This window comes from Streptomyces sp. NPDC001373 (genome assembly GCF_042895815.1).
In the GTDB taxonomy this organism is placed as follows: domain Bacteria; phylum Actinomycetota; class Actinomycetes; order Streptomycetales; family Streptomycetaceae; genus Streptomyces.
Genome location: NZ_JBIAWQ010000005.1, coordinates 100,698 through 211,722, shown reverse-complemented (window position 1 = coordinate 211,722; position 111,025 = coordinate 100,698). Strand labels below are relative to the sequence as shown.

Below are 111,025 nucleotides of genomic sequence, written 5' to 3'. Positions count from 1 at the left end.
CACCACCGTCGGGCCCTACGTCTGGTACGGGGCGGAGCTGGTGGCGGCCTGCGCCGACGCCGGAACCGACTACGTGGACCTCACCGGCGAGCCGGAGTTCGTCGACCGGATGTACGTCGCGCACGACGCGCGGGCCCGCGAGACGGGGGCGCGGCTGGTCCACGCCTGCGGGTTCGACTGCGTCCCGGCCGACCTCGGGGCGTACTTCACGGTGGGCCTGCTGCCGGCGGGCGAGCCGCTGCGGGTGGACGGGTTCGTCCGGTCCTCCGCGCTCGCCTCGGGCGGCACCGTGGCCTCCGCCCTCACCGCCCTGGGCCGGGGTCCGCAGACCCTGTCCGCCGCGCGGGAGCGCAGGCTGTACCAGCCCCGGCTGCCCGGGCGCCGGGTGCGGGGCCCCATGGGGGCGCCCCGGTTCAGCAGGGAGACCGGCACCTGGGCGCTGCCGCTGCCCACCCTGGACCCCCGCGTCGTCACCCGGTCGGCGGCCGCGCTGGAGCGCTACGGGCCGGACTTCCGCTACCGCCACTACGCCTCGGTGCGGCACCTGCCCGTCGCCCTGGGCGGGACGGCGGCCGTGGGTGCGGCGGCCGCGCTGGCCCAGGTGCCGGCGGCCCGGCGGTGGTTGATGGCCCGTTGGGAGCCGGGCAACGGCCCGGACGCGGAGCAGCGGGCCCGCAGCTGGTTCACCGTCCGCTTCGTCGGGGAGGGCGGCGGGCGCCGCGTGTTCACGGAGGTCTCGGGCGGCGACCCGGGCTACGGGGAGACCGCGAAGATGCTGGCGGAGTCCGCGCTGTGCCTGGCGTACGACACCCTGCCCGAGGCCGCCGGCCAGCTCACCCCGGCGGTGGCGATGGGCGACGCCCTGTCGGCCCGCCTCCAGAAGGCGGGAATCCGCTTCCGCGTGGCGGCGGAGTCCTAGGAATCCCCGCCCACGGGCTCGGGACGGTCCGACCCGACCTGCTCCACGGCGTTCGGCATGAAGCCGGCGACGGCGCCGGCCTCGTCCGGGGTCAGCGTGAGGACGCTGGAGAGGACGACGAGCACGTTCCCCACCCGGACGACGGTCGCGTCCGCGTGCTCCGCGCCGTCGCCTCCCGTCATGACGGTCGCCCGGACGACGAGGCTCTCGTCCCCGAGCCGGGGCCCCTCGGCGACGGCGAAGGCGGCCGTCTCGGCGGGCTCCCCCGCCCCGTGCGGCAACTCCACGCTCCGGCACCGGTCCACCAGGGCGCGGACGCCCTCCACGGCCCGGTGCGCGCCGCCGTCCGGGAACGAGTAGAGCTTCTCCATCCCGGGGATGACCCCGTTCCCGGCGGAGTGCCCGCCGCCGAACATGGCCGTCGCGGACGCGGACGCCGCCGTCGTGCTCGCGTCCACGACGCTCTGCCCGTCCAGCAGTTCCAGGCAGGACGCGGGCGTCGCCGACGCGGCCGGGGCCCCCTTCGGACGCTCGCGCGCGGGTTCGGCACGGGAGGTCCAGCCGCCCGGCAGGACCGCGGGCAGCAGGTGCGTCCGCAGCTCGGCGGCCGACGGCGGCGCCGGCGGTGGCGCCGGCCGCGTCGCCGGTGCCGAGGGGTGCGTCCCCGCCGCACGTCCGCACCCGGCGACCGACAGCAGCAGCACGAACCCGGCGGCGCACCGGACGGCGGAGCGGGTCATCTCGCGTCACCGGCCTCGCGCAGGGCGCGCCGACACAGGGAGTCGGCGTGCCGGGTGGTCTCGGGGATCCGGAACCGGGGGCTCAGCGCGAGGGTGTGGGCGCACGCGTTGTCCAGGGAGACCCGGTGGCCGACGGACACGTACACCGGCTTGACCCCGTGCTGGGTGCGCAGCGCCCGGCCGACGACGGACCCGTCGGCCGCGAGCAGCGGGGAGGCCTCGCCGCGCCGGGCGCCCGGCTCCTCGTGGGTGAAGGTGAAGGGGTTCTTCGCGACGCCGATGCTGGGCAGGCCCGTCACCACCCCGAGGTGGCAGGCGAGGCCGAAGCCGCGCGGGTGGGCGAGGCCGTAGCCGTCGCAGACGACGAGGCCGGGGGTGACGGGGAGCGCGTCCAGGGCGGCGAGGACGGTCGGCAGCTCGCGGAAGGCGAGCAGGCCGGGCACGTAGGGGAAGCTGACGTGGCCGACGGCGGTGGACTCGGCGACGACGTCGAGGGTGGCGGCATCGAGGACGACGGCGGCGGCCGCCACGATGTCGCGCTCGTCGTCGTAGGCCACGTCGACCCCGGCGACCAGGCCGCGGCCGGGCTCGGGTCCGGGCTCGTCCAGCACGACGTGCTTGCGGAGTTCGTCCTGTATCGCCCGGGCCTCGGCTTCGTCGGCGGGGGTCTTCACACGTGTCATGGAGTGCGAGGGTAGCCTGGCGATCATGTTCGTCATGGAGCTCATGTACACCGCGCCCATAGAGGACGTCGAGGCGGAGATGGACGCGCACATCGCCTGGCTGGACCGGTACTACGCGTCCGGCGTCTTCCTGGCCTCGGGGCGCAAGGTTCCGCGCGAGGGCGGGGTCATCCTGGCCCACGGGGTCTCGCGGGCCGAGGTCGAGAAGATCGCGGCCGGGGATCCGTTCGCGGTGGCGGGGGTGTGCGCGTACCGGATCACGGAGTTCATCGCCACGAAGACCTCCTCGGACCTGGCCGCGGTCCGGGAGTCCCTCCCGTCGTAGCCGCGCCGGCCTTCGGCTGCGCGGAGCGGTCCCCTACCCGCCCTTCCACCGCTTCCTCCCCCGGCCGCCTGGGGGGCTGGATCTCGCGCAGCGGAATTCCGGCCCCGCGCGGCGTTCGAGCGCACGGGCGCGCGGAGCGCGCGTACGGGGTCAGGGGCGCGCCCTCGGGGGCACCTCCCGACGGAAACCGGGGAAGCAACGGACAAAGGGCGGGGAGACCCGCGCAGCGGCGGTCAGCGGCGGGGCAGGCGGCGGTCAGCGGCGGCGTTCCAGGCGGGCCGCGCGGCCGGCCCGGTGTCCTTGAGGGCCCAGCCCACGCCCCGCGGTCCGGGGGCGAGGAGGTCCGCCGCCCCGGTGTCCGCCTGTGCCGGCGCGGCCACCGCCTCCGCCACCAGGGCTGCCGCGCACATGCCAAGTCCCACAAGTCTCATGGCGCGGGAAGCTAACGCACCCTCATGTCGCCGTCCAGGGTGCGGTACCGGCCGCGGCGGGCGCGAGGGCCCCGCGGAAGCCCAGGGCGTACGCCGGCGACGGGATCACCGCACCCGTGGTACCGGACACTGCGCACAACCGTGTCACGGTCGCCTCTCGGCCAACTGTTCCTCCGAGGGGAAACCGAGCGTGACCACCTCGGACGGGGTGTCCTCAGGGAGTCCAGGGTGGTGCTTTGCGCCTGTGGAGTGAGCGGTAACCAGCCTTTTTGCGATCACTCGGGAGCCTGCGGCAAGGAGTGGAACCCCCTTCCCCGCACCCTCCGCCCGGTCACTCTGTGCGATCACACGGATGAGATCCGGCCAATCGGTGACGCAGCTCACGTCATCCGCCCTGCACGGATTTGCCGATTCCGGCGTCTATCCGGTTGCCGGGTCCCACCCCACAGCCCGGCAGCAGATCCGCTGCAAGGGAGCGAGCCTTGATCACTGTCATCGAGCAGGCCGTACAGGCACGGCTGGTCGCCACCGCCCCGAAGGTGGAGACCGTCCCCGTCACCCTCTGCTACGACCGCTCGGATCCCTTCGCCGTCCGCATGGCCTTCCCCGCCCTCGCCACGCTGGAGGGCGTCGAGGTCTCGTGGACCTTCGCGCGCGAGCTGCTGATGTCCGGGATCCAGCACCCGGCAGGCTGCGGCGACGTCCGCGTGCGCCCGTACGACGGGGACCGCACGACGATCGAGTTCCACGCGCCGGAGGGCGTGGCGATCGTGCTGATGACCACGGCCGAGGTCCGCGGGTTCCTGGAGCGCTCCCGCGAGCTCGTCCCGCCGGGTCTGGAGCACCGCTACCTGGACATGGACCACAGCCTGGACGAGCTGATGCGCGGCTCCTGCTGAGACCGGGGGGGGACGGCTTTATCCGGTTGCGGGCGGCCCCGGCCGCCCGTAGCTTCATCGGCGACCCACCCCCGCCGAAACGGAGTAGGACATTGCTCTTCTGAGGTCCGAGACACCGACCACCACGACCACTTCCTTGTGACAGTCGGCTGTCTCCCCGCGTTGCACGCACCATTTCACGCAACCTGGAGGCCTCCATGAGTCATACCCCTACCTTCGTCACCTGCTCCGCCCTCTCGTTCGACTGGCCCGACGGAACCCCCGTCCTCGAGGGGTTCCAGTGGACCGTCGGCCCCGGCCGCACCGGCCTGATCGGGCTCAACGGCTGCGGGAAGTCCACCCTGCTGAAGCTCGTCGCGGGCGCCCTGACCCCGTCCGCCGGCCAGGTCTCCGTGGCCGGCACCCTCGGCTACCTCCCGCAGGACGCCACCCTCGACACAGCGCTCCGCGTGGACGAGGCCCTCGGCATCCGCACCGCCCGCACCGCCCTGCACGCCATCGAGGCGGGTGAGGCCACCGAGGCCAACTTCGCCGCCGTCGGCGACGACTGGGACGTGGAGGAGCGGGCCCTGGCCGTGCTCGACCAGCTCGGACTCGCCCGGATCGGCCTGGACCGCACCGTCGGCGAGCTGTCGGGCGGCGAGTGCGTCCTGCTGCGGCTGGCGGCCCTGCTGCTGGCCCGCCCGGACGTCCTGCTCCTGGACGAGCCCACCAACAACCTGGACCTGCGGGCCCGGCGCCGCCTCTACGCGGCCGTCGAAACCTGGTCCGGCGTGATGGTGCTGGTCAGTCACGACCGGGAGCTGCTGGAGCGGGTCGACCAGATCGCCGACCTCCGCGACGGCGAAGTCCGCTGGTACGGCGGGAACTTCGGCGACTACGAGCGGATGCTCGCCGCCGAGCAGGAGTCGGCCGAGCGGATGGTCCGGGTCGCGGAGGCCGACGTTCAGCGCCAGAAGCGCGAACTGGCCGACGCACACCTCAAATTGGCCCGCCGCAAGCGGTACGCCCAGAAGATGCACGACACCAGGCGCGAGCCGAAGATCGTGATGAACGCCCGCAAGAGCGCCGCCCAGGAGTCGGCGGGCAAGCACCGCACGATGCACGCCGAGAAGCTGGCGGACGCCCGCGAGCGGCTGGACCAGGCGGTGGAGGCGGTGCGCGACGACGCCGCGATCCGCATCGAGCTGCCCGCCACGCAGGTTCCGCCCGGCCGGCGGGTGCTGACCCTGACCGATCTGCGCCCGGCCCACGGGGCGGGCGTGGAGGGCGAGTGGGAGGTCCGCGGTCCGGAGCGGATCGCGCTGGTCGGTGCGAACGGCTCCGGCAAGACGACGCTGCTGCGGACCCTCGCCGGGCAGCTGCCCCCCGTGTCGGGGGAGGCGGTGACGCACGTCCCGGCGCGCTTGCTGCCGCAGCGGCTGGACGTGCTGGACGACGCGCGCTCGGTGGTGGAGAACGTGGCGCGGTTCGCCCCGCACGCCTCCGACAACACGATCCGGGCGCGACTCGCGCGCTTCCTGTTCCGGGGCGGCAAGGCGGACCGGGCGGCCGGGACCCTCTCGGGCGGCGAGCGGTTCCGGGCGGCGCTCGCGGCACTGCTGCTCGCGGAGCCGGCTCCGCAGCTGCTGATGCTGGACGAGCCGACGAACAGCCTGGACCTGGCGAGCGTGCGCCAGCTCGGCGAGGCCCTGGAGTCGTACGAGGGCGCGCTGGTCGTGGCGAGCCACGACGTGCCGTTCCTGGAGTCGGTCGGGATCACGCGCTGGCTGCTGCTCGACGGCGAGCAGGGGCTGCGGGCGACCACCGCCGACGAGGTCCGCGCCTCGTTCTGGCAGGACTGATCCGGGCCCCCGCGGCCCGCGTCCCGGCCCCTCCCGCCGTCAAGGCCGGAGGGGCCGGCCACCTTCCGGCGTGATTCTCACCCTTGTGGAGGTCCTCGGGACCCCGTCCAACTGCACATATAACCGGATGTAGCCGGACAGGCCGACGGGTGGGGCTTGGCTGGCCCTGATGCCGCGCTTAACCTACGAGACCGTAGGCTACGGAACCGTAGGTAATTCGCTTTGTCCCCAGGAGCACCCGTGACGATCACCTCTCCCCACCTCGGCAGCTCGGAGGCGTGGACCGACGCCAAACTGCTGTACGCGCTGGAAGAGGTGGTCGAGAAGGAGCTCAACCGCCATCTGAAGGTCACCAAGGACTGGATGCCCCACGAGTACGTCCCGTGGAGCGACGGCCGGAACTTCCCGGGCTTCTTCGAGGACGGCGAGGCCTGGGACCCGCAGCAGTCCAAGGTCACCGACATCGGCAGGATCGCGCTGGTCGTCAACCTGCTGACCGAGGACAACCTCCCCAGCTACCACCACGAGATCGCGACCCTTTTCGGCCGCAACGGCGCCTGGGGCACCTGGGTGCACCGCTGGACCGCCGAGGAGGGCCGTCACGGCATCGTGATGCGCGACTACCTACTCGCCTCGCGCGCGGTGGACCCGGACAAGCTGGAAGCATTCCGGATGCAGCACATGTCGGAGGGGTTCGAGTCCGACAACAGCCACTCGATGCTGCACTCGGTGGCGTACGTGGCCTTCCAGGAACTGGCGACCCGCATCTCACACCGCAACACCGGCCACCAGTCCGGTGACCCCGTGTGCGACCGGATGCTGGCCCGCATCGCGCAGGACGAGAACCTGCACATGATCTTCTACCGGAACCTGCTGGCCGCGGCCTTCGAGATCGCCCCGGACCTGACGATGCAGGCCGTGCGCGACGTCGTCGTCAACTTCCGGATGCCCGGACACGGCATGCCCGGCTTCGAGCGGATGGCCGCGCAGATGGCGATCGGCGGGGTCTACAACCTGCGGATCCACCACGACGACGTGCTGAGCCCCGTGATCCGCTTCCTCAAGATCATGGACATCGACGGGCTGGGCCCGGAGGGGCAGAAGGCCCAGGAGGAGCTCGGGCTCTTCATGAACGGCCTGGACACCGAGGCCCGCAAGTTCGACGAGCGCCTGGCCGCGCGCGCCGCGCGCATGGCCGCCCGCCGAGGCTGAGGACCTCCGGCCCCGTCCGGACTCCCGAACCCCTGGTGGATCCCCCGTTCCGCCAGGGGTTCCCTGCTGTCCCGCGAGGGCGGCGGGCGGCCCGGCGCCGGCGCGCGGTCAGGCACGCGAGCGCAGGGCCTGCCGCTCCGTCTCCGAGAGCCCGCCCCAGACGCCGAAGCGCTCGTCGTTGGTGAGGGCGTACTCCAGGCACGCCGCCCTGCCCTCACACGCCCCGCACAGCCGCTTCGCGTCCTGGACGGAGGAGCCCGGGTCCGGGAAGAAGAAGCTCGGGCCCGTCTGGGCGCACAGCGCGAGGTCGTACCAGGCGGGGGCGGTGGTGGTGTTCATCGACATGCGGCGATCCTGGGCGCGGACGATGGACGTCCGATCAACAGCTGATCAACACCGGGCCGCAACCCCCGCAGGAGCTTCCCGCCAGAGCATCGCACGCCCCACTGACAACGCCCGCCCTCCCGTGCCGACGGGCGGCCGCCAGGGTGCAATGATCATCCTTTCGACGAAAGGCCTGGCGCCCGCGGTGACCGATTCACGACCCCACGCCCTGTTCTCCTTCGGCACCCTGCGGGAAGGGCGTGTCCAGACGGCCCTCTTCGGCCGCGCCGTGCCCAGCTCCCCGGCCTCGCTGGTGGGCTACACGACCCGGCCCCTGAAGATCACCGATCCGGACGTGATCGCCGCCAGCGGCCTCGACGTCCACCTGACCCTGGAGTGCCGGCTGGGCTCCACCGTCGAGGGCGCCGTCCTGCGCCTCACCGACGAGGAGCTGGCCGCCGCCGACGCCTACGAGGTGGACGACTACGCCCGCCGGCGTGTGCTGCTCTCCTCCGGCGAGAGCGCCTGGGCGTACCTGGACGCGAACCCGCTGCGCTCGGCCGCGCGGATCGTGATCGTCGGCGACAGCATCGCCTACGGGCGCTGCGACCCGCAGGGCGGCTGGGCGGCCCGGCTCGCGGCCCGCCACATCGCCGCCGACGAGAGGGCCCACCGGGTCTTCAACCTGGCCGTCCCGGGCAGCACCCTGGCCGATGTCGCCGAGCAGACTCCCGGCCTCCTCGCCGCGCGCCGCCCGGACACCCTCCTGGTCGCCGCCGGCATCAACGACTCCGCCGTGCCGGCGGACGCCCCGGATCCGGACCCGGCCGGCCCGGCGCACCTCGGGGCGGCCCTCGCCTCCCTGGCAGCCACGGCCCGGGACCACAACGCCCGCCTGGTGGTCCTCGGCCCCGTCTGGCTGGACGAGTCCCGCACGGCCGACTACGACGGCCTGCGCTTCACCCGGGCCCGGGCCCTGGACCTGCGCGAGTCCCTCCGCAGCTGGTGCACGGAGAACCACGTCGACCACATCGACCCGTGGGACCTCCTGCGCGACCGCCCCGACCTCCTCGTGGACGGCATCCACCCCACCCCGGAGGGCCACGAGGCCCTCCACCGCCACCTCACGGCCGACTAGACGCGGCCGGGAGCCCCGGACGGATGCGGGCACAGTCGGACCCCGACGCCGTTCAGGCCTCCGGGTCCGGGTGCCTTGCGCGGCTCGGCTGGACGCGTTTGGGTTCGCCCGGCATCTTCGGGTGGTCCGGGGGGTACGGCATGTCGCCCAGGCCGTGGTCGCGCTCGTCGCGGGCCGCAAGTTCCAGCACGACCTCCAGGCCGAACGCGTGCTCGTCCATCTCGGCGTGCAGGTCGCCGAGTTCGGCGAAGCGGGCCGGCATCGTGACGATGTCGAAGTCGCGCGGCTCCGCGTCGTCCAGCTCCTCCCAGCGCAGGGGCGCCGAAACCGGGGCATGCGGGCGGGGGCGGACGGAGTAGGCCGAGGCGATGGTCCGGTCGCGGGCGGTCTGGTTGTAGTCGACGAAGATCCGCTCGCCGCGCTCCTCCTTCCACCAGGCCGTCGTGACCTCCTCGGGCATCCGCCGCTCCAGCTCCCGGCCCAGGGCGATCGCGCACCGGCGGACATCCGTGAAGGTCCAGCGCGGCTCGATCGGCACGAACACGTGCAGCCCGCGCCCGCCCGAGGTCTTGGGCCAGCCGCGCAGCCCCACCTCGTCCAGGAGGGCGCGCAGCTCGTGCGCGGCCACCACCGCGTGGTGGTAGTCGGTGCCCGGCTGCGGGTCCAGGTCGATGCGCAGCTCGTCAGGCCGGTCGGTGTCCCCGCAGCGCACCGGCCAGGGGTGGAAGGTGAGACAGCCCAGGTTGGCGGCCCACAGCACGGCGGCCGCCTCGGTGGGGCAGATCTCGTCCGCCGTGCGGCCGCTGGGGAAGGTGATGTGGGCGGTCGGGATCCAGTCGGGCAGGTTCTTGGGGGCCCGCTTCTGGAAGAAGGACTCCCCCTCCACGCCGTCCGGGTAGCGCTCCAGGGTGGTGGGGCGGTCGCGCAGGGCGCGGGTGATCCCGTCGGCGACGGCCAGGTAGTACTCGGCGACGTCCCGCTTCGTGAGCCCGCGCTCCGGGAAGTACACCTTGTCCGGGCTGGACAGGCGTACCGCCCGCCCGCCCGCGTCGATCTCCACCGCGCCACCCTTGCCCGTGCCCATGGGCGCCACGGTAGGCGGGCGCGGGCGGACGCGCACACCGGGCGCGCCCGCCCGTACCACCGCAGAATCAGAGGCATGGACCTGCCGGTGATGCCTCCCCTGAAGCCGATGCTCGCCAAGTCCGCGACGAAAATCCCGCCCGGCATGCAGTACGAGGCCAAATGGGACGGCTTCCGGGCGATCGTCCACCGCGACGGGGACGAGACGGTCGTCGGCAGCCGCACCGGCAAGGACCTGGCGCGGTACTTCCCCGAGCTGGTGGCGGCGCTGAAGGAGAACCTGCCGCCCCGCTGCGTGGTCGACGGGGAGATCGTGATCGTGCACGGCGCGCGGCTCGACTTCGACCGGCTGACCGAGCGGATCCACCCGGCCGCCTCCCGCGTGAAACTCCTCGCCGAGACCACCCCGGCCAGCTTCGTCGCCTTCGACCTGCTCGCCCTCGGCGACGAGGCCCTCCTCGACACCCCGCTCGCCGAACGCCGCAGCGCCCTGGTCCACGTCCTCTCCACAGCCCGGCCCCCCGTGCACCTCGCGCCCGCGACCACCGACCCCGCGCTCGCGCGGGAGTGGTTCGAGCGTTTCGAAGGCGCCGGGCTCGACGGGGTCGTCGCGAAACCCCTCGACCTCCCCTACCGGCCCGACGCCCGCCTGATGTTCAAGATCAAGCACGAGCGTACGGCCGACGTCGTCCTCGCCGGTTTCCGTTTCCACAAGAGCGGTCCGATCATCGGATCGCTGCTCCTCGGCCTGTACGACGGCCACGGCGCGCTCCAGCACGTGGGCGTCTGTGCCGCCTTCCCCATGAAGCGCCGCGCCGAGCTCGTCGAGGAGCTGGAGCCGCTGCGGATGCCGGACGCCGGGGGGCACCCGTGGGCCTCGTGGACCGAGGAGGCCGCGCACGAGAGCGCCCGGCTGCCCGGCGCGCAGAGCCGCTGGACGGGGAAGAAGGACCTGTCCTGGGTGCCTCTGCGCCCCGAGCGGGTCTGCGAGGTGAAGTACGACCACATGGAGGGCGACCGCTTCCGGCACACCGCGCAGTTCGTCCGCTGGCGCCCCGACCGCACCCCGGAGGACTGTACGTACGGGCAGCTGGAGGAGGTCGTCGGCTACGACCTGGCCGAGGTGCTGGGCAGCGCCGGCTGAGGGGCCGGCGCGGCGGAGGCCATGATCTCCTCCCACCGCGCCCGGTCGGGGCCCACCGCGTGGGGCGCCCAGCCGGGCCGGTCCGCGAGCCAGCGCGCCACCGCGGCCCGGACCGCGGGGTCCGCGTAGGCCCGCCCGGGGGGTTCGGCCAGGTGCCGGACCCTGGCCCGGGCCCGCATCACCTCCGGGTCCTCCAGCGCGCACTCGAACAGCGCGGCCGCCTCCCGCGCCCGGCCGGGGTGGACCGGCCGGCTGCCCGGAACGCGGCCGCCCGCCCCCGCATGCCCCACCCCGACGGCTCCCGTCCCCGCCCCCGCCGCGAGGCGCTCCCCCACGGCCGCGTCCGCGCCGGCCTGGAAGTCGAACCAGGGCTTCAGGGTGCGCAGCGCCCATCCGTGGTAGCCGGCGGCGAAGCCGGGCGAGCCCGGGTCGCGGTGGGCCGTCCGGGTCACCCGGTCGGCCGCCCACAACGCGAGTGAGGTCCCCTGGGCGAGGGTGGGGTTGGTGTGGGTGAGGGCGTCTCCGACGGGGACCATCCCGCTCACCACGGGGCCCCGGCCGTCGGCCAGGGGGCTCCACCGGTTGTCGAGGCCCGCGGTGGCCAGGACCGCCGACAGCGGCTCGGCGCCCAGACCGAGCCAGGCTGCGCCGGGCGGGAAGGCCCGGGCGGCGGCCTCGAAGACGGCCGGATCGCGCAGGGCGGCCCGGGTGGGGTCCCCGGTGTGGGCGAACACGGTCACGGCGAAGACCCGGTTGTCGGACGGGAAGACGGCGCAGCCTGCGAAGGCGCCGCCGGTCACCGTCCAGGGTCGGCGCGGCCCCTCCTCCACCCCGTCGGGCAGCCGGTACCAGCGGCAGAAGTAGGCGAGGCCCGTGCGGTGCCGCTCGACGGCGGCCGGGCGGCAGCCGGCCGCGGCCAGCAGGGCCGCGGAGCCGCCGCGGCGGCCGCCCGAGTCCACCACGAGGTCACCCGCGTACCGGCCGCCCGGGGTGCTCACCCCGGTGATCCTGGGCTGCGCGCCCCCGGCCGCGGCCAGCCCGGTGACCGGCTCGCCGTAGCGCACCACCGCGCCCGGTTCCGCGCGCAGGGCGGTGGTCAGCGCGCTCTCCAGCACGATGCGCCGGGCCTGGAGCAGCACCAGGTCCTCGTCGCCGGGGCGGGCGGGCGGCCGCACGTCGAACCAGTCCAGCTCGTGCCGCTCGCGGGCGCCGAGCCGGAGCATCTCGGCGTGCACGTCGGGCAGCTCGCCCCGGAGCACCGCCCGCGCGGCGCCGAGCAGGACATGCGGCTGGGCCGCCTGGGGCACGCCCGGGCGGCGCCAGTCGAAGAAGTCCCGGTCGAGGGCGGTCCCGGGGGCGCGGGTGTCCCGTTCGAAGACCTCGGCGGTGTGGCCGCGCCGGGCCGCGAGCAGGGCCGTCGCCAGCCCCGCCACCCCACCGCCGATCACCAGCAGATGTGCCATGGCGCGCCCCCCGGGGCCGGTGTACGTACGACGATCGGACCGACAGAGCCTGCGCACACGGCGCCTGGCCGAAACTCGCACACCCGTCCGAGGGTCGGGTGCATGCCGCCTTGACGCACCGTCTCCTCGCGTCGGCGAATGGGGGAATGGCCGTCCCCCGCAGGACGACGGACAGGGCTGCCGCGCGTGACGTCCCGGAACCCCGGACCCACCGGCGCTGCGCGCACAATCCCCGGGCCCAACGCCGTCGTCGGTGTCGGGCTGGTCGTCGTCGGCCCCGACGGACGGGTGCTGCTCGGCCAGGCGCACGACGGCCGCCGGGAGCTGCCCGGCGGCAAAGTCGATTCCGGGGAGGGCTTCGAGCGGGCCGCCGCGCGGGAGCTCACCGAGGAGACGGCCTGCGCACCGCACCGGAGGCCGGCGAGGTGCCGGCCGTCCACCTCTCCCCGCAGGGCGTCGGCGGACGTGTCTGCGGCCCCCGGAGCCCGGCTCAGCGCAGGTGGGCGAGCCCCGGGTGCTCCGCCGCGTACCCGTCCAGCAGCCGGCGGGCCACGGTCACCGAGTCCACCAGCGGATGCAGGGCGAAGGCCTTGACGGCGTCCTTCCGCGAGCCGCTGCCCGCAGCGGCCAGGACCGCCCGCTCGGCCGCCTTCACCGAGGTCACCAGCCCCACCGCGTGCAGGGGCAGCGGGGCCACGGACACCGGGTGGGCCCCGTTGGCGTCGACCGCGCAGGGCACCTCGATCACCGCCTCCGCGTCCAGCACGGACAGGGTCGAGCCGTTGCGGACGTTGAGGATCAGCGTCGCCCGCTCGTTGCGGGCGATGGCCCGCATCAGCGCCAGGGCCACCTTCTCGTAGCCGCCGGACTCCAGGTCGCTCTCCTCGCGCTCCCCGACGCCCGCCACCTCGCGGTTCTCCGACATGTACGTGGCCTCGCGCTCGGCCCGGGTCCGGTCCCAGGCGGCGAGTGCCGCCCCGGCGGGCTGCCCCGGCCGGCCGGCCTCGGCGTAGAAGCCGCGCTGCTGGTCGCGCAGGAAGGCGCCGCGGGTCTTCTCGGCCTCCTGGTAGGCCCGTACGGTGTCGCGGTTGAAGTAGTAGTAGTGCAGGTACTCGTTCGGGATCGCGCCCAGCGAGCGCAGCCAGTCGGCCCCGAAGAGGCGCCCTTCCTCGAAGGACTCCAGCGCCTTGTCGTCGGCCAGCAGCCGGGGCAGTTCGTCGCGCCCGCCGACGTGCAGTCCGCGCACCCAGCCGAGGTGGTTCAGGCCGACGTAGTCGATCCAGGCGTCCTCGGGGCGGGCGACGCCCAGGAGGCGGGCGATCCGGCGGCCGAGGCCGACCGGCGAGTCGCAGATGCCGATGACCCGCCCGCCCAGTTCCTCGGACATCGCCTCGGTGACCACCCCGGCGGGGTTGGTGAAGTTGATGACCCAGGCGTCCGGGGCGGTCCGGGCGATCCGGCGGGCCAGCTCCCGGGCCACCGGCACGGTCCGCAGGCCGTACGCGACACCGCCCGCGCCGACCGTCTCCTGGCCCAGCACGCCTTCTGCCAGGGCGATCCGCTCGTCCGCCGCGCGCCCCTCCAGGCCTCCGACGCGGATGGCCGAGAAGACGAAGTCGGCTCCGCGCAGGGCCTCGTCCAGGTCCCGGGTGGCGGTGACCTCCGGTGCGTCCGCCTCCCCGGAGGCGCCGGCCTGGTCCGCGAGCACCCGGGCCATGGCGGCGAGCCGCACGGGATCCTCGTCGTAGAGGGTCACCCGGGACACCCGGCCCTCGGCGTGGTCGCCGAGCAGTGCTCCGTAGACGAGCGGGACGCGGAATCCGCCCCCGCCGAGGATGGTCAACCGCACGCCCCTACCGTCCTTCCGGCCTTTCGAGGTACCGCCCGCCGCCACGGCCGGGGCGATGCGCCCCGGCACCGACGCGGATGCCACGATCGGCGACATCCACTCGACGTCGCCGATCGTGGCATCCGGCCCTCGGCGCCCGGCGGGGGCGGACCGGAGCATCGCCGGATCCCGCCGCCGCGCGCCGCGGCGGGCGCTGGGGGACCAGTGTCCCCCGCCGCGTCAGCCCCCCAGCGCCGGAACCGCCCGCAGGCGGGCTCCCTGTTGCTTGGGGAAGCCGGTGCCGCCGGGTACGGGACCGGTCGGCAGGCCCTGCGGGGCCGAGAGCACCAGGGTGATCCGGGTGAGTCCCATGCCGTCGAGCATCCGGCTGGTTTCGGCCACCATCCGGCAGCGCACCAGGCCCCACCCCGGGTCGGGGTGGCGCACGGTCCGCACCGCACCGTCCCGCTCGGCGGCCTCCTGCCCGTGGGTGGTCAGCCAGTGCGGGACCCCGTACCGGTAGGCCGCCTCCATGAACGGGTCGCGGGCCACCTCCTGACGGATACTCCGCAGACCCTCGTCCTCCGGCGCCGCCTCCAGGGCGGTCGCGAACTGGGCCAGCAGCGGTACGCACCAGGCCGGTTCGTGGTCCTCCAGCACGGCCGCGGCATCCGGGTGGAACAGCACGAAGCGCAGGAAGTTGTCGTCCGGCAGGGCCGTGGGGTGCGGCCTCACCGTCTGGAAGAGCTTGTCGAAGGCCGAGTTGGTCAAGGCCACGTCCCAGCGGTGGTCCACCAGGAAGCTCGGGTAGGGCACGGCCTCCATCAGGGCCGCGTAGTCGACCAGGTAGTCGCGCTGGGCCGGGTCCTGCGGCAGCCGGCTCTCCTCGGCCGCGCGCCAGGTGGGCGGCGGGTCGCGGTCGACCATGATCCGGAAGAGCCAGAAGCACTGCCGCTCGCTCATCTCCAGGGCCTCGGCCAGGGCGAGGAGTTTACGGTCGGTCCATTCCTTGACCAGGCCGCGTTCCCAGTTCCCGTACGCGCGTACGCTGATGCGCAGGCGCGCCGCGAGGTCTTCCTGACTCAGGCCCAGTTCTTCGCGGCGTTGGCGCAAAATCTCCTTGCGCCGCTCCGACCGCACTGCACCACGGGCGGACTCGTCGCCCGCCAGGCGCTCCTCACCGGCTCGGACGAGGCCATCAGACGGGCCCACCGCTGCGAGATGTGGCACCGAGAGCTCCCCCTCCTCAACGGTCTGGATCTTCATTTCCGTGTGGCGATCCTGCTACCGACTTCATTCGAGTGTCAACTATTGTGGCAATTCCAGCCTGGCGACAGCTCATTCGCGCCACAGCTGTGGCAAGTTATGGCTCTCGCAAAACAAACCGGATAGATTCCCTGAGGCCGACCACGTGCCCACTGACCTCGCGCGATCTAGGAGAACCACTGGTGACAGACGGCTTCCCGGCTCCCGTCGCGGTGGCCAACGCGCCCCTGGCGGCAACCGTCACGCGGGTCGCCGAGCTGGCGAACAAAATGGGCCGCGACCCGAACCAGGTCTTCGACCTCCGCCGCCTCTCCGAGGCCTCCGGGGTTCCCACGGACGTGATCAGATCCCTGCTCGACGGCAGGCGGGCCGGTGAACCCGATCTCCAGGCGCGCTTCCTCCAGCGCCTCGACCTGCTGCGGCGGACCCGGGTGAAGCCCAACGGCCGCCGCTACACCCAACAGGAGATCGCGGACGGCGCCGGGATGTCGCGGCAGCAGGCGGGCGCCCTCATCAACGGCGACCGGCGGCCCACCATGGAGCACTGCGACGCCATCCAGCGCTTCTTCGGGGTGCACGCGGGCTTCCTCACCGCCCACGACGCGGACGCCCTCACCGACGCCCTCCAGCGCACCGAGCAGCAGCTCCTCCAGGACTTCGCGGGACGCGAGCGGCAGACCGTACCGGCCGAGGCCGCCGCGGCCGGCGACCCGCTCGCACGGCTCCTGCAGAACCACGGTGTCCGGGGCATCGCCTGGCGCGCCGCCCAACTGCCCAGCGACAAGCACCGGGACAAGGTGACCGAATGGCTGGACATGCTTCTCGAAAGCGTCAAACCGAACGAATCATGACCCAGTCGAAAGTCTGGATCTGATCCTTGAGTCCTGATCCGGATCCGCGTCGACGGGGAGAACGGTGAGCATAGGCAGAGCGCAGCGGCGATTGTGCGCGGAGCTGGTGTCCGGCATCAAGCTGGCCGCCCCCGTGGAACCCGTGGACCTCTACGCCGCCCTCTGCGACGGCATGAGCAGGCACCGGGGCCGCCCCGTGCAGTTCCGGATGGCGGCGTTCCCGCAGGGGACGGCGAGCGGGCTGTGGCTGGACATGGCGGACCGGGACCTGGTCGTGATCGAGGAGCGCACCGCGCCGGACCACCAGCTGGTCATCTTGGGCCACGAGCTCTGGCACATGAAGGCCGGCCACTGCAGCCACCACGTCGACGGCGCCGCGGTCGCGGCCCGGCTGCTGAGCGACGGCGCCGACCTCGGCGAAACGGTCCGCAGCGTCGCCGCCCGCACCCGTGCCGACGTCCGGGAGGAGACGGAGGCCGAGACCTTCGGCCTCCTGCTCGGCAGCAGGTGCCGCACCTGGCTCGCCGGATCCTCCGGCGCCCGCCCGGCCGGCCGGCGCGACGAGCTGGCGGGCCGGATCGAGACCTCCCTCGGCTACCGGGGGCACAGGAACGACCGTTGAAAGGACCGGACTACTACATCCCGGCGGCCGCCATGGCGATCTCCCTCGTCTGCAAGCTGCCGGCCCTGCGCACCAACTGGCGCGATCCGCTCCTGCGGTCGGTCTGTGTCCTGCTCCTCCTGGCCGGCTCGGTCTTCACCTTCGCCGCCCCGCCCACCATCGAAGCCGTCAACCGCTGGACCGGTATAACCAACTTCTCCGCCCCCCTGGTCTATTGCCTGATGACCGCCTTCAGCGCCTCCTGCCTCGTCCTGGTCTTCAACTGGCGCGGCGGCCCCGCGGAGGAGATCCGGGCCACCTCGCTGCGCTGGATCGCCGGCTACTCCGTCGTCGTCGCGGCGATCGTCGCGCTGTTCGCCATCGGCTCGGCGCCCGTCGAGCGGCTGCGCGACTTCGACACGTACTACGCGAACACCCCGTACATCCGGCTGATGATCGCCTCCTACCTGCTGGCGCACAACGTGGCCGTGATGATGATGGTCTCGATGTGCTGGCGCTGGTCCCTCCAGGTCTGCGGCTGGCTCCGGGCCGGCCTGCTGATCATCGTGTCCGGCTACGCCATCAGCCTGGCCTACGACGCCGCGAAGATGTCCGCCGTCGCGGCCCGCTGGTTCGACCGCGACCTGGACTTCCTGAGCACCTTCGTCGCGCCGCCCCTGGCCTCCGCCGGCGCGCTGGTCAGCTCGGTGGGCTTCGTGCTGCCCCTGGTGTACCAGCGGGTGTCGGACAGCTGGCGCACCTGGAGCACCTACCGGCACCTGGGGGCGCTGTGGCACGAGGTGCAGCGCACCGCGCCGAGCGGCACTCCCGGGGTGCAGATGTCCTGGTGGTCCCCGGCCGCGATCCGGGTGATCCAGCGGGAGTCCGACATCCACGACGGGTTCCTGCGCCTGGGACCGTGCTTCGACCGGCGCCACCGCGACACCGCCTACGAGCGGGCCCTGGCGGCCGGCGCGGACGAGGAGACGGCCCGCGCCGTCGCGGACGCGGCGATGGTCGCGGCCGCCGTGCTGGTGTGCGCCGCCGACCCGGAGGCGGCGTCCGGGGGCGAGGAGGACGCGGCGGACGGGAACCGGGTCCTCGTCACCGCCGACGGCCCACGCGACCTGGTACGCATCTCGCACGCGCTGCGGCACTCACCGCTGGTGGCCGCGGCCCGGCGGCAGGCGGCCCCGGCGGGGGGCTGAGCCCGCCGGGGCCGCGCGGCCGGGAACGGGTCCGGGGCCTCAGCGGGAGGCGGTCACCGACAAGGCCGGGAACAGGTCCTGGAAGGCGCCGGCGGAGTCGGTGCCGGCCCGCCCGTAGGGGGCGTCGAAACTCCAGACCATGAACAGCAGGAACACGATCAGCGCGCTGAACAGCCCGGCCAGCAGCAGCTCGCGGCCGGAGCGCCTGATCTGGAGGGTGAAGATCAGCCCGATGGTGACCACGCCGCCCACCAGCAGCCCGACCCAGACCACGCTCGGCAGGGTGGACTCGTCGCTCTGCGTGCGCGAGTGGCGGGCGTCGTCGGCGGCCGCGATCTGATCGAGCAGCGGCTGGTAGGCCTGCGCCTGGAGCTCGTTCCCGGGGCTCTGGTGGGTGACATCGGTGCGCAGCTTCCCGAGCAGCTGCGCGCCCTCGGGGGAGGCTTCCCTGCCGGAGACCAGCCGCGGCCAGTCGACGCTGACAGTGTGGGAGACGTACGCGTCCACCTCGCCGCGGATCCGGTCGCGGACGGGCGCCGGGTAGACGTCGGCCCGCTGGGTGACCTCGTACAGCGCCTGCGCCTCACGCCGCACGCTGTCCTCGGCGGCGCCGCGCGCCTCCCAGACCCCCGCGATCGCCAGGCCCAGGACGATCGCGTAGACCACGCCGACCATCATCGTCATGTACTCGATGACGTCGGGGGTTTCGCTGGTGTCCTCGTCGTCCGCGACCCGGCGGTGCCGGATCACGGTCATGGCGAGGACGAGGGCGCAGACGAGCGCCATGGCGATGGCCAGGACCAGCCATTCGGACACGAGGGATCTCCCGTTCGTGGGTGCGTCGGTGCGGGGGTGCGTCGGCGCCTCGGCGTCTCGGCACGTCGGTGCTTCGGTGTCTCAGGAGGCCGGGCCGCGGCTCTTGCCGCGGGGGCGCAGCGCGGCGGCGGCGAGCACGGCCGGGGTGGTGACGACCACCATCAGCATCACGGTGCTCAGTCCGTTCGGGCCGCGCCGCTCCAGGGCCGCGGAGCGGTACGGGCGCACGTGGAAGGCGCGCACGGGCGCGGCCACACCGGGCGCGGGCGGACCGGAGGCTGCGGCCGGAGCCGCCTCCGGCAGGGGCGCGGGCGCCGGCGGAGCCGGGGGTGACTGCGCCGCGCCGCCCGGCACCGGGGCCCCGGGCGGCGCGGCCCGAGGCAGACCCGGCGCCGTGCCCGGGTGGTGCACGGCGGGCCGCTCGGCGCCGGGCACCGTCACCCGCACGGCGGGCGGGACCACGGCAGGCGTCCCGGGCAGGGCCACGGGCGGCGGGGGCATGGACGGCCGTACGGGCGGCCGCCCGGCGGGCACGCACACGTCGACCCGGGCCCCGCTGCCGTGTCCGTCACCGGCGACCGCCACGTGGCCGTGCAGCGGGCAGAGCGCGGCCACCATGCCCGCCCCGGCGTAGTACTGCCAAGCCGTCACCGCGGTCCTCCGATTCGGCAGCCGACATGAGGGTTACGGCTGAAGAAACGATCAAGGACCCGGTTCGACACGCGCCGGACGGATCAAGATCCTTGTCCGGGGGATGACTCCGTGCCGCGCGGCTGACGGTCCCGGCCGGGGCTGCCTGGGCTGCCGGGGCTGCCGGGGCGGCGTCAGGCGGGGGTGCGGGCCCGTTGCCCGGCGGCCGCCCCCGCGAGGAGGCGCAGGGCCGCCTCGGAGGGAGAGCCGGCCTCCGCCGTGCAGGCGACCAGCGTCCATGGAACTGGACCCGGCGGAGGGCAACCGCCGCGTGCTGGCCGTCCTGGCCCGTCTGCGCGGCGCCGCAAGCCCGGGGCCCGCATAGTGATGAGGCTGTGACCTGGGGGCATTCAGATCGGCGGTAGCGGTCACTAGGGTCTCAGGGTGCCGACGAACGATGCGATGCCCCCAGGCCCGGACGGAGCGGACGGACCGGACGAGGACAAGTGGAACGTGGTCCTCGACGAGGACTTCGTCCGTGGCGCCTCGATCCACGAGCCCGCCGCGCCCGAGCGCACGCGCACCTGGCCGATCGTCCTCGGACTGTGCCTGCTGATGGCGGCCCTGGCCCTCGTCACCCTGGAGATGACGGACCCCGCCGACGAGGAACGCGTCACCGCCCGGCCGAGGCACACGCCCTCCGCCCCGGCCGCCACCGGCGCGCCCGCCGCCCCCGCCGCAACGGCCTCCCCGACCGCCCCGGCGTCGCCTCCCGCCACCGGCACCGACCGCCCGATGGTCCCGCTGGCCGACGTCTTCCCCTCCCAGGTCCCGGACGGCGCCGGGGGCGCCTTCACCCTGGTGGGTGCGAAGGTGCTGGACTCCTGCACCCGGCCGGACTCGGTCGGCCCCCGCCTCACCCGCATGATCTCCGAGGGCAAGGGCTGCGTCGGCGAGCAGGTCGCGCTCTACAAGGACGCGCAGGACAACCAGTTCAACCTCGCCGTGTTCACCCTGAGGGACCCCCGGGACACCGTGAGGGTGGTGACCAACCTGTCGACGGCCCTCGACGACTACCAGGTCGGCCCGCAGGCCCCGCCGCCCGGATCCGGGCTGACGACCCTGGGGCCCGAGACCGGGCTGGTGCAGTCCTTCACGGGCGTGGGCCGCGTGATGGTGGTCGGGCTCGGGCAGTGGAGCGACGGCCGGAGCGGCGACTTCCAGAAGCTGGTCGACCGGCTGCGGCCCCTGCAGAACGAGGCCGGCGCGAGGGTGGACCGGTACGAGAACGCCGGCGCGCCCTGACCCCGGACCGTCAGCGGCCCGGTGCCGACCGCGGCCCCCGCGTCCGGCACCGGGCCACCACCCGCGAGGGGACGGGGCCCGCGGGGGCCGCCGAGCGGGCCCAGGCCACCAGAAGCACCGGCAGCACCAGGTAGCCGAAGCGCCCCGCGGGGCCAGCAGGAAGGCCAGGGTGAGCCCGAGCGCGAGACGGTCCGCCGCGGCCACCGCCGTGCGCGGCGGGCGCACCCGCAGCGAGAGCGCCACCCCCAGCCCGACCGGCACCAGCAGGGCCGCCGTCAGGTACCAGCCCCACGGCCCGAGCTCCGCCAGCAGGTGCCCCGGCAGGGGGCTGCCCGCCGGGGTCGACACCGGCGCCCGGCCCGTCGGGAAGGCGAACACCTGCCGCCACAGCTCAGCCGGCTGGAGCAGGGCGCCCGGCAGCACCAGGGCGGCCGTGACCGCCCCCGCCACCACCGCGCAGCGGGCCGCCGCCCGGGAACCGGAGCGGGAGCCGAGGAGGGCCGCCGCCACCGCCACCGCGGGAAGCGCCGTCCGCTTGAGGGCGCACGCGGCGCCCAGGGCCGCCCCGGCGAGGCCCGGGCGGCCGGAGGCGGCCGCCGCGAGGGCGAGGCAGCACAGCCCCGCCAGCGGCAGGTCCACCCCGCTCACCGCCAGGGGAAGGGCCACCACCGGCGAGGCCACCAGCAGCGGGAGCAGCGGTGAGGGGGCCGCGCCGAGGAGGCGGCGGCCGGCCCGCAGTCCGGCGAACAGCACGGCCGCGCACCGGACGCGGGCGTCGCCCAGCAGCCGGACCGCCCACTCCCCTCCCCCGCCGGAGCCGCCGTCCAGCAGGGCGCGGGGGAGGCCGAGGAGGGACGCGGGGGGCGAGGTAGGGGGTGTACTCCTCCACTCCGGCGGGGCGGTCGACGTACATCTTCCCGGTGTCGAGGAGGAGCCGCCCGGACCGTTCGATCACGCCGACCTCGGACTGACCCTGCCCGGTCAGGACGAGGTACAGGAGGGGGACGGCGACGGCGCCCACCAGGGCCGCGCCGAGCGCCGCGCGGCGCCGGCCGAGGGCGGTGGCCGCGGCGAGGTATCCGGCGCCCGCGCACCACCCCCACAGGCGGTGCGGGGCCAGGGTGGAGAACAGCGGGAAGGACAGGGCCCACGCGGCGGCGAGCAGCCAGCCGGCGGTCCACCGGACGGTACGGGAAGGGGTCATGGCCCCATTCCAGCCGGGCCGCCCCGGCCCGGTCTGCACGTCCGGGCGGAGCCTTCCCGGTGGGGTTTTCCCTACCCCCGCCCGCCTTCCGGACGCGCCGAAGGGCGCGGCCCCGGCGGGGTCGCGCCCTTCGGACGGCGGGGTCGGCGGGGGCCTTACGCCTCCGGGGAACCGCCGAAGCGCTCGCGGTAGGACTCCAGGTCCTCCTCGGTGATCCGGGCGAAGAGCACCGGCGGCACGGTGAACGGGGTCCCGGCCGGCACCGCGTCCAGCGCCCGGGCCTGCTCCGGGGTCACCCAGGTCGCGGTGTCGGCGGGCAGGTCGAACGCGGTGCGCATGGCGCGGGCCGAGGCCGGGATGAACGGCTCGGAGACCACCGAGTAGAGGTGGATGAGGTTCATCGCGGTGCGCAGGGTGAGGGCGGCGGCGTCGAGGTCGGTCTTGACCTCCAGCCAGGGGGCCTTCTCGTCCAGGTAGGAGTTGCCGGCGGACCACAGGGCGCGCAGCGCGGCCGCGGCCTTGCGGTACTGGAGGGTCTCCATGTGGCCCTCGTACTCGGCCAGCAGCTCGGCGATCTGCTCGCCCAGCTTCGCCTCGGCCTCGCCCGCGGGGCTGCCGGCCGGGACCTCGTCGCCGAACTTCTTGCGGGAGAAGGTCAGGACGCGGTTGACGAAGTTGCCGAGGGTGCCTCCGAGGTCCTTGTTGACCGTGGCGGCGAAGTGCTCCCAGGTGAAGGACGAGTCGTCGGACTCGGGGGCGTTGGCGACCAGGAAGTAGCGCCAGAAGTCGGCCGGGAGGATCTCCAGCGCCTGGTCGGTGAAGACGCCGCGCTTCTGCGAGGTGGAGAACTTGCCGCCGTAGTAGGTCAGCCAGTTGAAGGCCTTGACGTAGTCGACCATCTTCCACGGCTCGCGGGTGCCGAGCTCGGTGGCGGGGAACATCACCGTGTGGAACGGGACGTTGTCCTTGGCCATGAACTGCGTGTAGCGGACGTCCTCGGCCTCGTACCACCACGCCTTGTAGTCGCGGTTGGCCGGGTCGCCGTCGGCCCACTCCTTGGTGGAGGCGATGTACTCGATCGGCGCGTCGAACCAGACGTAGAAGACCTTGCCCTCGGCGGCCAGTTCGGGCCAGGTGTCGGCCGGGACCGGGACGCCCCAGTCGAGGTCGCGGGTGATGGCGCGGTCGTGCAGGCCCTCGGTCAGCCACTTGCGGGCGATGGAGGACGCCAGCTGCGGCCACTCCTCCTCGTGGCGCGCGACCCAGGCCTCGACCTCGTGCTGGAGCTTGGACTGCAGGAGGAAGAGGTGCTTGGTCTCGCGGACCTCCAGCTCGGTGGAGCCGGAGATGGCCGAGCGGGGCTCGATCAGGTCCGTGGGGTCCAGGACGCGGGTGCAGTTCTCGCACTGGTCGCCGCGCGCCTTGTCGTAGCCGCAGTGCGGGCAGGTGCCCTCGACGTAGCGGTCCGGCAGGAAGCGGCCGTCGGCGGGCGAGTACACCTGCCGGATCGCGCGCTCCTCGATGAAGCCGTTCGCCTGGAGCTGCCGCGCGAAGTGCTGGGTGATCTCGGCGTTCTGCGCGGAGGAGCTGCGGCCGAAGTAGTCGAAGGACAGCTCGAAGCCGTCGTAGACCGCCTTCTGGGCGTCGTGGGCCTGCGCGCAGAAGTCGGCGACGGAGATCCCGGCCTCCTTCGCGGCGAGTTCGGCGGGGGTGCCGTGCTCGTCGGTGGCGCAGATGTACAGGACGTCGTGGCCGCGCTGGCGGAGGTACCGGGAGTACACATCCGCCGGAAGCATCGACCCGACCATGTTGCCCAGGTGCTTGATCCCGTTGATGTACGGAAGCGCGCTGGTGATCAGGTGTCGAGCCATCCTCGGATGCTCCATTTCAGTTCATTACTACGGATCCATGCGGCTCCGTGCGGCGGCGGCCCGCCGGGGCGTCCGTGCCGCATACGCATGGTGAGGCGGTTCATCGTATCGAACCGCGGGCGCGGACCCCGACCGGTATCCGGAGGGCGGACGGGGACCCCGCGCCGGGGTGCGGGAGGGGCCGGCGCCGGGCCGCGGGCGGCCCGGCGCGGGCGTACGTGCCGATGAGATATGCGTACGTAGCGACCGGCCCTCCGCCTGATCGACTTCGTTCACGAACCGGTCACCACCCAACGTAATCCCTTCAGGTTTCTCCTCCACGCCCCCCGAGTGCGCCGGTACTGCTCTCATGGACCGGCACCAGGGGATGAGGTGGGGAACGGTGAACGATGGCGGACCGGAGGAGTCCGGCGGGGCCGTGGGACTGCCCAGCCGACGGCGGCAGCCGACGCCCATGAGCCAGTGGGACCCGACCGCGCGCCTGTCGTACTGGGCCTTCCACAGCAACCGGCGGCCGGCGTACATGCGCTTCGCGTACCTCCAGCTCGGCTCCGACGCCGACGCCGAGGACGCGGTGGACGCCACCTTCGACTCGATCATGCACGAATGGCTGCGCATGCTGCACATGGACCGCCTCGACGCCTACGCCTGGACCGTGCTCAAACAGCGCATCGTCGACTGGCAGCAGCGCCGCGACCCCCGTCTGTGCCGGCCCGAGCCGATGGACATCAGCGCCTTCGAAGCGGCCCTCAAGGAGGTGCACCCCGACCCGTACGAGGTGCTGACGGACACCATCCGGTTCTACCGGGCCGTCTCCCGCCTGGCCGAGCGGCAGCGCGACACCGTGGTGCTGCGCTACGGGCTCCACTGCTCCCCGGGCGAGGCAGCCGCCGTGATGGGGGTCGACGAGGCCACCGTCCGCTCGCAGCTCGGCCAGGCCCACCGGCGCCTCGCGCGGCTGCTCGACGCCGCCCCCGAATCATGAGTGCCGCCGACGGCCGCACCGGCGCGGACGGCGGCCCCGGCGCGGCCCCCCGCGCCCTGTCCGAGTTCCTGGCGCGCGCGGGCGTGCGCGACCGCTACCCGCACTACGACCTGGGCGCCGCCGAGGCCCGCCTGCTGCGCCCGCCCCGCGCCCCCGGCGCCCCGGCGGCGACCCGCAACCGGCGGCGCCCCTTCGGCTGGAGCGACCCCGCCCGGGACTGCCCGCTGGACTCCGAACGTGCGCGCCGGGACCTCAAGGCCGCCTGCCTGGCCGTGGTGTGCGACCCGCAGGCCGGGCGGGACCTGGGCCGGTTCGCCGACGGCACCCACGCCGACCCGCCGGGTGCGCTCGTCTTCGGCTGCCTGCTGCACCTGGCGGGGCTGCGCGAGGGCGCGCGGTTCTGGTGGCAGTTCGCCGCCGGGTCCGGGAGCGCGCGCACCGGCCCGGCCGCCTACTGCCTCTTCCTCGACCACTCCCGGGGCGGCGAGCACCACGACGCCCGTCTCTGGGCCCGCGAGCTGGGCCGCCGGGGCTTCCGGCCGGGCGGCCGCCGGGACCTGCGCGAGGTGCGGCTGTGCGCGCAGGCGGCCGTCCTGCGGTACGTCGACCAGTGCGACGACCCCGATCTGGGCCCGGTGCCGCTGCCCCGGCCGGAGCTTCCCGGGGTGCTGGCCGCCTTCCTGGCACCGCCCCCGGCCCCGGAGCGCCACGAGCGCCGGCCGCGCCCCGCCGCGGGCCCGCTGCGCCACCCCGCGCCGGCGTCGGCCGCGCGCGGGACGGCGGTGCGCGGGACGGCGGTGCGGACCGACACCGGCGAGGCCATGGAGCAGGCGCGGCGCGCGCTGGACGTCGTACGGGTCCTGGAGCGGCACCCGCTGGGAGTGCGGGCAGGGCGGCTCGCGCGGAGGACCGGGCTGACGGACGCGGCACTGCGCCCGCTGCTGTCGATGCTGTGCGAGGAGGAGTACGCCTGCCGCCCGGGCGCCGGGGTGTACGCGCCCGGCCCGGCCCTGGACCGGCTCGCGGCCCCGGGCGGCGCGGGCCTTGCGGGCCAGCTCCAGCGCACCCTGGCCCTGGCGCGGGACAGCGCGGGCGCCGCCGTGTACCTGAGCCGGTACGCGGAGGGCGAGGTCCGGATCACCCAGATGGCGGACGGTCCGGGCGCCCCGCCGGTGCGGGAGTGGGTGGACTTCCGGGCCGCCGCGCACGCGAGCGCGGTCGGCAAGTGCCTGCTGACCCAGCTGGACCACGACATCCGGGCCGACCACGTGGCCCGCCACCGCCCGGCCCGGCTCACCCCGCACACCATCACCGACAGCCGGGTCCTGTTCAGCGCCCTGGACGCGCTGGCCCCGGGCGCCCCGGTCTTCGACCTGCGCGAGTACTCCCCCGGGGTCGTCTGCGCGGCCGTGCCCATCGCCACGGGCGGCGCCGCCGGAAGCCTGGCGCTCTCCCTGCCCGCCGCGCACGCCCACCGCCTGCACGGGGCGACCGAGGCCCTGCGACGCAAGGCGGTCCCCGTACTGCTGGCCCTGCTGCTGTCGGGTGCGATCCCCCCGGACACCGCGGCGGACGCGGCGGCCGGGGCCCTGCCCTCGGCGGACACCGCGCCGACCCCGGAGGCCCTGCGCCACCTGAGCCGGGTCTTCCGGACCCCGCTGGCCCGGTTCACGGAGTCGGCCGCCGGGCCGCACCTGGTCAGCGACTCCGTGTCGGGCGCGGCGTATCTGTTCGACACCGACCCGGAGGGCGGGGGGCCGCGCCTGGCCCTCCCCCGGACCCTGGGCCCCCTGGCTCCGGGCAGCCTGCCGGCCCGCGGGGGCCTGGTGGTCCTGGGCACCTGACGGGGCGCACGAGGCCCGCGAAGGCAGGGCGCACGGGGCCCGCGAGGGCGGGTCGCGCGGGGCCCCGGCCGGCTAGTGCTGCGGCCGGAAAGGTTTGCCGGTTCGCGACGTCCGGTGTGGTGCATCGCAAGGCGGAGGGCCGCGGCTCGTACTGGACGTACTTGCCCGGTCCGACAACGCGGCGAGGTGCTGCGCCGGGCGTCGTGAGGCGGTGAACCTTTCCGGTCACAGCGCTAGCTAGGCGCCGGGCACGAAGGAGTCCAGGGCCGTGTCGAAGTGGGCCCTGGCCTGCGCAAGGCGGCCGACGGGGGCCGACACCCAGACGTCGTACATCCGGCCGTTCTCGTCCCAGCACAGGTCGTAGGTGTGCCGGGCGCCCTCGGCCGCGGTGAAGCCGTTCCAGGTGAACTCCCACAGGGCCGCGGGCAGCCCGTCGTGGGTGGTGGGGACGACCGAGTGGTCGCGGTAGCCGGGGTTGGTGGACGGCCCGTCCGCGTCGGACCGCCGCATCGCGGCGATCGGGCCGCCCGGCGACGCGGGCCTGACCTTGATCCCGATCCGGAACGCGCCGTCTGCCGAGACGTAGAAGACCCTCTGGTCGTCGGTGGTGCGCTGGAAGCCCAGGGGTACGGCGAGGGCGAAGCCGTCCGGGTCCGCCACCGTCCGGTACCCGGCGGGCGCGGCCCTGCCGGGCTGCGGGGGCGGGGCGGGGGCGGTGACCGTGGCGGTGGCCGTCGCCGTGGCCGCCGCGCCCGGTGCGGACACCACCGGGGACTGTGGGCCGGTCGCGGCCGCGCCGGGGGAAGGCGCAGTGCGCTCGCCCTGCGCGGCCGGCCGCCCCTCGGCGTCCGCGTCCGTACGGTCCGAGAGGAAGGAGGTCACGGCGACCGAGCCGATGACGGCCGCCAGGACGAGCGCGGCGACCAGCCCGACGCGCAGGCCCGCCCGGGGCTTCGGCGCGGGCCCGGTGTGCGCGGTGGCGCGTTCGGTCGGCGTGTACCCGGCCGGGGCGGGGGCCACGGGGGCGGGGGCGGCGGGCCGGTGCGGGCCGGGGGCGTCGCCCAGGAGGGGGAGGCTGCCGGTGGTCACGTACGCCGACAGCATCCGACGGGCCTCCGCCACCCCCAGCCGGCGCCCGGGGTCGCGCTCCAGCAGACCCCGGACCAGCGGGGTCAGCGGCCCTGCCTGCGCCGGGGGGCGGATCTCGTCGTGGACGACGGCGTGCAGGACCCCGCCCAGCGAGTCCCGGTGGAAGGGGGACTCGCCGGTCAGCGCGGCGCACAGCAGGGCGCCCAGGGACCACAGGTCGGACGCGGGGCCGGCGTCGGCCCCCTGCATCCGCTCGGGAGAGGTGTACTCGGGCGAGCCCACGAACGCGCCGGTGTCGCTGATGGTGGTGGAGCCCGCGAGGCGGGCGATGCCGAAGTCGGTGAGCACCACCCGTCCGGTGCCCGCCTCCATGAGGACGTTGGCGGGTTTGACGTCCCGGTGCAGCACCCCGCGCTCGTGCGCCGCGCCGAGGGCGCCGAGCAGGGCGAGTCCGACGCGGGCGGTCTCGCCGGCGTCCAGGGGGCCGTCGGCGGTGAGGCGGTCGGCGAGCGAGCCTCCCTCGACGAGTTCCATGACGATGTACGGCCGGCCGTCGTCCTCGACGACGTCGTGCACGACGACCACGTGCGGATGCTTGATCTGGGCGACGGTGCGCGCCTCGCGCAGCGCCCCCGCCGCCCGCTTGCCCTCGCCGACGTGGAGTTCCTTCACGGCGACCGAACGGCCCAGGAGCTCGTCGGAGGCCTGCCAGACGGTTCCCATGCCGCCCCGGCCCAGCCTCTTCCCCAGGCGGTACCGCCCGGCGATCACGACCTCGTTGCGCGGTTCGTCCTGCGGCACGCTGCTCCCCCTCGACCCGGTCAGGCCCATGATGCCGCACGGGCGGATCCGGCCACCGGCTTCTCCGGCAGCCCGCGCGGCTCCGCCCCGGAACGCAAAAAAAGAACCCCACCGAAGTGGGGTTCTTCCTCTGTGTCCGAGGGGGGACTTGAACCCCCACGCCCGATAAAGGGCACTAGCACCTCAAGCTAGCGCGTCTGCCATTCCGCCACCCGGACCGGTGGTCGGCCCCGGTTTCCCGCGGCGACATGGACAACAATAGCAAAGGATCGCCGGGCCTCCGACCAGGTTTCCCGCCCGGCCGCCGGCCCGCCACGCCGCGCTGACCTGCGGGCATGCTCCGGGGCCTGATACGGCGGCGCCCACCCCGGTACGGGGCGGGCGCCGGAGCGGGGCGGGCCGCCTAGGGGCAGCGGATGACCTGGCCGGCGTACGAGAGGTTGCCGCCGAAGCCGAACAGGAGGACCGGGGCGCCGGAGGGGATCTCGCCGCGCTCGACCAGCTTGGAGAGGGCCATCGGGATGCTGGCCGCCGAGGTGTTGCCGGAGTCGACGACGTCCCGGGCGACGACGGCGTTCACGGCGCCGATCTTGGCGGCGAGGGGCTCGATGATCCGCAGGTTGGCCTGGTGCAGGACGACGCCGGCGAGCTCCTCGGGGGTGATCCCGGCCTTCTCGCAGGTCCTGCGGGCGAGCGCGGGCAGCCGGCTGGTGGTCCAGCGGTAGACGGACTGGCCCTCCTGCGCGAAGACCGGGGGCGTGCCCTCGATGCGCACCGCGTGGCCCATCTCGGGGACCGAGCCCCACAGCACGGGGCCGATGCCGGGCTCCGCGCAGGCCTCGACCACGGCCGCGCCGGCGCCGTCGCCGGTCAGCACGCAGGTGGTGCGGTCGCTCCAGTCGGTGATCTCGGCCATCTTGTCGGCGCCGACGACCAGGGCGCGGGTGGCGGAGCCGGACCGGATGGCGTGGTCGGCGGTGGCCAGGGCGTGGGTGAAGCCGGAGCAGACGACGTTGAGGTCCATCACGGCGGGCCCGCCGGCCATGCCCAGCTTGGCGGCGACGCGGGCGGCCGTGTTGGGGGAACGGTCGATGGCGGTGGAGGTCGCCACCAGGACCAGGTCGATGTCGTCCGGGGTCAGGCCGGCGTTGGCGAGGGCCTTCCCGGCGGCCTGGTAGGCCAGCTCGTCGACCGGCTCCTCGGGACCGGCGACGTGGCGGGTCCTGATACCGACCCGGGAGAGGATCCACTCGTCGCTCGTCTCGACCATGGCCGCGAGGTCCTCGTTGGTGAGCACCTTGGCGGGCTGGTAGTGCCCGAGCGCCACCACGCGTGAACCGGTCATGGGCGGAATCCCCCTTTGTACGGCAGTCAGGATCATTCACCTTCTCCTGCTACCGATGAGTACGTATGCGTGTAACCCAACAGGATTGGGCCATGGGAATTTGGAGAATTCCGAGCATCCTCCAGACGGGAGAGGGGGCCCGTCCCGGATCCGGGAGAATGTCCTCGTCAGGTGCACGATCGGGTGCGCGACGGGAACGGAACGGACGGGCTGATCGCGATGGGACGGGTCACCGAGCGGCGCCGCGTCGTACGGGTCCGGGGCAGGACGGCCGGGGTCCGGCCGGACACCCTGGTGGCGGAGGAGCCGCTGGAGATACGGCTGAACGGCAAGCCGCTGGCCATCACCATGCGCACCCCCGGTGACGACTTCGCGCTGGCGGCGGGTTTCCTCGTCAGCGAGGGCGTGGTCGCGCGGGCCTCGGACGTCCGGGCCGTGACCTACTGCGAGGGGGCCACGGAGGACGGCTCCAACACCTACAACGTGGTCAACGTGCAGCTGGCCGCCGGCGTTCCGGTGCCGGACATCACGCTGGAGCGGAACGTCTACACGACCTCCTCCTGCGGTCTGTGCGGCAAGGCCAGCCTGGACGCGGTGCGCACGGCGACCCGCTTCCCGGGGCTCGCGGCGGATCCGGTGCGGATTCCCGCCGACCTCCTCTCCCTGCTGCCGGACCGGCTGCGCGCGGCGCAGAAGGTCTTCGACCGCACGGGCGGGCTGCACGCCGCCGGGCTGTTCTCGGCGGAGGGCGAGCTGCTGGACCTGCGCGAGGACGTGGGGCGGCACAACGCCGTGGACAAGATCGTCGGACGGGCGCTGCGGGACGGGCGGCTGCCGCTGGGCGGGGCGGTCCTGCTGGTCTCGGGCCGCGCCTCCTTCGAGCTGGCGCAGAAGGCCGTGATGGCCGGGATCCCGGTGCTGGCGTCGGTGTCGGCGCCGTCCTCGCTCGCGGTGGACCTGGCCCTGGATTCGGGGCTGACCCTGGTGGGCTTCCTGCGGGGGCCGAACATGAACATCTACGCAGGTGAGGAGCGGATCCTCCTGCCCGCCCCCGACGCGGCGCAGGGACGGCCCGGCTAACGGCCGCGGCGGCCCCGGCGCGGGGTGGCGGCCGGCTTCGGCTCCGGGGGGTCGATGCGGTGCAGGTCGAGGGTGGCCGGGAGCGGGGTGGTACCTGGGCCGCCGGACGCGGCCCAGGTGATGATCTCGTCGGTGGCGGTGTCGTCCAGGGCCCAGCCGAACCAGACGGCGCGGGCGCCCCGGCGGCGGGCCTCGGTGGTGGGCTGGACCACGATGACGTTGGCCCGCTCGCAGGGCCCGAGGCAGTCGCTGGTCCGCACCGCCAGCCGGCCGTCGGAGGCGTCGGCCGCCTCCTGGAGGCGGGCGAGCTGGCCCGCGTGGTCGGTGCCGGGGTTCTTGCGGGGGTCCCCGCAGCAGCAGCCCCGGCAGACCACGAGGGTGCAGGGGCGCGGGGCATGGGCGGCGAGCGGGCGTATCCAGGTCACCGACGCACGTTACCGGCCGCGCGGAGCGGGGTGTTGGGGCCTTGGGGAGACCTCCGCCACACGGGCGCCGGGGAGTTGGACGCCGTCCGGGGTCAGCGGGTCGCGGGCGCGGCGGCGGGCCAGGACGGCGCAGACCATCAGCTGCATCTGGTGGAAGAGCATCAGCGGCAGCACGGCGAGGGAGGCCTGGGCCCCGAACAGGACGCCGGCCATGGGGAGTCCGGCGGCGAGGCTCTTCTTCGACCCGGCGAACTGGATGGCGATCCGGTCCTCGCGGCCGAAGCCGAGGCGGCCCGCCCCGTACCAGGTGGCGAGGAGCATGACGGCGAGGAGCGCGCCCTCCACGGCCATCAGCGCGCCCAGGCTCCGGAGGCCGACCCGGTGCCAGACGCCGGCGGCCATGCCCGCGCTGAAGGCGGCGTACACGACGAGCAGGATCGAGCCCCGGTCGACGTGGCCGAGCACCTTTCTGTGGCGGGCGAGGAAGCCGCCGACCCGGCGGCGCAGGACCTGCCCGAGGAGGAAAGGGAGCAGCAGCTGCACGACGATCTTGAGGAGGGCGTCCGGGGAGAAGCCGCCGCTGCCGCCGAGCAGGGCGCCGGCGAGGAGGGGGGTCAGGACGATGCCCGCGAGGCTGGAGAAGGAGCCGGCGCAGATGGCGGCGGGGACGTTGCCCCGGGCGATCGAGGTGAAGGCGATGGACGACTGGACGGTCGAGGGGACCAGGCAGAGGAAGAGCAGGCCCTGGTAGAGGGGCTGTGACAGGAGGGCGGGGACCAGGGCGCCGGCGGCCAGGCCGAAGGCCGGGAAGAGCAGGAAGGTACAGGCCAGCACGGTGAGGTGGAGGCGCCAGTGGCGCAGTCCGTCGAGGGCCTCGCGGGTGGAGAGCCGGGCTCCGTAGAGGAAGAAGAGCAGGGCCACGGCGGCGGCGGAGGCGCCCTCGGCGACGGTGGCCGCCGGACCGCCAGCGGGGAGCAGCGCGGCGAGGCCCACGGTGGCGAGCAGCGCCAGGACGTAGGGGTCAAGGGGGAACCGGGCGGGAAGGAGGGGGCGTCGCATGGCGGTGCTCGCTTGCTGATCGGAAAGGGGTGCCCCCGTGGCGGAGGGGCGGCTTCCATCGTCGCCGGTGGGCGGTCATCGGGAAACCCGCACACCACACTGACTGTGATCGCGTTCTGTGATGGCCGCGCACTAGTCTGGGGGTGTGTACGACCCGGTCCAGCTGCGTACCTTCCTCACCGTGGCCCAGACGCTCAGCTTCACCCAGGCCGCCGGGCGGCTCGGGGTGCGGCAGTCCACCGTCAGCCAGCACGTGCGGCGGCTGGAGGAGGCCACCGGCCGGCCGCTGTTCGCCCGGGACACCCACAGCGTCGCGCTGACGGAGGACGGGGAGGCCCTGCTGGGCTTCGCGCGCACGATCCTGGAGGCACACGAGCGGGCGGCGGCCTTCTTCACGGGGACCCGGCTGCGCGGGCGGCTGCGGTTCGGGGCGTCGGAGGACTTCGTGCTCACCCGGCTGCCCGAGATCCTGGAGGGGTTCCGGGCCGAGCACCCCGAGGTGGACCTGGAGCTGTCGGTCGAGCTGTCGGGCATCCTGCACGAGCGGCTGGACGCTGGGCGGCTGGACCTGGTGCTGGCCAAGCGGCGCGGGCCCGGGGACGAGCGGGGCCGACTGGTCTGGCGGGACCGGATGGTGTGGATCGGGGCGGAGGGGCTGCGGCTGGACCCGGAGCGCCCGGTGCCGCTGATCGTGTTCCCGCCGCCGGGGATCACCCGGGCTCGGGCGCTGGAGGTGCTGGAGCGGGAGGGGCGGGCCTGGCGGATCGCCTGTACGAGCGGCAGCCTGAGCGGTCTGATCGCGGCGGCCCGCGCCGGGCTGGGGGTGATGGCGCACACCCGGGGGCTGATCCCGCCGGGGCTGGTCCGGGTGGGCGGGCTGCCTGAGCTGGGCCCGGTGGAGTTCGCCCTGCTCCAGGGCCGCCGTCCGACGCCGGCCGCGGAGGCCCTGGCGGCGGCCGTCCTGGCGGGCGGCGACCGCCTGAGCCGGCCGGCGTAGGCCGGGGGGCACGCCCGAGGGCGGGGGCCTCGGGTGATGCCCGGGGTGGAAGGCCACGCGGTGAGACCCCGGGCGGGAGGCCGCGTGGTGAGACCCCGGGGGGGGAGGCCGCGTGGTGAGACCCCGGGGGGGGAGGCCGCGTGGTGAGACCCCGGGGGGGGAAGGCCGCGCGGATGACACCCCGGGTGGAAGGCCGCGCGGATGACACCCCGGGCGGGAGGCCGCGGGTGATGTCCCGGGTGGGGGCCGGACAGTGGACCGGGTGACACCCCTTCGGGGTTCCGGCTGACGAGTGCGCAGGTCACGCGGGGTTGCGCGCGGGGGGATCCTGTGGAGATCTCCGCAGGGGTGCCGGGCGGCGTGGCCGGTGGGGTAGCGTCTCGGCGCCCGGGACCCAAGGAGCGGAATGTTGCGCGAGTTCACCGTGCCCCCCGTGGTCAGCGGCTCGCCGGTCGGCGGCCTGGCCGACGTGGTCTTCGAGCATGCCGGGCAGGACCCCGACGGGGTGGCTCTCGGGCGCAAGACCGCCGGGGCGTGGCGGGACGTGACCTCCGCGGAACTGGCCGGCGAGGTGCTCGCGCTCGCCAAGGGGCTGCTGGCCCAGGGGGTGCGCTTCGGGGACCGGGTCGCGGTGATGGCCCGCACCAGCTACGAGTGGACCCTGTTCGACTTCGCGCTGTGGGCGATCGGCGCGCAGCCCGTCCCCGTCTACCCGACGTCCTCGGCGGAGCAGGTGCACTGGATCCTCTTCGACTCCTCCTGCACCGGGTGCGTCGTGGAGGACGAGGACCAGGCGATGACGGTCGGTTCGGTGATCGAGGGGCTGCCGGAGCTGCGGATGTTGTGGCAGCTCGACGCGGGGGCGCTGGCGGAACTGGTGGCGGCCGGGCGGGGGGTGGACGAGGACGTGGTGCACCGGCACCGGCGGGCCGTGACCCCGGACGCGGTCGCCACCGTCATCTACACCTCGGGGACCACGGGCCGCCCCAAGGGGTGCGTGCTCACCCATGCCCACTTCATGTTCGAGGCCGACACACTGGTCTCCCGCTGGCAGTCGGTCTTCCGGGCCGGGCCGGGCGAGCAGCCGTCCACCCTGCTGTTCCTGCCTCTGGCGCACGTCTTCGGGCGGATGGTCGAGGTGGCCGCCGTCCGGGCCCGGGTCAAGCTCGGGCACCAGCCGGCGCTCGCCGCCTCGGAGCTGCTCCCGGACCTGGCGGCCTTCCGGCCGACGTTCGTGCTGGGGGTCCCGTACGTCTTCGAGAAGGTGTTCGCGGCGGCGCGCCGCACGGCGGAGGCGGAGGGACGCTCGGGGCCCTTCGACCGGGCGGTGGAGACGGCCGTGCGGTACGCGGAGGCACGGGAGCAGAAGGCGTTCGGGGCCGGTCCGGGTCCCTCGGCGGCGCTGCGGATGGAGCACCAGCTCTTCGAGAGGCTGGTGTACGGCAAGGTCCGCGAGGCCCTGGGCGGGCGGGTGCGGCACGCGATGTCGGGCGGGTCGGCCATGTCGCGGCGGCTGGGACTCTTCTTCGACGGCGCCGGGATCACCGTGTTCGAGGGGTACGGGCTGACGGAGTCCTGCGCGGCGGCCACCGCGAACCCGCCGGGGGCGGTGAAGTACGGGACGGTGGGGCCGCCGATCCCGGGGACCACGGTGCACATCGCCGAGGACGGGGAGGTGTGGCTGCACGGCCCCCACGTCTTCGCCGGCTACCTGGGCGACCCCCGGGCCACGGAGGAGGTGCTGCGCGGGGGCTGGCTGGCGACGGGGGACCTGGGGCGGCTCGACGGCGACGGCTATCTGACGATCACCGGGCGCAAGAAGGAGGTCCTGGTGACCTCGAACGGCAAGAGCGTGGCCCCGGCGGCGCTGGAGGAGCGGGTGCGCTCGCACCCGCTGGTGTCCCAGTGCGTGCTGGTCGGCAACGACCGACCTTTCGTCGCGGCACTGGTGACCCTGGACATGGAGGGGATAGCGCACTGGCTGTCGATGCGCGGTCTGGCGCAGCGGTCGGCGGAGCAGCTGGTGGGGGATCCGGCGCTGACGGCGGAGGTGCGGCGGGCGGTGGTGGCCGCCAACACCCTGGTGTCGCAGGCCGAGCAGATCCGCGCCTTCCGGGTGCTGGCCGGGCAGTTCACCGAGGAGCGGGGGCTGCTGACGCCCTCGCTGAAGCTGAAGCGCCGGGCGATCGAGAAGGCCTACGCCGGGGAGATCGCGGGCCTCTACCCCTCGTGAGCCGGTCCCCGTCCCGAGGCCGGGCCGGGCCGTCCGGGTGGTGTCGGGCGGCCGCTTCGGCGGCCGGGAATACGCGGCGCGGGAGGCCGGTTGTCGCCCCTCGTCCGTCCCGCGCACCGCACCGCATCCGCGCCGACCCCGAGGAACACCCACCGTGAACCAGGTCCCGAACATCAGGCTCAACAACGGCACGCTGATGCCCCAGCTCGGCTTCGGCGTCTGGCAGGTGCCGGACGACGAGGCGGAACGGGTCGTCGGGAGTGCGCTGGAGGCCGGCTACCGCAGCGTCGACACGGCGGCCGTCTACGGCAACGAGCGGGGTACGGGCCGGGCGGTGACCGGCTCCGGGCTGCCGCGCGAGGAGCTGTTCGTCACCACGAAGCTGTGGAACGGGCCGGACCGGCGCTGGGACCGGGACGCGGTGCTGCGCGCCTTCGACGACTCGCTCGGCAGGCTGGGCCTGGACCACGTCGACCTGTACCTGATCCACTGGCCGCGCCCGATGCGCGACGACTTCCTCACCATCTGGAAGACCTTCGAGGAGATCGCGGCGAGCGGCCGTGCCCGGGCCGTCGGCGTGTCGAACTTCCGCCCGGCGGACCTGGAGCGGCTCGGGGCCGAGAGCCCCCTGGTCCCGGCGGTGAACCAGGTCGAACTGCACCCGCTGTTCCCGCAGGCCGAACTGCGCGCGCTGCACGCCTCGCTCGGCATCGCGACCGAGGCCTGGTCCCCGCTCGGCCAGGGCAAGGAGCTGCTGGAGCTCCCGGCGGTGGCCGCCGTGGCCGCCAAGCACGGGCGCAGTGCGGCGCAGGTGGTGCTGCGCTGGCACCTCCGGCTGGGCACCATCGTGATCCCGAAGTCGGTGACCCCGTCCCGGATCCGCGAGAACCTGGACGTGTTCGGGTTCGAGCTGGACGCCGAGGATCTCGCGGCGCTCGACGCGCTGGGCGCGGACGGGGGCCGTATCGGTCCCGACCCGGCCGTCTTCGACGTCTGAAGCGGTCGTGGACGCTCCCCGCTCCGGCGGCTCCGCCGCCTCCTCGGGCGCTTCCGGCCCTGACGCTCCCCCGGGCGGCCCGCGGGCGGGGGTCTGCCTGATCCGCAACGCGGGCAGCGGGCTGGTGCTCCAGCTGGAGGGCGCCTCCCGGGTGCGGGTCGGCCCCGACGGGCCGCCCGCGCCCGAGGCCGCCCGGCGGTGGCGGCTCGTGCCGACGCACGGCGGCTCCGGTGTCTTCCACGTGGTGAGCGAGGACAACGGCCGGCGCCTCGACGTCGCGAACGCCTCCACGGACAGCGGGGCGCGGGTGCAGGTGTGGCGGGCCAACGCCTTCGGCGCCCAGGAGTGGATCGTCGAGGAGCACCTGGAGGACCCGGGGGTGGTCTCCCTGGTGGCGTGCATCAGCGGCCTGCTGCTGGAGGCCGACGGCGAGGGCCGGGCCCGGCAGGGCGAGGACACCGACTCCCCGTCGCAGTGGTGGCGGCTGGAGCCGGCCTGACCCCCGCCGGGGCCGGCCGCGGTCAGCTCGCGCCGTGGGCGGGGGCGAGGGCCTCGACGCGTTCGGCCAGGGCGAAGTCGTTCTCGGTGACGCGGCCGCCGGCGTCGTGGCTGTTCACCGAGAGGCGGACGGTGTTGTAGCCGAGGGTGAGGTCGGAGTGGTGGTTCAACTCGTCCTGGACCACGGAGATGTGGACCACGAGCGCGCTGGCGGCGCGGTGCGTGTCCACCCGGTAGGTACGCAGGATCCGGTCGTCCTCGAAGGCCCAGCCGGGGAGTTCCCGGAGCCGGTCCTCGATCTCCTTCTGCGAGAGCGGTTCGCTCGGCATCCGCAGCCTCCTCGTGCTCGTTGCCCGGTCTCTGATCCGTGATGTGCAGTCAGTTTCCCACGGTGCGCGCCGGAGCGAACCCTTCCCGCGCCGGTGCGCCCGGGTGCGTCCCCCCGGGCCGCCGGCCGCGCCGTCCCGGACCTCGGAACGCCTCCGGCCCGCCCGGGGTCCCTCCGTTAACGTCGTGCCCATGACGACCTCGACCTCGGCGGACGGTACTTCCGTGGGCCCCCTGCTGCGCGCCTGGCGGGTGCGGCGCGGGATCAGCCAGCTGGAGCTGGCGGGCCGCGCAGACTCCTCCTCGCGGCACATCAGCTTCATCGAGACGGGCCGCTCGCGGCCCAGCGAGGAGATGGTGCTGCGCCTCGCCGACCACCTCGACGTTCCGGTGCGCGAACGCAACGCGCTTCTGCTGGCGGCCGGTTACGCGCCCCGGTACGCGCACACCCCGATCGACGACCCGTCCATGGGCGCCCTGCGCGAGGGCCTGGAGCGGCTGCTGACCGGCTACGAGCCGTACCCGGCGCTGGTCGTGGACGGGACGTACACGGTGATCGCGGCCAACCGGGGCATCGCGATGCTGCTGGACGGGGTGCCGGAGCACCTGCTGGCGCCGCCGCTGAACGCCATGCGGCTCACGCTGCACCCGGAGGGCCTCGCCCCGCGGATCCACAACCTGCGGGAGTGGCGGGGCCACCTGCTGGCCCAGATGGAGCGGCAGATCGCGCTGGCCCGCTCGGCGCCGCTGCGCGCCCTGTACGAGGAGGTGGCCGCGTACCCGGTGGCGGAGCGGCCGGGAGACGCCGAACCGGACGAGCCCGTCCCGTACATCGCGCTGCCCCTGCGCATCGAGCACGACGGGCAGCTGCTGTCGTTCGTGTCGTCCATCTCCACCTTCAACACGCCGATGGACGTGACCGTCGCCGAGCTGGCCATCGAGACCTTCCTCCCGGCGGACCCGGCGACGGTGAAGTACCTGCGCACCCTGGGGTGACCGCGCTCCCCGCCTCAGCGGGCGGCGGGGGCGGTCGCGCGCAGCGCCAGCTGCTGGAAGAGGGCGAAGGAGGCGACGGTGAGGGCCTGCGCCGGGATCCACACCGCCCCGGCCGTCGTGGGCGAGAACCAGACGGCGAGCGAGACCAGGCTGAGGGCCGCCCAGGCGTAGTTGGCCTCGATGACGAACCGTACGGGGAGCGCCGGCGGGCGGCGGAGCGAGGCCAGCCGGCCGACTCCGGCACCGAAGGCGGTGAGGAAGAGGCCCAGCGCGAAGAGGGCGGACGGGTCCACGCCGAGCAGGCGGCCCAGCGGACCGGAGAAGACGGCGTAGGCGAGGCCGTTGCCGGTGGTGACCACGGCGTCGAGGGCCAGGAAGCGGCGCAGCGCGGTCTGCGGGACGGTGGTGCGGACGAAGCCGGACAGCAGGTTCGCGGACATGGCGGTCAGCCTCCACTGGGGTCGAAGTGTGCCGTAGGGGCGGGTTCCGGGGCCGAGTGCGCGGCCCCGGAACCCGATGGCCCCACTGTGCCGCCGGGGGCTCGGCGGGGTCGATTACCTCCGGGGTCATGGCCCGCGGGCGGTCCCGGAAGGGCTCGTTCGGGGCGGCCGGAACGCTACTCGTCCGTATGACGCCAATGTTGGGGTTGCGCTGGTTCGGCGCGGGAGCGGCGGCTAGGCTTCACCGCACCGAGCCCCCTCGAACGCCCTGTCGACGTAGGAGAACCACCCGGTGCGAGCCGCCATCCGTCGCGACGCGCACGGCCGGGAGCGGTCGCCCGCCGCCGTCGCCGTCGCCGAAGGGGAAGCGCGATGAGGACCACCCGGACCATGCGCAGGCTGGGGGCCGACCTGCTGGCGGGCGCGCGGATCGCGCGGCCGTCCGGGGCGCCCGAGATCATCGCCGGGCTGTGCGGCGCCTACGCGCGCCGCCGCGGCGGCCGGCCGGTGGAGTTCCGCCTCGTCCCCTTCCCGCCGGACACGGCCAGCGGGCTGTGGCTGGAGCTGGAGGACCGCGACCTGGTCGTCGTCGAGGCGCGGACCCGGCCCGAGCACCAGCTCGTCATCGCCTGCCACGAGCTGTGGCACTTGGAGGAGGGCACGTGCGACGGCCACGGCCCGGGCATGGCCGCGGCCGCCCGCCTGGCCGGCCCCCGCGGCCGCCTCGCCGGTCTGCTGCGCCCGGACTCGGGGCTGGACGCCGTGGTCCGGCAGGCGGCGGCGCGCGCCGACTCCGAGGACCCCGCGGAGATCCGGGCCGAGACCTTCGGGCTGCACCTCGGCACGATCCTCAGGGCGTACCTGCCCCCGCCCCGGCAGGATCCCTCCCCGGAGGGCATCGACCGGATCAAGTCCTCGCTCGGCTGGAGCCGTTGAGCGCCCGCCCCCGGACGCCCGCCGGCCCCCACTCACTCGCCCGCGCCGCCGCCGGACCTGCGCCGGGTTCCGGGCGGCCTGACAGAGAGCACCACACGATGACCCAGTCCTCCCCGCCGCGCCACGCCGTCGTCATCGGCGGCAGCATGGCCGGCCTCCTGACGGCGGCCGTCCTCTCCGAGCACGCGACGGTCACGATCATCGACGCCGACTCCCTCCCCGAGGGCCCGGAGCCCCGGCGCGGGCTGCCGCAGGCACGGCACGTCCACGTGATGTGGTCGGGCGGGGCGCGTGCCATCGAGGAGATACTGCCGGGCATCACGGACGCCTGGACGTCGGCCGGGGCGATCCGCCGCCGGCTGCCCACCGACGTGGTCACGATGACCGCCCACGGCTGGCTCCCGCGCTACGGCGAGAAGCAGTTCACCGTCTCCTGCAGCCGCGACCTCCTCGACTCGGTGGTCCGCGCCCGGGTCACCGCGCTCCCCGGGGTCGAGGTCCTCCAGCGCACCCGGGTGCGCGGCCTGGAGGGCACGGCCGCGCGGATCACCGGCGTCCGCGTCGACACCCCTCGGGAGGAGGGCCTGCTGGTCCCGGCGGACGTGGTCGTCGACGCCGGCGGGCGCGGCTCGCGCTCCCGGCTGTGGCTGGAGGAGCTCGGAGCGGGAGCCGTCCCCCAGTCCGAGGTCGACTCCGGGCTCGTCTACGCGACGCGGATCTTCCGGGCGCCCGAAGGGGCGCACGCGCTGGGCTTCCCCATCGTCAACGTCCAGTCCGACCCGCGGGTTCCCGTCCCCGGGCGCACCGCGACGATCGTCCCCATCGAGAACGGCCAGTGGCAGGCCACCCTGTCCGGCACCCGGGGCGGGCAGCCGACCGGGGACCCCGATGCCTTCATCCCGTTCGCCAAGGACCTGCGCGACCCGATCGTGGGGCGGCTCCTGGAAGGACGCATCCCCCTCACGGACGTCGCCGTCACCCAGAGCACCGCGAACCGGCGCCTCCATTTCGAGAAGGCGGACCTGCCCGACGGCTTCTTCGCCGTCGGGGACTCCGTCGCGACCTTCAACCCGCTCTACGGCCAGGGCATGACGGTCGCCGCCAGGGGGCTGCTCGCCGTCCGTGCCCTGCTGCGCTCCGGGGGCCTGTCCCGGCCCGGCTTCGGCAACGCGGCGCAGCGCGCGCTCACCCCGCAGGTGGCCGCCGCCTGGACCCTGGCCACCTCGCAGGACATCCTCTACCCGGGCGCCACGGGCATGCGGCCGAAGCCGGGGTCGGGCCTGCTGGACGCGTACGTCAACCGGCTGATGGCCGGAGCCACCGTCGAGGAGCCGCTCACGGCCGCGTTCTTCGAGGTGATCACCATGACCAGCCCGCCCACCGCCTGGTTCCGCCCGGAGGTGCTCTGGCGGGTGCTGCGGTCCTCCGCGCGGGGCGCCCTCAAGGCCCCGCCGCTGACGGCCGCCGAGCGGACGGTGGCCGGGCTCGACCGGCCGGCGGGGGCGCGGCTCCCGGACGGCCGCGCCGGCGCCGACGGCCCGGCCCGGGAGGCCGGTCCCGCGGGCCGCTCGCTGTGAGGTACGGGCTGGTCCTCTACCTGGCCGGCTCGGTGATGGCGCTGGCCCTGCTGATCAAGGCCCCGGCCATCCGCCGGGGCTGGGACCAGCCGATCATGCGGGCCGTGTGCGCGCTGCTCGTGGTCGGCGTCCTGCTGACGTTCCTGGCGGCGCCGCCCTCGCTGGCGGCGGTCAACGAGCTCACCGGCGTCGTCAACTTCGCCGCCCCGCTCGTGTACGGGGTCCTGACCGCCTTCTCGGGGGCCTCGGTCGTGCTGATCCTGCACTGGTCGGGGCGCCCGGCGGCGGGCCTGCGGCGGGCCACCCGGCTGACGGTGGGCGCCTTCGGCACGGTGACCGTGCTGATCGCGGTGCTGTTCGCGGTGGGGGACGCGCCGGTCGAGCGGCTGCGGGACCTGGACACGTACTACGCGAACACGCCCTGGCTGCGCGAGATGATCGTGTGCTACCTGCTGGCGCACACGGTCGGCAGCACGGCGCTGAGCGTGCTCTCCCTGAAGTGGATGCTGCGCGTGGACCCCGCGCTGCGGCCGCTGCGCACGGGGCTGGCCCTGCTGACGCTCGGCGGGGTGCTGGACCTCGGCTACCTCGTCGCGAAGTGGGCGGCGGTCGGTGCCCGCTGGGCGGGCCGCGACTGGGACGCGCTGTCCACGGACGTGGCCCCGCCGCTGGCCTCGGCGGCGGCGCTGCTGGTGGGGTCGGGGTTCGTGGTGCCGGTGCTCGGCGGGTCGTCGGCCTGGCGGGACCTCAGCCAGTACCGGCGGCTGCGGCCGCTGTGGAAGGCGCTGCGCGGGTTCGCCTCCCGCAGCGTGACGACGGTGCCGCTGACCTGGTGGTCCCCGCCGGCGATCCGGCTGGTGCACCGCGAGTCGGTGATCGCCGACGGGCTGCTGGCCCTGGCAGGCTGGTGCGACCCGGCCGTACGGTCCACGGCCCTGGAGGCCGCGCGCGGCCAGGGCCTGGACGCGGAGGGCGCCGCGGTCGTGGCGGACGCGGCGATGCTGGCCGCCGCCTGCCATGCCCGGGCCGCCGCCGAACGGGAGGAGCGCACCGGGGCTGGGAGCGGGCCGGCGGACCCCGCCCCTCCCCCTCCGATCGGCTGCCATCCGCTGACCGCCCTGGCCCGGGCGTTCCGCAGCTCCCCGGTGGTGGCGGCGGCCCGCCGCGGGGCCCTGGAACCACCCGGGGGGTGAGGGCCGACGGATCGCAGCGCGGCGGGGACGGCCGGTCCCTCCGGGGCGCCGGTCCCTCCGGGGACGGCCGGCTCGTCCGCAGCCGGTCCGCCGGCTGCGGACACGCCGCCGGCCGGTCCGCCGCGTGGGGGCCGCGCCTCGGCGCCGGATGCCCCGCTCCGGGGACGACGGGCGCCCCGGGTTCTCCGGGTCCCGGGGCGCTCGTCGTACGGGAGGGAGGCCGGCTCAGAGCTCCGCGATGTCCAGGCCGGCCTGGGCGGCCGCCGCGTGCACGGTCTGCTCCAGCAGGACCGCGATGGTCATCGGGCCCACACCGCCGGGCACCGGGGTGATCAGGGAGGCGCGAGCGGCGGCCGACTCGAAGTGGACGTCGCCGACGTTGCCCTCGTTGTAGCCGGCGTCCAGGACCACGGCGCCCGGCTTGATGTCCTCGCCCCGGATGAACTCGGCCTTGCCGACCGCGGCGACCAGGACGTCCGCCTGGCGGACGATCGAGGACAGGTCCTTGGTGCGGGAGTGGCAGTAGGTGACGGTGGCGTTCTGCTCCAGCAGCAGCATGCCGGCCGGCTTGCCCAGGATCGCGCTGCGGCCGACCACGACGGCGTGCTTGCCGGTGAGGTCCACGTCGTACGCGGCCAGCAGGCGCATGATGCCGCCGGGGGTGCAGGAGACGAAGCCCGGCAGGCCGAAGCCCATGGCGGCGAAGGAGTGCATGGTGACCCCGTCGACGTCCTTGCCCGGGGCGATGGCCTCGAAGGCGGCCCGCTCGTCGATGTGGTGCGGGACGGGGTGCTGGAGCAGGATGCCGCTGATCGCGGGGTCCTCGGAGAGGGCCGTGATCGTGGCGACGAGCTCCTCGGTGGTGGTCTCGGCCGGAAGGGCCACGTGGCGGGAGGTGATGCCCGCCTTGGCGCAACGGTTCTGCTTCATGCGCACGTACGTGACCGACGCGGGGTCCTCGCCGACCAGGACGGTGGCCAGGCAGGGCGCGGTGCCGGTGCGCTCGGTGATCTTCGCCGCGAGGGCGGCGGTCTGCTCCGAGATGCGGCGCGCGAGGGCGGTGCCGTCCATGAGCTGGGCGGTGGCGGTGGGGGCAGTCGTCACGGGGTCTCCTGAACGTCGCTGCGGATCGCGGTTCGCCCAGGCGCGCGGCAGTCGACGTACGGGGAGGTGCGTACGCCGGGCCGCTCCCCGGTGGTGATCCACCCGAACGCCAGTCACGGCCCTGCTCCCACTGTAGTCGACCCGTCCCGCACGGATATCCGGTGGATGACCGGCGCCCGGCCTGGGACGATCGAGACATGACGCGCACTTTCGACCATCTCGTCGCCGAGGCGGAAACCGTCTCGGTGGACGGATGGGACTTCTCCTGGCTCGACGGCCGGGCCACCGAGCAGCGGCCCTCCTGGGGGTACCAGCGGCTGCTGCGCGAGCACCTGTCCCGGGTCCGCTCGGCCCTGGACATCCAGACGGGCGGCGGCGAGGTCCTGGCCGGAGCGGGCCCCCTGCCGCCTCTGACGGCGGCCACGGAGTCCTGGCCCCCGAACATCGAGCGGGCCACCCGGCTGCTGCACCCGCTGGGCGCCGTGGTGGTGGCGGATACCGACGAGCCGCCGCTGCCCTTCGGCGGCGCGGCCTTCGAGCTGGTGGCGAGCCGGCACCCGGTGACCATCTGGTGGGAGGAGATCGCCCGGGTGCTGACGCCGGGAGGCACGTACTTCTCGCAGCAGGTCGGCCCGGCGAGCGTGTTCGAGCTGGTCGAGTACTTCCTCGGTCCGCAGCCGGAGGAGGTGCGGCGCGCCCGGCACCCCGACGACGCGGTCGCCGACGCCCGCAACGCGGGCCTGGAGGTGGTCGACCTCCGCTCCGAGCGGCTCCGCACGGAGTTCCACGACGTCGGAGCCGTGATCTACTTCCTGAGGAAGGTGATCTGGATGGTGCCCGGCTTCACGGTCGGGCAGTACCGGGACCGGCTGCGGGAGCTCCACGAACGGATCGAGCGCGACGGCCCGTTCGTCGCGCACACCTCCCGGTTCCTCATCGAGGCCCGCAAGCCGGACTGACGCGGGTGGACGTGCGCGCGAGGCGGATCCGGCACGGGTCCGGGGCGGACGCAGCCGCGCCGGATCGGTTGCCCGGACACAGCGTGGCGCAGGTCACTCAATTCAGCGCGTAACGAATCGACTCGGGCAGGCGATGAACCGACAGGTGTCCTCGTGCGGCCCCGGAATACAGCCCCTCCGGGGACTGTTTCCCGAGTCCGCGCGATGATTCCCGCTCACCCCTTATCTGTTCGCAACGAGAGGCTCCTTGTGTCGCTCAGCCCGTCCCGTACGTTTCCTCCGGAGATCGCCGAATCGGAGGCCCTCGTCGCGCTCGTCGAGCGCGGCCGCGAGCAGGGTCACATCAACGGTGACGATGTGCGCCAGGCCTTCGAGGCCGGCCGCATCCCGGTGGACCAGTGGAAGCGGGTCCTGCGCAGCCTGAACCAGGTCCTGGACGAGGAGGGTGTCGCCCTCCACGTCAGCGCCGCCCCCGCCACCAAGGCTGCTGCCAAGAAGCCCCGCAAGGCAGCCGCCGCCCCGGCCCGCACCGTGACGAAGAAGGCGGCCGCCGCGCCGCGCCCCATCGGCGCGCGCAAGGCCTCCGTCGCCGCCGCCCCGGCCGCCGCCGCGGCGATATCCGCTCCGTCGGCCGCCGCGTCGCAGGAGGTGTCGGCCGAGGCCGCCGCCGAGCCCAAGAAGCGCACGGTCAAGAAGACCGCGGCCAAGAAGGCCACGGCCACCAAGAAGACCACCGCGAAGAAGACCACCGCCAAGGACGCCGACGACGCCGAGAACCCGGTCGTCGAGGGTGAGGACTGGGCGGTCGAGGACCTCGCCGACGAGACCGAGGAAGAGGCCCCCAAGGCCGGCGGCCAGGGCTTCGTGCTGTCCGACGAGGACGAGGACGACGCCCCGGCGCAGACCGTCATGGTGGCCGGCGCCACCGCCGACCCGGTCAAGGACTACCTCAAGCTCATCGGAAAGGTGCCGCTGCTCAACGCCGAGCAGGAGGTCGAGCTCGCCAAGCGCATCGAGGCGGGCCTCTTCTCCGAGTACAAGCTCGAAGAGGAGGAGGACCACAAGCCCGCGTTCAAGCGCGAGCTGGAGATCCTCGTCGAGGACGGCCGCCGCGCCAAGAACCACCTGCTGGAGGCCAACCTCCGCCTCGTGGTCTCCCTGGCCAAGCGCTACACGGGCCGCGGCATGCTCTTCCTGGACCTGATCCAGGAGGGCAACGTCGGCCTGATCCGCGCCGTGGAGAAGTTCGACTACACCAAGGGCTTCAAGTTCTCCACGTACGCGACCTGGTGGATCCGGCAGGCGATCACGCGTGCCATGGCCGACCAGTCCCGCACCATCCGCATCCCCGTGCACATGGTCGAGATCATCAACAAGCTCGCCCGCGTGCAGCGCCAGATGCTCCAGGACCTGGGCCGCGAGCCCACGCCGGAGGAGCTGGGCAAGGAGCTCGACATGACCCCGGAGAAGGTCATCGAGGTCCAGAAGTACGGCCGTGAGCCGATCTCGCTGCACACCCCCCTGGGCGAGGAGGGCGACAGCGAGTTCGGTGACCTCATCGAGGACTCCGAGGCGGTCGTACCGGCGGACGCGGTGTCCTTCACCTTCCTCCAGGAGCAGCTCCAGTCGATCCTGGGCACGCTCTCGGAGCGCGAGGCGGGCGTGGTCTCCATGCGCTACGGCCTCAACGACGGCCAGCCGAAGACGCTGGACGAGATCGGCCGGGTGTACGGGGTGACCCGTGAGCGCATCCGCCAGATCGAGTCCAAGACCATGTCGAAGCTGCGCCACCCGTCGCGTTCGCAGGTCCTGCGCGACTACCTGGACTGATCCGCACCGGACACGCACGGAGCCCCCGGCCGCCAGGCCGGGGGCTCCGCCGTTCCCGGCCCGGGGTTCCGGGCCGGGAGGGGTCAGTGGACGACGCTCCAGCTGCGCCACGGCAGGCTGGAGGGGGCCGTCACGTTCGACAGGGTGGTCGCGACGTAGATCCCGTCCCCCTGCTCGCCGGGCCGGCAGTCCGGCGTCCGGTACAGGATCACGTCGACGAGGGTGTTGTTCGCGACGTGCGTGGCCCCGTGCGGCATGCCGATGCGGTGGCAGCCCTGCACGGAGGTGTTGGAGTAGCTGACCTCCACGGGGGAGTCGTGGCCCCTGAAGGTGAGCATGCCCACCGTGGTCCGGCCCGCCGAGCACGCGGTGCCGGCCAGCAGGAGGGCTGCAACCCCGGTCATGACGCCGATACGCCGGATCTGGGACATGGCGCGGTCCTCGTCTGTGGGTGGCGACGGTCGATGGCCACAGACTGCCCCGGCGTGACGGCGGCGGCATCCGGGGTGGGCCGTCCGGGTGACGGCCCTCCGCGGTCAGGCGGTCGCGCGGCGCTTGCGGGCGGACATCAGGGCGTAAACCAGGACGCCCGCGAAGAGGAACAGCACGCCCTGGTAGACGGCCGCGTACCCGGATCCGGCGACCAGCCACATCGAGAAGGCGAAGGCCACGCCGGCGAGGACGCCGTCGCGCACCAGCTGCCCGCGCCGGACCCGCTCCGACTGGCCCGAGGCCAGGAAGTACAGCTGGGCGGCGGTGGAGAGCAGGTAGGGGACGGTCGCGGTGAAGGTGGTGATCAGGACCAGTGCCTCGAAGACGCCCGCGGAGCCGGCCGTGTAGTTGTAGACGGTCAGGGCGGAGGCCAGCACGACCGTGACCAGGACGCCGGCCACCGGGACCCCGCGCTGCTTCTTCTCGAAGACCTTCGGGAAGAGCCCGTCGCGCGCGGCCGCGTACGGGGTCTGCGCGCCGAGGAGGGTCCAGCCGTTGAGGGCGCCGACCATCGAGATCACGGCGGCGCCGGCGACCAGGGTGCCGCCCCAGGTGCCGCCGAACATCGCGTCGACGGCGTCGGTGAAGGGGGCCTGGGAGGAGACCAGTCTGTCGTGGGCGACCAGGCCGAAGACGGCGAGGGTGCCGAGCAGGTAGACGGTGGCGGCGCCGACGGTGCCGAGGACGGTGGCCCGGCCGACGTTGCGGGCCGGATCGCGGACCTCGCCGGCGCTGACGGCGGCGGACTCGACGCCGATGTAGCTGAAGAGCAGGATCGCGGCGGACGCGGAGACCGCCCCGACCGGGCTCTGGCCGGTGGCCTGGAAGGGGCCGAGGTTGGCCGGGTCGAAGAAGAACAGCCCGCCCACGGCCACCAGCAGCAGCGGGACCAGCTTCAGGACGGTCGCGACCACCTGGACCGCGCCCACGTACCGGGTGCCGGCCAGGTTGGAGAGGGCCGGCAGCCACTGGACGACGAGGGCCGCCAGGCACATCGACCACTTGTGGGCCCCCACCGCCGGGAAGAGCACGGCGAGGTAGCCGACGGAGGCCACGGCGAGGGCGGCGTTCGAGACCCAGGCCGTCATCCAGTAGCTGTACGCGGCGAGGAAGCCCGCGAAGTCGCCGAAGGCGGCCCGCACGTAGACGTAGGGCCCGCCGGTCTGCGGGTGGCGCTGGGCGAGGCGGCCGAAGACCAGGGCCAGGGCGATGGCGCCGAGGGTCAGGACGGCGAAGGAGAGCAGGCTGATGGTGCCGAACGGCGCCACCGAGGCGGGGAGCAGGAAGATCCCGCCGCCGATCACGTTGCCCATGACCAGGCAGACGGCGACGGGGAGGCCGAAGCGGCGGGCGTGCCGGTCGGCCGGTGCGGGCGCCCCGTCCTGCCCGGGGGTGGCGTGCTCACGGGTTCCGGCGGCCCCGGGGGCGGTGCTTTCCTCAGTGGGCGGGGCTGCGGTGCTGGTCATCGGTGGTGCGCCTCTGTATATCTCACATGGTGGGCAGGTGAACACATGGTTGACCACCGGGAAGTCCGCACCAAATCACCGGCTTTCATCCGGCCCCCGACCCTCTGCGGACGGAAAGATTCCGCTTGAACCGCCCTCCGGCCGGGGATCCTCCCGTCGGGCCGGGAGGGGCACCTGCGGTCCGTCCGATTCGCGCAGCCAGCGGCGCAGCACCTCGTGCACCGCTTCCGCGCCCACCAGCTCCGTGTCCGGGGGCGACAGGTCCGTCGGCCACATCAGGAAGGGGCGCCCCTGTTCCCCGCCCAGGCCGCCGTGCGAGCCGATCTGCTCCTCGAAGGCGTGCACGGCTCCGGTGCGGGGGTCGTACGCCGAGTTGACCATGACGTCGGCGACGTGCGGGAAGGAGTCCGTCCGGCGGACCGCGTCCGCCGCCCCCGGACCGAACGCCGCCAGTACCTCCTCCGCCGCCCCGGGCGCGTCGAGCCGCGCCGAGGCCCCGTCCGGGCCCAGCACCTCGCCGTCGACCAGCAGGAAGCCCACCCCCGGGTGGTTGGCGAGGGTGGGCAGCAGGGCGGGGTGGGCCCGCTCGATCCGCCGGCGGGTGGCCCGGCCCGGCAGGTCGGGGAAGGAGATCAGCCCGAGGTTGCCGGAGGCCAGCACCACCGGGTCCGGGCCCGGGCCGGGGCGGGCCTCCTCCCCACCCTCCTCCACCGGCCGGTGCAGGGCGGCCAGCACCGCGGCCCTGGCCTCGGCCCCGCTGTGGGTGCGGCCGGCCCGGCGGGACACGGGCAGCCCGCAGCCCGCCCGGACCAGGTCCTCCAGGCTGAGCCCGTAGCGGCCGAGGAAGGTCTCCCCCGGGCTCTGGCCGTGGTCCGACAGCAGGACGAAGCGGTACTCGCGCGGCGCGTGCTCGGCGACCCGGGCGATCAGCGCGAGGCTCCGGTCGAGCCGGGCGAGCACCCGGTCGGTGTCCCGGCCGTGCGGGCCGGAGTGGTGGGCGACCTCGTCGTAGGCCACCAGGTCGGCGTAGACCGACGCCCGGCCGGCGAGCAGGTCCCCGATCACCGCCGCGACCACCACGTCCCGCTCGACGACCGTCGCGAAGGCCCTGATCAGCGGGTACAGCCCGCCGCGCGCCACCCGGGGGTGGTCGTCGCGCAGCCGTGAGCGCAGCGACTGGCCGACCTCCCGGGCCGCCTCGGCGACGAAGGACAGGGCGGTGCGGACGGCGTTGGCCGGGTCGGAGAAGTACGCGAAGTAGCCCGCGCGGGAGCGGTTGGCGCGCCCGCGCCGGGCCGCGACCGAGAGCACCAGCGCCAGCTGGTCGGCGCCCCCGCTGAAGAGGTTGCCCCGGCTGGCCCCGTCCAGGGAGAGCAGCCCGCCATGCCGGGCGCGCTCCACGGCACGGCGCTGGAGTTCGGCGGCGCTGGTGGGCCGGTTGCAGACCATCACCTCGCCGGTCTCCTTCTCGTACCAGCGGAAGGCCGGGACGTCGAAGGTGGAGCCGTGCAGGATCCCGAGCTGGCTGGCGCCGGTCTGGCTGGACCAGTCCGTGCGCCAGGGCATGATCCGGTGGCTGCCGTCCAGCCAGCCGGCCACCGTCGGCATCAGCCCGCCGGCCGCCGCCCGGCACAGCTCCCGGTACCCGACCCCGTCGAGCTGGAGGAAGACCAGCCCCGGGGCGGCGGCGCCCGGGGGCGCCCCGGAGCGGCGGCGGCGCCGGGCGGCGAGCCGGTACAGCCGGCGCCGGTAGGCCTCGTCGTCGCGGACCGCGAGGGCGGTCGAGGTGGCCGAGGCGACGGCGGACATCACCGCGGCGACGACCACCGCCGTCTGCGGAGCGACCTCCGCGCCGCGCCCCTCGGGGATCAGGCTGAGGGCCATGAGCAGGAGGGAGCCGTTGAGGAAGAAGACGAGCACCCCGAGCACCAGGGCGGGCACCAGCAGCAGGGCCCGGACCACGACCGGCCAGACCAGGGCGGTCAGCAGGCCGAAGGCCCCGGCGCCCCAGGCGGCGGTCAGCCCGACGCGGGTGATGCTGTCGCCGTCGGCGGACTGGAGGCGGAAGTCGGGCAGGATCGCGGCGAGGACGAGCAGGGTGAGCGTGGAGACCACCCACACGATCAGGATCCGTACCAGTGCGCCGCCGGCGGCCCGCCACCTCCAGCGCCCTCGCCACCGCCCCATGACAGCCGCCTCGTGTCTCCCCCGGACTCCGTCCGGGGTGCCCGCGGTCCCGCGTCCCGCCCCGCGGTCCTCTCGCCAGCGTCGCACAGGGCGGCCCGGGAGGCCGGTCGGTACGGACGGCGCACGGAGGCGCGGGAGAGGGGTTCTCCGCAAGGACGGCGGTGCTCAGGTGCCGTCGTAGCCGGCGGTCGGCATGGACAGCCTCCGGTGCACCTCGGCCTTCATGGCGGAGGTGTAGCGCGGTTCGTCGAGCCCGGCCGTCTCCAGGCGCACCCCGCGGCGCGCGCACTCGGCGGTGAACTCCTCCACGGAGCGCAGCGCACGGGCGAGCACCCGCCGGTTCGGGGCGACGAACAGGTCGACCTGGCCCGCCTCCACGTCGCTCCAGAGCCCGCAGTGGTCGGCCCGCAGCCCGTAGAAGAGCAGCTGCCGGGTGACCACGTAGCCCTGCGCGGCGGCCCAGCGCGCGCACATGGCCTGCTGGCTCCGGGTGTCCACGGCGAAGGGGTCGGCATCGAGTTCCTCGAGCGGGGCCAGGCTGGCGATCGCGGCCACGCGCAGCGCATCCATGGCGCCCGACCCTACTCCGATCCGGGCCCGGGGAGGAGAGGGGCGGAGGAGTTCCGCTTCCGGGCGAACCGGTGGGGGAAGGCCTAGGCTCGGGAACTGCAGGGAAGGGGGTGCGGGGGTGCCGGTGGACATCACCTGGTGGGGGCATGCCGCGTGCACGGTGCGGGACTCCGGAGTGAGGGTGCTGACGGATCCGCTGTTCGTCCGGCGGTTCGCGCACCTGCGGCGGCGGCGCGGCGCGGTGCCGCCGCCGGAGGCCGCCGAGGCGGACGTGGTGCTGGTCTCGCACCTGCACGCCGACCACCTGCACCTGCCGTCGCTGGCCCGGCTGGCGCGGGGCACCCGGCTCGTGGTCCCGCGCGGGGCACTCCGGGCGGTGCCGGGGCTGGCGCGGCTGGCGGGAGCGCGGGGGCTGACGGTGACGGAGGTGCTCCCGGGCGAGGAGGTCGGCGTACAGGACGGCGTACGGGTCCGGGCAGTGGTTGCCCGGCACGACGGGCGGCGGCTGCCGGTCGGGCCGCAGCAGGTGCGGGCGCTGGGGTACGTGGTCCAGGGAGCGGCACGGACGTACTTCGCCGGGGACACCGGGCCGTTCGACACGATGGCCGAGGAGACCGGGCCGGTGGACGTGGCCCTGCTGCCGGTGGGCGGCTGGGGGCCGTATCTGGGGCCGGGGCACCTGGACGCGGAGGGGGCCGCGCGGGCGCTGGCGCGGCTGGCCCCGCGGGCGGCGGTGCCGGTCCACTTCGGGACGTACTGGCCGATCGGCATGGACGCGGTGCGGCCGCACGAGTTCCACGCGCCGGGCGAGGAGTTCGCCCGGCTGGCGGCGCTGCTCGCGCCGGAGGTGGCGGTACGGGTCCTGACGCACGGGGAGCGGGTGCGGCTCCTGTGACGCAGTGGTGGCAGGGGGCGGCCGAGGTGGTCGGGCGGGTGCCGCCGGAGACGACCCAGCGGGCGGTGGGCTATCCGGCGCTCTTCGTGCTGGTGGCCCTGGGGGCGCTGGTGCCGGTGATCCCGACGGGGGCGCTGGTGAGCACGGCCGCGGTGGTGGCGTTCCATCAGCGGTCGCTGCCGCTCGGCGTGCTGGTGGTGTGCACGGTGGCGGCGGTGGCGGCCTTCGTCGGCGACGTCGCGCTGTACTGGCTCGGGCAGCGCGGGGTGCGGTCGCGGGGCGGCTCGCGCTGGCTGGAGTCCCTGCGCGGGCGGGCCTCGCCGGAGCGGCTGGAGCGGGCACGGGCGGGGCTGGACGAGCACGGGGTGTCGGTCCTCGTGCTGTCGCGGCTGGTCCCGGCGGGCCGGATCCCGGTGATGCTGGCCTGCCTGCTGGGCGGGCTGCCGCTGCGGCGGTTCGCCCGGGGGGACGCGCCCGCCTGTCTCGCCTGGGCGGCGACGTACGGGCTGATCGGGATCCTGGGCGGGTCGCTGTTCTCCGAGCCGTGGAAGGGCGTGGCCCTGGCGGTGGCGCTGACGGTGCTGATCAGCGGGGGCCCGGCGGTGTGGCGGCGGGTCAGGGCCGGGCGGGGCGGAGCGGGGTAGGCTCCCTCCCTCCGGGACGACAGGGGTGGCCGATGACGCAGGAACTCCGCGGTGCCGACGAGGGCGCCGCATCCGCCGCCGGGGGTGCGGCCGCACCCTGGGAGACGGTCCGAGCCCTCGCCGCCCGCTTCGACGCGGCCTCCGCCGAGCGGGGGGTGGTGCCGCCGCACAGCCATGTCCTGCAAGTACTGAAGATCGGCGAGGAGTTCGGCGAGGCAGCGCAGGCGGTGATCGGCGCGACCGGGACCAATCCGCGCAAGGGGCACTCGCACAGCTGGGACGACGTGCACGACGAGGTGTGCGACGTGATCATCACGGGGATGGTGGCGCTGGCGCGGATGCGGCCGGACGCGGCGGAGTACTTCGCGGGCCAACTCGCCCTGAAGGCCGGGCGCTTCCTGCCGCCCGACCCGGCCGCCCAGGCCGCCGGCGACGAGGACTGACCCCGGGGCCGGGCAGCCGCTGCGCGGAGCCGTCTCCCCGCCCCTCCCTTCCACCGCTCCTCCCCCGGCTGCACGGAGTCCCCGGCCGTGCGGGGCGGCGGGGCGGTGGGGCGACGGGCGGTGGGGCGGTGGGCGGCGGTGTCAGTCCGCCAGCCCGGCCAGGACCGAGCCGAGCAGGTCGAGCGCGCCCCGGACGTGCGGCAGGTCCAGCGGGTCGCGGGAGCCGAGTGCGGCGAGCCGCTCCTGCGGGGTGGCGCCCAGCAGCGGTCCGGTCGACAGCCGTACGCGCAGCGCGCCCAGCTCGTCCGCGAACCGCTGCCCGCCGGGCGTCGGCGAGCCGAGCCGTCCACCGAGCCAGTCCTCCAGCTCCATCGCGTCGCCCACCCCGTGCCGGGCCAGGCCCGTACGCAGGGGGGTGAGGTCGGCGTACAGGTGGCGGCCGGCCTGTGGGGGCCGGGCGAGCGCCCCGGCGGCCAGGAGCTCCCGGTGCGCGGCCGCCGCCACCGCCCCGTGCAGGGCGGCCGCGGCGTAGGCCCGAGCGGCGACGGCGTCCGGCTCGTCCAGCGCGTGCGCGGCGGCCACCGCGACCGGGCCTGCCACCAGCGCACCGGTGGCGGTGAGGATGTCGAGGGTGCGGGCACGCAGCCAGGTGCCGCGCGGCGTGGCGGGGAAGCGGGCCACGGCGGCGGGCCAGCCGCCCGGCAGCAGCGCCCCGGACAGGTCGACCAGCACGGCGGCCGTGGCGGGCAGCATCTCGGCGGGGCTCAGCACGAGCGTGTCGTGCGGCCGGTGGACGGTGTCGCGCCAGCTCTCGTCGCTGACCACGAACAGCCCGGCGCCCTCGGCCGCCTCGCAGGCCTCGCGCAGCATCTCGGGCGGCGGCACCGTGCCGGTCGGGTCGTCGGCCACCGACAGGAGCAGCACCCGCGGGTCGCCGCCCTCGGCGCGCACCCGCCGTACGGTCTCCAGCAGGGCGTACGGGTCCGGTACGCCGCCGCACTCGGCCGGGGTGGGCACGTGGTAGGCCCGCCGCCCCAGCAGCCGGACCTGCGGGGTCCACCAGGCGGGGCAGGGCCGGGGCAGCAGCACGTCGCCCCCGTAGGCGCCGAGCAGCGCGAGCAGCAGGGCGGGGGCGCCGGGCCCGGCGGCCACGTTCTCCGGCTCGGTGGGGAGCCCGCGCCGCGCCCAGTGCCGGCAGGCGGCCTCGCGGACGGACCTCCCACCGCCCGGGGGCTCGGGGGCGGCCCGGTCCGCCGCCCCGGCGAGGACGGCCCTCAGCTCCGGCAGGACCGGAAGGCCCGGCTCGGGGGCGGGGGGACCGTACCTGACGGGCCCACGCCCCTCCGGGGCCAGGCGCCATACTCCGGCCGGCCCGTCCGTCGTCCGCTCGGCCATCCCCGCCACGTGCCCGCCCTCCTACTGCCCTGGTGCCCTTGTCGCCGCCACCGACGTGCCCTTTATACGATTATTTCCGCCGGGATGCCCGCTTTTCGTCGCCGTCCCACACCCCAGCCTGGCAGCGCCGCGGCGCGCTGTTCGAGCAGCGTCTCCGGCATCGCCCTCACCGTCCTTGGCGATGGGGCGCCGGGCATGCCGCCGCCCCCTGGGCTCCACTGTCCTCGCCCCTGCGACGCCCGGCCACCGACCCGCCCAACCTCCTTGGAACAAAAGGGCGATGTCCACATGCCGAAACGCAGATCTCATATGACGGTCGGATCCCCTACGGTGATCACAGCACTTCGACGACGAGGAGGAGCCCGCCATGACCGACGCCCACGCGGCGCCCGAGCCGACCGCGCACGAGACGGCCGTCTACACGCACGGCCACCACGAGTCGGTCCTGCGCTCGCACCGCTGGCGCACGGCCGCCAACTCGGCCGCCTATCTGGTCGGGGAGCTGCGGCCGGGCATGCGGGTGCTGGACGTGGGCTGCGGACCGGGCACCATCACCGCGGACCTGGCGGAACTGGTGGCCCCCGGCGGGCGGGTCACGGCCGTCGACGCGGCGCCGGACGTCCTGGCCGCGGCGGGCGCGTACGCGGCCGAGCGGGGGCTGGAGGGGGCCGTCGAGTTCGCGGTGGCGGACGTCCACGCCCTGGAGTTCCCGGACGGCACCTTCGACGTGGTCCACGCCCACCAGGTGCTGCAGCACGTCGGCAACCCGGTGCGGGCCCTGCGGGAGATGCGGCGGGTGTGCCGGCCGGGCGGGATCGTGGCGGTCCGCGACGCGGACTACGCGGCGATGACCTGGTACCCGGCGACGCCGGGGCTGGACGAGTGGCTGGACCTGTACCGCCGGGTGGCCCGCGCGAACGGCGGCGAACCGGACGCCGGGCGGCGGCTGCTGTCCTGGGCCCGGGCGGCGGGGTTCACGCAGGTGCGGGCGTCGGCGACGGCCTGGTGCTACGCGACCGCGGGGGAGGTGGCCTGGTGGTCGGCCCTGTGGGCGGACCGGACGACGGCCTCCTCGTACGCGGCCGTCGCGGAGGGACGCGGACACGCGACCTCCGCCGAGCTGGAGGACGTCGCCGCCGCCTGGCGGGCGTGGGGGGCCTCGCCGGACGCGTGGTTCTCCGTGCTGAACGGGGAGCTGCTGTGCCGGGCCTGAGGCCCTGAGCCCGCGCCGACGCTGCCGCCGCGCGGGGCCGGGGCGACCGGGGCCCCTGCCCGTCCTCCGCCCGTTCCCGGCGGCTCCACCCCTGACCGGCGCGGCCGGCCGCGCGCCCGCCGTCCGGTCGCCGGCGGGGCCGGGTCGCCTGCCCGCCCTCCGCGCGCTCCCGGGGGCGGGCGCCGGGGGTCCGTCAGCCCCGGTCGCCGGCGGGGCTGTGGCGGCCCCGCCGGCGACCGGGGCGCGGGGCTACACCGGCGGGCGCATGCGGAAGTCGTACGCCGGCGGCAGCGGGGCCTCGGACAGGGTCGACCAGACCTCCGACAGGGTCTCCTCCCCCTCCCTCAGGTCCGCCGTCTCGAAACCGTCCTCGAACACCCGCCGAGCCGCGCCCACGTGCCCCTCCGCCGCGAGCAGCCGCGCGGCCAGCAGCCGGAAGCGGCCCTGCTCCCGCAGCGCCGGCCGCAGCCGGTCCCAGACCGCCCGCGCCCCGGCCGGCCGGCCCGCCGCCAGCAGGGCGGTCATGGCCTCCCGGCCCAGCGCGGACTCCGCCGCCGTCCAGGCGTCACCGCCGCGGCTCTCCCCCGCCAGGTCCTCGAACGCCTCCGCGTACCGGTCGGCCGCCCGCTCCCGGTCCCCGGCCAGCTCGTCCGCCACCGCCAGGCACCGCAGCAGCGGCCAGCGCGACGGCGCCAGCGCCAGGCCGCGCTCCCAGCTGCGGACGGCCTGGGCCGTGTCGCCCGCGTGCCACTGGGCCACGCCCAGGTGGTACTCGGTCAGCGGGTCCGCCGGGGCGGTCTCCAGCATGTCCCGCCAGTGCGGGGCGACGAGGCTCGGCCCCGGCGGTCCGGCCCGCCGCGGCGCCGGATGGGCGCCGGTGCGCCACAGGGCCAGCCACGGCTCCTGGGCCTCCTCCAGGGTGGACTCGGGGAACGGAGTGCCGGGCAGGGCGAAGCCCCCGCGCAGCACCTCCAGCGCGCCCCAGCCCGACCCCCGGGCCAGCCACTCCCCCGGCCCGCCGTCCGGATCGGCGTCGGCGTACCCGTCCCGCCACGCCGCGTGGGCCGCGTCCAGCGTGCCGGGCGGCAGCGCCGCGTCCAGCGCCGTCCCGGCCGCCGCGCGCGCCCGCGCCCAGTCGTCGCCGTGCACCGCGCCCGGCTCGGCCGACAGCGGCCCGTACGCCTCCAGCCAGCTGAACTCCTCGCCGCCGTCCAGCCGTACGTGCTCCAGCTGGGTGCGGGCCAGCCCGGCCTGGATCTCCGCGTAGCCCCCGGTGCCGGGCTCCGTGAGCCACTCCTGCCAGCGCCGTCCGCCCGCGCCCGCACCCCACACGAACAGCTTGCGCCCGCGCAGCAGACCGGTGGAGGCCTGGGCCAGGCCGTGCCCGTCGGCGTCGAGGGCGGCGATCCAGGGCCGGTCGGCGGCCGCGGGCTCGACCTCGTAGAAGAAGTCGGCGGGGTAGGCGCTGTCCAGCGGGTACGTGCGGTCCGCGTCCTCCCACCGCGGCACGGGGATCCGCCGCAGCGCCCGCTCGTACCCGAAGTGCCAGGCCTCCTCGGCGGGGGCGAGGACCCGGGTGCCGGAGTCCTCCGGGACGGCGGTGTTGGACCACCAGTAGACGGCGGCGGGCCGTTCGTGCGGGTTGCGCACGCGGACCCCGACGTACAGGAAGTCCGAGTCCTCCGGCAGCCACAGGTCCACCTGGAACGGCAGGTCACGCAGCCGCTCCCACTCCCACAGCCGCACCATCACTCCCCCGTCGGGCGCGGGGACGAGGGCCGCGTGCAAGGGGGCGCAGGACAGGGCGGTGTGGCCGGTCGCGCCGATGTTCCACTCGATGCCGCCGGAGAACCAGGCCCCGTTCAGGGCGAAGTTCGCGGGCTGGAACACCGGGTTGCGGTAGAGGAGTTCGCGGCCGGTGGGCAGGTGCACGAGGGAGTGGACGCGCCCTCCGAGCCCGGGGAGGACGGTGGCGCGCAGCCGGCCGTTGTCGATGACGACCGCCTCGAACTCCCGCTCCGCGCGCCGCCGTCCGTACCCGTCGCGGATCCGGACGGGCAGCAGGGAGCGCAGCGGCTCGTACCCGATCTGGCGGGCCATGTCGCGCGGCAGCCCCGCGCGCGAGCGCTGGTCCAGGTCGTGGACCCCGTCGGGGGCGCGCAGGGCGGGCAGCGGGTTGTCGGGGCCCAGGGGGGCGGCGGGAAGGGTCAGCGGGACACGTCGGACGGTGGTGGCCATGGGGGAATGGAACACGCCGCCACGGCCGGTGCACAGGGGTTCCGCACATCACCACCGGTCAGGATTACGCAAAGGCCCCCGCGGCCGGGGCCGCGGGGACGCCGCCCGCACACGCGTCCGGATCCGGCGGGGTCGCGCCGGCGCGGGCGGCGCGCCTTCAGGCCGTCGGGGCCGTGCGGGCCCAGCGTTCGTGGTCGCGCCAGGCTCCGGCCACGTGGAGGAAGTCCGGGGAGAGGCCCTCCCTCCGGAAGCCGCGGCCGCGGACCAGGGCGAGGGACGCGGTGTTGCCCGGCTGGATGTTCGCCTCCAGCCGGTGCAGGCCCAGGCCGGTGTCCGCGAAGGCGTGGGCGAGGACGAGGTCCAGGCCCTCCCCCAGCAGCCCCCGCCCCGCGGCGTGCGCGAAGGCCCCGTACCCCAGGGCCCCGCACTGGAAGGCGCCCCGGACGATGTTGTTGACGTTGACGAAGCCGGCGATGGCCCCGTCGGCGAGCTCGCAGACCAGGAAGCCGGCCCGGAGCTCCCCCTCGGCCAGGGCGGCGGCGTACGGGCCGTACTCCTCCAGCGTGGCCGGCGGGAACAGCCAGGGCCGGTGCAGTGCGCGGCTCTCGCGGACCCGGGCGGTGAACTCCGGTCCGTCGGCGGGCCGGAAGGGGCGCAGCCCGACCCGCGGGCCCTCCCTCAGGTACGGGGGCGTGGAATACGGCATCGCCCCAGGCTACGACCCGTGGCAGCATGCGCGGTGTGATCATCGACCTGGATCCCCCCGCGCTGCTGAGCGCCGCCGCCCGCAACAACGCCGAGTGGTGCGCGGCGGTGTCCCGCTCGGGCCATTTCCGCGACGGCGTGTGGTGCAGCCCCCGGCGCACTCCGCCGCTGTACCCCGACGCCGTCACCCTCACCCCCGGGGCCTCGGCCGCCGACGTCCTGGCCGGGGTCGACACCACGGGCCCCGGCTGCTCGGTGAAGGACAGCTTCGCCTCGCTCGACCTGGCCCCGGCCGGTTTCGCCGTGCTCTTCGAGGCGCAGTGGATCCACCGCCCGGCGGGGGCCGCCGTTCCCGCCGCGCCGGCCGGCGTCCCGCTGGAGTGGGACGAGGTCGAGGGCCCCGGCGAGCTGGAGGCCTGGGAGGCCGCCTGGTCGGACGGTGACGGCCGGGGGCTCTTCCACCCCGGGCTGCTGCGGGAGGGGATCCTCTTCCTGGCGGGCCGCGCCGGGGGCCGGATCACGGCCGGTGCCGTCCTCAGCACCGGCGGCGGCGCGGTGGGCGTCTCGAACGTGTTCGCCCGGACCGGGGCCGGCGCCGACGCCGCCTGGGCGGCCGCCCTCGGCGCGGCCGCACGCCACTGGCCGGGGCTCCCGGTCGTGGGCTACGAGCACGGGGAGGACCTCGACGCCGCCGTCCGCGCCGGCTTCACCCCGCTCGGCCCCCTCCGCGTCTGGCTCCGGACGCGCTGACGGGACGGCGCCCGGTCCGCCCCGCTCAGGCCCGGTCCGCCCCGCTCAGGCCCGCTCAGGCCCGGTCCGCCCCGCTCAGGCCCGGTCCCCGTGCAGCTCCAGCTTCGGCACGTCCGGGCGGTCCAGGCCGAAGACCCGGGCGTACAGGGACAGTTCCGCCTCCAGGGCCCGGACCATAGTGTCCGCGCGCCGGAAGCCGTGGCCCTCGCCCTCGAAGGTGAGGTACGCGTGCGGTACCACCGGAGTGCGGCTGCGCAGGGCGGCCAGCAGGCGTTCCGCCTGGGCGGGCGGGCAGACCGGGTCGTCCAGACCCTGGAGGAGCACGAACGGGGCGGTGATCCGGTCGGCGCGGGCGACCGGCGAGCGTTCGCGGCAGCGCAGTTCCAGGATCTGCGGCGGGCCGGCCAGGCCGTCGACGTAGCGCGACTCCAGGTCGTGGGTCTCGGCCGCGAAGCCGCGCAGGTCCAGAACCGGGTAGATGACCGCCGCGCAGGCGTACAGGCCGGTGGCGGCCAGGGAGGCGGCCGCCGTCCAGCCGCCCGCGCTGCCGCCGCGGATGGCGAGCCGGCCGGGGTCGGCGGTGCCCTCGTCGGCCAGGGCCCGGGCGACGGCCGCGCAGTCCTCGACGTCGACCACGCCCCACTGCTCGCGCAGCCGCTCCCGGTAGGCGCGGCCGTACCCGGTGGATCCGCCGTAGTTCACCTCGACGACGCCGATGCCCCGCGAGGTGAAGTAGGCGATGTGCAGGTCCAGTACGGGCGGCACGTGGTCGGTGGGCCCGCCGTGCGCCCACACCACGTACGGGGGCAGTTCCTCGGCGGGCGCCCGCCGGGCGGGGTGGTGGGGCGGGTAGACGTGGGCGTGGATCTCGCGTCCGCCGGGGCCCGGGAAGGTCCGGCTCTGCGGCTCGGGGTAGTACGACGGGTCCACGGGGTCCCCGGCCCGGGCGCCGACCACCCGGGCGCGTCCGGTGGCGGTGTCCAGTTCGACGACCTCGTAGGCACTGCGCGGGCTGGCGGCGACCCCGTAGACGCGGCTGCCGCTGACGGCCAGGCCAGGCTGCCAGGCCGTCCAGGGGCCGGCGGCGTCCACCAGGTCGCCGCTGTCGGGGTCCAGGACGCCGAGGACGCAGGAGCCCCGGCCGTGCAGGACGGCCAGCAGCCCTCCCCCGGAGCCTTCGGCCCGGGTGGGGGTCCCCCCAGCGGTAGCCGGGGGAGTGCCGCCGGGCAGCGGGGCCAGCCAGGTCAGCCCCGGCTTCCACAGCGGGCCGCCGAACTCCTCCTCGCGGGGGCACAGGTTGACGGCCCCGCCACCGTCCGCGTCCACCCGGTACGGGTTCCACCAGCCGCTGCGGTCGCTCACCGCGAGCAGGCTCCCGTCCGCGGCCCACGCCACCTGGGCCACGGCCTCGTCCGGCCCGCCGAGCACCGTGCGGGGCGTGCCGAGGGTTCCGTCGGGGCGGACGTCTGCGAGCTGGAGCTCCGTGCCGTCCCAGGGCATCCGGGGGTGGTCCCACACCAGCCAGGCGGCGCTGCGGCCGTCGGGGGAGGGCTTCGGCCCGGTGCGGAAGCGGTGCCTGTCGTCGGTGAGCTCCCGTACGGCGGTCCGGTCCCCGGCGGCGGAGCCGTCCAGCGGGACGGCGGCCGCGACGCGCCGCACGTCGCCCGGGGCGGGTCCGGTGAACTCCTCCAGCACACACCAGACCTCGCCCCCGCGCAGCACCGGGTCGGCCCAGCGCAGCCCGCCTCCGGTCTGCGAGACGGGGGTGAGCGGGCGGGGCGGGGGCGCGCAGGGGGCGTCGGGCTCGAAGGCGTACAGCCGCTGGTCGGCGTGGTGGACGAACACCACCAGCGGCCCCCCGTCGGCCCGTTCGGCGCCCGCCCAGGGCAGGCCGCCGTACTCGGTGAGCCGGCTGCGCACGTTCCAGGGGGCGGACAGCACCGGCCGGGCGGGGCCGCCGTCGGCGGGCCGGCGGACGAGGGTGCGGCGGCCGCCCTCCTCGGGGCGGGGTTCGGTCCACCACACCTCGGGGCCGATGGTGCCGACGTACTCGGGCCGTCCGTCGTGGGCGGCAGCGTGTGCGGCGGCGAGCGGGGAGGGCCAGCTGCCGTAGGGGGCGCAGGCGGCGGCCGCCGCCGCCATCACCAGGCCCCCATCACAGGTTCCGCAGCGCGCGGTCCAGGACGCGGACGCCGAAGTGCAGGGCGTCGACGGGGACCCGTTCGTCCACGCCGTGGAAGAGGGACCAGTAGTCGAAGCCCGGCGGCAGCCTGAGCGGGGAGTAGCCGTAGCCGGTGATGCCCAGCCGGGAGAACTGCTTGGCGTCGGTGCCGCCCGCCATGCAGAAGGGCACGGCGCGTCCCTCGGGGTCGAAGTGCTCGACGGCCTCGCGCAGGACCGCGTACGCCGGCCCGTCCACGGGGGCTTCGAGGGCGACCTCCCTGTGGTGGTACTCCCAGTCCACGTCGGGGCCGGTGAGCTCGTCGAGGACGGCCGCGAACTCGGCCTCGCCGCCCGGCAGGGTGCGTCCGTCGACGTACGCGGTGGCCTGTCCGGGGACCACGTTGAGCTTGTAACCGGCACTGAGCATGGTCGGGTTGGCGCTGTTGCGCAGGGTGGCCTCGACGAGGGCGGCGGCCGGGCCGAGGGCTTCGAGGACGGCGTCGAGGTCGAAGCCGGGGGCCCGGGGGTCGCAGGACAGGCCCTGGAGGGCGGCGAGTTCGCCGATGCAGGCGGCGACGGTGCCGGTGAGGCGGACCGGCCACTCGTGGGCGCCGATGCGGGCGACGGCGGCGGCGAGCCGGGTGACGGCGTTGGCCCGGTTGGGCTTGGAGCCGTGCCCGGTGCGGCCGTGCGCGGTCAGTTTCAGCCAGGCGGTGCCGCGTTCCCCGGCGGCGATGGGGTAGAGGGGCCGTCCCGCTCCGGTGTGCAGGGTGAAGGCGCCGGACTCGCTCAGGCCCTCCGTACAGCCCTCGAAGAGGTGCGGGTGGCGGTCGGCGAGGTAGCCGGAGCCGTCGGCGGCGCTGTCCTCCTCGTCGGCGGTGAACGCGATGACGACGTCCCGTCGCGGCCGGGTGCCGGTGCGCGCCCAGGCCCGTACCACGGCCAGCACCATCGCGTCCATGTTCTTCATGTCGACGGCCCCGCGGCCCCAGACCACCCCGTCGCGGACCTCCCCCGAGAAGGGGTCCGCCCTCCAGTCGGCGGCCTCGGCGGGGACCACGTCGAGGTGGCCGTGGACGAGGAGGGCGGGCGCGGAGGGGTCGGTGCCCTCCAGGCGGGCCACCACGTTGGTGCGGCCGGGGGTGCGCTCCAGGAGAACGGGGTGCAGGCCCGCGGCGGCGAGGCGCTCGGCGGCGTACTCGGCGGCGGGGCGCTCCCGGCAGTCGCCGCCGCCGCGGTTGCTGGTGTCGATGCGGATGAGTCCTGAGGTGAACTCGACCACCTCGTCGAAGGCTGCCGCGTCGAGCGCCGCCCCGGCCGGGGCCGGGGCCGCGCCGAGGGCCGCCGCGCGGTCGGGGGGGATCCCGTCGGCGCCGGCCGCGCGCAGGGCCGTCGCGCCGGGGGCCGTGCCGGGGGGTCCCGCCGTGCCGGGGCCGGTGTCCACACGTTCCATGTCAGCCATACTGCTCCTCCAGAGCCGCCGAGACGACCGTGGTGACCGCTTTGAAGGTGCGGATCGCCTCGTACATGGTCCCGCTGGTGTAGGCGATCCTGCGCTCGCCGGTCCGCTCGACGCCGGGGACGACGGTGGCGGCCATCGACAGGTGCTCGGCGTCGAACTCCACTTCCATCGTGTGCGGCCCGCCGCGCACCGGCTCGTGCCGGACGGCGAGTTTCACGGCCTCCGTGGCCGCGGCGCGGATGTCGGCGGCGGTACGGGCCGGGGTGCGGCAGACGGCCGCGTAGCGCGAGACGTGGTCCTTGACGGCGACGGTGCGGGCGTCCGGGGCGTAGCCGGCGGCGTCGGCGCAGGTCAGGTCGTCGCCGGTGACGAGGATGACGGGGACCCCGAACTCGGCGACGACATGGGCGTTGAGCACGCCCTCGCTGGCGCGGAGGCCGTCGAGCCAGACACCGGTGAGGGAGTTGGCGAGGTAGGTGTGGGCGAGGACGCCCTCGGCGCCGGCGCCGGTGTGGTAGCCGACGAAGGCGACGCCGTCCACGTCCCCGTGCTGGACGCCCTCGACCATGGAGAGGGACTTGTGCCGGCCGGTGATCATCTCGGCGCGGGCGTCGAGCTTCTCCAGCAGCAGGTTGCGCATGGTCCAGTGGGCCTCGTTGATGAGGACCCGGTCGGCGCCGCCGTCGTGGAAGCCGAGTACGGCGGCGTTCACGTCGGAGGTGAACATGCCCCGGCAGCGCTCCCATTGAGGGGTTCCGGGGAGCACGTCGGCGGGCCAGGTGACGCCGGTGGCGCCTTCCATGTCGGCGGAGATGAGGATCTTCATCGGGCCCCCGGTGGGTCGCTTCGACAGGGGCCCCACCCTAGCGGCCCGGCCGCGCCCCCGCCCCGGGGCCACGCCCGGACCGCGCGGGCGCGGGGGGCCGGCCCGGCGCGCGTGCGCCCGGGGCGCCGGGGACGTCCGCCGCGGGTCCGGGAATTCCACCCGAACCGGTGAGCCGGCCGCGGGGAGTCGTCCTGACGGCGGCCGGCGGCGCCGGTCAGGCCTCGACTTCCCGGGCCAGGTTGTCGAGGACGGTGTCGTAGATGCGGCCGAGGCCCTTGGGCGCGAAGGTGCGCTCGAAGAAGCCGCCGATGCCGCCCGCGCCGTTCCAGACGGTGCTGACGACGGCCTTGGACTTGCCCTCGCCGGCCGGGGTGACGGTCCAGGTGGTGACCATGGAGGAGTTGCGGTCCTTCTCCACGAGCTGGCCGTCCGTGGGCTCGGTGACCTCCAGCAGGCAGTCCCGGACGCGCTTGCTGGTGGCCTGGAGCTTCCAGTGGACCAGGGTGCCCTCGCCGTCGCCGCCCTCGCGCACCTCGTACTCGCTGAAGTGCTCGGGGAGCAGCTTGCCCCGGGTGCCGGTGTAGTCCGCCAGCGCGTCGAAGACGGTCTCCGCGTCGGCCCCGATGATGCGCTCCGTGGTGGCCTCGACCTGCGCCATAGCTGTTCCTCCAGCAGTTGTGTCCGTTCTTCGCGGCAAGCCAACCACCTCGGGGGCGGCCGCCCAAATCCGGGGTGCGGGCGTCCGCCCGGGCGGGCGGGCGGCCCGGGCGGCCGGGCGGCGGGCGCGTGACACCCGCGGTACTCCATCTGCGGCCCCCGGGCAGGGGCGGTGCGCGGCCGTGCCGGGCCGCCGCCGGCCCCGGCCGGGCCGATCCGTTCGGGCTCCCCCGCAGCCCCGGGCGCCCGCCCCCTGGCCCGGACGCTTCCCGAGGGGTCATCACATCGGGCCAATAGGCGGCCCAATCCCGCTTTCCGGGCGCGGTTTCCGGGACGATTCGGCCCAGACCCCTCGGCTGGGAGGCCCCATGCTCCACCCCGTACCGCACCCCGCGAAGCAACGCGGCCCCGCGAAGAGGCGCGCCGCCCTGCTGCTGGCGATCTCCACGGTCGCCGCCGGCCTGGCGAGCCCCGTCACCGCCGCCCCGGCTCCGGCGCCGGCCCCGGCCGCCGCCGGCCTGCGCTGGACCGGCTGCGCGACCCCCCGCTACCCGACGCTGCAGTGCGCCTCCCTCCGGGTCCCCCTCGACCACGAACGGCCCGCCGGGCGGCAGATCTCCCTGGCCCTGACCCGCGTGCCGCACACCGCCTCCGCCTCCCAGGGCCCGCTGCTGGTCAACCCCGGCGGTCCGGGCGGCAGCGGCCGCGCCCTGGCCGGGTTCGTCGCCTCGGCCCTGCCCAAGGACGTGGCGGCCCAGTACGACGTGATCGGCTTCGACCCCCGGGGCGTGGGCCGGAGCGAACCCGCCCTGGACTGCGGGGCGGGCCACTTCAAGCCCGTGCGGCCGGACTCCGTGCCGCTGGACGCGGCGACCGAGCAGGCGAACCTGGAGCGGGTGCGGTCCTTCGCCGAGTCCTGCCGGGCGAAGCACGCGGACGTGCTCCCGTACATCGGCACCGTCTCGGCCGCCCGCGACCTGGAGACGCTGCGCACCGCCCTGGGCGCGCCGAAGGTCAGCTACTTCGGCTACTCGTACGGCACCTACCTGGGCGCGGTGTACGCCAAGCTGTACCCGAGGCGGGTCCACCGGCTGGTGCTGGACTCGGTGGTCGACCCGGGCGGGGTCTGGTACGAGGACAACCTGGCCCAGGACCAGGCCTTCGACGCCCGCCACAAGGCGTTCCTGGCCTGGGTGGCGCAGTACGACTCCACCTACCACCTGGGCACCGACCCGGCCGGCGTCGAGCGGCGCTGGTACGAGATGCGCGAGGCCCTGCGCGGGGCTCCGGCCGGCGGGAAGGTGGGGCCGGCCGAGCTGGAGGACACGTACATGCCGGGCGGCTACTACAACGGCTACTGGCCGCACCTGGCCGAGGCCTTCGCGGCGTACGCGGTGAAGCAGGACCCCAAGCCCCTGGTGGCGGCGTACGAGCGGTTCGGGGCGGTGGAGCCGTCGGCGGGCAACTCCTACAGCGTGTACACGGCGGTGCAGTGCCGGGACTCGGCATGGCCGAAGGACTGGAACACGTGGCGGGCCGACATGTGGCGCACGCACGCGAAGGCGCCGTTCATGACCTGGAACAACGCCTGGTACAACGCGCCCTGCGCGTTCTGGCCGACGGAGCCGCTCCAGGCTCCGGACGTGACGAACACGGAGCTGCCCGGGGCGCTGCTGTTCCAGGCGACGGAGGACGCGGCGACCCCGTACGAGGGCGCGGTGGGCATGCGGCACCGGCTGGCGGGCTCGGCGCTGGTGGTGGAGGAGGGCGGGGGCAACCACGGCATCGCGCTCAGCGGCAACAAGTGCCTCGACGAGAAGCTCGCCGCCTATCTGAGGACGGGTCAGGCGTCCGACGCCGCCTGCCCGGCGCAGCCCGCGCCGAAGCCGACGACGGCGACGCGCGCGGTCCCGGCCTCGGCGGGCGGCGCGGCCCTGCACGGACTGCTGGGCTTCCGCGGCTGACGCCGGAGGGCGCCCTGCCGTCTCTTCCGGATCCTGGCGCCAAGCCCGCGCCGTCCGGTGCCGCCCGCGCGGCGGGGCCCGCGCCTCCCGGAGCCGCCCGGGCCCGGGCTCAGGCGTCCGGGTGCCGGGTCTGGAGGCGGTTCAGGGCGTCCGTGGCCGCCAGGGCGAGACGGGGGTGGGCCTGGGCCCGGACCAGGACGTCGCGGGCGCGGGCGTCGGCCAGGGCGCCCAGCCCCTCCACGCAGGCCAGGGCGACCCGCCAGTACGGGTCGTGCGGGGCCAGGAGCCGCGACAGGGTCGTGATCAGGGCCGGGGCCGACTCGGGCGCCCGCAGCGCGGCCAGCAGCCGGACCGGGTGCAGGGCGTAGGCGGTGCGCAGGGTGTTGGTGGCGAGGGCGGCGGCCGCGCGGGCGGTGCGCGGGTCGCCGAGCACGCCGAGCGCCTGCGCGGCGGCCTCGCAGCGCGCGGGGTCGCGGTGGTTGAGCAGCAGGACCAGGGGTTCGAAGGCCCGCCGGTCACGCGCCATGCCCAGCCGGTACGCGGCCAGTTCGCGGGCCCACAGGGGCTGCCCGGCCGATGTCAGCGAGGCGGCCAGCCCGTCGGGGCCGGCCGCCAGCAGCGCCTCGTACGCGGGCGACCCGGCCGCCTCCGCCCGCAGGCGCTCCAGTACCTCGTTCACGCGGCCACCCTAGGGCTCCGCGGGCCGCGCCGCGCCGCGTTCGGGACAGTTCCGCCGAGCCGTCTGATCGATCATCGATGATCGGTACATTTGGGCGGTACAGCTCACATCTCCGCGCTCTGGCGCGCCGGTTACTGCGGAGTTACTGTCGTCCCACACGCACGGGACCGGCCTGGTGACGCAGCCGCCCCGTGCCAGTCGGTTCACGTACCACCCGTACGCGCGGCAGGACCCCGGGACAGGGTCGTGCCGTCCAGGTCCGCAGCGCCCGTTCTCTCCCGGGCGCGAGCACGCCGGGCCCGTCCGTACGGTCCGCCCGTACGGCCCTCCACGCACCGCGCCGGCGCACGGCGTCCCGCACCGCGTTGCCGCACGCTCCCGCACCGCTCGCCGTACGGCACCTCCGCGCGCACCGTGCGCCGCGCGCTTCCCAGCCGTCACCCTCATTCCACTGGAGTCCCGCGATGGACCTTCCGTCCACGTCCAGTCCCTCCTCCCTCCGCACGATCGCCGTCGTCGGCCTCGGCACCATGGGCACCGGCATCGCCGAGGTCCTCGCCCGGGCCGGCCGCGAGGTCGTCGGCATCGACGTCAGCGAGACGGCCGCCCGCCGGGCCACCGGTGCCCTCGCGGCCGCCACGGCCCGCTCGGTGGCCAAGCGGAAGCTCACCGAAGAGGAGCGCGAGGAGGTCCTCGCCCGCTTCCGCACCTCCACCGAGCTCTCCGCCGCCGCCGACGCCGACCTGGTCATCGAGGTGGTGCCGGAGGACTACGACCTCAAGCACCGGGTGTTCCAGGAGCTGGACGCGATCGTCCGCCCCGACACCGTCCTGGCCACCGGCACCAACGCCCTGTCCGTGACCCGGCTCGCCGCCGAGTCCCTGCGCCCCGAGCGCGTCCTGGGCCTGCACTTCTTCAACCCGGCCCCGGCGATGAAGCTGGTCGAGATCGTCTCCAGCGTCCTGACCTCGCCGCCGGCCGTCGAGGCGGTCACCGCCCTGGCCCGGGAGCTCGGCAAGGAGCCCGTCGCGGTCGGCGACCGGCCCGGCTTCGTCGCCGACGGCCTGCTCTTCGGCTACCTCAACCAGGCCGCCGCGATGTACGAGGCCAAGTACGCCTCCCGCGAGGACATCGACGCGGCGATGAAGCTGGGCTGCGGCCTGCCGATGGGCCCGCTCGCCCTGCTCGACCTGGTCGGCGTGGACACCGCGCGCACGGTGCTGGAGGCCATGTACGCCTCCTCCGGCGACCGGCTGCACGCCCCTGCCCCGATCCTGGGCCACCTCGTGGAGGCCGGCCTGACCGGGCAGAAGGCGGGCCGCGGCTTCTACACGTACGAGGCCCCGGGCAGCTCCGTGGTGGTCCGCGACCTCCAGACCCCGCTGGACGGGTCCCTGCTGGGCGCGGGCCGCCCGGTGCACTCCGTCGGCGTGGCCGGCTCCGGGACCATGGCGAGCGGTATCGCCCAGGTCTTCGCGCAGGCCGGCTACCCGGTGGTGCTGGCCGCCCGCAGCCAGGAGAAGGCCGAGGCCGCGAAGGCCGCGATCGGGAAGTCCCTGGACCGTGCGGTGTCCAGGGGCCGCCTGAGCGAGGAGGCCGCCGCGCAGACCCTCGCCCTGGTCACCCCGGCCGGCTCGCTGGAGGCCTTCGCCGAGGTGGACCTGGCCGTGGAGGCCGTCGCCGAGGACCTGGAGGTCAAGCAGCAGCTCTTCGCCGGCCTGGACAAGGTCTGCAAGCCGGGTGCGGTGCTGGCCACCACGACCTCCTCGCTGCCGGTGATCGCCGTGGCGCGGGCGACCGAGCGCCCGCAGGACGTGATCGGCATGCACTTCTTCAACCCGGCGCCGGCCATGAAGCTGGTCGAGGTGGTCCGGACCGTCCTGACGGCCGACGACGTGCACGCCACCGTCCGCGAGGTCTGCGGGAAGATCCGCAAGCACGCGGTGGACTGCGGGGACCGGGCGGGGTTCATCGTGAACGCGCTGCTGTTCCCGTACCTGAACAACGCGGTCAAGATGGTCGAGCAGCACTACGCCAGCCTCGACGACATCGACGCCGCGATGAAGCTGGGCGGCGGCTACCCGATGGGGCCCTTCGAGCTCCTCGACGTGGTCGGCCTGGACGTGTCCCTGGCCATCGAGAAGGTGCTCCACCGGGAGTTCCGCGACCCGGGCCTGGCCCCGTCCCCGCTGCTGGAGCACCTGGTCGCGGCGGGCTGCCTGGGCCGCAAGACCGGCCGCGGATTCCGTGAGTACGCCCGCCGGTAATCCGACGGGCCCTGAGCAGGATGCGTGGGGAGGGCTGCTCGGGTCCGCCGGACCCTCACGGCGGACACACCCTCCCGAGCCCAGTGCGGGCCCTCCCCCGCATCCACCCCCCTCCCACCCCCCTCCGGCGCGCGCACCCGCGCGGATGAAGTACTTTCGCTCTATGTCCCAGCCCGCCAAGACCTCGTCCCGTTCCGCCTCGGCCTCCGACGCCCCGGAGGGGACGGCGGGCACCCGGGCGGCAGCCCAGCGCCTGAAGATGCGCCGCGAGCTCGCCACGGCGGCCATGGAGCTGTTCGCGACGAAGGGGTACGAGGCCACGACGGTCGACGAGATCGCCGCGGCGGCCGGGGTGGCGCGCCGGACCTTCTTCCGGCACTTCCGCTCCAAGGAAGAGGCGATCTTCCCGGACCACGACGACACCCTGACCCGCGCCGAGGCGGTCCTGGACGTGGCCCCGGCGCACGAGCACCCGCTCGACACGGTGTGCCGGGGGATCAAGGAAGTCATGAAGATGTACGCCGCCTCGCCGGCGGTGTCGGTGGAGCGCTACCGGCTCACCCGCGAGGTGCCGGCACTGCGGGAGCGGGAGATCGCCTCGGTGGCCCGCTACGAGCGGCTGTTCACCCGCTACCTGCTGGCCCACTTCGACGAGACCGACCACCACGACGGCAACGACGACCCGCTGCTGGCGGAAGTGGCCGCCTCCGCGGTGGTGACCGCCCACAACCACGTACTGCGGCGCTGGCTGCGGGCCGGCGGTCAGGGCGACGTGGAGGCGGAGCTGGACCACGCCTTCGCGATCGTCCGCAGGACCTTCGGCTCCGGGATCGGGGCCGGCCGTGCCCCCGGCAGCGGGGCGGCCCCCCAGGCGGCCGTGCGCACCGAGGGCGAGGTGCTCGTCGCCGTGGCCCGGACCGACGCCCCGCTCGACGAGGTCATGCGGACCATCGAAGAAGCGCTCAAAAACAAGTAGGCCGACCTCCTCGGCACCGAAAAGCGACCCTCGTCACAGCGGCCGCTCCCGTTCAGGGAGCGGCCGCTTTCGTTTGTCCGGGTTGCCCCTACTCGCGGGTAACTCTGATCGATCATCGCTCATCTGCGCAGGTCAATGGGCAAATGAGAGAAAGTTTTGGCACGCAGTGCCTTGCCGAGTGACACGGGGTGCCATACGTTGAGTGCGTCCGGACGTCCCCGCGGTCCACGCCCACTCGGCACGGAACGCGCCCCGGATGCCTGCGTCACCAGGCCCCCCGCCCGCCCCACCACAGGCGCGGCCGCACCACACAGCTCCGCCGGACCGACGGCACCCAGCAGCACCCCGCCACACGCTCCCACGCACGCAACGCGTACCCCTCAGCGCACCCTCGACCAGCGCTCAGCCGGAGGCAACACCGTGAAGGACATCCTGGACGCGATTCAGTCGCAGTCCGCCACCGCCGCAGACTTCGCGGCGCTGCCGCTGCCCGACTCGTACCGCGCGATCACCGTGCACAAGGACGAGACCGAGATGTTCGACGGCCTCGCCAGCCGCGACAAGGACCCGCGCAAGTCCCTCCACCTGGACCAGGTCCCGGTGCCGGAGCTCGGCCCGGGCGAGGCCCTGGTCGCCGTCATGGCCTCGTCGGTCAACTACAACTCCGTGTGGACCTCGATCTTCGAGCCCCTGTCCACCTTCGGCTTCCTGGAGCGCTACGGCCGCCTCTCGGAGCTCACCAAGCGCCACGACCTGCCGTACCACATCATCGGCTCCGACCTCGCGGGCGTCGTGCTGCGCACCGGCCCCGGCGTCAACGCCTGGAAGCCCGGGGACGAGGTCGTCGCCCACTGCCTGTCGGTCGAGATGGAGTCCTCGGACGGCCACAACGACACGATGCTCGACCCCGAGCAGCGCATCTGGGGCTTCGAGACCAACTTCGGCGGCCTGGCGGAGATCGCCCTCGTCAAGTCCAACCAGCTGATGCCCAAGCCGGGCCACCTCAGCTGGGAGGAGGCCGCGAGCCCGGGCCTGGTCAACTCCACCGCCTACCGCCAGCTGGTCTCCCGCAACGGCGCCGGCATGAAGCAGGGCGACAACGTCCTGATCTGGGGCGCCAGCGGCGGCCTCGGCTCCTACGCCACCCAGTTCGCCCTGGCCGGCGGCGCCAACCCGATCTGCGTCGTCTCCTCCCCCGAGAAGGCCGACATCTGCCGGTCCATGGGCGCCGAGGCGGTCATCGACCGCAACGCCGAGGGCTACCGGTTCTGGAAGGACGAGCAGACCCAGGACCCCAAGGAGTGGAAGCGCTTCGGCAAGCGCATCCGCGAGCTGACCGGCGGCGAGGACATCGACATCGTCTTCGAGCACCCGGGCCGCGAGACCTTCGGCGCCTCGGTGTACGTCACCCGCAAGGGCGGCACCATCACCACCTGCGCCTCCACCTCGGGCTACATGCACGAGTACGACAACCGCTACCTGTGGATGTCCCTCAAGCGGATCATCGGCTCGCACTTCGCCAACTACCGCGAGGCGTGGGAGGCCAACCGCCTGATCGCCAAGGGCAAGATCCACCCCACCCTCTCGAAGGTCTACTCCCTGGAGCAGACCGGCCAGGCCGCCTACGACGTCCACCGCAACCTCCACCAGGGCAAGGTCGGCGTCCTCGCGCTCGCCCCCGAGGAGGGCCTGGGCGTCCGCGACCACGAGATGCGCGCCAAGCACCTCGACGCCATCAACCGCTTCCGCAACATCTGAGACGCCCAAGGGCCAAAGGGACAGCCTGAGATGACAGAGCGCCAGAAAGACCGTCCGTGGCTCATGCGGACGTACGCCGGCCACTCCACGGCCGAGGCGTCCAACGAGCTGTACCGCCGCAACCTCGCCAAGGGGCAGACCGGCCTGTCGGTGGCCTTCGACCTGCCGACGCAGACCGGCTACGACCCGGACCACGTCCTCGCCCGCGGCGAGGTGGGCCGGGTCGGGGTCCCGGTCTCCCATCTGGGCGACATGCGGCGGCTGTTCCAGGACATACCCCTGGAGCAGATGAACACCTCGATGACGATCAACGCCACCGCCATGTGGCTGCTGGCGCTCTACCAGGTGGCCGCCGAGGAGCAGGGGGCGGACATCTCCCGGCTCCAGGGCACCACACAGAACGACATCGTCAAGGAGTACCTCTCGCGCGGGACGCACGTCTTCCCGCCGGGACCGTCCCTCCGCCTGACGACGGACATGATCGCGTACACGGTCAACCACATCCCGAAGTGGAACCCGATCAACATCTGCTCGTACCACCTCCAGGAAGCCGGGGCCACCCCGGTCCAGGAGATCTCGTACGCGATGTCGACCGCGATCGCCGTCCTGGACTCCGTCCGCGACTCGGGGCAGGTCCCGGAGGATCGTTTCGGCGAGGTCGTCGCCCGTATCTCGTTCTTCGTGAACGCGGGCGTCCGCTTCATCGAGGAGATGTGCAAGATGCGCGCCTTCGGCCGCATCTGGGACCAGGTCACCCGCGAGCGCTACGGCATCGAGGACGCCAGGCAGCGCCGCTTCCGCTACGGCGTCCAGGTCAACTCCCTCGGCCTGACCGAGGCCCAGCCGGAAAACAACGTCCAGCGCATCGTCCTGGAGATGCTGGCCGTCACCCTCTCCAAGGACGCCCGCGCCCGCGCCGTGCAGCTGCCCGCCTGGAACGAGGCGCTGGGCCTGCCCCGCCCCTGGGACCAGCAGTGGTCGCTGCGCATCCAGCAGGTCCTCGCCCACGAGAGCGACCTGCTGGAGTACGAGGACATCTTCGCCGGCTCCCACGTCATCGAGGCCAAGGTCGACTCCCTGGTCGCCGACTGCCTGGCCGAGATCGACCGGATCCAGGAGATGGGCGGCGCGATGGCCGCCGTCGAGTCCGGTTACCTGAAGTCCCAGCTGGTCTCCTCGCACGCCGAGCGGCGCGCCCGGATCGAGTCCGGCGAGGACAGGATCGTCGGGGTGAACTGCTTCCAGCAGACCGAGGAGAACCCGCTCACCGCCGACCTCGACGGCGCCATCATGACGGTGGACCCGGCGGTCGAGGAGCTGACGGTCGAGCGGATCCGGCGCTGGCGCTCCGAGCGCCAGGAGGCCTCGGACCGCCAGGGCGGCGGCGACCCGTTCGTCTTCCCGACCGTCGACCAGACCCTGGAGCGGCTGAAGGAGGCCGCCGCCGGCACCGACAACCTCATGGAGGCCACCCTCGAGTGCGCCCGCGCCGGGGTCACCACCGGCGAGTGGGCGAACGCCCTGCGCGAGGTCTTCGGCGAGTTCCGCGCCCCGACCGGGGTCTCCTCGGCCCCGGTCGCCGTCGCCGCCGAGGAGGGTACGCCGCTGGCCGCCGTCCGCGAGAAGGTCGCCCGGACGGCGGACGAGCTGGGCGCGGGCCGGCTGCGCCTGCTGGTCGGCAAGCCCGGTCTCGACGGTCACTCCAACGGTGCCGAGCAGATCGCCGTCCGGGCCCGCGACGCCGGCTTCGAGGTGGTCTACCAGGGCATCCGGCTGACGCCGGAGGAGATCTCGACGGCGGCGCTGGCCGAGGACGTGCACTGCGTGGGACTGTCCATCCTGTCCGGTTCGCACAGCGCGCTCGTCCCGGACGTCCTGGAACGCCTGCGCACGGCGGGGGCGGGCGACATCCCCGTCATCGTCGGGGGCATCATTCCGAACGCCGACGCCGTGACCCTGAAGGAGGCGGGGGTGGCCGCCGTGTTCACCCCCAAGGACTTCGGCATCACGGAGATCATCGGACGTATCGTCGACGAGATCCGCACGGCCAACAAGCTCCACCCCCTCACCATCGCAGAAAGCACGGAGGTCCCCGCATGACCACGCCCTCTTCCCCGGTCAACCGGCTGCGCCCGCGCCGTTCCTGCCTCGCGGTGCCGGGTTCCAACCCCCGGTTCCTGGAGAAGGCCCAGGGCCTGTCGGCCGACCAGGTCTTCCTGGACCTCGAGGACGCCTGCGCGCCGCTCGCCAAGGAAGGCGCCCGCCACACGATCGTGGACGCGCTGAACAACGGCGACTGGACCGGCAAGACCCGCGTGGTGCGCGTCAACGACTGGACCACCCACTGGACGTACCGCGACGTCGTCACGGTCGTCGAGGGCGCCGGCCAGAACCTCGACTGCATCATGCTGCCGAAGGTCCAGGACGCCCAGCAGGTCGTGGCGCTCGACCTCCTGCTGACCCAGATCGAGAAGACCATGGGCTTCGAGGTCGGCAAGATCGGCATCGAGGCGCAGATCGAGAACGCCAAGGGCCTGGTGAACGTCGACGAGATCGCCGCCGCCTCGCCGCGCCTGGAGACCATCATCTTCGGCCCGGCCGACTTCATGGCCTCGATCAACATGAAGTCCCTGGTCGTGGGCATGCAGCCGCCCGGCTACCCGGCGGACGCCTACCACTACATCCTGATGCGGATCCTGATGGCGGCCCGTACGCACGACCTCCAGGCGATCGACGGCCCCTTCCTCCAGATCCGCGACGTGGACGCCTACCGTGAGGTGGCCGGGCGCGCCGCCGCCCTGGGCTTCGACGGCAAGTGGGTGCTGCACCCGGGCCAGGTCGAGGCGGCCAACGAGGTCTTCTCCCCCTCGCAGGAGGACTACGACCACGCCGAGATGATCCTCGACGCGTACGACTGGTGCACCTCCGAGGCGGGCGGCAAGAAGGGCTCCGCGATGCTCGGCGACGAGATGATCGACGAGGCCAGCCGCAAGATGGCCCTGGTCATCGCCGGCAAGGGCCGGGCCGCCGGCATGGAGCGCACCACCAAGTTCGAGATCCCGGAGGCCTGAGCCCCATGCAGTTCGGACGCACCTACGAAGAGTTCGAGGTCGGCGCGGTCTACAAGCACTGGCCCGGGAAGACGGTCACGGAGTACGACGACCACCTCTTCTGTCTGCTGACCATGAACCACCACCCGCTGCACATGGACAGCAATTACGCGGAGAACACGACCGACTTCGGCAAGAACGTCGTCGTGGGCAACTACATCTACTCCCTGCTGCTGGGCATGTCCGTGCCGGACGTCTCCGGGAAGGCCATCGCCAACCTGGAGATCGAGTCCCTGCGGCACGTGGCGCCGACCTTCCACGGCGACACGATCTACGGCGAGACCACGGTCCTCGACAAGACCCCGTCGAAGTCGAAGGACGACCGCGGGATCGTGTACGTGGAGACCAAGGGCTACAAGCAGGACGGCACCCTCGTCTGCGTCTTCCGGCGCAAGGTGATGGTCCCGACCGAGACGTACATCAAGGCGCGCGGCGGCGAACAGCCCGGCCGGCCCGAGCTGAAGGAACAGGGGAAGTAGCCATGGCCCGACTCGCCCAGACCGCCGGGCTCACGGACGTCCAGCAGGAGATCCTGAAGACCGTCCGCGAGTTCGTCGACAAGGAGATCATCCCGGTCGCGACCGAGCTGGAGCACCGCGACGAGTACCCGCAGCAGATCGTCGACGGGCTCAAGGAGCTCGGCCTCTTCGGCCTGATGATCCCCGAGGAGTACGGCGGCCTGGGTGAGTCGCTCCTCACCTACGCGCTGTGCGTCGAGGAGATAGCCCGCGGCTGGATGTCCGTCTCGGGCATCATCAACACCCACTTCATCGTGGCGTACATGCTCAAGCAGCACGGCACGCAGGAGCAGAAGGAGTACTTCCTCCCGCGCATGGCGCTGGGCGAGGTGCGCGGCGCGTTCTCGATGTCCGAGCCGGGGCTGGGCTCCGACGTGTCGGCCATCACGTCGAAGGCGGTCAAGGACGGCGACGAGTACGTCCTGAACGGCCAGAAGATGTGGCTGACGAACGGCGGCACCTCGACCCTGGTCGCGGTTCTGTGCCGGAGTGACGAAGGACACCCCGAGGGCACGGCCCCGCACAAGTCGATGACCACCTTCCTCGTCGAGAAGGAGCCGGGCTTCGGCGAGGTCCGTCCGGGCCTGACCATCCCGGGCAAGATCGACAAGATGGGCTACAAGGGCGTCGACACGACCGAGCTGATCATGGACGGGCTGCGCATTCCGGCCAATCGGGTGCTCGGGGGGCAGACGGGCCGAGGGTTTTACCAAATGATGGACGGCGTCGAGGTCGGCCGCGTCAACGTGGCGGCCCGTGGCTGTGGCGTCGCTCAGCGTGCATTCGAGCTGGGTGTCTCCTATGCCCAGCAACGTCACACTTTCGGCAAGGCGATCGCCCAGCATCAGGCCATTCAGTTCAAGCTGGCCGAGATGGCTACCAAGGTCGAAGCCGCCCATGCCATGATGGTGAACGCAGCACGCAAAAAGGACTCCGGGGAACGAAACGACCTCGAAGCCGGGATGGCGAAGTACCTCGCGTCCGAATACTGCAAGGAGGTCGTCGAGGATGCCTTCCGCATCCACGGCGGCTACGGATTCTCGAAGGAGTACGAGATCGAGCGCCTCTACCGGGAGGCCCCGATGCTTCTGATCGGTGAAGGTACCGCCGAGATCCAGAAAATGATCATCGGGCGCCGCCTCCTCGAGGAGTACCGAGTCCAGGGCTGAAAGTCCCTTTTGCGGTGATTCATCCCGCGGTTTTCCGTGGGAGAGTCACCGCCAGTCACTGGCTGGGGGCCATCGACTCGGCTTCTGGCTTGCCCAGTTGTTGCGCGCAACCGATAGCATTCCAGTAAAGCCGCCGTCCCGTCCCCCCGTTTGCGGCGCGGCAATCACCCGCTACGAAGGTCATCCATGCCCCACAGCCAAACCTCTGCACCTCGCGACAGCCGACTCGGCGTACGCCTCGCGCGCGGAGCATCGCCGTGGCTTCTGCCGACCGTTGCCACCGCGGCCCTCAGCCTCGCCCGGGCCCGCAAGTCCGGGCGCTGGGCCGCGGTGGCCGTGCCCACCACCGCGCTCGCGGCGGGCATGCTGTGGTTCTTCCGCGACCCCGAGCGCGAGATCGCCCAGGGCCGTGTGATCTCGCCCGCAGACGGTGTGGTGCAGAGCATCATGCCGTGGAAGGACGGGCGCACTCGCGTCGCGATCTTCATGAGCCCGCTGAACGTCCACGTCAACCGTGCGCCGCTGGCCGGCACGGTGACGTCCGTGGAGCACGTCCCCGGCGGGTTCGTCCCGGCGTTCAACAAGGAGAGCGAGAACAACGAGCGCGTCGTCTGGCACTTCGACACCGAGCTCGGCGACATCGAGATGGTGCAGATCGCCGGCGCCGTCGCCCGTCGCATCGTCCCGTACCTGCCGGCCGGCACCAAGGTGGAGCAGGGCGAACGCATCGGTCTGATCCGCTTCGGCTCCCGCGTCGACATCTACCTCCCGGAGGGCGTCGAGGTCGCGGTCGAGGTCGGTCAGACCACCACCGCGGGGGTGACCCGAATTGACCGTGACTGACCCCGAGACTCCTGCCACCGGCTGGGTGCCCGAGTCCGCCCCGGAGGAGTCCGCCGAGGACGACATGCCGCTCTCGCTGCGGCTGTCGATAGCGGACACCCTCACCCTGGGCAACGCGACCTGCGGATTCATGGCGGTGTACTTCACCACCACCGGGATCCTCATCCCGCACCTCACCGGCAGCGGCGAGTCCGGCATGGCCCGGCACAGCGCGGCGACCGCGGTGATACTGATGCTGCTCGCGGCGGTCTTCGACCTCTTCGACGGGATCGTGGCCCGCAAGCTGCGCAGCTCCCCGATGGGCGCCGAGCTGGACAACCTGTCCGACCTGATCAGCTTCGGCCTCGCGCCGGCGTACTTCGTGCTGGTCTACGGCATGGTCGCCGACGACGCGCACCAGAAGGTGTCGGCGCTGGCGGCGATCGTGGTCCTCCTGGCGGTCGTGCTGCGCCTGGCGAGATTCAGCTGCGTGACGATGAAGGACGGCATGTTCCAGGGCATGCCGAGCCCCTTCGGCGCGCTGACGGTCGTCTCGATCGTGCTGCTGGAGCTGCCGTTCGTCCCGACGCTGCTGGCGATCGTGGGCGTGGCCTGGCTGATGGTGAGCCGGGTCGAGTACCCGAAGCCGCGGGGCGTCCTCGCGGCTGCGATGCTGAGCTGGATCGTCGGGGCGATGGGCCTCCTCGCCGCCTGGGCGTTCGACGCGCCGGGCGGGCAGCTGCTGCTCCAGACGGGCTGCGCGCTGCAGATCGCCCTCGCGGCGACGATCCCGCTGTTCGCGACGACGCGGCGGGCGAACACGTTCCGCCACAACCGGCGCGAGGCGCGGGCGGCGCAGCTGCCGTAGCGCGGCCGCGCATGGGTCTCGAAGGCCCCGGGGTGCCACTTGGCCCCCGGGGCCTTCGCCGTTCCCTGGGGGCTCCGCCCCCAGACCCCCGCGCCTCGAACGCCGGCGGGGCGGGAATGTGCTGCGCACATCCGGCCCGCGCAGGGGGCACCTCCCAGCGGTAGCCGGGGGAGTTCGAGCGCACGTAGGGGGTCCGGGGCGGAGCCCCGAGGCTTTCAGCCGCGCCGGCGATTGAGGCGGGAACGGAGGAAGGGCGGGGCGGGGAGACGGCTCCGCGCAGCGGCACCGCCGCCCCCTGGGAGGGCTAGGCTTGATGTCGGAAAACCGCCAGCCCGCGCACCCCCCGGGCCGGGATGCTGGAGCCATGTACACCGACACCGACCGCTGCGTCAGGGCCGTGCAGTCGAAGGACGCCCGTTTCGACGGGTGGTTCTTCACCGCGGTCCGGACGACCGGCATCTACTGCCGGCCCAGCTGCCCGGCCGTGCCGCCCAAGGTCGAGAACATGAGCTTCCTGCCCAGCGCCGCCGCCTGCCAGCAGGCCGGCTACCGGGCCTGCAAGCGGTGCCGCCCCGACACCAGCCCCGGGTCACCCGAGTGGAACGCCCGCGCCGACGCCGTCGCCCGCGCGATGCGGCTCATCCAGGACGGGGTCGTGGACCGCGAGGGGGTCCCGGGGCTCGCCGCCCGGCTCGGCTACTCCGCCCGGCAGGTCGAACGGCAGCTGGGCGCCGAGCTCGGCGCCGGCCCGCTCGCCCTGGCCCGGGCCCAGCGCGCCCAGACCGCCCGGCTGCTCATCGAGACCTCCGAGCTCCCGATGGGCGACGTGGCCTTCGCCGCCGGGTTCTCCTCCATCCGGAACTTCAACGAGACGGTGCGCGAGGTCTTCGCCCTCACCCCCGGCGAGCTGCGGACGCGCGCGGGCCGGCGGGGCACGGGGCGGGACGAACCGCGGATCCCCGGGACCATCAGCCTGCGGCTCCCCTACCGGGCCCCGCTGAACCCCGACAACCTCTTCGGGCACCTCGTCGCCACCGCCGTCCCCGGCGTCGAGGAGTGGCGCGACGGCGCCTACCGGCGGACGCTCCGGCTCCCCCACGGCTCCGGGATCGTCGCCCTGACCCCCGGCCCCGACCACATCGGCTGCCGGCTCGCGCTGACGGACCTGCGGGACCTGACCATCGCCATCAGCCGCTGCCGCTGGATGCTCGACCTGGACGCCGACCCCGAGGCCGTGGACGACCAGCTGCGCACCGACCCGCTGCTGGCGCCGCTCGTGGACAAGGCGCCCGGGCGCCGGGTGCCCCGTACCGTCGACGCGGCGGAGTTCGCCGTACGGGCGGTCCTCGGCCAGCAGGTGTCCACGGCTGCCGCGCGGACCCACGCGGCCCGCCTCGTGACCGCGTACGGGGAGCCCGTCGAGGACCCGCGGGGCGGGCTGACCCACCTGTTCCCCTCCCCCGGGGCGCTGGCGGGCCTCGACCCCGAGGCGCTGTCCATGCCGCGCAGCCGCCGCGCCACGCTCACCACCCTCGTCGCGGCCCTGGCCGACGGCTCCCTGCCGCTGGGCATCGACAGCGACTGGGAGGCGGCCCGCGCCCGGCTGAACGCCCTGCCCGGCTTCGGGCCGTGGACCACCGAGATCATCGCGATGCGCGCGCTGGGCGACCCCGACGCGTTCGTCCCGTCGGATCTCGGGGTCCGCAAGGCCGCCCAGGGGCTGGGGCTGCCGTCCACGCCCGCGGCGCTGACCGCCCGCGCGGCCGGCTGGCGGCCCTGGCGCGCGTACGCCGTCCAGTACCTGTGGGCGACGGACGACCATCCGATCAACCGCATGCCCGTGGATCCCGCACCCCCCGCAGCACCCGTGGCACCCGTGGCACCCGTCGAAGGAGCACCCTCGTGAGCAGCACCAGCAGCAAGCACCACACGGTCGTCGACAGCCCCTACGGGCCGCTCACCCTCGTCGCCACGGACGGCGTCCTCAGCGGGCTGTACATGACCGGACAGCGCCACCGCCCGGCCGAGGAGTCCTTCGGCGAGCGCGTCGCGCAGGAGGAGGAGCCGTTCCCGGAGGTGGTGCGGCAGCTCGCCGCGTACTTCGCCGGGGAGCTGACCGAGTTCACCGTCCCGGTCCGGCTGGAGGGCACCGACTTCCAGCGCAGCGTCTGGGAGCAGCTCGTCCGGATCCCGTACGGGCAGACCTGGTCGTACGGGCGGCTCGCCGCCGAGCTGGGCAGGCCGGGCGCCTCCCGTGCGGTGGGCCTGGCCAACGGGAAGAACCCGGTCGGGATCATCGTGCCCTGCCACCGCGTGATCGGCGCCTCGGGCTCGATGACGGGCTACGGCGGCGGGATCGAGCGCAAGGTGCGGCTGCTGGAGTTCGAGAGCGCCGGCGGCGTCCGGTAGGCGTCAGACCACGGCCAGGGGGACCAGGAGCGCGAAGCCCGCGCCCGCCTCGACGGCGTAGGCGTACAGCGAGGGGTGCTGGACCGGGGCGGCGAGCAGGACCACGCTCTGCTGGGTCGCGGCGGCCTTCACCCAGTCGTCGTCGGCGCCCAGCCGGCCCTGGTACCAGCCCTCGCACGGGCCGGGGCCGGTGACCGCGAGGACGTCGTCCTCCCGGCGGTAGAAGGCCTGCCAGCCCTCGGCGGGCGCGGCCCAGGCCTCGAAGTCCTCGAAGGAGGCCCAGCCGCCCTCGCGTATCGCCGTGTCGAACAGCCAGACCGGCATCCCCTCCGGGGAGAGCTCACCGCCCGACTGCTCTTCGGTGGTGAAGTGGACCATGGGGAGGGCGTCGGGGCCGTCGGCCGTGCTGGGCCAGGCGTACATCGTGATCATCTGTTGATTCTGCCCTGGGTGGAGGGGTTCGGGACAGGCCTGGTCCCGGGTGGTGTCAGGTGTTCCCGGGGCGCCGGCCGTTCTCGAGTTCCACGGTCCCCTCGCCCGACTCCAGGACGCGGCAGGCCTCTTGGGTGCGCCGGCCGAGCGATCCCAGGAGGTACGCCGGGAGTTCGGCGGGTTCGACGAGCTTCCAGGAGAGCAGCTCCTCCTCCTGGAGGGTGAGGGAGGCCAGCTGCCCGGCGTCGAGCACGCCGCCGTCGTAGAGGTAGGCGACCAGCGGCGGGCGGCCCTCGCCCACGCTCCAGTCGACGGCGAGGAGGCGGCCGAGGGGGAGGTCGAGGCCGATCTCCTCGGCGCTCTCGCGGCGGGCGGCGGTGCGCGGCGACTCGTTGCGGTCGGATTCGACGGTGCCGCCCGGCAGGGCCCAGCCCTCACGGTAGTTGGGCTCGACGAGCAGGACCCGGCCCCGCTCGTCGCGGTAGAGGGCGGCCGCGCCGGCCAGCACCCGGGGCAGGCTCGCGATGTAGGTGGCGTAGTCATCCGTGGTGGTCACGCCGCCACCCTAACGGGCGGTCCGGGGCCCCGGGCGGGGCGGGCCCGCGGCTCACCCGTGCGGGTCCGGTCCGTCCCCGCGGTCGCGTCCGCGGGCCGCGGCGGCGCGGCGCGGCCGGAGGTGGCGGCCTTGGCCGGCCTCCTCGACGGCCTCGCCCACCGTGGCCCGTACGGCGTCGCGCAGCCCGTGCAGGGCGGGGTGGCGGGAGGGTCCGGCACCGGGGTCCTCGCGCAGTTCGCGCAGCAGCGCCCAGCACAGCAGGAGCATGACGACGACGAAGGGCAGGGCGACGAGGATGGTCGCGGTCTGGAGGGACTTCAGGCCGCCCGCGACGAGCAGAACGGCGGCGACGGCGGCCATCAGGACGCCCCAGGTGACGACGAGCCAGGTGGGCGGGTGCAGGGAGCCGCGGCTGGTGAGGGAGCCCATGACCAGGGAGGCGGAGTCGGCGCTGGTGATGAAAGGAGTAGTCGAGGGAGGCGCGGGCCGCGTCGCCGGTGCGGGGGCGGCTCCGCTGGCGGGCGGCGGGGCGAGGTAGTGGGTGAGGGGCTCGCCGACGCCGTAGAACATCAGGCCGATGCCCATCCGGCGCTGAACATCATCGCCATCCACGCGAGGTTGCCGAACTCGGGCTCGGAGTCGTCGGCGCCGAGCCGGATCCGGCCGAAGCGGCTGACGGCGAGGACCACGCACAGGACGAGGAAGACGTCGGCGGCGGTCACGAAGAGCCAGGCGAAGTTGTCCAGCACCCAGGCGAGCGCGGAGCCGGAGGCGGTGTCGAAGGACTCCTTGCCGAGGGCCGCCCAGGCGACGACGGCCAGCACGGCGACCACTCCGGCGGTGACGACCGTCCGGTCGGGGCTGCCGTCCGGCGTGCCTCCGGAGCCCGCGCCGGAGGCGTCCGGAGGAGCCTGTTGCAGTGATTCCGCGCTCATGCGGCCACACTATGCAGCCACATATCCCTATTTACGCGCATGGCGCGCCGCATGTGGCCCAGGCCACTCATGGGCATAGGAGGATCCTCCGGATAAGCTCATGGCGGCGCGACTGCACTGTTCGATAGCAAGGGATCAGCAAGGTGACGGACGGAGCAGTAACTGAGGCCGCGCGCGTACTCATCGCCGCGGACAAATTCAAGGGCTCGCTCACGGCTGTTCAGGTCGCGGAGCGGGTGACGGCCGGCCTCCGCAGGGCCGTACCCGGCGTGGAGGTCGAGACCCTCCCCGTCGCGGACGGCGGCGACGGCACGGTCGCGGCCGCCGTGGCGGCCGGGTTCGAACGCCGGGAGGTCCGGGTCACCGGCCCCGTCGGCGAGCAGGTCACGGCCGCGTTCGCGTTCCGCGACGGCACCGCCGTGGTCGAGATGGCGGAGGCCTCCGGGCTCCAGCTGCTCCCCGCGGGCACCTTCGCCGCGCTCACGGCGACCACGTACGGCTCCGGCGAGCTGCTGAAGGCCGCGCTGGACGCGGGCGCGCGCTCGATCGTCTTCGGCGTGGGCGGCAGCGCCACCACCGACGGCGGCGCGGGCATGCTCGCCGCGCTGGGCGCGGTGTTCCTGGACGCGAACGGCGAACCGGTGGGCCCCGGCGGCGGCGCGCTGGCGTCGCTGGCGTCGGCGGACCTCTCCGGGATCGACCCGCGCTTCGCGGACGTGGACTTCGTCCTGGCGAGCGACGTGGACAACCCGCTGACCGGCCCCAAGGGCTGCGCCGCGGTGTACGGCCCGCAGAAGGGCGCCTCGCCGCAGGACGTGGCGACGCTCGACGCGGCACTCGGCCACTACGCGCAGGTGCTGGAGAAGGCGATCGGCTCCCGGGCCGCCGAGCTCGCCGCTTCCCCCGGCGCGGGCGGCGCGGGCGGCATCGGCTACGGCGCTCTGCTGCTGGGTGCGAGTTTCCGCCCGGGCATCGAGCTGATGCTGGAGGTGCTGGGCTTCGCCCCGGCGCTGGAGCGGGCCACGCTGGTGATCACCGGTGAGGGTTCCCTGGACGAGCAGACCCTGCACGGCAAGGCCCCGGCCGGTGTCGCGGCCGCGGCGCGGGCCGCCGGCAAGCCGGTGGTGGCGGTGTGCGGCCGGCTGCTGCTGGGCCAGGAGGCCCTGGAGGCCGCCGGGATCCGCAAGGCGTACCCGCTGACGGACCTGGAGCCCGACCCGGCCAAGTCCATCCCGAACGCCGGCCCGCTGCTGGAGCGCGTCGCGGAGAACATCGCCGCCGACGTCCTGTAGTCCCCGGCTCCGAGGCCCGGCACCCCCGCGGGGGTGCCGGGCCTCGGCCGTGTCCGGGGGCGGCCGGCGGGCGGCGCATCCGCTACGCGGGCCCGGCCGCCGCCAGCAGGTCGGCGGTGGTGGTCACCCGGGCGAAGCCGCCGCCGTGGAGGTTGACCGCGGTGGCCGCGGCCAGCTGGTCGGCGGTGAGAGTCCGGCCGGCCGGACCGGCGAGGTCGAAGGTGTGGGTGGCGTCCAGCGGGACCAGCACCTCGTAGCCGAGGTTCCCGCCCATCCGCGCCGTGGTCTCGACGCACATGTTGGTCTGGATGCCGACGACCACCAGCTGGCGGATGCCCCGGCCCTCCAGCCAGTCCGCGAGGTCGGGGGTGCCGTAGAAGGCCGAGTTGACGGTCTTGGTGATCAGGAGGGACTCCTGCCCGGTCCGCTCGGCGACGAAGTCCTTGAAGGCGTACCCCGGGTGGTCGGCGGCGAGGACGGAGCCGGGCCGCAGCGAGGCGTGCTGGACCAGCACCACCGGGCGGCCCGACTCCTGCCAGGCGTCCATCAGGGCGGCGATGTTGTCCTCGGCGTCCGGGTTGTTGCGCGGCCCCCAGAAGGAGGCCTCGTCGAAGCCCTTCTGCACGTCGATGACGATCAGGGCACTGTTGGGGGCGATCTCGATCGCGTTCTCGGTCATGGATCGATCATGTCCGCCGGACTCCCGGCGCCCCAGGGGCTGCGGGGACGCCGAACGATGAGATCCTGCCAGACTGGCAGGATCGCCGGAGCGGTCTCTGGCAGAGTGGCCGCATGCACCGCGTCGCGATCGTCGCCCAGCCCGGGATCCGCGCCTTCGACCTCGCCGTCGTCACCGAGGTCTGGGGCCCCGACCGCAGCCGCTCCGGCGTACCCCCGTTCGAGCTGCGCCGCTGCGCCCTGGAGCCCGGGCCGATCACGCTGCCCGGCGGGCTCACCCTCGCCCCCGACCGGGGCCTGGACTGGCTCGACGAGGCCGACCTGGTCGTCGTGCCGGCCCTGGCGGAGCCCTCCGACCCGACGCCCGCGCCGGTGCTGGCCGCCCTGCGCCGGGCGCACGCCCGGGGGGTACCGGTGGCCGCGCTGTGCGCGGGGGCGTTCGTCCTGGCCGAGGCGGGGCTGCTGGACGGGCGGCGGGCGGTGACGCACTGGTGGCTGGCCCCGCAGCTGGCCGCCCGTCACCCGGCGGTGCTGGTGGAAGAGGCCCCGCTCTTCGTGGAGGACGACGGGCTGTGGACCTCCGCCGGGGTGGCCTCGGGCATCGACCTGTGCCTGCACCTGGTGCGCGAGGCCCACGGCGCGGAGGCCGCCGCCGCCATCGCCCGTTCGATGGTGACCGGCCCCTTCCGCACCGGGGACCACGCCCAGTACCTGGACCGGCCCACCCCGGCCGCCGACCGGACCGCCGAGGCGCTGGCCGCCGTCCGCCAGCAGGCCCTGCGCCGGCTGCACGAGCCGCTGGACGTGGCCACGCTGGCCCGCTGGGCCGGGATGTCCCCGCGCTCCTTCGCCCGGCACTTCGCCGCCTCGACCGGGACCACGCCCCACAAGTGGCTGCTGAGCCGTCGGCTGGACGAGGCCCGCAAGCTCCTGGAGCGCACCGACCATCCGGTGCCCGAGGTGGCCCGCCGGGCGGGCTTCGCCAGCGAGGTCACCTTCCGCCAGCACTTCAGGGCGGCCTTCGGGCGCGGGCCCCGCGCGTACCGCACGGCGGCCGCCAACGCTCCCCTGACCGGTGACAGTGTTAGAAAGGGCTCATGACCGGACGTTCGGGTCGGAACAGGGAGACGCGGCCGGCGAGCCTGCTCGCGCGCCTCTCGCTGGCCCGGGACAGTCTCGCCGGCCAGGTGTTCTCGCTCCAGGCCCTGATCGTGCTGCTGCTGATCACGGCCGCCGCCCTGGCCCTGGTCTTCCAGGCCCGCCACGACAGCGAGAAGGACGCCCGCAACCGCTCGCTCGCCGCCGCCGAGGCCTTCGCGCGCGCCCCCGGCCTGCCCGCCGCCCTGGACTCGGCGAACCCCACCGCCGAGCTGGAGCCCCTGGCCGACGGCGCCCGCAAGGCCTCCGGACTCGACTTCATCGCCGTCATGACCCCGGACGGGATCCGCTACACCGACTCCCGCCCCGAGCTGATCGGCAAACGCGCCACCGGCGACTTCACCCGGGCCGCCGCCGGGCAGTCCTTCACGGAGGTGTTCCGGGGCGCCCCCAGTGACGCGGTCCGCGCCGTGGTCCCCGTACGGGACGCGCAGGGCAAGGTGGTCGGGCTGGTCTCCACCGGCATAGAGATCGAGAACGTCGGCCATACCGTCGAGGGGCAGATCCCCCTGCTGATCGGCGCCGCCGTGGGCGCCCTGCTGCTGGGCACCGCCGGCGCCGCCCTGGTCAGCGGGCGGCTGCGGCGCCAGACCCGGGGCCTGGGCGCCGCCGAGCTGGCGCGGATGAACGAGCACCACGAGGCGGTGCTGCACGCCGTGCGCGAGGGCGTGCTCATCGTGGACGCCCACCACCGGCTGCTGCTGGCCAACGACGAGGCGCGCCGGCTGCTCGACCTGCCGCCCGACGCCGAACAGCGGCACGTCGGCGAGCTCGGCCTCGATCCCGGCATCGCCGGACTGCTGCTCTCCGGCCGGGTGGCGACCGACGAGGTGCACCTGGCGGGCGACCGGCTCCTGGCCCTCAACCTCCGGCCCACCGCGCCCTTCGGCGGGCGGCTGGAGGGCAGCGTCGTGACGCTGCGCGACACCACCGAGCTCGCCTCGCTCTCCGGCCGCGCCGAGGTGGCCCGCGAACGGCTCCAGATGCTCTACGAGGCGGGAGTGCGCATCGGCACCACCCTGGACGTGGTGCGCACCGCGGAGGAGCTGTCGGAGGTGGCCGTGCCGCGCTTCGCGGACTTCGTCACCGTGGAGCTGCTGGAACCGGTGCTGCGCGGGGACGAGCCCTCGCCGGTGGAGGGCATGCACACCCGGATGCGGCGGGCGGCGATGAGCGGGGTGCGCACCGGCCAGCCGCTCCAGCCGGTCGGGGACACCATCTTCTTCGCGGTGCCGACGGCTCCGATGGCGGCCGCCCTGGACGCCGGGCACGCCGTGCTGGCCGCCGACCTGCACGCCGCGATGGGCTGGCGGGCGGCCGACGCGACCGGGACCAGGGTGGCGCTGGAGTACGGGTTCCACTCGCTGATCTCCGTACCGCTCCAGGCGCGGGGGGTGGTGCTGGGCATGGCGAACTTCTGGCGGGCGGCGGACACCCCGGAGGCCTTCGACGAGGAGGACCTCTCCTTCGCGGAGGAGCTGGGGGCGCGCGCGGCCGTCTCCATCGACAACGCCCGCCGCTTCACCCGCGAGCACGCCACCGCCGTGACCCTCCAGCGCAGCCTGCTGCCGCGGGTGCTTCCCGATCTGAGCGCGGTGGAGACGGCCTTCCGGTACCTGCCGGCGAAGGCGGGGGTGGGCGGGGACTGGTTCGACGTGATCCCGCTGCCCGGGGCGCGGGTGGCGCTGGTGGTCGGCGACGTGGTCGGGCACGGGGTGCACGCGGCGGCCACGATGGGCCGGCTGCGCACGGCCGTGCACAACTTCTCGACGCTGGACATGCCGCCCGACGAGCTGCTGGGCCATCTGGACGAGCTGATCGACCGGATCGACCAGTTGGAGGGCGGCGCAGCGGCCGGGGGCGAGGCGCCCGGCGACCGGCTGGGCGACGGGTCCGAGGAACCGGCCGGCATCACGGGCGCCACCTGCCTGTACGCCGTCTACGACCCGGTGTCCGGGCACTGCGTCATGGCGAGCGCCGGCCACCCGGGACCGGCCCTGGTCCACCCGGACGGGCGGGTGGAGTTCCCCGAACTGCCGACCGGGCTGCCGCTGGGTGTGGGCGGGATGCCCTTCGAGGCGGCGGGGCTGATCCTGCCCGAGGGCAGCCGGCTGGTGCTGTTCACGGACGGGCTGCTGGAGGACCGCGACCGGGACTTCGACGCCGGGCTGGAGCTGCTGGGCCGGACCCTGGCCCGGCCGGGCCGCAGCCCCGACCAGGCCTGCGCGGACGTCCTCGCGGCGATGCTCTTCCCCGCGCCGAGCGACGACATCGCGCTGCTGATCGCCGAGGCCCGTCGGCTGGACCCGGACCGGATCGCGGAGTGGGAGGTGCCCGACGACCCGGCGGCCGTCTCCCGGGTGCGCCGCGCGGCGGCCGCGCAGCTGAAGACCTGGGGGCTGGAGGAGCTGTCGTTCACCGTCGAGCTGATCCTCAGCGAGCTGATCACCAATGCCATCCGGTACGCGGACGAGCCGATCCGGGTCCGTTTGCTGGACGACCGGAACCTGATCTGCGAGATCTCCGACGGCAGCAGCACCTCCCCGCACCTGCGCTACGCGGCCACCACCGACGAGGGCGGCCGGGGGCTGTTCCTCGTCGCGCAGTACGCGGAGCGCTGGGGCACCCGCTACACGCAGCGGGGCAAGGTCATCTGGGCGGAGCTGTCACGCTCGGCGGGCGCGGAGCCGCCGCTGCCGCTCGCCCTGGACCTGGACGCGCTGGGCGACCTGGGCTGGTGAGGTGACGGGCGGGCCTACGCGCTGGTGCGGGCCAGCAGGACCGCGACGTCGTCCTGGGGGGCGGAGGGCAGCAGCCGGGTCAGGATGCCGTCGCAGAGCTCCTCCAGCGGCCGGGCGGGCCGGCCCAGGGCCCGGGCGAGCCGCTCCATTCCCTCGTCGAGGTCCCGGTCGCGGGCCTCGATCAGCCCGTCGGTGTAGAGCGCGAGGAGGCTGCCGGGGGGCAGCGGGACGGTTTCGGTGCGGAAGGCACGGCCACCGGTGCCCAGGGGGGTGCCGGAGGGTCCGCGCAGGAAGGTGACCGTGCCGTCGGGGGCGACCACGGCGGGCGGCGGGTGGCCGGCGCGGGCGATGACGCAGCCGCCGGTGGCCGCGTCGTGGACGGCGTAGACGCAGGTGGCCATCTCGTCCTCGCCGAGGTCGGAGACCACGGCGTCCAGCGAACGGAGCATCCGCGCCGGCGGCACGTCGTGCCGGGCGAGGGTGCGCACGGCGGTGCGCAGCTGGCCCATGACGGCGGCGGCGTGGATGCCGTGGCCCATGACGTCGCCGATGACCAGGCCGGTGCGGCCGCGGGGCAGCTGGATGACGTCGTACCAGTCGCCGCCGACATCGTGGTCGCTGGCCGGCAGGTAGCGGCCGGTGAGTTCGAGGCCGGGGACGCGCGGGAGGGCGTGGTTGGTGAGGCTGCGCTGGAGGGTGAGGGCGGCGTGGCGCTGGGCGGTGTACATGCGGGCGTTGTCGATGTTGAGGGCGGCTCGGGCGACGAGTTCGTCGATGAGGACGCAGTCCTGCGCGTCGAAGGGCTCGCGGCTGCGCAGCCGGGTCACGGCGACGGCGCCGAGCACCTTGCCGCGGGCGACGAGCGGCACCAGGCGGGCGGAGCCGAGATGGGCGAGGTAGGCGCGCAGGGCGTCGGCGCGGGGGTCGGTGATCAGGGCGGGGACGTCGGAGGCGTAGAGGTTCATGGGCAGGCCGTCGGCGACGACCCGTTCGTAGACCGTCCCCGCCGGGATCTGGAAGGTCTGGCTGGCGGCCAGGCGTGCGGTGGGGGCGTCGGGATCGGGGAAGGAGGCCGCGAGGCGGCGCATGAGCCCGTGGGTGGCGGCGGCGGCCGCGGCGGTCTCGTCGGGGTCGAGGACGGATTCGAGGAGCTGCACGTCGGCCGAGTCCGCGAGCTGCGGTACCAGCAGGTCCACGATCTCCTGGGCGGTGCGGCCCAGGTCGAGGGTGGTACCGATGCGGGTGCCGGCCTCGGCGAGGAGGGCGAAGCGGGTCCGGGCCCGTTCGGCCTCCAGCTGGGCGCGCTGGCCCTCGGTGATGTCGATGAGGGAGGCGATCAGGCCGAGGGTGCGGCCGGAGCCGTCGAGGAGCGGGGCGTAGGAGCAGGACCAGGTGTGGTCGTGGTCGGGGTCGGCGGGGGTGCGGCCGGTGCGGCGGACGTCGAGGACGGCGGTGCCCCGTTCGAGCACCTGCCGCATGGTGGCCTCCAGGGCGGTGGCGTTGACCCCGGGGACCACCTCGGTGAGGCGCCTGCCGAGGTGCTCGGCGGCGGAGACGCCGTTCATCCGGGCGAGGGCGTCGTTGACGCGCAGGAAGCGCAGGTCGGGGCCGAGGGTGGCGAGGCCGATCGGGGACTGGGTGAAGAGGCTCTGGAGGGCGGCGAGGGAGTCCCGCATGTGCAGGACCTGGGAGGTCTCGACGGCGATGAGCATGGCGCCCCGGCGGCCGCTCGGGTCGGTTGCGGGCACGATCCACATCTCCATGGCGACCCGGTGGCCGTCGCGGTGGCGGACGGGCAGGGTGCCGACGACGGTTTCGCCGGCCTGGACGCGGCGGGTCAGGTCGTCGGCGAGGGCGCGGTTGGCCTCGGGGACGAGGACGGCGGCGCCGGGGCGGCCGAGGACGTCCTCGGGGCGGTGGCCCAGCAGCTCCTGGGCGGCCAGGGACCACTCCACGACGCGCCCGTCCGCGTCCTCCCTCCACAGGGCGATCGGCAGCAGCTCGCGGAGCACGCCCGCGTACCCGACGGCCGCCTCCGGCGGATCGGGCACCCTGCTCGTCGACTGGTACGTGTCCAATGCACCGACCTCACCCCGAGGGGTCACATGCGTACCGATTCACCCTATCCGAGGGCTCGGCGCGGGGCGCTGCGGCGGGGTCGGGGCGGCGCCGGGGGGCCGATCCGCCCCCCGGCGCCGGGCGTGCGCCGGTCCCGTCAGAAGTCCACCTGGGCGCGGACGTCGGCCCGGCCCACGGACTCCAGCTCCCAGGTCTTGCAGTACAGGCGCCGGATGTACTCGATGTCGGCGTTGCGGGCGGCGGCCTCGCGCACCGGGTACATCACGGTGAGCTCGTACGATCTCTCGCGGTTGATGTCGCCCTCCTTGTCACGCCACTGGCCGCGCCCCTCCTGGAGGGTCAGCCCGGACGGGAACCGCGGGGTGACGACGTCGGCGACGAACTTGTTGAACTCCTCCTCGGTGATCGGCGGGTTCCCGTTGTGCCGGCCCGTACCGAAGTAGAGGTGCGTGGAGATGTACGGGCTGCCCTGCTCGACGGCGGGCTGTGCGGGCGGGGCGGCGGAGGCGGCGGGCGTGCCGAAGGCGGCCTGCGACACCGGGCCGCCGAAGGCGAAGAGGAGGGCCGCCGCGGCCAGCAGGCCGGCCGCGGGCGTGGAGATCCTTGGGGAGCGCATGTCGTCGTCCTGTCTGTGAGTGGGTGTGTGTCCGTGTCGCGTCGGGGGGCCCGCCCGGCGGGATCCGTCCGGGAGGGGCGGCCGGGGCCGGTCAGGCCTACAGGGATTCCCGGAGGAAGGCGGCCGCGTCCCGCAGCGAGGCCGGGGCGCCGGAGCGGCGGCGCAGAGCGGCCGCGGTGGCGGCAAGTGTCTCGGTGGTGCGGGCCGAGCCGATGCCCGCGGCGCGGGGGGCGACCCGTCCGATGAGCTCCTCGGCCTCCCGCCAGGCTCCGGCCCCGGCGAGGGCCGCGAGGAGCTCCGCGGTGAACAGGTGCCGGTAGGAGGGCCCGGGGGCGCCGGCCGCCTCGTACAGCAGGGGGATGGCCCGGTCCCAGCGGCGCAGCCGGGCCTGGACCCAGCCCTGGTGGCCGAGGAGCTCGGTCTGGTCGATCCACCAGGCCCAGTGCGGGTCCCGGCGGGAGATCCCGTCCAGGAATCGGCTCTGGGCGCGGGCGATCAGCTCCAGGGGCTCCCGGCCGCCGCCGAGCACGGCGATCGCGTGCGCCCGGCGGATCAGGACGAGACTGGCGACCCGGGCGGGCAGCGGGCGGGGCCCGGGCACCCTGGCGGCGGCGGCGAGGGCGGCGCGCGGCCGGCCGGTGTGGGTGGCGAGCAGGCTGTGGTTGAGCAGGGTCAGCCGGGCCGTCCAGCGGTCCCCGCACAGCCCGGCCAGGGCCAGGGAGCGGGCGTTCATCCGGTGGGCGGGGCGGTAGTGGCCCGCGTCGAAGAGGATCCAGCCGATGACCTCGGCCAGCTCGGCGAGGGCCGCGAGCCGGTCGGGGCCGAGGCCGCCGAGGGCGGCGGGGTCCGCCGACAGCTGCGGGATCGCACGCACGGCCTCCCGTACGGCGGGCACGGCGGCGGCCGCGCCCCGCCCGGCGTCGAGGGCCACCAGGCGTGCGACGGTGCGCAGCGCCAGCGGGACCAGGCCTTCGGGGCCGTCGGGCTCCCGCTCCGGTGCCGTCATGACAGCAGGCCGGCGTCCACCGGCCCGGGGCGGCCCTGGCTGAGCCGGTTGAACGACGAGGCCACCTGGCTCAGCCACTCCACCTCGTCGCGGAAGTCCTCGTACGGGGGCCGCGCCGGGATCTCGGAGGCGTCGGCGCGCTCGGCCCGCTCCTCGGCCGGCCGGCTCAGGACGGCGCGGACCTGGAGGGCCTCGCCCAGCGGCGAGGTGGGGTCCTCGGGGAGGCCCAGGCAGCGGGCCACGCGCGCGAAGTCCTCGAGGGAGAGCGAGGTGCGCAGGATCAGCTGGCCGTCGCGGATCTCGATGACGCGGCGGTAGAGGCTGTAGTGCGGGTCCCGGGGCGGGACCAGGTCGCGCAGCCAGGACCGGGGCGGGTCCAGGGCGATGTCGGGCGAGGCCTGGTAGAGGGCCCACCACAGGGGCCGCAGCCGGCGGTAGGAGCGGTAGGAGCGGGCCCAGCCCCGGGCGCGGGTGATGCGGATGCCCCAGGAGGGGATGGTCCAGCCGGCGATCTGGAGGAGGGCGCCGACGCTGCCGGCCGTCCACTGGACGGGGTCGAGGGCGCTGCCGTCGAAGTCCAGGCGGGTCCCGGCGATCTGGACGCCGCGGGTGACGCAGTAGACCAGGATCATGCTGGCGCCGACGGTGACGGTGCGCATGCCGACCTTGAGCCACTGGCGGTTCGCCATGGTGGTGAAGCGCAGCGACAGGCGTACGGTCTCGAACTGCCCGACGGCGCAGATCAGCAGGTAGAAGGACATGTAGAGGGCGTATCCGCCGTGCTGGATGCTGAGCAGGATCGTGGAGGTCGCCGTCTCGGAGTGCGCCACCGGTCCGACCGCGAAGGAGGAGGCGACGAGCACGGCGAGCGCGCCGCCGAAGACCAGGACGCGGTTGCGCGCCATGCGCCGGGCCTCGGCGGGGGGCGAGGACCAGTAGACGAGGACGACCTGCTGGGCGGCGGTGAGCACCACGACCGCCGCCTGGGTGATCAGCGAGGTGATGTTGGGCAGCCCGAAGAAGGCGGAGATGTGCAGCCGCAGCAGGTCCAGGTCGACCAGGAAGCTGATGCCCGAGCAGAGGAAGTAGGTGCACAGCGCCCACAGGGCCACGTCGTGCCGGCGCCGCAGCAGGTCCGGGAGCCGGTAGGCGAAGGCCGCCAGGCCGACGAAAGCGCAGACCCAGGCGAGGATCGCGTAGATCACGCGGGCCCCTGCTCGGGCCGGCCCAGACCGCTCTCGATCCGGGCCACGATCTCGGCGGCCTCGTCCGGCACTCCCCAGGCGGGCTCGGTCCAGCGCTTGTTGGCCCGGGCCAGGATCAGGGAGGCCATGGTCTCGGCCTCCTGCTCCTCGTCGTCGCTGTAGCGCGAGCGCATCAGCACGCCGCGGACGGCCTCGGGGTCGACGTCGGAGAACAGCGGGCCCGCCTCCCCCACCTCCCCCGCCTCTCGCACCTCTTGCGCGCCGTCCGGCTCCGGCGCACCGGGGTCGGCCTGGTCCAGTTGCAGGGACCCTTTGTGGTCGAAGGCGATATGGGCGAGTTCGTGGGCGATGATGTGTTCCTTGTGCGATGCCGAAGCCGCCTTCTCGAAGGCGATGATGTCGAAGTCATCCGTTTTCAGCCATATGCCGAACAGGTGGCGTTCGGGGAAGGCCGTCGGAATCAAATGGATCGGACGCCCGCGCTGCGCGCTGAGATATGCGTGGAGTTCGTCGATGCCGCAGCCGTGCTCCATGCCCCATTCCGCGAGCAGCCCCTCGCAGGTCCGGCGCACCTTCTTCAGGCGACGCCTGAGCGTCCGGTCCTCCGACGCCGGTAACGCGGAGCCAGGTAACTTCATCCCTCAGTCCTCCGGCGGACCCAGCGGTCGACAACGCGGCCATGATGCCATACAGCCAACTCCCCACCGCGCGCGGTGAGTTCTATCCGGCCATTCTCCAGGCGCTTTCGACCGGGGCTGGCCCGCCGCCCGCTCCGGGAGCGCGGGGAAACGCGCGGGGAAACGCGCAGGGAAACACGCGGGGAAATCCGCGGTGCGCCGGAATTCGGTCTTCCGGCGCACCGGTTCAGCGTCCCGCGAGCACACCCGCCACTCCGCGGGCGAGGCAGGGGATCCGCCCGGCCTCGATGCCCGCGATGTTGATCCGCCCCGCGGTGGTCCCGTAGATCGCGTACTGCCGGCGCAGCCTGAGCATCTCCTCCGGGGTGAGGGGCAGCATCGAGAACATCCCCCGCTGCCGGGCGAGCGAGGCCGCCTGCGCCTCCCAGCCCAGCTCGCCCAGGTGGGCCGCCAGGCTCGTGCGGTTGGCCTCGATACGGCCGCGCATGACGTCGAGCTCGGCCCGCCAGGCGGTGCGCAGGCCCTCGTCCTCCAGGATCGTCGTGACGACGGCGGCCCCGTGCTCGGGCGGCATCGAGTACAGGGTCCGGGCGGCGTTCTGCAGGGCCGTCTCGGCGTGCCGTACGGCCCGCTCCGAGGCGCCCAGGACGATGGCGCAGCCGGTGCGGTCGCTGTACAGGCCGAAATTCTTCGAGCAGCTCACGGCGACCAGCATCTCCGGCACCCGCTCCGCGAGCAGGCGGGTGGGCCGCAGGTCGGCCTCCAGTCCGTCGCCGAGGCCGTGGTAGGCCAGGTCGACGAACGGCACCCAGCCGTCGCGGGCGGCCAGTTCGGCCAGCGCCGCCCAGTCCTCGGGTTCGGGGTCGACCCCGGTGGGGTTGTGGCAGCAGCCCTGGAGCAGGACGACGTCGTCGCGGGTCGCCGCCGCGAGGTCGCGGAGCACGCCCGCGGCGTCGAAGCCGCCCTCGGCGTCACGCCAGCCGTACGTGCGGACCCTGAGCCCGGCCGCCTCCAGGATGGGGCGGTGGTTGACGTACGCGGGGTCGCTGATCCACACCGTGGCCCCGGGGCGGGTGCGGCAGATCAGGTCGGCCAGCAGCCGCAGCGCGCCGGAGCCCGCGACGGTCTGGACGGCCGCGGCGCGCCCGGCCGGGCCCTGCGGGCCGCGGTCGCCGAGGATCAGGGTGAGCAGGGCGCGGTTGAAGGCGGTGTTGCCGGAGAGGCCCCGGTACTCCTTGGACTCGGAGCGCTCCGCCAGCCGGATCTCGGCCTCGCGGACGGCGGCCATGACGGGCGTGCGGCCCGTGTGGTCGCGGTAGACGCCGAGCACCAGGTTCAGCCGCTCGGCCCGCTCGTCGGAGCCGAACTCGTACGTCAGGTCCCACAGCGGGTCGGTGGGCGGCGGGGGGAGGAGCTCAAGCATCTGCGGGTACCTCGGGGCGGGGGTGGGCGGACGGACGGGTACGGGTTCCGGGACGGCGGTTGGCGAGGACGACGCCGACGGTGATGAGGGGGACGCCGACGAGCACGGCGGCGGTCGGGGACTCGCCCAGCACGGGGATGGCGAGCAGGACGACGGCGACGGGGCTGAGGCTGCCGACGACGGAGCTGCGCTCGGCGCCGAGCCGGCGGATGGCGAAGGCGTACAGCAGGCCCGCGCAGAGTCCGACGCCGAGCCCCTGCACCACGAGGAACAGGGCGATGTCGCCGCCGGCGGCGTGCGCGAGGCCCGTGGGCAGGGCCCCGGTGAGGACCAGCAGCGCGATCACTGCGAAGGAGGGCAGGCACAGCAGCCCGATCGACCCGACGGGGTCGAGGTCCACGTCGCGCAGCCCCACGGTGTACAGGGCCCACAGGCCGCTGGCCACCAGCAGGGTGCCGGCCCCCTCCAGCACGTCGGCGTCGACGGGGACCACGTAGCGCCACACGAGGGCGGCCACGCCGGCCGCGATCAGCGCGAGGCCGGCCACCTGGGCACCGCGGGGGAGGCCGCGGCCGCGGGCCGCCATCAGGGCGGCGACGAAGAGCGGGACCATGCCGGGGACGATCGAGCCGACGAAGGCCGCCGAGGTCAGGGCCCCGCCGTGCATCGCGGCGAGGAAGAAGGGCACCCCTGCCCCGCAGACGATCTTGACCGCGGCTCCGGGGCGGACCGCGGCGATGCGGCGCCTGCGCCGCCACAGGGCGGGGGCCAGGACGAGGACGGGGACGCCGAAACGCAGCAGGGCGGCGTCGGCGGGCAGCAGGGTGGAGGCGCCGAGGGCGCGGGCGCTGAGCGCGAAGGCGGCCCAGATCGCCACGGTCACCGCGAGGGCCAGCATGCCCTCGGCGTGCGGGGAGAGCCCGAACCGGCCGGTGGTTCCGGACGGCGGGCCCGCCGTGTCGACAGGCGCGGACGCGCCGGGGGTGTTGGTCGCGACCAAGGGATGCACTCCAGCCTGTGGGAGCGGGCCGGTCCGGCCCGTTCACCGGCAACGTTAGGGCCTGGGCCGGGGCAGCCGATTGCCAGTTCTGCCGTTCGGACATACGTTTGAGGCAGGATCTGCCAACAATCGCCGAGAAAGCGCCGAGGGAGCCAGGGAGTGGCCATGGACGCCGTCGACCTCCAGATCATCCGGGAGCTGCAGGCCGACGGGCGGCTCTCCAACCAGGACCTCGCCGACCGCGTCCGGCTGTCCCCCTCGCCCTGCCTGCGCCGGGTCCGCCGGCTGGAGGAGGCGGGCCTGATCCGGGGCTACACGGCGGTGGTGGACCAGGTCGCCTTCGGGCTGCCGATCACCGTCTTCGTCCGGATCCGCCTGGAACGGCACACGAAGGAGGCGGTCGCCCAGTTCGAGCAGCACGTGGCGGTGATCGAGCACATCCAGGACTGCTATCTGATGGCGGGCAGCAGCGACTACCTCCTGCGGGTGGTCATCGAGGACCTGGAGGCGTACGAGGCCCTGGTCCGCCACCGGATCCACGCCATCCCCGGGATCGCCTCGATCGAGTCCAGCTTCGCCTTCGGCAGCGTCAAGCAGTCCCGCACCTACCCCCGGCCCACCCCGGGGACGGCCGCCCGGACCCTCTGAGGCCTCCGGCCTCAGCCGTCACCGCGGAAGTGCGCGACGGCGAAGTCGGTGAAGTCCCGGACGGCGGCGGGTGCGAAGGCGTCCCGGTCGCGCACGGGCCACAGCACCCGCCGGCTGTCGGGGCTCGCCGGCCGGGCCCAGGCCACCGCCGTGCGCGGGCCGGCCTCCCGGGCCATCGCCGGGAGGAGGGCGACCCCCGGGCCCGCGCCGGCCATGCCGAGGAGGGCGCCGGGCTCGTTCCCCTCGCAGACCACCGCGGGCCGCAGCCCGGCCCGGGCGAACAGCCGGTCGGCGAGCTCCCGTTGCCAGTGCCCGGGCCCGGGGGCGAGGAACGGCTCCCCCGCCCGCTCGGCCACGGCCACGTCCTCGCGCCCGGCCAGCCGGTGCCCGGCGGGCACGGCCAGCAGCACCTCCTCCCGGAGCAGCTCCACCGACTCCAGTCCCGGGCCGGCGAGGCGAGCGGCTGCCGGCCCGGACCCTGGGCGGTCCGGCGTGACGGCCCGCGGCTCAGGCGTAACGCTCGAAGAGGGCGTCGAGGTAGCGCTCCAGCCGGTCCGCCATCACCCGCGGGGTCAGGTCGGTCCGTCCGAGCGCGCGCCAGGGCACGGCGACCTTCTCCGCGTCCGGGGCGAAGGCCAGGGCGTCGAGCAGGCGCCAGTAGAGGTGGTCGGCCGGGTCCTCGGCCAGGGTCCCGCCGGCCGCCGTGTAGCGGTCGGCGAAGCCCATGCCCGCGGGCACACCGTGCAGCAGGGCCAGGGACGTCGAACAGTGGGCGACGTCCAGGTCGGCCGGCCCCCAGGAGGTCTCCACCCAGTCGACGACCCCGCTGACGCGCAGGGCCTCGCCGGCCCCCTCGAAGAGGACGTTGCCGGGGTGGAAGTCCCGGTGCAGGAAGCAGGCCCGGTACTCCGGGGGCTCGCGGCGGATGGCGTCCGCGGCCCGCCGCCACAGCCCGGGGCGCCCGGTCTGCTCCGGCGGGGCGACCTGATCGGCGGAGGTCCACGCCTGGTAGGCACGGGGCCGGTCCGCCGCGGACACCCGCAGCCGGTGGATGCCCAGCAGCTGCCGGGCCATCAGCTCGGCGCGCGGCCCGTGCCCCCCGTCGTCGACACGCACGGTCCCGGGCAGCAGGGACATCAGCAGGGAGGGGTGGTCGCAGTGCTCCGCCGTCGGGTCCACGGCCACAAACGAGGCGCCGGGCACGTCCGTGCCGACGAGCAGCCGCAGGATCGCCGCCTCGCGCGTCAGCAGGCCCTCGGCGTGGCGGAGGTAGAAGGGCCGGACGAAGGACCGCAGCACCAGCGACCGGGGGCCCGCCGCCCCGCCGGCCAGCTCCAGACGGCGCATCCGCGAGGTCCAGCCGCCCTGGAGCGGCGCGGCGTCCTCGATGCGTTCCCCGTCGGGCAGCGTCCCCTCCACCCAGGCGCGGGTCGCCGCCCAGTCCTGCTCCGTCTCCGTGTGCGTCACCATGGCCGCAGCCTAGGTGTAGGCAGCACGGGCCGGGGGAAAACCTGGGAGATCACGGCGCCCGGCCGCCTAGGCTCACCCCATGCCCGTCTCGGAGATACAGCAGATCACGACCTTCCTCACGGCCTTCGCACGCCGCAAGGCCGCGCGGACCGTCGACTTCCCCGGCGGGTTCGCCGCGCTCGACGACACGTTCCCGCTCTCGTACGGGAACAACCACGCCGTCGTCGACGGAGCGGTCGACCCCGGGGCGCTGCCCGCCCTGGCGGACGAGGTGCTGGGGCACCTGCACCACCGCCTGCTCACGGTCCTCGACGACGAGGCCGGGAAGGCCTGCGCCGAGCCGCTGCTGCGGGCCGGCTACACGCACTCCGTCTACCTCGTCATGCTGCACACGGGGCCGGTGCCGGCCGACGGCGGGGCGCAGGAGGTGGATCTCGACGCGCTCCGCGTGCCGCTCGCCCGGCGCTGGCGCGGTTTCCTGCCCGATGCCGGCGAGGAGGTGATCCGCCAGCTCGTCGACCGCCGCGAGACCTGCCGGCGCGGGGCCGACACCGTGCAGTTCATCGGCGCCCGCACACCGGACGGCGAGGTCGCCTCGTGGGCCGACCTCTACCTGGACCCGGCCACGGGAACGGCCCAGATCGAGGACCTCGTCACCTCCGAGCTCCACCTCGGACGCGGCTACGCCGACGCGGTCCTGGCCTCCGCCCTGCGCCGGGCCGCCGACGCGCACTGCGCCATCCGCTTCCTGACCGCCCACGCGGCGGACTGGCCGCGCCACTGGTACGAGCGCCGGGGCTTCTCGGTCATCGGCCGGTGCCACGGCTTCGAGCGGACCTGAGGCCGCACTACCCGGACGGGTCGAGCGGCAGCTCGGGCAGGTACTGCGTGAAGAAGACCTGCCCGACCAGCTCGCGGCGGGAGCGCACCCCGGTCTTGGCGAACACCGACTTGAGGTGGTCCTGCACCGTCAGCCGGGACAGGGCCAGGCCCGTGGCGATCTCCGCCGTCGACGCGCCGCGCAGCACCTGCCGCAGCACCTGGCACTCCCGCGGGGTCAGCGCGTACGCCCGCAGCAGCGCGGCGATCCGGTCGGGCGGCGAGGCCGGGCCGACGGACAGGGCGATCTGCGGTGAGGAGCCCCCTTCGAGGCGCCAGCCCTCTATGCCCGCCCAGCCGCCCGAGCGGGTGGGCACGCACACCCGGCTGCCGCCGCTCGTACTGCGCAGGGCGGCCGCCGCCACCCCGTACGCGGTGGCGGGCAGCCCGGCGGCGCCGGACGCGGGCACCTCGGCCAGCTCGGCGAACCAGGCCCGGGCCGTGGCCGAGGTGGTGAGCACCTCGTACTCGGCGCTGAGCAGGACCATCGCCCGGGCCTGCGGATCACGGCCGCCCGGCGCGGCCGTCAGCGAATCGCGCAGGGCCCGGCCCAGGGGGGCCGAGAGCCGGGCGGCGAGGTCCGTCTCGGCGGCGGAGAACGGCGGCCCGTCGGCGTCGCGGACCATGACCAGCGCGCCCCACACCCGGCCGGCGTCGCGCAGCAGCACTCGCATCTCGTCGCCGAGCCCCTGCGGACGGTAGATGTCGCGGTAGCGGGTGCTCCGTTCGAGCCGGCCGTCGAGTCCGGTGTGCAGGGTCCCCACGGGCGGGGTGCCCGACCGGGCGAGGGCGGGCATCTGGAGTGCGTCGCCCTCGCGGTACTCGATGTCGAGCATCCGGGGCATCCACTCCGCGCCCACGCCGTGCCGGTAGACGCCGCCGACGTTGAGGAGGGTGTCCGGGTCCAGCAGCACCCCGGCCCACAGCTCGAAGGGGACGGTTCGCGCCAGTTCGGCGGCGGCCGCCTCCAGCACGGGTACGGGTCCGGTCGCGTCGTGCGCGGCCCGGACCGTACGCCGGTACGCGTTCTGCCAGTGTGTGGGGCCGGTCATGGGTCCTCCTGATCGCCCGCCCGGCGGGGTGGCCATGGGTCCAGAATCGGCCAGGGCGCTGAACGTTCGCTAAACGGCTCCCGGCGGCGGCCGCACCCCCAGATTCCTGGGATGGCGCCGCGGGCGCGCCGTCCGCACACTGCGGAGGACCTCCGGGTCCGGGGGTGATGCGTCGGGGGGACTCATGACGGGGAAATCAGCGGGCAGGGGCGTGCTCGACGGGGCGTTCGCGCTCCTCGACGCCTTGCGGCGGGCGGGCGGGGAGGCCGGGCTGACGGAGATCGCCGTGGCGTGCGGGGTGCCGAAGGGGACGGCGCACCGGCTGCTGGAGCAGCTGGCCTCGCTGGGGGCGGTCGAGCGGCACGGCCGCCGGTACGTGCTGGGGCCGGAGCTGTTCCGGCTGGGGCAGTCCTGGCAGCCGTATCCGGGGCTGCGGACGGCGGCGCGGACGCCGCTGCTGCGGGTGCGGATGACGACGGGGGCCAGCGCCGTCCTGGTGGTGCTGCGGGACGGGCTGGCGCTGACGGTGGCCTCGGTGTCGGGGCGCGCCGAACCGCTGGTGCCGGTGCGCGACGGGATGGGCTTCCCGCTCACCACGGCCGCCGGCCTGGCGCTGACCAGCCGGGAGCGGGGTCCGTTCGTGGACCGGGAGGGCGTGATGCCGGGGCTGTGCTGTGCGGCGCTGCCGGTGCGGGGCCAAGGCGGGCGGGTGGTGGCCGCGCTGGCCGCGCTGTCCCCGGCCGACCGGCCGCTGGCCCCGCTGACGGCGGCGGTCGCGGGGGCGGCGGCCGCGGTGGGCGACCGCCTGGCCCGCGCCGACGGCCCCTGGCCGGACTGCCCGGCGCAGGCGTACGCGAGCTGGTAGCGGCTCCTGCGGCGGCCCCGGGGCGGGGAGGCGGACGGCGCGTGAGGGCCCTGGGCTCTAGCCGAGGGCAGCGGCGAAGGTCGCGTAGGCGGAGGCGTCGAAGAGGACGAAGCGGACCTCTTCCACCCGGGTGGGGGTGGTGCGGACGGTCTCGATCGCGATGCGGGCGCCGTCGTCCATCGGCCAGCCGTAGATCCCGGTGGAGATGGCGGGGAAGGCGACGGTGCGAGCGCCGAGCTCGTCGGCGACGCGCAGGGATTCCCGGTAGCAGGAGGCCAGGAGCTCCGAGCGGTCCTCCTCGCGGGACCAGACGGGACCCACGGTGTGGATCACGTGCTCCGCCGGGAGGCGGCCGGCCGTCGTGGCGACCGCCCGGCCGGTCGGCAGGCCCTTGCCGTAGTGGGAGCGGCGCAGGTCCTCGCAGGCCGCGAGGATCTCGGGGCCGCCGCGCCGGTGGATGGCGCCGTCCACTCCCCCGCCGCCGAGGAGCGAGGAGTTGGCGGCGTTGACCACCGCGTCCGCCTCCTCGGCGGTGATGTCGCCCTGGACGAGGGTGATCCGGACCATCAGTGTCCCTTTCGCAGGTGGCGCCAGACGGCCTTGGCGGCGTTGTGGCCGGACATGCCGTGGACGCCGGGGCCGGGCGGGGTGGCCGAGGAGCAGAGGAAGACCGCCGGGTGGGCGGTGGTGTACGGGGAGAGGGTGAGCCGGGGCCGCACCAGCAGCCGCAGCCCGGCGGCGGAGCCGCAGGCGATGTCCCCGCCGACGAAGTTGGGGTTGCGGGCGGCGAGCTGTGGCGGTCCGGCGGTGGCGCGGGCGAGCACGAGGTCGCGGAAGCCGGGGGCGAAGCGCTCCAGCTGCCGTTCCACGGCCTCGGTGAGGTCGCCGTCCCAGCCCGCCGGGACGTGCCCGTACGCCCAGAAGACGTGCTTGCCCTGCGGTGCCCGGCCGGGGTCGGCCAGGCTGGGCTGCGCGGTGATGAGGAAGGGGTTGCGGGGGGCGCGGCCGCCCGAGGCCAGCTGGAGGGCGGCGTCGATGTCGCGACTGCCGGGCCCGATCTGGACGGTGCCGGCGCGGCGGGGGGCCTCGGCGGTCCACGGGACGGGGCCGTCGAGGGCGTAGTCGAGCTTGAAGGCGGCGGTCCCGTAGCGGTAGCCGTCGTAGGCCCGGCCCAGGCGGGCGATCCGGGCCAGCGCGGTCGGCGAGGTGTCGAAGACGTACGCGCGGGCCGGCGGGAGGTCGTCGAGCCGCTTGACCTCGAAGCCGGTGTGCACGGCTCCGCCGAGGTCGGCGAGGTAGCCGGCGAGCGCGTCGGAGACGGACTGGGAGCCGCCGCGCGCCATGGGCCAGCCGCCCGCATGCGCGGCCAGCGCGAAGACCAGGCCGACCGCGCCGGTGCCGATCCCGCTGAGCGGGGCCATGACGTGCGCGGCGAGCCCGGCGAACAGGGCCCGCGCGCGGTCGTCGCGGAAGCGGCTCAGCAGCCAGGTGGCCGGCGGCAGCCCGGTGAGGCCGAAGCGGGCGAGGAGGAGCGGGTCGCGGGGCAGGGCGGTGTTCGGCAGGGACATGAAGTCGCGGGCGAGGGCGTCCCACCGGCCGAGGTAGGGCGCCACCAGACGCCGGTACGCGCCCGCGTCCCGGGGCCCGAGGGAGGCCGCCGTCTCCGCGACGGAGTGGGAGAGCACAGCGGCCGTTCCGTCGTCGAAGGGGTGGGCCATGGGCAGCGGGGCGTGCAGCCACTCCAGGCCGTACCGGTCGAGCGGCATGGTCTTGAACACCGGGGAGCCGATGCCCAGCGGGTGCACGGCCGAGCAGGGGTCGTGCCGGAAGCCGGGGAGGGTGAGCTCCTCGGTGCGGGCCCCGCCGCCGACCGATGCGGCAGCCTCGAAGACGGCCACCGAGTGGCCCCGGCGGGCCAGTTCGACCGCGGCCGTCAGGCCGTTGGGCCCCGCCCCCACCACGACTGCGTCGAGAATCGACGGCACTTGACAGCTCCTTCGTCCGACGGCGGCCACTGCCCCCAGCTTATTGCGCCCGGCCCCGCCCGCTCAGGCCCCGCCGCGCAGCAGCTCGCGGACGCGGACGGCGGTGGCCTCGTCGCGGCCCACCGCGAAGGGCAGCGCGTTGTCCCGGTCGATCCGGAAGGGAACCCGGTCCACCGTGCTCTGCGCGCCGCCCGCCTCGGCGACCAGCAGCAGCCCGGCCGCGTGGTCCCAGGCCGAGGGCCAGGTGAAGGCCAGGGCGTCCATCTCGCCGCGCGCGACCCGCAGGTACTCCAGGCCCGCCGAGCCGCAGGGCCGGGGTGCGACGCCGGGGACGTCGAGCCGGGACAGGAACCGCCGGTCCTGCTCGGAGGTGTACAGGGGATGGGCCGTCGCCACGCGCAGGTCGGCACCCGGCTCCGGCGAACCGCTGTGGATCCGCTCGCCGTTGACGTACGCGCCCTGTCCGCGCACGGCGGTGGCCAGTACGTCCAGGGCCGGGGCGTAGGTCCAGGAGGCGAGGATCTCGCCGTGCCGCGCGAGGGCGACGAGCGTGCAGAAGTGGGGGTCGCCCTCCACGAACTGCCGCGTGCCGTCGACCGGGTCGACGATCCACACGGGTGCGTCGCCGCGCAGCGCCCCGTAGACCGTGGGGTCGGCGTGCACGGCCTCCTCCCCGACGACGGAGGAGCCGGGCAGCAGCCGGGTCAGGGAGGCCGTGAGGTGCTCTTCGGCCTTGCGGTCGGCGACGGTCACCAGATCGTGCGGGCCGGTCTTCTGGTCGACCTCGTGCTGGGCGAGCTGCCGGAACCGCGGCACGATCTCGACCGCCGCCGCCTTGCGGACGGCCTCTTCCACGTCGGGCAGGCCCTGGGCCAGGAAGTCATCGATCATGCCCCCATCACATCACGGCGAACCGTCGAACCCCACCGACGGTCCGGGGCGCCCGGCCGGACACCGGGTGACGCCGAGGTGAACCCGGCCGGCCTCAGGGCCCCGGGTCCGGCCGCCGGGACGAGGGACGGCGGAGTCCCGGTGGAGCGGCCGCTCGGGACCGCGGTTCCTGGGTATGGCCCCCGCATGAGCTCTGTAGGCCCCGCCAAGGGGTACACCCGCGACAGCCGCTACATCACCACCCGGATCACCGCCGACGGACGGGACGGCTTCCCGGTGGAGCCCGGCCGCTACCGCCTCGTGGTGAGCCGGGCCTGCCCCTGGGCGCACCGCACGGTGATCACCCGGCGGCTGCTGGGGCTGGAGAAGGCCCTGCCCATGGCGATCGCCGGGCCGACGCACGACAAGCGCAGCTGGACCTTCGACCTCGACCCGGAGGGCCGTGACCCGGTGCTCGGGATAGAGCGGCTCCAGGAGGCGTACTTCGCCCGCTTCCCCGACTACGACCGCGGCATCACCGTGCCCGCGATCGTGGACGTGCCGAGCGGCGCGGTGGTCACCAACGACTACGCGCAGCTGACCCTCGACCTCTCGCTGGAGTGGACGGCGTACCACCGCGACGGGGCGCCGGACCTCTACCCGGCGGCGCTGCGGCCGGAGATCGACGCGGTCGGCGAGGAGATCTACCGGGACGTGAACGACGGGGTCTACCGCACCGGTTTCGCCACGTCACAGGAGGCGTACGAGGAGGCGTACGGGCGGCTGTTCACCCGCCTCGACCGGCTCTCGGAGCGGCTGGAGCGGTCCCGCTACCTCGTCGGCGACACCATCACGGAGGCGGACGTCCGGCTGTTCACCTCGCTGGTGCGCTTCGACGCCGTCTACCACGGCCACTTCAAGTGCAACCGGCAGAAGCTGACCGAGATGCCGGTACTGTGGGCGTACGCCCGGGACCTGTTCCAGACTCCCGGCTTCGGCGACACCGTCGACTTCGACCACGTCAAGCGGCACTTCTACGTCGTCCACGCCCACATCAACCCGTCCGGGATCGTTCCCGCCGGCCCGGACCCGTCGGGCTGGCTCGAACCCCACGGCCGGGAGGCGCTGGGCGGGCGCCCGTTCGGCGACGGCACCCCGCCGGAGCCGCCCTCCCCCGCCGAGACCGTCCCGCCCCTGCGGGCCGCGTCACGTCCCTGACACGGGCGGGGCGGGCGCGGTACGGGCCGCACCGGGGGGTCGGGCGTTCCCGCGATGCGGGCCACTCCCCCGTGCACCCGCCGGCCCCGCTTGCCGGACCGGTTCCGGAAGCACGACCCGCGGTTCAGCGGAAGTCGGCGTGCGGAATGACATGGCGTTCGTACGGCCCGAGACAGGCCCCGTGAGCGGGACGCGTTGGGCGCTCGGCAGGGTGGGACGGCGGGGAGGCAGGGGCCAGCCCGGCCTGGAAGCGTCCCGGTGTCGTGCCCGTGAGCGCCTTGAACTCCCTGATGAGATGAGCCTGGTCGTAGTAGCCGCAGGTGAGGGCGCTGCTGGCCGGACTGCTGCCGCTGGCGAGCTGCCGGATCGCCCGGTTCACCCGGATGACCCGGGCCATGCCCTTCGGGCTGAGTCCGATCTGCCGGCGAAACCGGGCTTCCAGATGGCGCGTGCTCCACTGGATGCGCTGGGCGAGGCTTTGGACGGTCATGGTGCCGGACGAGCGGTTCAGCAGGTGCCAGGCGCGCAGCACGCCGTCATCCGGTTGGTGCGAGGCGGGAGCCTGCGCGGTCCATCGCAGCAGGGTGCGGTTCAGGATCCCGCACCGCGCCGTCCAGTCCGGCCCCTCGCTCAGCTGCTCGGCGAGTATCCGTACGCGCCGGCCGAGCACTTCGTCCGCTCCGACCACCGTGTCCGTCAGATCGGCCATCGGCGTGCCGAAGAGGCGGTGCGCCGCCCACGGCGTGAGGGTGACCTCGACCCCCTCCATCCCGCCGTCGTGCCCCAGTCCCCTGGGCCGCATGTGCGGGCCGTGCACGGCCACGGTGTGCGTGGAGGCGGTGGCCCGGGAGTCCGCCCCCCAAGCCTGCATCCGCCCGTCCAACGCGATGAACAAGGACACATGCCCAGCCGGAGCGAACAACCGCCGCTGCGGCGGCCCACTGGGCACGCGGAAGTCGCGGTACCCCACCACGCCGGGCCCCAGCGCCCGGTCCGGCCGCGCCACACAAGCGTGGCAGCCGCCGCGGGACCCCACCTGTTGTGCCACTCCGCCCCCGTCCGCCCCCGTCCGTCCCCGACCGCCGGCCAACCTCCGGCGCACACACGGTACACAGGCCCGCGACTCGCATTTGTCCAATACGACGGCAGGCGGCAGGTGCGAGGCTTTCACCGCGGCCGTCGGGGAAAACCGTCACGGTGTGCATCGCCTGTCCTGTGGGTGAAGCAGCCGTGGCGGCCCCGGCGCCGCCGTCGGTGCGATCGGCGACCGGAGGACCGGGCACGCCGCCGCGGGCCGGCCCGCGGCGGAACCTGCACCCGGGGCTCACGGCCGGACCCCGCCGCCCGACCGACAACCTGCCTGGTGCGTTTGACCGGCGCGAGATACGGGCCGATGATCCGAGGGGATGCGATGTTGGAGGTACTTGGGCTGACCGCCCCGGCCGCGGCGGTATACCAAGCCATGCTGGACCATCCGGGCTACAGCCTGGACGAAATCGCCGCCCACTGCGCACTGACTTCCGTTCAGGCACACGACCATCTCACCGAGTTGAGCCGGCTCACCCTCGTACAGGCCTCCGCCGAGCGACCCGGCCAGATGCGCGCCGTGAGTCCCGAGATCGGTCTCGCCGACCTGCTCGCGGGCCAGGAGGCCGAACTCGCCGCACGCCAGGCCCAACTCGCCGCCTCACGCGCCGCCGTCTCCCGCATGGTCGCCGAACGCGCCGAGCACAGCGCGAACCATGGCGAACGCCTCCAGGGGATGGACGCCATACAAAGCCGCCTCGAACGCATGGGCCGCTCCGCCACCACCGAAGTCCTCAGCAGCCAGCCCGGCAGCCAACGACCCGAAGACCTCCTGGCCAGCCGCCCCGCCGACACCCAGGCCCTCGGCCGCGGCATCAGGATGCGGACCCTCTACCAGGACGCCACCCGCAACCAGTCCCACATCACCGCCTACGCCCAATGGCTGCTCAGCCACGGCAGCGAAGTCCGCACCGCCCCCACGATCCCCCAGCGCATGGTCGTCGTCGACCGCAACCAAGCACTGGTGCCCATCGACCCCGCCGACACCCGCAAGGGCGCCCTGCACGTCACCGAACCGGGAATCATCGCCGCGCTGCTCGACTTCTTCGAGCACTCCTGGAACACGGCCGTTCCCCTCGGCGCCACGCACCCCGAGGACCCCCGAACCGGCCTCACCCCGACCGAACGCAGGATCCTGCGACTGCTCGGCGCCGGTCTTACCGACGACGCGGTGGGGCAGCGCCTCGGGATCTCCTCGCGCACCATCGGGCGTCACATGTCCTCCATCATGGAACGCCTGGAAGCCGGCAGCCGCTTCGAAGCCGGGATCAAAGCCGCGCAGAAGGGCTGGCTCTGATCACGGGGGACTCCTCGGAGGAGCCGACGACACGCCCGCCGAGAGCCGCGACCGAACCCGGTACGGCACTCGGCGGGCGTGAACGCGAACGGGACGCCGCGGCAGGACCGCAGCACTCTCCCCAGCCCTTGGCGACCGCCCACCCCCCTTCAGAGTTGACATGTGCATGACTTAATGACCGGATCCCGACAGACCGGTAGGCGACACCCTCATGGCCTTCCGGTGCCGTCCGCGGGCGACGAAGCTAGTGATCGCCGCCAGGGAGACACCCCAGGACGGCGACCGGATGGAGCGTCACCCGCGGGACGCCCGGACGGTGCACCACAGCCCTCCCACCGGCAGTTAAGGACTCTCGTCGTGATCCACACCCGATTCGCCCAGGCCACCGCGGTTGCCACGGTCTCCCTCATGGCGATCCTCCTCGCGCCCGTCGCCGCCACGGCCGTCGAGGCGAAGACGCCCGCATCGGCCACCGCCGAGATCCCCGGCAGTCTCGGCTGGGGCGTACGGCCCGCCTCCGACAGCCTGGGCTGGGGCTGATGAGCGGGTGATGGAATTGGTCTATGCCAGCCTGACGCGCAGGCAGCCGGGCGAGGCCGCCGAGGCCGGCGAAGCGGCCGAGGCCGAGGACGCCATGTGGGCCCACGCCCTGCCCTCCATCGGACTCCAGCACGTCAGCGCGCGCTTCGAGTCCGGCCGACTCGACTTCCTGCTCTACCTCATGACCCTCACTTCGCCCTGTGCGCCCAGCGCCCTCCGCCGCGCTCACGCCCTGCTCACCCGCAGCCAGCAGGCCTCACCCCTGCTCAACCAGCGCTACCTGCCCCCGAAGCCGCTCACGGAGCCCACCGACCGCTCCACCCGGTAACCACCGAGCCATCCGGCCGCGCCGCCCCCTTGGCCGCAGCGAGGCGAGGCGACGACCGCCTCCCCTCATCCGGCAACTCGACTGCCGCCCGACATCGGGCAGCTCCCTGACGGCGCGAGCGGACCGAGGCCGACGTACCGGTCCTCGGGCCCCCGGTGCGGCCGGGCGCGTCCGCCGGACGGGATCGCCCACGCCACCCGTCAGCCGCTTCAACACCCCATGTCCGTATGCCCTTCACCTCACGGGGAACCGTCATGCCCAGACTGAACCGACCGACCGTCAGAGCCGTCTCGGTGGCCCTCGCCCTGTGCGCAGCGGCTACGGCTACGGCCGGCTGCGGCCGCACCGATGCCAAACCCGCGCCGGCCGCTGCGCCCCGGGAGGCCCCGGCCGCCGCCTCCCGCACCCCCGCGCCCTCGCCGAGCGCGACCCCGCAGGGCAAGGCGTCGGCGAGTCCCGAGGCCGGCGGGCAGTCCTCGGCTCCGCCCGCCGCCCCGGCGCCGGGCGGAGAGGCCGCACAGGGCGGGGGAGACACGGCACGCACCGCGGCCGTCCTCCCGGAAGGCCTCGCGAAACTGCCCGTGGAGAAGGCCCTCGGCTGGAAGCCGGACGGGCCCCTGAACAGCCAGGAACTGCACGGGCAGAAGATCACGCTGAACGAGTGCGCGACCGTCGCCGGCGCCACCCTCTGGCAGCAGCAGGGGTACCTGAGTTCGGCCAAGAACGCCGCCGGTCAGCAGCTGTTCTTCTTCCCCGACGCCTCATCCGCCGACAGCGCCTACGACCGGCTCCTCGCCGACATGGACACCTGCCAGACCGCCTCGCGCCAACTCCAGGCCCGTGAGGGAGCACCGCAGGACGCACGCGTGTCCACCACGGCAACCGTCAAGGACGGCACCGCCTGGTCGCGGCACTGGACGGGAGTCGGCGGCATGTCTGCCCGCGACGTGCAGACCAACCACCTCTACGTCGTCCGTCAGGGCGACCACCTCGCGCTCTTCCAGTTCGACGAGCTGGCCGAGCGTCCCGCACCGCCGCACAACACCGGCACCGACGCCGCCGTACTCGGCGTGCTCGCCGGGCTGGGCGCCCAGAACTGAGCGCACCGGAACACCACGAAAGACCCAGCTGATCTCCCTACTTCACCTCTCTCCACAAGGAGTCGCTTTGTCCGTCAACACATCGGTCCTGCGCACCGCGAGCATCGTCACCGCGGCCTGCGCCGCCTCGCTCGTCCTGTCCGTCCTGCCCGCCCACGCCGACAGCGTCCAGGCCTCCAGTGCCTCCGTCTCCTCGACGGGATCGCTGGGCGGCAATGCCGCCCCCGGCGGCAAGGTCTCCCGCAACCAGGCCATATCCAGAGCCCAGGTGTGGGTGGACGAGAAGGTCCCGTACAGCGCCAACGGCCTCGTCTCCCCCTACAGCTGGTGGGCCGACGACCGCACCGGTGGCCGCTACCGGCAGGACTGCTCCGGCTTCGTCTCCATGGCCTGGCAGCTCCCCTCCAGCCGCACGACATACAGCCTGCCCGATGTCTCCACGCAGATCAGCAAGTGGGACCTGCGGCCGGGCGACATCCTCAACAGCAACGACCACGTTGTCCTCTTCGCCGGCTGGCGCGACAAGTCGGCGGGCACGTTCAACTACTACCAGGAGAGCAGCCGCAGCAGGCCGACGAACTACAACACCGACGGCAACCTGTACGGCGCCACCCTCTCCTCACACCCCACCAGCAGCTACTCCGCCCTGCGCTACAAGAACATCACCGACGATGCCGCCGGCACCGGTGATCTGCCGGTGGCGGGGAACTGGGACGGCGGTCCGGCCGGCAACGTGGGTGTCTGGCGTGACGGGAGGTTCCACCTGCGCAACGACGACGGGT

Annotated in this window: 99 protein-coding genes, 1 tRNA gene, 5 pseudogenes and 1 riboswitch (1 of these 106 running past the window's edge); of the genes and pseudogenes, 55 read left to right on the top strand and 50 right to left on the bottom strand. The window is 74.4% G+C overall.

Annotated elements, in window-relative coordinates:
• A protein-coding gene (locus tag ACFY15_RS14285) for a saccharopine dehydrogenase family protein (protein ID WP_390686765.1) crosses the window boundary here: on the top strand, positions 1-919 show its 3' portion. Its footprint begins 293 nt before the window's first position; 919 of the gene's 1,212 nt are visible here — the last part of the coding sequence; the start codon falls outside the window, past its left edge; the stop codon is at positions 917-919.
• Here the strand turns inward: ACFY15_RS14285 and ACFY15_RS14280 are convergent.
• Positions 916-1,659, bottom strand: coding sequence for a hypothetical protein (locus tag ACFY15_RS14280; RefSeq protein ID WP_390686764.1), 744 nt, complete (start codon positions 1,657-1,659; stop codon positions 916-918). The genes ACFY15_RS14285 and ACFY15_RS14280 overlap by 4 nt on opposite strands.
• The gene (locus ACFY15_RS14275; RefSeq protein ID WP_390686763.1) at positions 1,656-2,342 is read right to left on the bottom strand and encodes an endonuclease V; all 687 of its coding nucleotides are present in this window, start codon (positions 2,340-2,342) and stop codon (positions 1,656-1,658) included. Before ACFY15_RS14275 ends, ACFY15_RS14280 begins: the two co-directional genes overlap by 4 nt.
• 25 nt (positions 2,343-2,367) lie before the next feature.
• Between ACFY15_RS14275 and ACFY15_RS14270 the strand changes: the two genes are divergently transcribed.
• Positions 2,368-2,667, top strand: coding sequence for a YciI family protein (locus ACFY15_RS14270; RefSeq protein WP_390686762.1), 300 nt, complete (start codon positions 2,368-2,370; stop codon positions 2,665-2,667).
• Positions 2,668-2,900: 233 nt separating this feature from the next.
• Here the strand turns inward: ACFY15_RS14270 and ACFY15_RS14265 are convergent, their stop codons facing one another.
• Positions 2,901-3,098 (bottom strand): hypothetical protein, encoded by a 198-nt coding sequence (locus ACFY15_RS14265; protein WP_390686761.1) that lies wholly within the window; start codon positions 3,096-3,098, stop codon positions 2,901-2,903.
• Positions 3,099-3,122: 24 nt separating this feature from the next.
• On the opposite strand from ACFY15_RS14265, the gene ACFY15_RS14260 reads away from it, so the two are divergent.
• From ACFY15_RS14260 to ACFY15_RS14245, 4 genes are all read left to right on the top strand, one after another.
• Complete coding sequence (locus ACFY15_RS14260) at positions 3,123-3,584, top strand: CDGSH iron-sulfur domain-containing protein (RefSeq protein WP_390686760.1); 462 nt, start codon at positions 3,123-3,125, stop codon at positions 3,582-3,584.
• On the top strand, positions 3,581-3,997 hold the full coding sequence (locus tag ACFY15_RS14255; protein ID WP_390686759.1) for an SsgA family sporulation/cell division regulator: 417 nt from the start codon (positions 3,581-3,583) through the stop codon (positions 3,995-3,997). The genes ACFY15_RS14260 and ACFY15_RS14255 overlap by 4 nt, the downstream gene beginning before the upstream one ends.
• Before the next feature lie 197 nt (positions 3,998-4,194).
• Positions 4,195-5,841 (top strand): ABC-F family ATP-binding cassette domain-containing protein, encoded by a 1,647-nt coding sequence (locus ACFY15_RS14250; protein WP_390686757.1) that lies wholly within the window; start codon positions 4,195-4,197, stop codon positions 5,839-5,841.
• Positions 5,842-6,081: 240 nt separating this feature from the next.
• Positions 6,082-7,053 carry an acyl-ACP desaturase gene (locus ACFY15_RS14245; protein ID WP_390686756.1) on the top strand — a complete coding sequence of 324 codons (972 nt, stop codon included), beginning with the start codon at positions 6,082-6,084 and terminating at the stop codon, positions 7,051-7,053.
• Positions 7,054-7,161: 108 nt separating this feature from the next.
• On the opposite strand, the gene ACFY15_RS14240 is transcribed toward ACFY15_RS14245, so the two are convergent.
• Positions 7,162-7,398, bottom strand: a complete 237-nt coding sequence (locus ACFY15_RS14240; RefSeq protein WP_390686755.1) for a WhiB family transcriptional regulator — start codon at positions 7,396-7,398, stop codon at positions 7,162-7,164.
• 184 nt (positions 7,399-7,582) lie between these two features.
• On the opposite strand from ACFY15_RS14240, the gene ACFY15_RS14235 reads away from it, so the two are divergent.
• On the top strand, positions 7,583-8,515 hold the full coding sequence (locus ACFY15_RS14235) for a GDSL-type esterase/lipase family protein (protein ID WP_390686754.1): 933 nt from the start codon (positions 7,583-7,585) through the stop codon (positions 8,513-8,515).
• 52 nt (positions 8,516-8,567) lie between these two features.
• On the opposite strand, the gene ligD is transcribed toward ACFY15_RS14235, so the two are convergent.
• Positions 8,568-9,599, bottom strand: coding sequence for a non-homologous end-joining DNA ligase (ligD, locus tag ACFY15_RS14230; RefSeq protein WP_390686753.1), 1,032 nt, complete (start codon positions 9,597-9,599; stop codon positions 8,568-8,570).
• Between the two features lie 75 nt (positions 9,600-9,674).
• Here ligD and ACFY15_RS14225 point away from each other — a divergent pair, with 75 nt between their 5' ends.
• A complete protein-coding gene (locus tag ACFY15_RS14225) occupies positions 9,675-10,742 on the top strand; it encodes an ATP-dependent DNA ligase (RefSeq protein WP_390686752.1) in 1,068 nt (355 codons plus the stop codon).
• Here ACFY15_RS14225 and ACFY15_RS14220 read toward each other — a convergent pair.
• On the bottom strand, positions 10,706-12,205 hold the full coding sequence (locus ACFY15_RS14220) for an NAD(P)-binding protein (protein WP_390686751.1): 1,500 nt from the start codon (positions 12,203-12,205) through the stop codon (positions 10,706-10,708). The two genes, ACFY15_RS14225 and ACFY15_RS14220, sit on opposite strands and share 37 nt — an antisense overlap.
• 138 nt (positions 12,206-12,343) lie before the next feature.
• Here ACFY15_RS14220 and ACFY15_RS14215 point away from each other — a divergent pair, with 138 nt between their 5' ends.
• Positions 12,344-12,799 carry an NUDIX domain-containing protein gene (locus tag ACFY15_RS14215; protein ID WP_390686750.1) on the top strand — a complete coding sequence of 152 codons (456 nt, stop codon included), beginning with the start codon at positions 12,344-12,346 and terminating at the stop codon, positions 12,797-12,799.
• On the opposite strand, the gene ACFY15_RS14210 is transcribed toward ACFY15_RS14215, so the two are convergent.
• Positions 12,696-14,054, bottom strand: coding sequence for a 6-phospho-beta-glucosidase (locus tag ACFY15_RS14210; RefSeq protein WP_390825566.1), 1,359 nt, complete (start codon positions 14,052-14,054; stop codon positions 12,696-12,698). The genes ACFY15_RS14215 and ACFY15_RS14210 overlap by 104 nt on opposite strands.
• Positions 14,055-14,273: 219 nt before the next feature.
• Entirely contained in the window at positions 14,274-15,299 is a 1,026-nt protein-coding gene (locus ACFY15_RS14205) for a helix-turn-helix domain-containing protein (protein ID WP_390686748.1), read from the bottom strand.
• 182 nt (positions 15,300-15,481) lie between these two features.
• On the opposite strand from ACFY15_RS14205, the gene ACFY15_RS14200 reads away from it, so the two are divergent.
• The 3 genes from ACFY15_RS14200 to ACFY15_RS14190 all read left to right on the top strand — a co-directional run bounded on the left by ACFY15_RS14200 (position 15,482) and on the right by ACFY15_RS14190 (position 17,959).
• Positions 15,482-16,150, top strand: a complete 669-nt coding sequence (locus ACFY15_RS14200) for a helix-turn-helix transcriptional regulator (protein WP_042817517.1) — start codon at positions 15,482-15,484, stop codon at positions 16,148-16,150.
• A 64-nt stretch (positions 16,151-16,214) separates the two neighbouring features.
• Positions 16,215-16,772: a toxin-antitoxin system, toxin component gene (locus ACFY15_RS14195; RefSeq protein ID WP_390686747.1), complete on the top strand. Its 558-nt coding sequence runs from the start codon at positions 16,215-16,217 to the stop codon at positions 16,770-16,772.
• On the top strand, positions 16,769-17,959 hold the full coding sequence (locus ACFY15_RS14190) for an MAB_1171c family putative transporter (RefSeq protein ID WP_390686746.1): 1,191 nt from the start codon (positions 16,769-16,771) through the stop codon (positions 17,957-17,959). The genes ACFY15_RS14195 and ACFY15_RS14190 overlap by 4 nt, the downstream gene beginning before the upstream one ends.
• 39 nt (positions 17,960-17,998) lie before the next feature.
• Here ACFY15_RS14190 and ACFY15_RS14185 read toward each other — a convergent pair whose 3' ends face one another.
• Both ACFY15_RS14185 and ACFY15_RS14180 read right to left on the bottom strand, forming a co-directional pair.
• Entirely contained in the window at positions 17,999-18,775 is a 777-nt protein-coding gene (locus ACFY15_RS14185; protein WP_390686745.1) for a hypothetical protein, read from the bottom strand.
• Between the two features lie 81 nt (positions 18,776-18,856).
• Entirely contained in the window at positions 18,857-19,426 is a 570-nt protein-coding gene (locus ACFY15_RS14180; protein ID WP_390686744.1) for a hypothetical protein, read from the bottom strand.
• Positions 19,427-19,849: 423 nt separating this feature from the next.
• On the opposite strand from ACFY15_RS14180, the gene ACFY15_RS14175 reads away from it, so the two are divergent.
• A complete protein-coding gene (locus tag ACFY15_RS14175) occupies positions 19,850-20,710 on the top strand; it encodes a hypothetical protein (protein WP_390686743.1) in 861 nt (286 codons plus the stop codon).
• A gap of 207 nt (positions 20,711-20,917) precedes the next feature.
• Here ACFY15_RS14175 and ACFY15_RS14170 read toward each other — a convergent pair.
• Positions 20,918-21,538: pseudogene (locus tag ACFY15_RS14170) on the bottom strand (glycosyltransferase 87 family protein); the annotation flags it as partial.
• A 531-nt stretch (positions 21,539-22,069) separates the two neighbouring features.
• Complete coding sequence (gene metG, locus ACFY15_RS14165) at positions 22,070-23,785, bottom strand: methionine--tRNA ligase (RefSeq protein ID WP_390686742.1); 1,716 nt, start codon at positions 23,783-23,785, stop codon at positions 22,070-22,072.
• 382 nt (positions 23,786-24,167) lie between these two features.
• Here metG and ACFY15_RS14160 point away from each other — a divergent pair, with 382 nt between their 5' ends.
• Positions 24,168-24,770, top strand: a complete 603-nt coding sequence (locus tag ACFY15_RS14160; RefSeq protein ID WP_390686741.1) for a sigma-70 family RNA polymerase sigma factor — start codon at positions 24,168-24,170, stop codon at positions 24,768-24,770.
• A gap of 821 nt (positions 24,771-25,591) precedes the next feature.
• Positions 25,592-26,311 (top strand): annotated as a pseudogene (locus ACFY15_RS14155) (IclR family transcriptional regulator C-terminal domain-containing protein); the annotation flags it as partial.
• A gap of 540 nt (positions 26,312-26,851) precedes the next feature.
• On the opposite strand, the gene ACFY15_RS14150 reads toward ACFY15_RS14155, so the two are convergent.
• The 3 genes from ACFY15_RS14150 to ACFY15_RS14140 all read right to left on the bottom strand — a co-directional run bounded on the left by ACFY15_RS14150 (position 26,852) and on the right by ACFY15_RS14140 (position 29,849).
• Complete coding sequence (locus tag ACFY15_RS14150; RefSeq protein WP_390825565.1) at positions 26,852-28,534, bottom strand: serine/threonine-protein kinase; 1,683 nt, start codon at positions 28,532-28,534, stop codon at positions 26,852-26,854.
• Positions 28,535-28,637: 103 nt separating this feature from the next.
• Positions 28,638-28,722: transfer RNA gene (locus ACFY15_RS14145), tRNA-Leu, on the bottom strand.
• Between the two features lie 185 nt (positions 28,723-28,907).
• Positions 28,908-29,849, bottom strand: a complete 942-nt coding sequence (locus ACFY15_RS14140; protein WP_390686739.1) for a beta-ketoacyl-ACP synthase III — start codon at positions 29,847-29,849, stop codon at positions 28,908-28,910.
• 219 nt (positions 29,850-30,068) lie between these two features.
• Here ACFY15_RS14140 and fdhD point away from each other — a divergent pair, with 219 nt between their 5' ends.
• The gene (fdhD, locus tag ACFY15_RS14135; protein WP_390687046.1) at positions 30,069-30,929 is read left to right on the top strand and encodes a formate dehydrogenase accessory sulfurtransferase FdhD; all 861 of its coding nucleotides are present in this window, start codon (positions 30,069-30,071) and stop codon (positions 30,927-30,929) included.
• On the opposite strand, the gene ACFY15_RS14130 is transcribed toward fdhD, so the two are convergent.
• Both ACFY15_RS14130 and ACFY15_RS14125 read right to left on the bottom strand, forming a co-directional pair.
• Positions 30,926-31,354: a (2Fe-2S) ferredoxin domain-containing protein gene (locus ACFY15_RS14130; RefSeq protein ID WP_390686738.1), complete on the bottom strand. Its 429-nt coding sequence runs from the start codon at positions 31,352-31,354 to the stop codon at positions 30,926-30,928. The two genes, fdhD and ACFY15_RS14130, sit on opposite strands and share 4 nt — an antisense overlap.
• A gap of 9 nt (positions 31,355-31,363) precedes the next feature.
• Positions 31,364-32,413, bottom strand: coding sequence for a bile acid:sodium symporter family protein (locus ACFY15_RS14125; RefSeq protein WP_390686737.1), 1,050 nt, complete (start codon positions 32,411-32,413; stop codon positions 31,364-31,366).
• A gap of 145 nt (positions 32,414-32,558) precedes the next feature.
• On the opposite strand from ACFY15_RS14125, the gene ACFY15_RS14120 reads away from it, so the two are divergent.
• The 4 genes from ACFY15_RS14120 (at position 32,559) to ACFY15_RS14105 (ending at position 37,139) form a co-directional block, all read left to right on the top strand.
• Positions 32,559-33,410, top strand: coding sequence for a LysR substrate-binding domain-containing protein (locus ACFY15_RS14120; protein WP_390686736.1), 852 nt, complete (start codon positions 32,559-32,561; stop codon positions 33,408-33,410).
• A 409-nt stretch (positions 33,411-33,819) separates the two neighbouring features.
• Positions 33,820-35,643 (top strand): AMP-dependent synthetase/ligase, encoded by a 1,824-nt coding sequence (locus ACFY15_RS14115; RefSeq protein ID WP_390689464.1) that lies wholly within the window; start codon positions 33,820-33,822, stop codon positions 35,641-35,643.
• 154 nt (positions 35,644-35,797) lie between these two features.
• The gene (locus ACFY15_RS14110) at positions 35,798-36,640 is read left to right on the top strand and encodes an aldo/keto reductase (RefSeq protein ID WP_390825564.1); all 843 of its coding nucleotides are present in this window, start codon (positions 35,798-35,800) and stop codon (positions 36,638-36,640) included.
• Positions 36,641-36,647: 7 nt separating this feature from the next.
• Positions 36,648-37,139, top strand: coding sequence for an RICIN domain-containing protein (locus ACFY15_RS14105; RefSeq protein WP_390689458.1), 492 nt, complete (start codon positions 36,648-36,650; stop codon positions 37,137-37,139).
• A gap of 22 nt (positions 37,140-37,161) precedes the next feature.
• On the opposite strand, the gene ACFY15_RS14100 is transcribed toward ACFY15_RS14105, so the two are convergent.
• A complete protein-coding gene (locus ACFY15_RS14100) occupies positions 37,162-37,467 on the bottom strand; it encodes a 4a-hydroxytetrahydrobiopterin dehydratase (RefSeq protein WP_390689457.1) in 306 nt (101 codons plus the stop codon).
• A 190-nt stretch (positions 37,468-37,657) separates the two neighbouring features.
• On the opposite strand from ACFY15_RS14100, the gene ACFY15_RS14095 reads away from it, so the two are divergent.
• Positions 37,658-38,461, top strand: a complete 804-nt coding sequence (locus tag ACFY15_RS14095) for a helix-turn-helix domain-containing protein (protein ID WP_390689456.1) — start codon at positions 37,658-37,660, stop codon at positions 38,459-38,461.
• 14 nt (positions 38,462-38,475) lie between these two features.
• Here the strand turns inward: ACFY15_RS14095 and ACFY15_RS14090 are convergent, their stop codons facing one another.
• Positions 38,476-38,901 (bottom strand): hypothetical protein, encoded by a 426-nt coding sequence (locus ACFY15_RS14090; RefSeq protein WP_390689455.1) that lies wholly within the window; start codon positions 38,899-38,901, stop codon positions 38,476-38,478.
• Between the two features lie 372 nt (positions 38,902-39,273).
• Between ACFY15_RS14090 and ACFY15_RS14085 the strand changes: the two genes are divergently transcribed.
• From ACFY15_RS14085 to ACFY15_RS14075, 3 genes are all read left to right on the top strand, one after another.
• Positions 39,274-39,837 (top strand): toxin-antitoxin system, toxin component, encoded by a 564-nt coding sequence (locus ACFY15_RS14085; RefSeq protein ID WP_390689454.1) that lies wholly within the window; start codon positions 39,274-39,276, stop codon positions 39,835-39,837.
• Between the two features lie 98 nt (positions 39,838-39,935).
• Positions 39,936-41,414 (top strand): NAD(P)/FAD-dependent oxidoreductase, encoded by a 1,479-nt coding sequence (locus ACFY15_RS14080; protein WP_390689453.1) that lies wholly within the window; start codon positions 39,936-39,938, stop codon positions 41,412-41,414.
• The gene (locus ACFY15_RS14075; RefSeq protein WP_390689452.1) at positions 41,411-42,607 is read left to right on the top strand and encodes an MAB_1171c family putative transporter; all 1,197 of its coding nucleotides are present in this window, start codon (positions 41,411-41,413) and stop codon (positions 42,605-42,607) included. Before ACFY15_RS14080 ends, ACFY15_RS14075 begins: the two co-directional genes overlap by 4 nt.
• 225 nt (positions 42,608-42,832) lie before the next feature.
• Here the strand turns inward: ACFY15_RS14075 and ACFY15_RS14070 are convergent, their stop codons facing one another.
• Positions 42,833-43,678 carry a bifunctional 5,10-methylenetetrahydrofolate dehydrogenase/5,10-methenyltetrahydrofolate cyclohydrolase gene (locus ACFY15_RS14070; protein WP_390689463.1) on the bottom strand — a complete coding sequence of 282 codons (846 nt, stop codon included), beginning with the start codon at positions 43,676-43,678 and terminating at the stop codon, positions 42,833-42,835.
• Between the two features lie 60 nt (positions 43,679-43,738).
• Positions 43,739-43,838: riboswitch (ZMP/ZTP riboswitch) on the bottom strand.
• 70 nt (positions 43,839-43,908) lie between these two features.
• Between ACFY15_RS14070 and ACFY15_RS14065 the strand changes: the two genes are divergently transcribed.
• Both ACFY15_RS14065 and ACFY15_RS14060 read left to right on the top strand, forming a co-directional pair.
• Positions 43,909-44,670 (top strand): SAM-dependent methyltransferase, encoded by a 762-nt coding sequence (locus ACFY15_RS14065; RefSeq protein WP_390689451.1) that lies wholly within the window; start codon positions 43,909-43,911, stop codon positions 44,668-44,670.
• Between the two features lie 249 nt (positions 44,671-44,919).
• Positions 44,920-46,500 (top strand): RNA polymerase sigma factor, encoded by a 1,581-nt coding sequence (locus ACFY15_RS14060; protein WP_390689450.1) that lies wholly within the window; start codon positions 44,920-44,922, stop codon positions 46,498-46,500.
• Positions 46,501-46,583: 83 nt separating this feature from the next.
• Here ACFY15_RS14060 and ACFY15_RS14055 read toward each other — a convergent pair whose 3' ends face one another.
• From ACFY15_RS14055 to ACFY15_RS14040, 4 genes are all read right to left on the bottom strand, one after another.
• Positions 46,584-46,931: a hypothetical protein gene (locus tag ACFY15_RS14055; protein WP_390825563.1), complete on the bottom strand. Its 348-nt coding sequence runs from the start codon at positions 46,929-46,931 to the stop codon at positions 46,584-46,586.
• A 105-nt stretch (positions 46,932-47,036) separates the two neighbouring features.
• Positions 47,037-48,458, bottom strand: coding sequence for an amino acid permease (locus ACFY15_RS14050; RefSeq protein WP_390689448.1), 1,422 nt, complete (start codon positions 48,456-48,458; stop codon positions 47,037-47,039).
• Between the two features lie 75 nt (positions 48,459-48,533).
• Positions 48,534-50,645 (bottom strand): phage holin family protein, encoded by a 2,112-nt coding sequence (locus ACFY15_RS14045; RefSeq protein WP_390825562.1) that lies wholly within the window; start codon positions 50,643-50,645, stop codon positions 48,534-48,536.
• Positions 50,646-50,810: 165 nt separating this feature from the next.
• On the bottom strand, positions 50,811-51,215 hold the full coding sequence (locus ACFY15_RS14040) for a hypothetical protein (protein WP_390689446.1): 405 nt from the start codon (positions 51,213-51,215) through the stop codon (positions 50,811-50,813).
• A gap of 118 nt (positions 51,216-51,333) precedes the next feature.
• Between ACFY15_RS14040 and ACFY15_RS14035 the strand changes: the two genes are divergently transcribed.
• Genes ACFY15_RS14035 through ACFY15_RS14025 form a run of 3 tightly spaced genes read left to right on the top strand, consistent with a single transcriptional unit; the run spans position 51,334 to position 53,197 of the window.
• A complete protein-coding gene (locus tag ACFY15_RS14035) occupies positions 51,334-52,110 on the top strand; it encodes an MBL fold metallo-hydrolase (protein ID WP_390825561.1) in 777 nt (258 codons plus the stop codon).
• Complete coding sequence (locus tag ACFY15_RS14030; protein WP_390825560.1) at positions 52,107-52,754, top strand: DedA family protein; 648 nt, start codon at positions 52,107-52,109, stop codon at positions 52,752-52,754. Before ACFY15_RS14035 ends, ACFY15_RS14030 begins: the two co-directional genes overlap by 4 nt.
• Before the next feature lie 32 nt (positions 52,755-52,786).
• A complete protein-coding gene (locus ACFY15_RS14025) occupies positions 52,787-53,197 on the top strand; it encodes a MazG-like family protein (protein WP_390825559.1) in 411 nt (136 codons plus the stop codon).
• A 141-nt stretch (positions 53,198-53,338) separates the two neighbouring features.
• Here ACFY15_RS14025 and ACFY15_RS14020 read toward each other — a convergent pair whose 3' ends face one another.
• The gene (locus tag ACFY15_RS14020; RefSeq protein WP_390689462.1) at positions 53,339-54,592 is read right to left on the bottom strand and encodes an aminotransferase class I/II-fold pyridoxal phosphate-dependent enzyme; all 1,254 of its coding nucleotides are present in this window, start codon (positions 54,590-54,592) and stop codon (positions 53,339-53,341) included.
• 367 nt (positions 54,593-54,959) lie between these two features.
• On the opposite strand from ACFY15_RS14020, the gene ACFY15_RS14015 reads away from it, so the two are divergent.
• Positions 54,960-55,805 (top strand): methyltransferase domain-containing protein, encoded by an 846-nt coding sequence (locus tag ACFY15_RS14015; RefSeq protein ID WP_390825558.1) that lies wholly within the window; start codon positions 54,960-54,962, stop codon positions 55,803-55,805.
• Between the two features lie 249 nt (positions 55,806-56,054).
• Here the strand turns inward: ACFY15_RS14015 and ACFY15_RS14010 are convergent, their stop codons facing one another.
• On the bottom strand, positions 56,055-58,043 hold the full coding sequence (locus ACFY15_RS14010; protein ID WP_390689441.1) for a DUF5107 domain-containing protein: 1,989 nt from the start codon (positions 58,041-58,043) through the stop codon (positions 56,055-56,057).
• Between the two features lie 157 nt (positions 58,044-58,200).
• On the bottom strand, positions 58,201-58,749 hold the full coding sequence (locus tag ACFY15_RS14005; RefSeq protein ID WP_390825557.1) for a GNAT family N-acetyltransferase: 549 nt from the start codon (positions 58,747-58,749) through the stop codon (positions 58,201-58,203).
• Positions 58,750-58,775: 26 nt separating this feature from the next.
• Between ACFY15_RS14005 and ACFY15_RS14000 the strand changes: the two genes are divergently transcribed.
• Positions 58,776-59,498 (top strand): hypothetical protein, encoded by a 723-nt coding sequence (locus ACFY15_RS14000; protein ID WP_390825556.1) that lies wholly within the window; start codon positions 58,776-58,778, stop codon positions 59,496-59,498.
• Positions 59,499-59,573: 75 nt separating this feature from the next.
• Here ACFY15_RS14000 and ACFY15_RS13995 read toward each other — a convergent pair whose 3' ends face one another.
• The 4 genes from ACFY15_RS13995 to ACFY15_RS13980 form a co-directional block, all read right to left on the bottom strand.
• The gene (locus ACFY15_RS13995) at positions 59,574-61,640 is read right to left on the bottom strand and encodes a prolyl oligopeptidase family serine peptidase (protein WP_390689438.1); all 2,067 of its coding nucleotides are present in this window, start codon (positions 61,638-61,640) and stop codon (positions 59,574-59,576) included.
• A gap of 13 nt (positions 61,641-61,653) precedes the next feature.
• Positions 61,654-63,123, bottom strand: a complete 1,470-nt coding sequence (locus ACFY15_RS13990) for a M20/M25/M40 family metallo-hydrolase (protein WP_390689437.1) — start codon at positions 63,121-63,123, stop codon at positions 61,654-61,656.
• Entirely contained in the window at positions 63,116-63,949 is an 834-nt protein-coding gene (locus ACFY15_RS13985; protein ID WP_390689436.1) for a M55 family metallopeptidase, read from the bottom strand. Before ACFY15_RS13985 ends, ACFY15_RS13990 begins: the two co-directional genes overlap by 8 nt.
• Before the next feature lie 214 nt (positions 63,950-64,163).
• The gene (locus ACFY15_RS13980; RefSeq protein ID WP_042813038.1) at positions 64,164-64,607 is read right to left on the bottom strand and encodes an SRPBCC family protein; all 444 of its coding nucleotides are present in this window, start codon (positions 64,605-64,607) and stop codon (positions 64,164-64,166) included.
• A gap of 367 nt (positions 64,608-64,974) precedes the next feature.
• On the opposite strand from ACFY15_RS13980, the gene ACFY15_RS13975 reads away from it, so the two are divergent.
• Complete coding sequence (locus ACFY15_RS13975; RefSeq protein ID WP_390689435.1) at positions 64,975-66,570, top strand: alpha/beta hydrolase; 1,596 nt, start codon at positions 64,975-64,977, stop codon at positions 66,568-66,570.
• A 109-nt stretch (positions 66,571-66,679) separates the two neighbouring features.
• Here the strand turns inward: ACFY15_RS13975 and ACFY15_RS13970 are convergent, their stop codons facing one another.
• A complete protein-coding gene (locus ACFY15_RS13970) occupies positions 66,680-67,249 on the bottom strand; it encodes a HEAT repeat domain-containing protein (RefSeq protein ID WP_390689434.1) in 570 nt (189 codons plus the stop codon).
• A gap of 464 nt (positions 67,250-67,713) precedes the next feature.
• On the opposite strand from ACFY15_RS13970, the gene ACFY15_RS13965 reads away from it, so the two are divergent.
• From ACFY15_RS13965 to ACFY15_RS13915, 11 genes are all read left to right on the top strand, one after another.
• On the top strand, positions 67,714-69,516 hold the full coding sequence (locus ACFY15_RS13965; protein WP_390689433.1) for a 3-hydroxyacyl-CoA dehydrogenase family protein: 1,803 nt from the start codon (positions 67,714-67,716) through the stop codon (positions 69,514-69,516).
• 163 nt (positions 69,517-69,679) lie between these two features.
• Complete coding sequence (locus ACFY15_RS13960; RefSeq protein WP_390689432.1) at positions 69,680-70,492, top strand: TetR family transcriptional regulator; 813 nt, start codon at positions 69,680-69,682, stop codon at positions 70,490-70,492.
• A gap of 420 nt (positions 70,493-70,912) precedes the next feature.
• The gene (gene ccrA / locus ACFY15_RS13955) at positions 70,913-72,250 is read left to right on the top strand and encodes a crotonyl-CoA carboxylase/reductase (RefSeq protein WP_390689431.1); all 1,338 of its coding nucleotides are present in this window, start codon (positions 70,913-70,915) and stop codon (positions 72,248-72,250) included.
• 30 nt (positions 72,251-72,280) lie between these two features.
• Positions 72,281-74,350 carry a protein meaA gene (locus tag ACFY15_RS13950; RefSeq protein WP_390689430.1) on the top strand — a complete coding sequence of 690 codons (2,070 nt, stop codon included), beginning with the start codon at positions 72,281-72,283 and terminating at the stop codon, positions 74,348-74,350.
• A complete protein-coding gene (locus ACFY15_RS13945) occupies positions 74,347-75,321 on the top strand; it encodes an HpcH/HpaI aldolase/citrate lyase family protein (RefSeq protein WP_390825555.1) in 975 nt (324 codons plus the stop codon). Before ACFY15_RS13950 ends, ACFY15_RS13945 begins: the two co-directional genes overlap by 4 nt.
• A 5-nt stretch (positions 75,322-75,326) precedes the next feature.
• A complete protein-coding gene (locus tag ACFY15_RS13940; protein ID WP_042811289.1) occupies positions 75,327-75,839 on the top strand; it encodes a MaoC family dehydratase in 513 nt (170 codons plus the stop codon).
• Between the two features lie 2 nt (positions 75,840-75,841).
• A complete protein-coding gene (locus ACFY15_RS13935) occupies positions 75,842-77,047 on the top strand; it encodes an acyl-CoA dehydrogenase family protein (RefSeq protein ID WP_362146470.1) in 1,206 nt (401 codons plus the stop codon).
• A gap of 186 nt (positions 77,048-77,233) precedes the next feature.
• Positions 77,234-77,890 (top strand): phosphatidylserine decarboxylase, encoded by a 657-nt coding sequence (locus ACFY15_RS13930; protein ID WP_390689428.1) that lies wholly within the window; start codon positions 77,234-77,236, stop codon positions 77,888-77,890.
• Positions 77,877-78,737, top strand: coding sequence for a CDP-diacylglycerol--serine O-phosphatidyltransferase (pssA, locus tag ACFY15_RS13925; RefSeq protein ID WP_245692688.1), 861 nt, complete (start codon positions 77,877-77,879; stop codon positions 78,735-78,737). The genes ACFY15_RS13930 and pssA overlap by 14 nt, the downstream gene beginning before the upstream one ends.
• A gap of 364 nt (positions 78,738-79,101) precedes the next feature.
• On the top strand, positions 79,102-80,643 hold the full coding sequence (locus ACFY15_RS13920; RefSeq protein ID WP_390825554.1) for an AlkA N-terminal domain-containing protein: 1,542 nt from the start codon (positions 79,102-79,104) through the stop codon (positions 80,641-80,643).
• Positions 80,640-81,146: a methylated-DNA--[protein]-cysteine S-methyltransferase gene (locus tag ACFY15_RS13915; RefSeq protein ID WP_390689426.1), complete on the top strand. Its 507-nt coding sequence runs from the start codon at positions 80,640-80,642 to the stop codon at positions 81,144-81,146. The genes ACFY15_RS13920 and ACFY15_RS13915 overlap by 4 nt, the downstream gene beginning before the upstream one ends.
• A 3-nt stretch (positions 81,147-81,149) precedes the next feature.
• On the opposite strand, the gene ACFY15_RS13910 is transcribed toward ACFY15_RS13915, so the two are convergent.
• From ACFY15_RS13910 to ACFY15_RS13900, 3 genes and pseudogenes are all read right to left on the bottom strand, one after another.
• Positions 81,150-81,578 (bottom strand): hypothetical protein, encoded by a 429-nt coding sequence (locus ACFY15_RS13910; protein ID WP_366452972.1) that lies wholly within the window; start codon positions 81,576-81,578, stop codon positions 81,150-81,152.
• 55 nt (positions 81,579-81,633) lie between these two features.
• On the bottom strand, positions 81,634-82,134 hold the full coding sequence (locus ACFY15_RS13905) for an NUDIX domain-containing protein (protein ID WP_390689425.1): 501 nt from the start codon (positions 82,132-82,134) through the stop codon (positions 81,634-81,636).
• 51 nt (positions 82,135-82,185) lie between these two features.
• Positions 82,186-83,069: pseudogene (locus ACFY15_RS13900) on the bottom strand (BCCT family transporter).
• A 143-nt stretch (positions 83,070-83,212) separates the two neighbouring features.
• Here ACFY15_RS13900 and ACFY15_RS13895 point away from each other — a divergent pair.
• Complete coding sequence (locus ACFY15_RS13895; RefSeq protein ID WP_390689424.1) at positions 83,213-84,361, top strand: glycerate kinase; 1,149 nt, start codon at positions 83,213-83,215, stop codon at positions 84,359-84,361.
• 82 nt (positions 84,362-84,443) lie between these two features.
• On the opposite strand, the gene ACFY15_RS13890 is transcribed toward ACFY15_RS13895, so the two are convergent.
• Complete coding sequence (locus ACFY15_RS13890) at positions 84,444-85,040, bottom strand: cysteine hydrolase family protein (RefSeq protein WP_390689423.1); 597 nt, start codon at positions 85,038-85,040, stop codon at positions 84,444-84,446.
• Positions 85,041-85,153: 113 nt separating this feature from the next.
• Here ACFY15_RS13890 and ACFY15_RS13885 point away from each other — a divergent pair, with 113 nt between their 5' ends.
• Positions 85,154-86,140, top strand: a complete 987-nt coding sequence (locus ACFY15_RS13885) for a GlxA family transcriptional regulator (RefSeq protein ID WP_390689422.1) — start codon at positions 85,154-85,156, stop codon at positions 86,138-86,140.
• Positions 86,137-88,938 carry a SpoIIE family protein phosphatase gene (locus ACFY15_RS13880; protein WP_390689421.1) on the top strand — a complete coding sequence of 934 codons (2,802 nt, stop codon included), beginning with the start codon at positions 86,137-86,139 and terminating at the stop codon, positions 88,936-88,938. The genes ACFY15_RS13885 and ACFY15_RS13880 overlap by 4 nt, the downstream gene beginning before the upstream one ends.
• Before the next feature lie 14 nt (positions 88,939-88,952).
• Here the strand turns inward: ACFY15_RS13880 and ACFY15_RS13875 are convergent, their stop codons facing one another.
• The 7 genes from ACFY15_RS13875 to ACFY15_RS13845 all read right to left on the bottom strand — a co-directional run bounded on the left by ACFY15_RS13875 (position 88,953) and on the right by ACFY15_RS13845 (position 96,914).
• On the bottom strand, positions 88,953-91,016 hold the full coding sequence (locus tag ACFY15_RS13875; protein ID WP_390825553.1) for a SpoIIE family protein phosphatase: 2,064 nt from the start codon (positions 91,014-91,016) through the stop codon (positions 88,953-88,955).
• 137 nt (positions 91,017-91,153) lie between these two features.
• Complete coding sequence (locus ACFY15_RS13870) at positions 91,154-91,633, bottom strand: DUF3574 domain-containing protein (protein WP_390825552.1); 480 nt, start codon at positions 91,631-91,633, stop codon at positions 91,154-91,156.
• Positions 91,634-91,730: 97 nt separating this feature from the next.
• Positions 91,731-92,639 (bottom strand): DNA-binding protein, encoded by a 909-nt coding sequence (locus ACFY15_RS13865; RefSeq protein ID WP_390825551.1) that lies wholly within the window; start codon positions 92,637-92,639, stop codon positions 91,731-91,733.
• Entirely contained in the window at positions 92,636-93,844 is a 1,209-nt protein-coding gene (locus tag ACFY15_RS13860) for an MAB_1171c family putative transporter (protein ID WP_390825550.1), read from the bottom strand. The genes ACFY15_RS13865 and ACFY15_RS13860 overlap by 4 nt, the downstream gene beginning before the upstream one ends.
• Positions 93,841-94,482 carry a hypothetical protein gene (locus tag ACFY15_RS13855; protein ID WP_390825549.1) on the bottom strand — a complete coding sequence of 214 codons (642 nt, stop codon included), beginning with the start codon at positions 94,480-94,482 and terminating at the stop codon, positions 93,841-93,843. The genes ACFY15_RS13860 and ACFY15_RS13855 overlap by 4 nt, the downstream gene beginning before the upstream one ends.
• Before the next feature lie 226 nt (positions 94,483-94,708).
• Positions 94,709-95,905, bottom strand: coding sequence for an aromatic amino acid transaminase (locus ACFY15_RS13850; RefSeq protein ID WP_390689415.1), 1,197 nt, complete (start codon positions 95,903-95,905; stop codon positions 94,709-94,711).
• Entirely contained in the window at positions 95,898-96,914 is a 1,017-nt protein-coding gene (locus ACFY15_RS13845) for a DMT family transporter (protein WP_390825548.1), read from the bottom strand. The genes ACFY15_RS13850 and ACFY15_RS13845 overlap by 8 nt, the downstream gene beginning before the upstream one ends.
• A gap of 156 nt (positions 96,915-97,070) precedes the next feature.
• Between ACFY15_RS13845 and ACFY15_RS13840 the strand changes: the two genes are divergently transcribed.
• Positions 97,071-97,553, top strand: coding sequence for an Lrp/AsnC family transcriptional regulator (locus ACFY15_RS13840; protein ID WP_366452958.1), 483 nt, complete (start codon positions 97,071-97,073; stop codon positions 97,551-97,553).
• A gap of 11 nt (positions 97,554-97,564) precedes the next feature.
• Here the strand turns inward: ACFY15_RS13840 and ACFY15_RS13835 are convergent.
• Both ACFY15_RS13835 and ACFY15_RS13830 read right to left on the bottom strand, forming a co-directional pair.
• Positions 97,565-97,999: pseudogene (locus ACFY15_RS13835) on the bottom strand (LysR substrate-binding domain-containing protein); the annotation flags it as partial.
• 61 nt (positions 98,000-98,060) lie between these two features.
• Positions 98,061-99,023, bottom strand: coding sequence for a phosphotransferase family protein (locus tag ACFY15_RS13830; protein WP_390825547.1), 963 nt, complete (start codon positions 99,021-99,023; stop codon positions 98,061-98,063).
• 79 nt (positions 99,024-99,102) lie between these two features.
• On the opposite strand from ACFY15_RS13830, the gene ACFY15_RS13825 reads away from it, so the two are divergent.
• Entirely contained in the window at positions 99,103-99,864 is a 762-nt protein-coding gene (locus ACFY15_RS13825; protein WP_390689412.1) for a GNAT family N-acetyltransferase, read from the top strand.
• Positions 99,865-99,871: 7 nt separating this feature from the next.
• Here the strand turns inward: ACFY15_RS13825 and ACFY15_RS13820 are convergent, their stop codons facing one another.
• The gene (locus ACFY15_RS13820) at positions 99,872-100,954 is read right to left on the bottom strand and encodes a LuxR C-terminal-related transcriptional regulator (protein WP_390825546.1); all 1,083 of its coding nucleotides are present in this window, start codon (positions 100,952-100,954) and stop codon (positions 99,872-99,874) included.
• Between the two features lie 184 nt (positions 100,955-101,138).
• Here ACFY15_RS13820 and ACFY15_RS13815 point away from each other — a divergent pair, with 184 nt between their 5' ends.
• On the top strand, positions 101,139-101,819 hold the full coding sequence (locus tag ACFY15_RS13815) for an IclR family transcriptional regulator (RefSeq protein WP_390689410.1): 681 nt from the start codon (positions 101,139-101,141) through the stop codon (positions 101,817-101,819).
• 57 nt (positions 101,820-101,876) lie between these two features.
• Here the strand turns inward: ACFY15_RS13815 and ACFY15_RS13810 are convergent, their stop codons facing one another.
• From ACFY15_RS13810 to ACFY15_RS13800, 3 genes are all read right to left on the bottom strand, one after another.
• The gene (locus tag ACFY15_RS13810) at positions 101,877-102,386 is read right to left on the bottom strand and encodes an O-acetyl-ADP-ribose deacetylase (protein WP_390689409.1); all 510 of its coding nucleotides are present in this window, start codon (positions 102,384-102,386) and stop codon (positions 101,877-101,879) included.
• On the bottom strand, positions 102,386-103,804 hold the full coding sequence (locus ACFY15_RS13805; protein ID WP_390825545.1) for a phytoene desaturase family protein: 1,419 nt from the start codon (positions 103,802-103,804) through the stop codon (positions 102,386-102,388). The genes ACFY15_RS13810 and ACFY15_RS13805 overlap by 1 nt, the downstream gene beginning before the upstream one ends.
• A gap of 63 nt (positions 103,805-103,867) precedes the next feature.
• Entirely contained in the window at positions 103,868-104,695 is an 828-nt protein-coding gene (locus ACFY15_RS13800; RefSeq protein WP_390689407.1) for an inositol monophosphatase family protein, read from the bottom strand.
• A 186-nt stretch (positions 104,696-104,881) separates the two neighbouring features.
• On the opposite strand from ACFY15_RS13800, the gene ACFY15_RS13795 reads away from it, so the two are divergent.
• Positions 104,882-105,892: a glutathione S-transferase family protein gene (locus ACFY15_RS13795; RefSeq protein ID WP_390689406.1), complete on the top strand. Its 1,011-nt coding sequence runs from the start codon at positions 104,882-104,884 to the stop codon at positions 105,890-105,892.
• A gap of 124 nt (positions 105,893-106,016) precedes the next feature.
• Here ACFY15_RS13795 and ACFY15_RS13790 read toward each other — a convergent pair whose 3' ends face one another.
• Positions 106,017-106,763 carry a helix-turn-helix domain-containing protein gene (locus ACFY15_RS13790; protein WP_390689405.1) on the bottom strand — a complete coding sequence of 249 codons (747 nt, stop codon included), beginning with the start codon at positions 106,761-106,763 and terminating at the stop codon, positions 106,017-106,019.
• Between the two features lie 540 nt (positions 106,764-107,303).
• Between ACFY15_RS13790 and ACFY15_RS13785 the strand changes: the two genes are divergently transcribed.
• The 5 genes and pseudogenes from ACFY15_RS13785 to ACFY15_RS13765 form a co-directional block, all read left to right on the top strand.
• Positions 107,304-108,275 carry a LuxR C-terminal-related transcriptional regulator gene (locus tag ACFY15_RS13785; protein ID WP_390689404.1) on the top strand — a complete coding sequence of 324 codons (972 nt, stop codon included), beginning with the start codon at positions 107,304-107,306 and terminating at the stop codon, positions 108,273-108,275.
• Positions 108,276-108,632: 357 nt separating this feature from the next.
• Positions 108,633-108,815 carry a hypothetical protein gene (locus ACFY15_RS13780; protein ID WP_390689403.1) on the top strand — a complete coding sequence of 61 codons (183 nt, stop codon included), beginning with the start codon at positions 108,633-108,635 and terminating at the stop codon, positions 108,813-108,815.
• Between the two features lie 10 nt (positions 108,816-108,825).
• Positions 108,826-109,143 (top strand): hypothetical protein, encoded by a 318-nt coding sequence (locus ACFY15_RS13775; protein WP_390689402.1) that lies wholly within the window; start codon positions 108,826-108,828, stop codon positions 109,141-109,143.
• A gap of 254 nt (positions 109,144-109,397) precedes the next feature.
• Positions 109,398-110,243, top strand: a complete 846-nt coding sequence (locus ACFY15_RS13770) for a hypothetical protein (protein WP_390689401.1) — start codon at positions 109,398-109,400, stop codon at positions 110,241-110,243.
• Between the two features lie 67 nt (positions 110,244-110,310).
• Positions 110,311-111,025 (top strand): annotated as a pseudogene (locus ACFY15_RS13765) (hypothetical protein); the annotation flags it as partial.

Bases quoted from the DNA above. Each gene is read 5' to 3' on its own strand.
- ACFY15_RS13770 (WP_390689401.1), top strand. From the start codon at position 109,398: ATGCCCAGACTGAACCGACCGACCGTCAGAGCCGTCTCGGTGGCCCTC.
- ACFY15_RS14215 (WP_390686750.1), top strand. From the start codon at position 12,344: ATGGGGGAATGGCCGTCCCCCGCAGGACGACGGACAGGGCTGCCGCGC.
- ACFY15_RS13940 (WP_042811289.1), top strand. From the start codon at position 75,327: ATGCAGTTCGGACGCACCTACGAAGAGTTCGAGGTCGGCGCGGTCTAC.
- ACFY15_RS14055 (WP_390825563.1), bottom strand. From the start codon at position 46,931: ATGTCCCAGATCCGGCGTATCGGCGTCATGACCGGGGTTGCAGCCCTC.
- ACFY15_RS13910 (WP_366452972.1), bottom strand. From the start codon at position 81,578: ATGATCACGATGTACGCCTGGCCCAGCACGGCCGACGGCCCCGACGCC.
- ACFY15_RS14220 (WP_390686751.1), bottom strand. From the start codon at position 12,205: ATGGCACATCTGCTGGTGATCGGCGGTGGGGTGGCGGGGCTGGCGACG.
- fdhD (WP_390687046.1), top strand. From the start codon at position 30,069: ATGGGACGGGTCACCGAGCGGCGCCGCGTCGTACGGGTCCGGGGCAGG.
- ACFY15_RS14225 (WP_390686752.1), top strand. From the start codon at position 9,675: ATGGACCTGCCGGTGATGCCTCCCCTGAAGCCGATGCTCGCCAAGTCC.
- ACFY15_RS14250 (WP_390686757.1), top strand. From the start codon at position 4,195: ATGAGTCATACCCCTACCTTCGTCACCTGCTCCGCCCTCTCGTTCGAC.
- ACFY15_RS13985 (WP_390689436.1), bottom strand. From the start codon at position 63,949: ATGAAGATCCTCATCTCCGCCGACATGGAAGGCGCCACCGGCGTCACC.
- ACFY15_RS13790 (WP_390689405.1), bottom strand. From the start codon at position 106,763: ATGCAGGCTTGGGGGGCGGACTCCCGGGCCACCGCCTCCACGCACACC.
- ACFY15_RS14040 (WP_390689446.1), bottom strand. From the start codon at position 51,215: ATGGATGCGCTGCGCGTGGCCGCGATCGCCAGCCTGGCCCCGCTCGAG.
- ACFY15_RS14265 (WP_390686761.1), bottom strand. From the start codon at position 3,098: ATGAGACTTGTGGGACTTGGCATGTGCGCGGCAGCCCTGGTGGCGGAG.
- ACFY15_RS14085 (WP_390689454.1), top strand. From the start codon at position 39,274: ATGAGGACCACCCGGACCATGCGCAGGCTGGGGGCCGACCTGCTGGCG.
- ACFY15_RS13975 (WP_390689435.1), top strand. From the start codon at position 64,975: ATGCTCCACCCCGTACCGCACCCCGCGAAGCAACGCGGCCCCGCGAAG.
- ACFY15_RS13870 (WP_390825552.1), bottom strand. From the start codon at position 91,633: ATGCGCTCCCCAAGGATCTCCACGCCCGCGGCCGGCCTGCTGGCCGCG.
- ACFY15_RS13885 (WP_390689422.1), top strand. From the start codon at position 85,154: ATGCACCGCGTCGCGATCGTCGCCCAGCCCGGGATCCGCGCCTTCGAC.
- ACFY15_RS13930 (WP_390689428.1), top strand. From the start codon at position 77,234: ATGCCCCACAGCCAAACCTCTGCACCTCGCGACAGCCGACTCGGCGTA.
- ACFY15_RS13840 (WP_366452958.1), top strand. From the start codon at position 97,071: ATGGACGCCGTCGACCTCCAGATCATCCGGGAGCTGCAGGCCGACGGG.
- ACFY15_RS13880 (WP_390689421.1), top strand. From the start codon at position 86,137: ATGACCGGACGTTCGGGTCGGAACAGGGAGACGCGGCCGGCGAGCCTG.
- ACFY15_RS13810 (WP_390689409.1), bottom strand. From the start codon at position 102,386: ATGGTCCGGATCACCCTCGTCCAGGGCGACATCACCGCCGAGGAGGCG.
- ACFY15_RS14150 (WP_390825565.1), bottom strand. From the start codon at position 28,534: ATGGGCCTGACCGGGTCGAGGGGGAGCAGCGTGCCGCAGGACGAACCG.
- ACFY15_RS13830 (WP_390825547.1), bottom strand. From the start codon at position 99,023: ATGGTGACGCACACGGAGACGGAGCAGGACTGGGCGGCGACCCGCGCC.
- ACFY15_RS13850 (WP_390689415.1), bottom strand. From the start codon at position 95,905: ATGCTTGAGCTCCTCCCCCCGCCGCCCACCGACCCGCTGTGGGACCTG.
- ACFY15_RS13795 (WP_390689406.1), top strand. From the start codon at position 104,882: ATGAGCTCTGTAGGCCCCGCCAAGGGGTACACCCGCGACAGCCGCTAC.
- ACFY15_RS13775 (WP_390689402.1), top strand. From the start codon at position 108,826: ATGGAATTGGTCTATGCCAGCCTGACGCGCAGGCAGCCGGGCGAGGCC.
- ACFY15_RS13890 (WP_390689423.1), bottom strand. From the start codon at position 85,040: ATGACCGAGAACGCGATCGAGATCGCCCCCAACAGTGCCCTGATCGTC.
- ACFY15_RS14125 (WP_390686737.1), bottom strand. From the start codon at position 32,413: ATGCGACGCCCCCTCCTTCCCGCCCGGTTCCCCCTTGACCCCTACGTC.
- ACFY15_RS14275 (WP_390686763.1), bottom strand. From the start codon at position 2,342: ATGACACGTGTGAAGACCCCCGCCGACGAAGCCGAGGCCCGGGCGATA.
- ACFY15_RS14280 (WP_390686764.1), bottom strand. From the start codon at position 1,659: ATGACCCGCTCCGCCGTCCGGTGCGCCGCCGGGTTCGTGCTGCTGCTG.
- ACFY15_RS14045 (WP_390825562.1), bottom strand. From the start codon at position 50,645: ATGGGGCGGTGGCGAGGGCGCTGGAGGTGGCGGGCCGCCGGCGGCGCA.
- ACFY15_RS14020 (WP_390689462.1), bottom strand. From the start codon at position 54,592: ATGGCCGAGCGGACGACGGACGGGCCGGCCGGAGTATGGCGCCTGGCC.
- ACFY15_RS14140 (WP_390686739.1), bottom strand. From the start codon at position 29,849: ATGACCGGTTCACGCGTGGTGGCGCTCGGGCACTACCAGCCCGCCAAG.
- ACFY15_RS13960 (WP_390689432.1), top strand. From the start codon at position 69,680: ATGTCCCAGCCCGCCAAGACCTCGTCCCGTTCCGCCTCGGCCTCCGAC.
- ACFY15_RS13920 (WP_390825554.1), top strand. From the start codon at position 79,102: ATGTACACCGACACCGACCGCTGCGTCAGGGCCGTGCAGTCGAAGGAC.
- ACFY15_RS13935 (WP_362146470.1), top strand. From the start codon at position 75,842: ATGGCCCGACTCGCCCAGACCGCCGGGCTCACGGACGTCCAGCAGGAG.
- ACFY15_RS14000 (WP_390825556.1), top strand. From the start codon at position 58,776: ATGCGCGGTGTGATCATCGACCTGGATCCCCCCGCGCTGCTGAGCGCC.
- ACFY15_RS13950 (WP_390689430.1), top strand. From the start codon at position 72,281: ATGACAGAGCGCCAGAAAGACCGTCCGTGGCTCATGCGGACGTACGCC.
- ACFY15_RS13825 (WP_390689412.1), top strand. From the start codon at position 99,103: ATGCCCGTCTCGGAGATACAGCAGATCACGACCTTCCTCACGGCCTTC.
- ACFY15_RS14080 (WP_390689453.1), top strand. From the start codon at position 39,936: ATGACCCAGTCCTCCCCGCCGCGCCACGCCGTCGTCATCGGCGGCAGC.
- ACFY15_RS13800 (WP_390689407.1), bottom strand. From the start codon at position 104,695: ATGATCGATGACTTCCTGGCCCAGGGCCTGCCCGACGTGGAAGAGGCC.
- ACFY15_RS14240 (WP_390686755.1), bottom strand. From the start codon at position 7,398: ATGTCGATGAACACCACCACCGCCCCCGCCTGGTACGACCTCGCGCTG.
- ACFY15_RS13995 (WP_390689438.1), bottom strand. From the start codon at position 61,640: ATGGCGGCGGCGGCCGCCGCCTGCGCCCCCTACGGCAGCTGGCCCTCC.
- ACFY15_RS14015 (WP_390825558.1), top strand. From the start codon at position 54,960: ATGACCGACGCCCACGCGGCGCCCGAGCCGACCGCGCACGAGACGGCC.
- ACFY15_RS13820 (WP_390825546.1), bottom strand. From the start codon at position 100,954: ATGACCGGCCCCACACACTGGCAGAACGCGTACCGGCGTACGGTCCGG.
- ACFY15_RS13855 (WP_390825549.1), bottom strand. From the start codon at position 94,482: ATGAAGTTACCTGGCTCCGCGTTACCGGCGTCGGAGGACCGGACGCTC.
- ACFY15_RS14260 (WP_390686760.1), top strand. From the start codon at position 3,123: ATGTCGCCGTCCAGGGTGCGGTACCGGCCGCGGCGGGCGCGAGGGCCC.
- ACFY15_RS14025 (WP_390825559.1), top strand. From the start codon at position 52,787: ATGACGCAGGAACTCCGCGGTGCCGACGAGGGCGCCGCATCCGCCGCC.
- ACFY15_RS14005 (WP_390825557.1), bottom strand. From the start codon at position 58,749: ATGCCGTATTCCACGCCCCCGTACCTGAGGGAGGGCCCGCGGGTCGGG.
- ACFY15_RS14090 (WP_390689455.1), bottom strand. From the start codon at position 38,901: ATGTCCGCGAACCTGCTGTCCGGCTTCGTCCGCACCACCGTCCCGCAG.
- ACFY15_RS13990 (WP_390689437.1), bottom strand. From the start codon at position 63,123: ATGGCTGACATGGAACGTGTGGACACCGGCCCCGGCACGGCGGGACCC.
- ACFY15_RS14270 (WP_390686762.1), top strand. From the start codon at position 2,368: ATGTTCGTCATGGAGCTCATGTACACCGCGCCCATAGAGGACGTCGAG.
- ACFY15_RS13865 (WP_390825551.1), bottom strand. From the start codon at position 92,639: ATGACGGCACCGGAGCGGGAGCCCGACGGCCCCGAAGGCCTGGTCCCG.
- ACFY15_RS13815 (WP_390689410.1), top strand. From the start codon at position 101,139: ATGACGGGGAAATCAGCGGGCAGGGGCGTGCTCGACGGGGCGTTCGCG.
- metG (WP_390686742.1), bottom strand. From the start codon at position 23,785: ATGGCTCGACACCTGATCACCAGCGCGCTTCCGTACATCAACGGGATC.
- ACFY15_RS13965 (WP_390689433.1), top strand. From the start codon at position 67,714: ATGGACCTTCCGTCCACGTCCAGTCCCTCCTCCCTCCGCACGATCGCC.
- ACFY15_RS14050 (WP_390689448.1), bottom strand. From the start codon at position 48,458: ATGACCAGCACCGCAGCCCCGCCCACTGAGGAAAGCACCGCCCCCGGG.
- ACFY15_RS14205 (WP_390686748.1), bottom strand. From the start codon at position 15,299: ATGAAGATCCAGACCGTTGAGGAGGGGGAGCTCTCGGTGCCACATCTC.
- ACFY15_RS14100 (WP_390689457.1), bottom strand. From the start codon at position 37,467: ATGCCGAGCGAACCGCTCTCGCAGAAGGAGATCGAGGACCGGCTCCGG.
- ACFY15_RS13945 (WP_390825555.1), top strand. From the start codon at position 74,347: ATGACCACGCCCTCTTCCCCGGTCAACCGGCTGCGCCCGCGCCGTTCC.
- ACFY15_RS14095 (WP_390689456.1), top strand. From the start codon at position 37,658: ATGACGACCTCGACCTCGGCGGACGGTACTTCCGTGGGCCCCCTGCTG.
- ACFY15_RS13785 (WP_390689404.1), top strand. From the start codon at position 107,304: ATGTTGGAGGTACTTGGGCTGACCGCCCCGGCCGCGGCGGTATACCAA.
- ACFY15_RS13980 (WP_042813038.1), bottom strand. From the start codon at position 64,607: ATGGCGCAGGTCGAGGCCACCACGGAGCGCATCATCGGGGCCGACGCG.
- ligD (WP_390686753.1), bottom strand. From the start codon at position 9,599: ATGGGCACGGGCAAGGGTGGCGCGGTGGAGATCGACGCGGGCGGGCGG.
- ACFY15_RS14065 (WP_390689451.1), top strand. From the start codon at position 43,909: ATGACGCGCACTTTCGACCATCTCGTCGCCGAGGCGGAAACCGTCTCG.
- ACFY15_RS14070 (WP_390689463.1), bottom strand. From the start codon at position 43,678: ATGGACGGCACCGCCCTCGCGCGCCGCATCTCGGAGCAGACCGCCGCC.
- ACFY15_RS14010 (WP_390689441.1), bottom strand. From the start codon at position 58,043: ATGGCCACCACCGTCCGACGTGTCCCGCTGACCCTTCCCGCCGCCCCC.